The following is an 88,241-nucleotide window of genomic DNA, read 5'->3' as shown; positions in this document are numbered from 1 at the left end:
AGCGTTAGGGAAACGCCCGGTTACATTCCGAACCCGGAAGCTAAGCCTTTCAGCGCCGATGGTACTGCAGGGGGGACCCTGTGGGAGAGTAGGACACCGCCGAACAATCTTTCAAAGGACCCTTGGTCCAGCGTTCAACGCTGGACCAAGGGTCCTTTTTGTTTTTGTACATCTTTACGCCGAAGCGCGGCCATGGGTTGGTTGCGCGAGAATGACTAGCGGTACCCCGAAGACAGGAGTCACACCCATGTCCAACTCTCCCGACGATCGTCCGGAGCGCGAGCCTCGGCGCAACGACGGCGGTGACAGGGGCGGCTACCGCGGGGGCCGTGACGACCGTGGCGGCGACCGTCCCCCGTTCCGTCGCGACGACCGTGGTGGTCGACCGGCCGGCGGTGGCGGTGGCGGCTTCCGGCGCGATGACCGCGGCGGGCGTCCCTCCGGTGGTGGCGGCGGTTTCCGTCGTGACGACCGTGGTGGCGACCGTCCGTCGTACCCGCGTCGCGACGACCGTGGTGACCGTCCCACGGGCGGTGGCGGCGGTTTCCGTCGTGACGACCGTGGTGGCGACCGTCCGTCGTACCCGCGTCGCGATGACCGTGGTGACCGTCCCGCGGGCGGTGGCGGCGGTTTCCGTCGTGACGACCGTGGTGGCGACCGTCCGTCGTACCCGCGTCGCGACGACCGTGGTGACCGTCCCACGGGTGGTGGCGGCGGTTTCCGTCGTGACGACCGTGGCGGCGACCGCCCGTCCTACCCGCGTCGCGATGACGAGCGTGGTGGATTCCGCGGCGGCCGTGACGACCGTGGTGGCGACCGTCCGTCGTACCCGCGTCGTGACGACCGTGGTGACCGTCCCTCCGGTGGTGGCGGCGGTTTCCGTCGTGACGACCGTGGTGGCGACCGTCCGTCGTACCCGCGTCGCGATGACCGTGGTGACCGTCCCTCCGGTGGTGGTGGCGGTTTCCGTCGTGACGACCGTGGTGGCGACCGTCCGTCGTACCCGCGTCGCGATGACCGTGGTGACCGTCCCTCCGGTGGTGGCGGCGGTTTCCGTCGTGACGACCGTGGTGGCGACCGTCCGTCGTACCCGCGTCGTGACGACCGTGGTGACCGTCCCACGGGTGGTGGCGGCGGGTTCCGTCGTGACGACCGTGGCGGCGACCGTCCGTCCTACCCCCGCCGTGACGACCGTGGCGGCGAGCGTCCCTCGTACCCGCGTCGCGACGACCGCGGTGGCGACCGTCCCTTCGGCGGTGGTGGCGGTTTCCGTCGTGACGACCGCGGTGGCGACCGTCCGTCCTACCCGCGTCGCGATGACCGTGGTGAGCGTCCGTCGTACCCGCGTCGTGATGACGACCGTGGCGGTTTCCGTCGTGACGACCGCGGTGGCGAGCGTCCCTCGTACCCGCGTCGCGATGACCGTGGTGAGCGTCCGTCGTACCCGCGTCGTGATGACGACCGTGGCGGTTTCCGTCGTGACGACCGCGGTGGGGACCGTCCGTCCTACCCGCGTCGTGACGACCGTGGTGACCGTCCCTCCGGTGGTGGCGGCGGTTTCCGTCGTGACGACCGTGGTGGCGACCGTCCGTCCTACCCCCGCCGTGACGACCGCGGTGGCGACCGTGGCGGGTTCCGTGGTGGCCGTGACGATCGCGGTGGCGACCGTGGCGGCTACCGTGGCCGCGATGACCGCGGCGGCGACCGCGACTTCCGCGCGGACCGTGACCGGGACCCGGTCAAGCGGCTTCCGATCGACGAGGACGTCACCGGCCTCGAGATCGACGCCGATGTCCGCCAGGAGCTGCTGAGCCTGCCCAAGGGCCTGGCCGAGGAAGTCTCGAAGAACCTGGTCATGGTCGCGCGCCTGATCGACGAGGACCCCGAGCAGGCGTACGCGTACTCGCGCATCGCCCTGCGGCTGGCCTCCCGCGTCGCCGCCGTCCGCGAGGCCGCCGGCTTCGCCGCGTACGCCACGCAGAAGTACAGCGAGGCGCTCGCGGAGTTCCGTGCCGCCAAGCGCATGACCGGCTCCGTCGAGCTGTGGCCCGTCATGGCCGACTGCGAGCGCGGCCTCGGCCGTCCGGAGCGGGCGCTGGCGATGGCCGGCGAGCCCGAGGTGCAGAAGCTGGACAAGGCCGGCCAGGTCGAGATGCGGCTGGTCGCCGCCGGTGCCCGGCGGGACCAGGGCCAGCTCGAAGCCGCCATCGTGACCCTGCAGAGCCCGGAGCTGGCCTCCAGCTCCGTCCAGCCGTGGACCGCGCGCCTGCGGTACGCCTACGCCGACGCCCTGCTGGCGGCCGGTCGTGAGGACGAGGCGCGCGAGTGGTTCGGCAAGACCCTCGAAGCGGACAAGGACGGGGCCACCGACGCCTCCGACCGCCTCGCCGAACTCGACGGTGTCGAGTTCGTCGACGCCGCCGTCGACATCGCCGACGACGTGGACGACGACGAGGATGACCAGGACGCGGCCGAGGTCGCCGCGGCCGAGCGCGCCTCCGACGTCGCCGAGTACTACGACGAAGACGACGATGAGTACGAGCCGCTGGAGCAGTCCGAGGCCGACCTCGACGTCACCGACGAGATCGTCATCGTCGAGGACGAGGACGTCGCCGACGAGCGCGCGGCGGGCCGCGACAACGCCTGAGGCGTGGTGAAGTGAGGAAGGGCGGTACCCCGGTCGGGGTACCGCCCTTCCTCATGTCCGGGGCGTGTCAGGCCAGGCCGCGCAGCACCAGGCCGGTGGCCGGTTTCGGGCCGAAGGACGTGGACTTGCGGGGCATCGTGACGCCCTGGCGGGCCAGGTCCCGTACGACTTCCTCCCGTACGGGATGCAGCAGGACCGCGGTGCCCCCGTGGCGCTCGGCCATCTCCACGGTGGCGGCGGCGTCGTGGATGTACGTGATCTGGTCGGGGGCGTCCGGGACGTGCCACACGGCGTCGAGCAGGGTGGCGTGCAGGACCGTGGCGTCCAGCCGGCGCCAGGCCTCGGGGCGGTCGCGGCGCACCGTGCTCTCCAGGAGCGCCAGATCCGGGTCGGAGACCAGGTAGAAGGTGCCGTCGCCGGTGAGGAGGAAGGCGTTGCCCCGCTCCGCGGCGTCCGCGAGGACCTCCAGAGCCAGCGGGAGCGGCCCCTCGACCTCGCGGACCCGGAACCGGCCCTCCAGGGCGGCGAGCGCGTCCGCCACCGGGAGGCGGCGCAGCATCCGGTGGATGGCGCGGACCTGGAGCGGGTAGCGGGCGGTGTCCACGAGGAGGACCAGGCCGAAGTCCCACTCCGTGGGGGAGCCGTGCTCCTCCTGGAGGCGCAGGTACGTCGCCCAGCGGTGGTGGCCGTCGGCGATGAGGGCCTGGCGATGGCTGAGATCAGCCGTCACGGTCGAGAGTTCGGCCGGGTCCGTGATGGCCCAGAGGCGGTGCTGGAAGCCGTCCTCGGTGGTCGTCGACAGGAGGGGCGTGCGCTGGGCCGTCCGCTCGACGACGGCCGCCGCGCCCGCGCCGGGGTCGTCGCCGCGGTAGGTGAGGAGGAGGGGTTCGAGATTGGCGGAGGTGGCTCGCATCAGACCGGCCCGGTCGGTGACCACGTCCGGCATGACGTCCTCGTGGGGCAGGACGATGCCGGCGTCGGCGGTGGACAGGGCGAGCGCGCCGATGATGCCGCGCTGGAGCAGGCCCGGCCGGCGCTGCTCGTACACGTAGAGCGAGGGCTCCGGGTCGGCGCTGAGGATGCCCTCGGCCAGCCAGTCGTGCAGGGTGCGCGCGGCCTGCTCGTTGCGCGCGGCGGCGGTGCCGGCCTGCGGAAGGATCAGGCGGACGATGTTGTGCGGGTCGGCGGATTCGAGGTGGTCGACTCCGTCCGGGCGGACGACCACGTCGTACGGCGGCGAGGTGACGGCGGCGAGGCTGCCGACACGCTCGGGGACATAGCGCAGGCCATGGAACGGGATCAGGCGCAGTCCATGGTCCGCGGTGCCAGATGTGGTCATTGGTGCATGGTAAGACCCGTCTCGCCATGCAGGATGATCGGGGGAGTACGGAATCGGACATGATCGATCTCCCCCCAGCTACCGCTGGGAGGGGCCCGTAGGAGGAGCGACAAGGATGACCCGGCAGACCAGGACCAGTCCCGCGGCCAGTGAGCAGAGTCTGCACCAGGCGTACGACACCGCCCTGCTGGATCTCGACGGTGTCGTGTACGCGGGCGGGCACGCCATCGCGCACGCCGTCGACTCGCTCGCCGCGGCCCGCGCCGACGGGATGCACCTCGCGTACGTCACGAACAACGCGCTGCGGACCCCGGACGCCGTCGCGGAGCACCTGGGCGAGCTGGGCATCCCGACCGAGGCGGCCGAGGTGATCACCTCGGCGCAGGCGGTGGCCCGGCTGATCGCGGAGCAGGTGGAGCCGGCGGCGAAGGTGCTGGTGATCGGCGGGGAGGGGCTGCGGGTCGCGTTGCGCGAGCGCGGGCTGGTGCCGGTGGATTCGGCCGACGAGGAGGGGCTCGCGGCCGTCGTGCAGGGCTACGGGGGTCCGGACCTGACGTGGGGCCGCTTCGCGGAGGCCTCGTACGCGATCAACCGCGGGGTGCCGTGGTACGCCTCCAACACCGACCTGACGATCCCGGGGGCGCGCGGGATCGCGCCGGGCAACGGGGCCGCGGTGGAGGTCGTACGGATCGCGACGGGCGCGGAACCGCAGGTGGCGGGCAAGCCGTTGCCCCCGATGCACCGGGAGACCGTACTGCGGACCGGGGCGGAGCGGCCGCTGGTGGTGGGGGACCGGCTGGACACCGACATCGAGGGCGCCTTCAACGGAGAGGTGGACTCGCTGCTCGTGCTGACCGGGGTGACGGACGCGAGGCAGCTGGTGCGGGCCGAGCCCAGGCACCGGCCGACGTACGTGGACCGGGACCTGCGGGGGCTGTTGACGGGTCAGCCCGAGGTGGAGCCGGCCGAGGGCGGATTCAGCTGCGGCGGATGGACCGCGGTCGCGTTGAACGCCGGCGTGCTGGAGCTGCGCGGGGAGGGCGGTGACCCGATCGACGGGCTGCGGGCGCTGTGCGCGGCGGCCTGGACGGCGGCCGGGGACGGGGTCTGCACGCTCGACGCGGAGAAGGCGCTGGCCAGGCTCGGCCTGTAGGGGTGCGGCGGGGTGGCGGCCCGGCACGTTCGGATGATCCACGCGGGTGGAGGGTAGGCTAACCTAACTTCTGTGTTGGTCGAGAGTCCCCCCGAACAGAGCGCGGCGCCGGTCGCCGCCGTCCGTCCGCGCCACGGCGTGCGCGCCGCCGGTCTGCTGGGCGCCCTGGCGGTGCTCGCGCTGATCGCCGTGCTGAGCGTCGCCGTGGGCGCCAAGCAGATGCCCCTCGACGAGGTCTGGCACGGCCTGTTCGAGTACTCGGGGACGCCCTCCGACGTGGTGGTACGGGACCTGCGGGTGCCGCGCACGCTCCTCGGGCTGCTGGTCGGGCTCGGCCTCGGCTTGTCCGGGGCGGTCATGCAGGCGCTGACCCGTAACCCGCTGGCCGAGCCCGGCATCCTCGGCGTCAACGCCGGGGCCGCGGCCGCCGTCGTCTCCGCGATCAGCTTCTTCGGCGCGAGCTCCCTGAGCGAGTTCGTGTGGTGGGCCTTCCTCGGCGCCGCCGTCGTCTCGGTCGTCGTCTACGTCCTGGGCGGCAGCCGCAGTGCCACGCCGGTACGCCTCGCGCTCGCGGGCACTGCGGCCAGCGCGGCCCTGGTCGGCTACATCAACGCCGTACAGCTGATGGACAGCAAGGCGCTGGACAAGCTGCGCTTCTGGACGGTGGGGTCGCTGGCCTCGGCGAACATGGACACCGTCCGGCAGGTCGCCCCCTTCCTGCTGGCCGGCGCGGTGCTCGCGCTGTTGTTGGGCCGCCCGCTCAACGCGATGGCCATGGGCGACGACACCGCGCGGGCGCTCGGCGCCAACCTGACGCGGACCCGGATCGCCGCGATGGTCGCCATCACCCTGCTGTGCGGTGCGGCGACCGCCGCCTGCGGGCCCATCGTCTTCATCGGGCTGATGATCCCGCACCTCGTACGGGCGTTCACCGGGCCGGACATGCGCTGGGTGCTCGCGTACTCCGCAGTCCTGTCCCCGGTGCTGCTGCTCGGCGCCGACGTCGTCGGGCGGGTCGTGACCCGGCCCGCCGAGCTCCAGGTCGGCATCGTCACCGCGCTCATCGGCGGCCCCGTCTTCATCTACCTCGTTCGGCGCAAGAGGATGGCCCAGCTGTGACCGTGACCGCCAAAGCCCGTCGGCTGAACCTTCCCGGCGGGATCTCGCTGCGGGTCGAGCGGCGCGCCCTGGCCGTCGGGGCGCTGCTCGCCTTCGTGGCGCTCGCGCTGGCCGTCCTGCTCATCGGCACCGGGGACTTCCCGATCGCGCCGTGGGACGTCGTACAGACCCTGCTGGGCAACGGCACCCCCGCCGACGACTTCATCGTCAACGACCTGCGGCTGCCGCGGGTGCTGGTCGCCCTGCTGGTCGGTGCGGCCCTCGGGATGGCCGGGGCCGTCTTCCAGTCCGTCTCGCGCAATCCGCTGGGCTCCCCGGACCTGCTCGGCTTCGGCTACGGCTCGGCGGTGGGCGCGCTCGTCGTCATCATCCTGTTCAAGGGCGGCGCCACCGAGGTGGCCGTAGGCGCGCTGGTCGGCGGCGTGCTGGCCGGCCTCGCCGTCTACCTGCTGGCGTACAGGCGGGGGATCCAGGGCTACCGGCTGGTGCTGGTCGGCATCGGTGCCTCCGCCATGCTCATCGCGGTGATCCAGTACCTGATCACGAAGGCCCAGATGACCGAGGCCACCCGCGCGATGGTCTGGCTGACCGGTTCGCTGGCGGGCCGGGACTGGGCGCAGGTGTGGCCGCTGCTCGCGCTGTGCGCGGTGCTCTTCCCGCTGGTCCTCGTGCAGGGCAGGGCCCTGCGGATGATGGAGATGGGCGACGACGCCGCGTACGCCCTCGGGGTACGGGTGGAGCGCACGCGGCTGCTGCTGATGCTCGCGGCCATCCTGCTCACCACCGCGGCGAGCGCCGCGGCGGGGCCGATCAGCTTCGTCGCGCTGGCCGCCCCGCAGCTGGCCCGGCGGCTGACCCGCTCGCCCGGGGGGAGCCTGCTGACCGCCGCCCTGATGGGCTCGGTGCTGCTGCTGGTGTCCGACTGGGCCTCGCAGCGGGCCTTCGGCGCCGACCAGCTGCCGGTGGGTGTGGTGACCGGGCTCGTCGGCGGTGTCTATCTGCTCTGGCTGCTCGTCACCGAGCGCAAGGCAGGACGTATATGAACCTCAGGAGTGACCAAGTGCAGCGGCTCACCGCGCAGAACGTGACCCTCGGCTACGACCAGCGGGTCATCGCCGAGAACCTGTCGGTGGAGATCCCCGACAACTCCTTCACCGTGATCGTCGGCCCCAACGCCTGCGGCAAGTCCACGCTGCTGCGTGCCCTGTCGCGGATGCTGAAGCCGTCGACCGGGCGGGTGCTGCTGGACGGGCAGGCCATCGGGTCGATGCCGGCGAAGAAGGTCGCCAAGACCCTGGGCCTGCTCCCGCAGTCCTCGATCGCGCCGGACGGCATCACGGTGGCCGACCTGGTCTCGCGCGGCCGGTACCCGCACCAGGGGCTGCTGCGGCAGTGGTCGGCCCAGGACGAGCGGATCGTCGGGGAGTCGATGGCCTCGACGGGGGTCGCGGAACTCGCCGACCGGGCGGTGGACGAGCTGTCGGGCGGGCAGCGGCAGCGCGTGTGGATCGCGATGGCGCTGGCGCAGCAGACCCCGCTGCTGCTGCTCGACGAGCCGACGACCTATCTGGACATCCAGCACCAGATCGACGTGCTGGACCTGTGCGCGGAGCTCCACGAGGAGCAGGGGCGGACGCTGGTCGCGGTGCTGCACGACCTGAACCACGCGGCCCGGTACGCGACGCATCTGATCGCGATGCGGGGCGGGAAGGTCGTCGCGGAAGGGCCGCCGGAGGCGGTGGTCACCGCGGAGCTGGTGGAGGAGGTGTTCGGGCTGCGGTGTCAGGTGATCTCCGATCCGGAGACGGGGACGCCGCTGGTGATTCCGGCGGCGCGCAGGTCCCGTACCGGGGATCGGGCCGCCGCCGGGTAGCGGGCGCGGGTCCGCTTCCCGGTGCTGATTCGAAGGGCCTTCGCCTAGAGCAGGCTCTTCAGGCGCAGGAGGTCGCGGAAGCCGGCCTCCAGTTTGACGCGTCCCGAGGCCCAGGCCTTCGCGAACTTCAGGTCGCCCGCGACCAGGGCGACCAGGTCGTCGCCGGTCATCGCGAGCCGGATCTCGGCCTTCACGGCGGGCGGGCCGGCGACGAGGGCGTCCACCCGGATCCGGCCGTCTTCCAGGCGGCCGGTGAAAGTCCGGTCCAGGTCAGTGATGTGGCAGCTCAGGGAGCGGTCGAACGCGGCCGCGCTGCGCACGCCGCCTTCGGCCCGCGCCAGGTTGCCGGAGAGTTGGTCGAGTGCTTCGCGGCACTCCTCGATCGTAGCCATCGTGATCACGACCGTACCGCAGAGCCGTGCGTGGTCGAAGGGCGCTTCGGGGTAGCGTCGGGGCATGAGCGACGAAGCTGCCGAAGCCCTGGGCCGAGCCGCCGCCGGACCCGCCGGGCCCGCGGCGCTGGGCGTCGTACGCACGCCCACCGGTCACGACGGCGTGGACGCGCACCTGGCGCGGCTGGCGGACGCCGACGACCTCACGGCGGACGGACACCTCGCGGTGTACGAGGATGTCCACAGGGGGCTGCGCGAGGCGCTGACGGCGCTGGACGCACCGCCCGTCCCCGGTCCGTACGAAAACAGGAGCTGAACCGAACGTGGCAGGAGTGGCACGCCGCCGCCTGGACGCCGAACTGGTACGCCGCAGCATGGCCCGCTCGCGCGAGCACGCCGCGCAGCTGATCGCCGCGGGCCGGGTGACCGTGGGCGGCACCACCGCGACCAAGGCCGCCACCCAGGTGGAGACCAGTGCGGCGCTGGTGGTCCTCAAGGACGACAGTGATCCCGATTACGTCTCGCGGGGCGGCCACAAGCTGGCCGGCGCGCTCGCCGCGTTCCGGCCGCAGGGGCTGGTCGTCGAGGGCCGTCGGGCGCTGGACGCGGGAGCCTCGACCGGCGGGTTCACCGACGTGCTGCTGCGCGCGGGCGTGGCCCACGTCGTGGCCGTCGACGTCGGCTACGGGCAGCTCGCCTGGTCGCTGCAGAGCGACGACCGGGTCACCGTGAAGGACCGGACGAACGTCCGCGAGCTGACGGTCGAGCAGATCGACGGCATCGCGGCCGACCTCGTCGTCGGCGACCTGTCCTTCATCTCGATCGGCCTGGTGCTGCCGGCACTGGTGCGGTGCACGGCGCCGGACGCGGACCTGGTGCTGATGGTCAAGCCGCAGTTCGAGGTCGGCAAGGACAGGCTGGGGAGCGGCGGTGTGGTGCGCAGCCCGGAGCTGCGGGCGGAGGCGGTGCGCGAGGTCGCGGCGCAGGCGGCGAAGCTGGGTCTAGGCGTTCTCGGTGTGACCGCGAGTCCGCTGCCGGGGCCGTCGGGGAACGTCGAGTACTTTCTGTGGCTGCGGGCGGGGGCACCGGCACTCGACCCGGCGGATGTTGACCGTGCAGTGGCGGAGGGGCCGCAGTGACAGATTCATCAGCTACATCGGGTTCAGAGGGTTCGGAAGGTTCGGAAGGTTCGGTGCGCTCGGGGGGGCCGGCGGGTTCGACGGGTTCGGTGGTGGGGCGGACCGTGTTCCTCCTCGCGCACACCGGGCGGCCGGCGGCCATCCGCAGTGCCGAGCTGGTCGTGAAGGGCCTGCTGCGGTGCGGGCTGGGCGTACGGGTCTTCGCGCACGAGGCAGCCGACCTGCCGCTGCCGCGCGAGGTGGAGCTCGTCACCGAGTCCACCCCGGGGGTGCTCGACGGCTGTGAGCTGCTGATCGTGCTGGGAGGGGACGGGACCCTGCTGCGGGGTGCGGAGTTCGCGCGGGCCTCGGGTGTGCCGATGCTGGGCGTCAACCTCGGGCGGGTGGGGTTCCTCGCCGAGGCCGAGCGCGACGACCTGGACAAGGTCGTGGACCGGGTGGTGACGCGCGAGTACGAAGTCGAGGAGCGGATGACCCTCGATGTGATCGTGCGCACGAACGGCGACGTGGTCCACCAGGACTGGGCGCTGAACGAAGCCGCGGTCCAGAAGGTGTCCCCGGAGCGGATGCTGGAGGTGGTCCTGGAGATCGACGGGCGCCCGGTGTCGGGCTTCGGCTGTGACGGGATCGTCTGCGCGACCCCGACGGGCTCGACGGCGTACGCCTTCTCCGCGGGCGGGCCGGTGGTCTGGCCGGAGGTGGAAGCGCTGCTGATGGTGCCGATCAGCGCGCACGCGCTGTTCGCGAAGCCGCTGGTGACCTCGCCGGACTCGGTGCTGGCGGTGGAGGTGCAGACCGGGACCCCGCACGGGGTGCTGTGGTGCGACGGCCGGCGGATGCTGGAGCTGCCGGCCGGGGCCCGGGTGGAGGTCCGGCGCGGGGCGGTGCCCGTACGGCTCGCCCGGCTGCACCACGCGTCCTTCACGGACCGGCTCGTCGCGAAGTTCGCGCTGCCGGTGTCGGGATGGCGCGGGGCGCCGCACTGAGAGATGTCCCCCCTGTGCCTAAATAGCACATCCGTTCGAGAAACTCTGGACGGGTGACGTCGCATGGCACCGGTGAAACCTCGGTATCGTCGTCCCGTGCTTGAGGAGATGCGGATACGGTCGCTCGGGGTCATCGACGACGCGGTGGTCGAGCTGTCGCCCGGTTTCACCGCGGTGACCGGCGAGACCGGCGCGGGCAAGACGATGGTCGTCACCAGCCTCGGGCTGCTGCTCGGCGGGCGCGCCGACCCGGCCCTGGTGCGGATCGGGGCCAAGGCCGCGGTCGTCGAGGGCCGCATCGTCATGCGCCCCGACGCCCCCGCGGCCGTACGCGCCGAGGAGGCGGGAGCCGAGCTCGACGACGGCGCCCTGCTGATCAGCCGGACGGTGTCCGCCGAGGGCCGCTCGCGTGCCCACGTCGGCGGCCGCTCCGTGCCCGTCGGCCTGCTCGGCGAGCTCGCGGACGACCTGGTCGCCGTACACGGGCAGACCGACCAGCAGGGACTGCTGCGGCCGGCCCGGCAGCGCCAGGCCCTCGACCGGTACGCCGGGGACGCCGTGGCCGTCCCGCTGGAGAAGTACGGCTCGGCCTACCGCAGGCTCCGCGCGGTCGCCGTCGAGCTGGACGAGATCACCACCCGGGCCCGGGAGCGGGCCCAGGAGGCCGACCTGCTGCGCTTCGGGCTGGACGAGATCGCGGCCGTGGAACCGGTGGCCGGCGAGGACACCGAGCTGGCGGCGGAGGCGGAGCGGCTCGGGCACGCCGAGTCGCTGGCCTCGGCGGCGCAGGTGGCACACGCCGCGCTCGCCGGCAATCCGGAGGACCCGGAGGGCATCGACGCCAACACCCTCGTCGCGGGCGCACACCGGGCCCTGGAGTCCGTACGCTCGCACGACCCGGCGCTCGGCGCGCTCGCCGAGCGGATCGGCGAGCTGGGCATCCTGCTGGGTGACGTGGCCGGGGAGCTCGCGGGCTACGCCGACGACCTCGACGCCGATCCGCTGCGGCTGGCGGCGGTGGAGGAACGGCGGGCGGCCCTGACCCAGCTGACGCGCAAGTACGGCAGCGAAGGCACCGTGGACGCGGTGCTGCAGTGGGCCGAGCAGGGCGCGGCGCGGCTGCTGGAACTGGACGGTGACGACGAGCGGATCACCGAGCTGACCGCCGAGCGGGACGGACTGCGCTCCGAACTGTCGGCGCTGGCCCAGGCCCTGACGGACGCGCGGGTGGAGGCGGCGACCCGGTTCGCCTCGGCCGTGACGCAGGAGCTGGCCTCGCTGGCGATGCCGCACGCACGGGTGACCATCGACATCCGGCAGACCGAGGACCCCGACGGGGTGGATGTGGACGGCCGCGCGGTCGCCTACGGCCCTTCGGGCACGGACGAGGTCGAACTGCTGCTCGCCCCGCACCCGGGAGCCCAGCCGCGGCCGATCGCCAAGGGCGCCTCGGGCGGTGAGCTGTCCCGGGTGATGCTGGCCGTGGAGGTCGTCTTCGCGGGCTCCGACCCGGTGCCCACGTACCTCTTCGACGAGGTCGACGCGGGCGTCGGCGGCAAGGCGGCCGTGGAAGTGGGCCGGCGGCTCGCCAAACTCGCCAAGTCGGCGCAGGTCGTCGTCGTCACGCACCTGCCGCAGGTGGCCGCCTTCGCGGACCGGCAGCTGCTCGTCGAGAAGACCAACGACGGCTCCGTGACGCGCAGCGGGGTCACCGTCCTGGAGGGCGAGGACCGCATCCGCGAACTGTCGCGCATGCTGGCGGGCCACGAGGACTCGGTCTCGGCGCGGGCGCACGCCGAGGAACTCCTCGCGGCGGCGCGCGCGGACGCGTCAAAGTGACGCCCCGATAACCCGTGTGGGTGAGGCTTGGGGGCGTCCTGCGGTATCTCCCCCGGGATCCGTACCCGTATGGGCCCGGAACGCGCGTGCGGACTGGCATCCTGGGCGACGTCTCTGACTCCCCCTCACCCTGGAGCTTCGGCCCGTGAGCAGCTCCCCGGTCTCCGCGTCCGTCCCGGCCCAGCCGTACGGGCGGCCGCCCCTGCGCACCGTCCAAGTGCTCGGCGGCGGTGCGGGGGCGGGCAGCAGCGCGCACGTGCGCTCGCTCACGACCGGGCTCGCCGCCCGCGGCGTACGGGTCACGGTGTGCGCGTCCGTCGAGGCGGAGGGGGAGTACGACTTCACGGGCGCGGGCGCGCAGTTCGCGCCCGACGCGGCGAGCGCACTGCGGGCCGCCTGCGCCGGAGCCGATGTCGTGCACGCGCACGGGGTACGGGCGGGCATGCGGGCCGCGCTGGCCCTGCGGGGGCGCCGGGTACCGCTGGTGGTGAGCTGGCACGGCGACGGCCCGGCCGCCGCCGGTGCGCTCGGGCGGCTGAGCCGGATCCTGGAACGGCGCGTGGCGCGGGCCGCAGCGGTGGTGCTCGGGGCCTCCTCGGGTCAGGTGGACCTCGCGCGGCTGCGCGGCGCCAGGGACGCGCGGCTGGCGCCGGTGGCCGTGCCGGCGGCCGTGCCGGGGACCGATCCCGGCAAGGTGCAGGCTGAACTCGGGGTGGTGGAGAGGCCGCTGCTGATCGCGGTCGGAAGCCTGGTGGCGCACCGCGGGTACTCCGTACTGCTCGACGCGGCGCGGGAGTGGCGGACGCTGGATCCCCTGCCGTTGCTGGTGATCGCGGGGGAGGGGCCGCTACGGGCCGAGCTGTCCCGGCGGATCGAGGCCGAGGGGCTCCCGGTACGGCTGCTGGGGCGGCGCCGGGACGCGGCGCAGCTGCTGGCGGCGGCGGACGTGGCGGTGCTGCCGAGCCGGTGGGAGGAGCGGCCCCTGCTGGCGCAGGAGGCGCTGCGGGTGGGGGTCCCGCTGGTCGCCACGGCGGTGGGGGTCGTACCGGAGCTGGTGGGGGAGGGCGCGGTGCTGGTTCCCGACGGGGACGCGGGGGCGCTGGCGGCGGCCGTGCGCGGGCTGCTGGCGGACCCGGAGCGGCGGGCGGAGCTGGCCGCCGCCGGCCGGGCCCAGGCCGCGACGTGGCCGTCGGAGGACGACACGGTGGCGCAGGTGCTGTCCGTCTACGACGAGCTGATGGAGCGCCGCCGGTAGCAGCCGTACGGGCGCGGCGCCGCCGACCTGGCGGCGGTGGCGCGAGCGCGGCCCCGCCCGGCGCGTCAGGAAGGAACGTGGCGGCGGGCGCGGAGGGCCAGGCTGAGGGAGAGGACCGTTTCCGGGTCGTCCAGGTCCGTGCCAAGGAGTTCCGAGATGCGCGCCAGGCGGTTGTACAGGGTCTGGCGGTTCAGGTGGAGTTCACGGGCCGTCTCGGCCTTGCGGCCGGCGTGGGCCAGGTACGTCTCCAGGGTGGGCAGGAGAGGCGGGCGGGACGTCGTGTCGTGGGTGCGCAGCGGGCCGATCGCCCGGTCCACGAACGCGGCCAGGTCGGGGTGTTCGCGCAGCCGCCACAGCAGCAGGTCGATGTCCAGGCGGCGGGCGTCGTACCAGGGGCGGGCCGGCAGGCCGTGGGCCGCCGTGGCGGTCTCCGCCGCGTGCCGCAGACCCGCTGAGGCCGCCGCCCAGCCGCCCGCGACCCCGACGACCACGGCCGGCGGGGCGGAGGCGCGGTCCAGCCCGGCCCGCTCCACACCCGCCCGCAGCGCGGCCGAGACCCGGTCCGCCACCGCCGTACGTTCCGATTCGGCGCGCAGGGACACCAGGAGGGGGACGCGGCCCTCCACCGGGCGGACGCCCAGCAGGACGGGGACCCCGACGGACGACAGCTCCTCCAGCACCGCGCGGGCCAGGACCGCCCAGTTGCCCGACGGGCTCAGTTCCGAGGACAGCCGCATGACGACCGGCAGCAGCGGGCCCGCGCCCGGCTTGAAGCCCAGCACACGGGCCTGCGCCGGGGCGTCCTCCGCCGGGATGCGGCCCTCGGCGAGGTCCGTGAGGAAGTCGCCGCGGCCACGCGCCGCCAGCTCCTCCTCCTGCCGCGCCTGCATCAGGACCACGGCCAGCACGCCCGCCGTGCGTTCGGCCGCCATCCGGTGCACCGGGAGCAGCGGGCCCGAGACCCCGACCAGGACCACCCGGGCCCGGACCGAGCCCGTGCCGTGGCCCCCGCCCGGTACGTCGACCACCACGGTGTTCGCCGACGGCTCGGCCTCGCGCTGGCCCCGCAGGCCCTCCCACACCTGGAGCGGGTCGGCGCCCGCGTCCCCGCCCGAGCTTCCGGCCGCGTACAGCAACTGCCCGTCGGGGGTCTCCAGGAAGACCGGATTGCCCGTGAAGTCGGCCAGGATCCGCAGCACCTGCGGGATGCCGCCGCCGCCCAACAGGGCCTCCGTACACCTGCGGTGGACCTCCTCCGCCCGCTGGAGCAGCGCGTAGTGGTGGTTGACGATCTCGGTGTGGACCTCCTCCGTGACGGTGACGAAGGGGACCTCCCGGTGGAGCTGGACCAGCGGCAGGCCCGCCGTGCGCGCGGTCTCCACGATCGTCGCCGGCAGCCGGGTGAAGCGCGGGCCCAGCTCGACCACCAGCGCGGCGATCCCCCGGTCCGCGAGGCGGCGTACGAAGGCACGCTGTTCGGCGGGGCGGGTGCCGAGGCCCAGCCCCGTGGTCAGCAGCAACTCGCCGCCCTTGAGCAGCGAGGCGATGTTCGGTACCTCGCCCGCGTGCACCCAGCGGACGGTCCGGCCCAGGCGGTCGGCGCAGGCCACCACCTCCGGCAGTCCGCTGCGCAGCCCCGGCAGCTCCAATGCCCGCTGAACCGTGATCCCGCCCTGGTTGTCCATATCGCGGGACGCTACCGGCAGGCCCGTTACGAGCACATCACCTCCCGGTTGCGGACGGACTTGTGTCCCCGTCCGGCCCGACAACTCGTCGCCCCGACAAGGAGATTATCGGACCACGTGCCGATTGTGGTGTGCGTCACGCGGAGCGAGAGTGGGCGCCCTCCACACGGAAGAGGGCGCCATGAGTGCAGACATCACCGGAGGGTCGCCGCAGACCCCCGCACCCCCGCAGGTCCAGCGTCTGAAGGCCAACTCGGTCGGGCTGGTCGGCGTCGTGTTCATGGCCGTCGCCACCGCCGCGCCGATCACCGCCATGACCGGCAACCTGCCCATCGCCGTCGGGTTCGGAAACGGCGTCGGAGCCCCGGCCGGATACCTCTTCGCGACGGTCGTGCTCACGGTCTTCGCGGTCGGCTACGTGGCGATGGCCAAGCGGATCACGGCCGCCGGCGCCTTCTACGGGTACATCTCGCACGGCCTCGGCCGCATCGCCGGCATGGCGTCCGGGATGCTCGCCGTCCTCGCCTACATCGTCTTCGAGGCCTCGATCGTCGGCGTCTTCTCGTACTTCGCCAAGACCACCGTCGAAGACCAGCTCGGCGTCGACCTGCCGTGGGTGCTGTACGCGGCCGGGATGCTCGCCGTCACCGCAGCCCTCGCCCACTTCGACATCAACCTCACCGCCAAGGCGCTGGGCGTCATGCTGGTCGCCGAGATCGCCGTGCTGTTCGCCGTCGCCACCGCGGTCCTGGTCGCGGGCGGCGGTCCGGACGGGATCCCGGTCGAGCCCGTCAATCCGAAGAACGCCTTCACCGGCACCTCCGCCGGACTCGGGCTCTTCTTCGCCTTCTGGTCCTGGGTCGGCTTCGAGTCCACCGCCATGTACGGGGAGGAGTCCCGCGACCCCAAGCGGGTCATCCCCAAGGCCACCCTCATCTCCGTGGTCGGCGTCGGCCTCTTCTACATCTACGTGTCCTGGATGACCATCGCGGGCAACGGCCTGGCCAAGTCCGTCGAGCTGTCCGCCTCCACCAGCCCGCTCGACCTGTTCTTCGCCCCCACCCAGACCTTCATCGGCGCCTGGGCGGTCGACGCCTTCCAATGGCTGCTGCTCACCGGCTCGTTCGCCTGCGGCATGGCCTTCCACCAGTGCGCCGCCCGCTACCTCTACGCCATCGGCCGCGAGGGCTTCCTCTCCCCGAAGCTCGGCCGCACCCACCCCGGGCACGGCTCGCCCTACATCGCCTCCGTCGTGCAGACGGCCATCGCCACCGCCCTCGTCGCCGGATTCTGGCTCACCGGGCAGGACCCGTACCTGCACCTGTACACACTGCTCGCGATCCTCGGCACCATGGCGATCCTGATCGTCCAGACGCTCTGTTCCTTCGCCGTCATCGGGTACTTCCGCAAGAACCACCCGCAGGACCGGCACTGGTTCAAGACCATGACCGCGCCGCTGCTCGGCGGTGTCGGGATGACCGCGGTCGTCGTGCTGCTGGTGCTCAACATGGAGACCGCCGCGGGCGCCGCGGCCGGCTCGCTGTTCTTCAAGCTCATCCCGTGGATCGTCGGCGCCGTCTTCCTCGGCGGCCTCGGCCTCGGCCTCTGGCTCAAGGCCAAGGCCCCCGCGCGCTACGAGATCATCGGCCGGATCGTCCTGGAGGACGCCGCCGAGCGCCAGGACGCCCCGTCCCCGTCCACCGCCGCCGCGAACGTCTGAGGAGCACCGCCATGGCCCGTACGCCCGTGATGCACGCCCTGCGGCAGTTCGCCGCCGAGCACGCCGCCGCCCGCCGCCTCGGCCTGCCCGCCGCCGAGGTCCGCGGCTCCACCCGCCGCGAACTCATCGGCCGCGCCGCCGCCCTCGGCCTCGGCAGCGCCCTCGCCTCCTCCGGGGCCGCGTACGCCGCCGAGCCCGTACCCGCCAAGAAGCCCGTGGGCCCGGCCCGCGTCGCCGTGGTCGGCGCGGGCATCTCCGGCCTGACCGCCGCCCTCACCCTGAAGGACGCCGGGGTCCCCTGCACCCTGTACGAGGCCAACCCCGGCCGCGTCGGCGGCCGTATGTGGTCCCAGCGCGACCACTGGGCGTACGGGCAGACCTCCGAGATCGGCGGCGAGCTGATCGACACCAGCCACAAGAAGATCCTGGAACTCTGCCGCCGCTTCGGCCTGCCCACCGAGGACTTCCTCGGCGGCGGACCCAACGGGGCCGAGGAGGTGCTCCGGTTCAACGGGGAGTACTACTCCCGCACCCAGGCCGACGAGGACTTCAAGGCCGTCTACCAGGCGCTGCACCGCGACCTCCAGGACGCCGGGGAGGTCTCCTGGAACACCACCACCCCCACCGGCACCGCCCTCGACAACATGACCCTGTACGAGTGGATCGAGACCCGGATACCCGGCGGCCACGGCTCGCAGCTCGGCCGCTTCATCGACGTGGCCTACAACGTCGAGTACGGCGCGGACACCGATCAGCAGTCCGCCCTCGCCCTGGTCCTCCTGATGGGCTATCAGCCCAACCCCGGCAACTTCAACGTCTGGGGCCTGTCCAACGAGCGCTACCACATCACCGGTGGCAACGACCGGCTGCCGAACGCCATCGCCGCCGCGCTGCCCGCCGGCACCCTGGTGATGGGCCGCGAGCTGGTCGCCGTACGCGCGGGCGCCGACGGCACCCAGACCCTCACCTTCGACGACTCCGGCGCGACACGGACCGTCGTCGCCGACCACACGATCCTGTGCCTGCCGCTGCCGGTCCTCCAGCGCATCGACACCTCCGGCGCCGGCTTCGACCCGCTCATGCGCAACCTGCTCAGGGACGCGCGGATGGGCTACTGCACCAAGCTCAACATGCAGTTCACCGCCCGCCCCTGGCGCGGCACCGGCCCCTGGCCGGGCGTCTCCGCGGGCGACTGCTTCACGGACTCCGCCGTCCAGCAGACCTGGGACACCACCAAGGTGCAGCCCGGCACCGGCGGGATCCTGCTCCAGTACGGCGGCGGCACCCTGGCCGGGGCGCTCACCCCCGCGACCCCCTTCGCCACCGAGACCGATCCGTACGTCCGCGACCTCGCGGGCCGCGTGCTGACCGGCGTCGACTCCTTCTTCCCTGGCACCAAGGCGGTCTGGAACGGGCGGGCCCAGCTCTCCGCGTGGCACCGCAACCCGTACTCCCTGGGCGCCTACTCGTACTGGCCCACCGGCTACCTGCACCGCTACGCCAAGTACGAAGGCACCGCGCAGGGCAACATCCACATCGGCGGCGAGCACTGCAGCTACGACTTCCAGGGCTTCATGGAGGGCGGCGCCACCGAGGGGGAGCGCGCGGCGCGCGAGGTGATCGCCGCCCTGGCCTGACCCCGGTCGCTCACGTCGGCCGGATGTTGTGGTTGAAGCGGAAGACGTTGTCCGGGTCGTAGCGCCGCTTCAGCTCGCCCAGCCGCCGCATGTTCTCGGTGCCGAGGCCCGCGACCACCCGGTCGTGGCCCTCGTCCCCGGTGAAGTTGAGGTAGACCGCGCCGGTGCTCCACGGCCGGACATCGGCGCGGACGTCCTTGACCCACTGCCGCACCCGCTCGTCGTCCTCGGCGTCCTCCCAGATCCCGAAGGGGTGCACCGCCCACGGCGCGTCCCGGAACGGCACCGGGTAATCGGCCGGGCCGGAGGCGATCGCGCCGCCCTGCGGCCAGACCACGTGCTGGGTGCCGGTCGGCACCGGCATGGTGTCGGCGCGGGCGCAGAAGGCGTCCACGAAATCGTCCGGGACGCCCGTGAGGTACTCCGCCGACCAGTAGTTCCGCATGCCCGGCGGGTCGTCGATCATGCACTGCAGGTCGGCGTACGGGATGGCCGTGACGATCTCGGACTCGTGCGGGATCGCCAGCAGCGGCGCGGCGATCCGTCGCATCTCGTCCTCGGGCCCCGCGTACGTCAGCAGCGCCGAGGCGAGCAGCCGGCCGACCAGGTGCGGCGGGACGAACTCCTCCGGCGGACCGGTCAGGTAGATGGCGCCGCCGCCCGCCTCGGGCGGTCCCGCCTCGATGACGTCCCGGAAGGTACGCACCACCTCGGGCCCGCGTTCCGGCAGGTACAGCAGGAACGCGATCGACATGGCGGGCAGTTCGTGCAGCCGCAGGGTCAGCGAGGTGGCGATGCCGAAGTTCCCGCCGCCGCCGTGCAGTCCCCAGAACAGGTCGGGGTGGTCCTCCGCGGTCACCTGGAGCAGCTCGCCCTCCGCCGTGACCAGGTCCACGCCCAGCAGATTGTCCACCGCCAGGCCGAACTTCCGGTCCAGCCAGCCGGTACCGCCGCCCAGCACGAAGCCGCCGACGCCCGTCGTCGAGGCCCGGCCGCCGGTGGTCGCCAGCGCGTACGGCTGGCAGGCCCGGTCCAGGTGGCTCATCGTGGCCCCGCCCCCGATGTGGGCCGCCATGGCCGCAGGGTGGACCGTCACCTCGTGCATCCGTCGCAGGTCCACGACCAGGCCGCCGTCGTTGAGGGACATCCCGGCGACGCTGTGCCCGCCGCCGCGCACGGCGATCTTCAGGTCCAGGTCCCTCGCGAAGCGTACGGCGGTGACCACGTCGGCCGTGCTCTCGCACTGGGCGATGACGGCCGGCCTGCGGTCGATCATCGCGTTGAAGAGCGTCCGGGCCTCGTCGTACCCCGGGTCGTCCGGGGCCAAGACGTCACCGGCCAGATCCTCGCGGAGCGCGGCGAGCGCCGTGCCCGCCTTCGAGAGGGGCGTCATGGGCTCCCCCTTCCGAGAAGGGCATGGGAAACCCTTCCAGGGTAGGCGGAGACGATCACCGGGGCGCGGCGGAGGAGATCCGTGCCCGTGCCCCGGTCCGGCGCTACCCCCCGTACGCCCCGCTCGCGGTGAGCCGCAGCGCGGTGTCGATCAGCGGAACGTGGCTGAAGGCCTGCGGGAAGTTCCCGACCTGGCGCTGGAGCCGCGGGTCCCACTCCTCGGCCAGCAGCCCGAGGTCGTTGCGGAGCGACAGCAGCCGCTCGAAGAGCCGCCGCGCCTCGTCCACCCGCCCGATCATCGCCAGGTCGTCCGCCATCCAGAACGAGCACGCGAGGAAGGCGCCCTCGTCTCCCTCCAGGCCGTCAACGCCGGCCTCCTCGCCCGCCGTCGGGTAGCGCAGGATGAAACCGTCGGGCGTGGACAGCTCGCGCTGGATCGCCTCGATGGTGCCGATGACCCGCTTGTCGTCCGGCGGCAGGAAGCCCATCTGCGGAATCAGCAGCAGGGAGGCGTCCAGTTCCTGCGAGCCGTACGACTGGGTGAACGTGTTGCGCTCCTTGTCGTAGCCCTTCTCGCACACGTCCTGGTGGATCTCGTCGCGCAGCTCGCGCCAGCGCTCCAGCGGGCCGTCCGCGTCCCCGCTCTCGATCAGCTTGATCGTGCGGTCCACGGCCACCCAGGCCATCACCTTCGAGTGCACGAAGTGGCGGCGCGGGCCGCGTACCTCCCAGATGCCCTCGTCCGGCTGGTCCCAGTGGGTCTCCAGATAGCGGATCAGCTTGAGCTGGAGCAGCGAGGCGTAGTCGCTGCGGGCCAGGCCGGTCATGTGGCCCAGGTGCAGGGCCTCGGTGACCTCGCCGTACACGTCGAGCTGGAGCTGCCCGGCGGCGCCGTTGCCGACGCGGACCGGGCGGGAGTTCTCGTAACCCGGCAGCCAGTCCAGCTCGGTCTCGCCGAGCTCCCGTTCGCCCGCGATCCCGTACATGATCTGCAGGTTCTCGGGGTCGCCGGCCACCGCGCGCAGCAGCCACTCGCGCCAGGCGCGGGCCTCCTCGCGGTAGCCGGTGCGCAGCAGCGACGACAGGGTGATGGCGGCGTCGCGGAGCCATGTGTAGCGGTAGTCCCAGTTGCGGACACCGCCGATCTCCTCCGGCAGGGAGGTGGTCGGCGCGGCGACGATCCCGCCGGTGGGGCCGTACGTGAGGGCCTTGAGGGTGATCAGGGAGCGGACCACGGCCTCCCGGTAGGGCCCGTGGTACGTGCACTGCTCGACCCACTCCCGCCAGAACTCGGTGGTCGAATCGAGGGCCGCCTCGGCGTCGGGGGCCTCCGGCGCGCCGCGGTGCGAGCGCTCCCAGCTGATGCTGAAGGCCATCCGGTCGCCCGGCCCGACGGTGAAGTCGGAGTACGTGGTCAGGTCCTTGCCGTACGTCTGCGCGTCGGTGTCCAGCCACACGGAGTCGGGGCCGGCGACGGCGACGGTGCGCCCGTCGACCTTGTGCACCCAGGGCACGACCCGCCCGTAGCTGAACCGCATGCGCAGCGCGGAGCGCATCTTCACGCGCCCGCTGACGCCCTCGACGATGCGGATGAGCTGCGGCGCGTGGTCCTCACGGGGCGGCATGAAGTCGATCACGCGGACCGTCCCGCGCGGGGTGTCCCACTCCGATTCGAGCACCAGCGAGTCGCCGCGGTAGCGGCGGCGGCTGGCGCGCGGGGCCTCCGAACCGGCCGCGAAGGCCGGGCCGATCCGCCAGAACCCGTGATCCTCGGTGCCGAGGATGCTCGCGAACACGGCATGGGAGTCGAAACGAGGCAGACACAACCAGTCCACCGCCCCGTCCCGGCAGACCAAGGCGGCGGTCTGCATGTCCCCGATCAGTGCGTAATCCTCGATGCGCCCGGACACGTTGCATCTCCAGTCGAACGGTCACGTCCACCCCGAAGGGCGCTTGCATTGCGCTGGTTGCGCGGTCTCCTGTGTGCAGGGATCCCCGCGTCGAGCCCATGATTCCGTATGTCGGCTCGGTTAGGCCGTGCGACGGACTGCTCGGCGGCGATGTGTGCAATATCCGAGCAGGATATGACGGCACCCTAGTGATCCCCTTAAGCGCCGGAAGAATGCTGCTCCCCCAATCGGGTGACCAGCGGCGATGTCGCCCGGGCGGCCGCAGGGCGCCCTGGTACGGCACCCGCGCGCAGCGTGGCCGGAGGCGGACGGGCCCGGGCGCTGATAGGCTGGTACCCCGTGGACCGGTGGTCTGCCTGTGCGAATCAGGAGCCCCGAAACCGCAGCTTCGGCGCCCCCTGAGACCCTTCCGGATCGATGGTGGCCGGCGCCGGACGCACCTCACCTCGCGACCACGGGAGCCCCCTCTTGGCGACGCCGCCCGCTGCTTTTCGAAACAGCACAGCCATGACGACCAAGCACATCTTCGTCACCGGAGGTGTCGCTTCGTCCCTCGGCAAGGGCCTGACGGCCTCCAGCCTGGGTGCGCTGCTGAAGGCGCGCGGCCTTCGGGTCACGATGCAGAAGCTCGACCCGTACCTGAACGTCGACCCGGGCACGATGAACCCGTTCCAGCACGGCGAGGTGTTCGTCACCAACGACGGCGCCGAGACGGACCTGGACATCGGCCACTACGAGCGCTTCCTCGACGTCGACCTCGACGGCTCGGCCAACGTCACCACCGGCCAGGTCTACTCGCAGGTCATCGCCAAGGAGCGGCGCGGCGAGTACCTCGGTGACACCGTGCAGGTCATCCCGCACATCACCAACGAGATCAAGCACCGCATCCGGCGCATGGCGACCGAGGACGTCGACGTCGTCATCACCGAGGTCGGCGGCACGGTCGGCGACATCGAGTCGCTGCCGTTCCTGGAGACCGTCCGCCAGGTCCGTCACGAGGTCGGCCGCGACAACGTCTTCGTCGTGCACATCTCGCTGCTGCCCTACATCGGCCCGTCCGGCGAGCTGAAGACCAAGCCGACCCAGCACTCGGTCGCGGCGCTGCGCAACATCGGTATCCAGCCCGACGCGATCGTGCTGCGCGCCGACCGCGAGGTCCCGACCTCGATCAAGCGCAAGATCTCGCTGATGTGCGACGTCGACGAAGCGGCCGTGGTCGCGGCGATCGACGCCAAGTCGATCTACGACATCCCCAAGGTGCTGCACACCGAGGGCCTCGACGCGTACGTCGTGCGCAAGCTCGACCTGCCGTTCCGCGACGTGGACTGGACGGTGTGGGAGGACCTGCTCGACCGGGTCCACAACCCCGACCACGAGGTCAAGGTCGCGCTCGTCGGCAAGTACATCGACCTGCCCGACGCCTACCTGTCGGTGACCGAGGCGCTGCGCGCCGGCGGTTTCGCCAACAAGGCCCGCGTCCAGATCAAGTGGGTCACCTCCGACGACTGCAAGACCCCGGCGGGCGCCGAGGCGCAGCTGGCCGACGTGGACGCGATCTGCGTGCCCGGCGGCTTCGGCGACCGCGGCGTCAACGGCAAGGTCGGCGCGATCACCTACGCCCGCGAGAACAAGATCCCGCTGCTCGGCCTGTGCCTGGGCCTGCAGTGCGTGGTCATCGAGGCCGCGCGCAACCTGGCGGGCATCGAGGACGCGAACTCCACCGAGTTCGACGCCTCCACCTCCCACCCGGTCATCTCGACCATGGAGGAGCAGCTGGCCTTCGTCGAGGGCGCGGGCGACCTGGGCGGCACCATGCGCCTGGGCATGTACACGGCCAAGCTGGCCGAGGGGTCGATCGTGCGCGAGGTCTACGGCGACGCCTACGTCGACGAGCGCCACCGCCACCGCTACGAGGTCAACAACGCCTACCGCGGCGAGCTGGAGAAGAAGGCGGGCATCGTCTTCTCCGGCACCTCCCCGGACAACAAGCTCGTCGAGTACGTCGAGTACCCGCGCGAGGTGCACCCCTACCTGGTGGCCACCCAGGCCCACCCGGAGCTGCGCTCGCGCCCGACCCGCCCGCACCCGCTGTTCGCGGGCCTGGTCAAGGCGGCGGTGGAGCGCCAGCAGTCGGCCAAGTGAGGCGCTGACCGCATAACGTAGACAGCCGGGGCAAGGATCTTGCCCCGGCTGTCGCGTTTTCGGAAAGGTACCCGGCATGACCATGGGCATTGCAGACACCGCCGAGTCGTGGGAGGTCGTCGCCTCCCGGACGCCGTTCGAGGGCGCGAAGACGGCGGTCCGGACCGAGCAGGTACGCATGCCGGACGACGCGGTGGTGCGCCGGGACTATCAGGTGCACCCGGGATCGGTGTGCGTGCTGGCGCTGGACGAGGACGGCGCCGTGATCGTGCTGCGCCAGTACCGGCACCCGGTACGGCACAGGCTGTGGGAGCTCCCGGCCGGGCTGCTCGACGTACCCGGTGAGAACCCGCTGCACGCCGCCCAGCGGGAGCTGTACGAGGAGGCGCACGTCAAGGCGGAGGACTGGCGGGTGCTCGTCGACTTCTTCGCGTCCCCCGGCGGGTCGGACGAGGCGATCCGGATCTTCCTCGCGCGGGGCCTCTCCGAGGCGGAGGGGGAGCGGTACAAGATGTCGGACGAGGAAGCGGACATGGAGACCGCCCGCATTCCGCTCACGGACCTGGTCGGGGGCGTCCTCGCGGGCCGGATCGGCAATCCGGGGCTGGTGACGGGGGTCCTGGCGCTCTCCGCGGCCCTGGCCGCCCCGGGCGGCCTCGACACCCTCCGCCCGGCCGCGTCCCCGTGGCCGGCCCGCCCGTACGAGGCGTAGCGACGGGCGGCAGGACCGTGCGGCCCAGCGGTGTGACCATCGGCTGATCCGATCGGGGGATTTGCCCGCCGCGCTCCACCCGGGTCGTCGCTCTGCGTGAACTACGCTCGCAATCCGGAGGCAGGGAGAGGAGCGGACCCGTGACGGATTTCGTCGGGCGGCGGCGTGAGCTCAAGGAGCTGCGCGAGGACATCGCACGGACCGGGCTCGACACCCTCTCGGGCCGCAAGGCCAAGGCACCCCGCGCCCGCGTGCTGCTGGTCGCGGGGCGGCCGGGGTCCGGGCGGACCGCTCTCGCCGAGGCGTTCGTGCGCGAGGTCGCCGGGCAGTACCCCGACGGGGTGCTCCGGACCCGCCTCACCGCACCCGGCGGTCAGGCCGTGGAAACCGAACGGGCCGTCAGGGGCCTGCTGGAGGGGCTGGGGCAGTCCACCCCGCCCGGGGCCGGCGAGGACGAGCTCAGCTCCGCCCTGCGCGCCGCGCTCGACGGGCGCCGGGTGGTCGTCCTCGTCGACGACGCCGCCGACCCGCACCAGGTCGACGCCCTGCTCCCGGACACGCCCGAGTGCCTCGTCGTGGTCACCGCGGAGGGGCCGCTCACCGGGATTCCGGACGTCCGCCCGTGCACCCTCGGCGGGCTGGACACCCCCTCCGCCGTGGAGATGCTCGTGCAGCGCATCGGCGACACCCGCGTCACCGCCGACCCCCGCGCCGCCGAGGCGCTCGCCGAGGAGTGCGGCGGCCAGCCCGCCGCGCTGGCCCTCGTCGGCGGCTGGCTCGCCGCCCACCCCAAGGCCTCCGTCTCCGACGTGGCCAAGCAGCTGCACGACATGCCCGTCGGCGCCGGCGGCCCGCTCGTCCGGGCCTTCCGCCTCGTCTACGAGTCCCTGCCGCAGCCCGCCCAGCGGACCCTGCGGCTGCTGCCGCTGGCCCCCGCCGGCAACGTCGACTCGCACACCGCCTCCGCCCTGGCGGGCTGCTCCGTGGCCGCGGCCCAGTCCACGCTCGACGACTTCGCCGGGCTCGGCCTGCTGCGTCACGGCCCCGACGGCCTGTTCCTGCTGCCCGGCTGCCTCGTGCCCCAGCTCCAGGCCCTGCTGGAGACCAAGGAGCGCCCCGCCGAGGTCCAGCTCGCGCGAGCCCGGATGCTGGAGCGCACCGTACGGCTCCTGCACTCCTGCCGGGCCATGGCCGAGGACGAGGACGACGGTCTGGACGTACGGGAGAAGCTGGAGGGGCTGCCGCGCGCCCTGCGCTTCCCCGACCGGCGGGCCGCCGCCAAGTGGCTCGACACCCGGCTGCCCGCGCTCTCGGCCGCGGCCACCCTGGCCGTGGCCGACGGCGAGCTGGACACCCTGGCCCGCAGGCTGGTGGCCGCCCTCGTACGGGCCCTCGCGGAGCACCGCGGCACCGCCGAGGCCGCCCCCGAGCTGTACGGGCTGCACCGGCTGGTCCTGGACGTGGCCGAGCGGCGCGGGCTGCACCGGGAGCAGGCGGCCGCGCTGCTGAACCTGGCCGACCTGGACGCCGCGACCGGGCGGACCCAGGAGGCCCTCGACCGATACCGGGCCGCGCTGCATGCCGGACGGGCCGCGAACGACCCGTACGCGACAGGTCGCGCGATGGAATCCGTAGGCGGCGCCTACCAGGCGCTGGAGGACTGGCACCGGGCCTGCGACTGGTTCGGCCGGGCGCTGGCCCATGCCCTCGCGCGGGGGGAGCGCCCGGACGAGGCCCGGCTGTACGGGCGGCTCGGCAACGTACACACGTACGCGGGCCGGTACGGGGACGCGCTGCGCAGCTGGCGGGCCGCCGCCGCGGGCTACCGCCGGCTGGCCGATGTCCCGGGTCAGGCGAAGGCGTTGAGCGAGATGGCCCGGGTCCAGGAGTACGCCGGCCGCCCCGAGGAGTCGCTGCACACCTGCCGGGAGGCGGTGGAGCTGGCGCGGCGCGCCGGGGACCAGCGGCTGCAGGCCGCGCTGCAGGTCCGGCTGGCCGACACGCTCGATCGGCTGGGCGACCCCGCGGCCGCCCGCCTGCACCGCTCCGCAGCCGACAGATTGCTGGGAGACGACCCCGCAGCCTGCGAAATCCGTAGTGATTCCGACTGAGATTATTTGTTTGCAAGGCTAGACACGAGTTCATCCTTCATTAAACTGGGTTCACCACGTCATCCCGTGGTGCATCCCGTTGCGCGTACTTGTGGGCGGGTATGTATGGAAGTGCCCCGTAATATCCCCTGAGCCAAGGACCGTGATCGACGATGAAGGTCGGCATCCCCCGCGAGGTCAAGAACAACGAGTTCCGGGTCGCCATCACGCCCGCCGGCGTGCATGAGCTGGTCCGCAACGGCCACCAGGTCTTCATCGAGCAGAACGCCGGTGTCGGCTCCTCGATCACGGACGCGGAGTACGTCGCCGCCGGTGCCGAGATCCTCGGCACCGCCGACGAGGTCTGGGCGACCGCGGACCTGCTGCTGAAGGTCAAGGAGCCCATCGCGGAGGAGTACCACCGCCTCCGCAAGGACCAGACGCTCTTCACCTACCTGCACCTCGCGGCGTCCCGCGAGTGCACGGACGCCCTGCTGGAGTCCGGCACCACCGCCATCGCGTACGAGACGGTCGAGCTCGCCAACCGCGCGCTGCCGCTGCTCGCCCCGATGTCCGAGGTCGCGGGCCGCCTGGCCCCGCAGGTCGGCGCCTACCACCTGATGCGCTCGGCCGGCGGCCGCGGCGTGCTCCCGGGCGGCGTCCCCGGCACCCACGCCGGCGAGTGCGTGGTCATCGGCGGCGGCGTCTCCGGCTGGAACGCCGCGCAGATCGCCATCGGCATGGGCTTCCACGTGACCCTGCTGGACCGCGACATCAACAAGCTCCGCGAGGCCGACAAGATCTTCGGCACGAAGATCAAGACGATCGTCTCCAACGCCTACGAGCTGGAGAAGGCCGTCATCGAGGCCGACCTCGTCATCGGCGCCGTGCTGATCCCGGGTGCGAAGGCCCCGAAGCTGGTCACCAACGAGCTCGTCGCCAAGATGAAGCCCGGAAGTGTCCTTGTCGACATTGCGATCGACCAGGGCGGCTGCTTCGAGGACTCCCGTCCGACCACCCACGCCGAGCCGACCTTCCAGGTCCACAACTCGGTCTTCTACTGCGTCGCCAACATGCCGGGCGCGGTGCCGAACACCTCCACCTACGCCCTGACCAACGCCACGCTGCCCTACATCGTGCAGCTCGCGAACCTCGGCTGGGTCGAGGCGCTGCGCCGTGACCCCGCGCTCGCCCTGGGCCTCAACACCCATGACGGCCAGGTCGTTTACGGTCCGGTCGCCGAGGCCCACGGCCTGCAGACCCTTGAGCTGAGCACGCTGCTCGGCTGAAACGTCAACGACTGACGTCAATCTCACGTATCCGGCCGGACCTTGCCCGCAAGGTCCGGCCGGACGCGTTTGCCGGGGTCACCGCGGAGGCTCTCAACTCGCCTCGAACGTAACCCTTTAACCCTTTCGCGCACCCGCGAAACTTCGTGGCGACGGCGCGTGCGCCCTTGACAGAGCGGTGTTCGGTTGCCGACACATCGTGCCGGGTCCGGCGGATTGTGTTGCCGCTGAGTGGTGACACGCCATAGAGTCGCCAACCGTCGGCATGGTGCCACGCTGACCTATCGATAAGTGTCCTGGTCACGTCCGAGGAGGTAAGACGACTTGTGAATGAGTCGACATTTGCTCCTGGGGGTGGTCGAGCAGGGACGCCGGAGCGGGGCCAAAGCCCCGCCGGGCTCGAGGCTGTCGGCTCCGTCGCAGTCCGCACCTTCGCAAACCACCAGCACATGACGACGCCCCAAAAGAGCATGGACGGCCTAGACGTGAACTCCAGGGCCGGCGACCTGAGCGGCGAAAAGCCCACTGGTTTCGCCGACTACGACAATGTGCCCGAAGGGCACTTCTACGACCCCGACGCGGAGTACGAACCGGACCCCGAGTACGCGGCCACCCTCGCCCCCGACGCTGCCCGCCAGCGCCGTGAGCGGATCGGCCCGACCGGACGCCCGCTCCCGTACTTCCCCATCCCGGGTCCGCTGACCGACCACGGTCCCGCGAAGATCATCGCGATGTGCAACCAGAAGGGCGGCGTGGGCAAGACCACGTCGACCATCAACCTGGGTGCCGCTCTCGCCGAGTACGGGCGCCGCGTGCTGCTCGTCGACTTCGACCCACAGGGCGCGCTGTCCGTGGGCCTCGGCGTGAACCCGATGGAACTCGACCTGACGGTCTACAACCTGCTCATGGAGCGGGGCATGTCGGCCGACGAGGTGCTGCTCAAGACGGCGGTCCCCAACATGGACCTGCTGCCGAGCAACATCGACCTGTCCGCTGCCGAAGTGCAGTTGGTCAGCGAGGTCGCGCGCGAGTCCACCCTGCAGCGGGCCCTGAAGCCCCTGATGGCCGACTACGACTACATCGTGATCGACTGTCAGCCCTCGCTCGGTCTGCTGACCGTGAACGCCCTGACGGCGGCTCACAAGGTCATCGTCCCGCTGGAATGCGAGTTCTTCGCGCTCCGCGGCGTGGCGCTGCTGACCGAGACCATCGAGAAGGTGCAGGAGCGGCTCAACCCCGAGCTGGAGCTCGACGGCATCCTCGCCACGATGTACGACTCCCGTACGGTGCACAGCCGTGAGGTGCTGGCGCGCGTCGTCGAGGCCTTCGACGACCACGTCTACCACACGGTCATCGGCCGGACGGTGCGCTTCCCGGAGACCACGGTCGCCGGTGAGCCGATCACGACGTACGCGTCCAACTCCGTCGGGGCCGCCGCCTATCGCCAGCTGGCCAGGGAGGTGCTCGCCCGGTGTCACGCCGAGTGAGTCTGCCCGGAGCCGACGAACTGTTCCGTACGACCGGCGGGATGGCCCTGCAGTCCTCCTCGCCGAGGCGGGGCGCCGACGAGGCGCCTGCCGCCGAGCACTCGGCCTCCTCGGCCGAGGGCGCGGCGGGCGAGGGCCGCAGCCGGGAGGCCGAGGCCGGCCCGGATCCCGTGGTGGGCGCACCCCGGCGGCCGCAGGAAGGTTCTGTCAGCTCCGCCAACGGGGCGGCCCAGCCGGACCGGCGGGGCAAGGGGCAGGGCCGGGGCGCCAACCGGCGGCCCAGCGGGCGGGAGCGGCACGACGAGAAGATCACGGTCTACGTCTCCGCCGAGGAGCTCATGGACCTGGAGCACGCGCGGCTGGTGCTGCGCGGGGAGCACGGCCTGGCGGTCGACCGCGGCCGCATCGTCCGCGAGGCGGTGGCGGTCGTCCTCGCCGATCTCGAATCCCGCGGGGACGCGAGCATCCTCGTACGGCGCCTCCGCGGCCGCTGACCGGCCGCGCCCGCCCCCTGCGGACCGAGCCGGGCCCGCGCGGCCCGGCCCCGCGGGCCCATCCGGCCGGATGAGCGGGACAGCCCTTAGGCTGCTCGTGGCCGCGGGCGACTCCGCGGGCCCTGTCGCCTGCCACCCGTTCCGCACCACCTGGACCGCGATGCCCTACCCCGCCGAACCCGGCCGACCGACCCGGCGACTCCTGGGCCGCGGGCCCGGTACGCCGCAGGACGGCCCTGAGCCGCCCGCTGCGCGGCGGGGACGGCCCGGAGGCGGGGCGGAGCCTCCGGAGCTCCCCGGGCCCGCTGAAGGGGCCCCTGAAGCCCGCGACGAGCCCCCGGCCGAGCCTGCGGCCCCGGCGGAGCCTGCGGCCCCGGTCGAGCCTGCGGCCCCGGTCGAGCCTGCGGCCGCGGCGGATTCTCCGGCCCCGGTCGAGCCTTCGGCCCCGGCGGAGCCTTCGGCCCCGGCGGAGCCTTCGGCCCCGGCGGAGCCTTCGGCCCCGGTCGAGCTTCCGAGCCTGGCCGAGCCTGCGGCTCCGGCCGAGCCTGCGGCCCCGGTCGAGCCTTCGGCCCCGGCCGGGGGCGACGGGCGGTTCACGTTGCGGCTCGCCAACTTCGAGGGGCCCTTCGACCTGCTGCTCCAGCTGATCTCGCGGCACAAGCTCGACGTCACCGAGGTCGCGCTGTCGAAGGTCACCGACGAGTTCATGGCCCACATCCGGGCCATGGGGCCCGACTGGGACCTCGACCAGATGACCGAGTTCCTCGTCGTCGCCGCCACCCTGCTGGACCTGAAGGCCGCCCGGCTGCTGCCGGCCGCCGAGGTCGAGGACGAGGCCGACCTCGCCCTGCTGGAGGCGCGCGACCTGCTCTTCGCCCGTCTGCTGCAGTACCGGGCGTACAAGCAGATCGCCGAGATCTTCGAGCGGCGGGCGGAAGCGGAGGGCAAGCGGTACCCGCGGACCGTGGGGCTGGAGCCGCACCACGCCGACCTGCTGCCCGAGGTCGTCATCAGCATCGGCCCGGAGGGGTTCGCCCGCCTCGCCGTCAAGGCCATGCAGCCCAAGGCCAAGCCCCAGGTCTACGTGGACCACATCCACGCGCCGCTCGTCAGCGTCCGCGAGCAGGCCGGGCTCGTCGTGCGGATGCTGAAGGCCCGCGGCGAGGCCACCTTCCAGGAGCTCACGGAGGACACCGAGGACATCCTCACCGTCGTCGCGCGCTTCCTGGCCCTGCTGGAGCTCTACCGCGAGAAGGCGGTGGCCCTGGACCAGGAGGAGGCCCTGCAGACCCTGACCGTGCGCTGGAGCGGCGGGGACGGCGACGGCATGCCGACCGTGACCGACGAGTTCGACCAGATCGTGGAGGCGAAGGATTGAGCAGCGACGCGAGCGCGGTGGCCGCGCTGGAGCTGAAGCCGGCCCTGGAGGCCGTCCTGATGGTCGTGGACGAGCCCGCGACCGAGGCGCACCTCGCCAAGGTGCTGGAGCGCACCCCGCGCGAGGTGGCGGACGCGCTGCGCGAGCTCGCCGACGAGTACACCCACCAGGGCCGCGGCTTCGAGCTGCGCCCGGTCGCCGGCGGCTGGCGGTTCTACACCCGGGCGCAGTACGCCCCGGCGGTCGAGGGCTTCGTACTGGACGGCCAGCAGGCCCGTCTCACCCAGGCGGCCCTTGAGACCCTGGCCGTCGTCGCGTACCGCCAGCCGGTGAGCCGGTCCAGGGTCTCGGCGGTCCGCGGAGTCAACTGCGACGGGGTCATGCGGACCCTCCTCCAGCGGGGTCTGGTGGAGGAGGCGGGGACGGAACCCGAAACAGGTGCGATCCTGTACAGGACGACGAACCACTTTTTGGAGCGGATGGGCCTACGAGGCCTGGACGAGCTCCCGGAGCTCGCGCCCTTCCTCCCCGAGGCGGACGCGATCGAAGCCGAGACGCAAGAAGGTGTGCCGTCGTTCGATCCGGACTCACCGGATACCGATGAAGACGACGACAAGACGACGGAACTTTGATGCGAAGCAGCGGCAACGGCAACGGCGGCGGCAACAGGAACAGCAGTGGCGGTGGCGGCGGCGGGCGTGGTAGCGCCCGCGGCGGCTCGGGCGGCGGTGGCTACCGCGGTGGCGGCTCCTCCTCCGGCGGCGGTGGCTCCCGCGGCGGCTCCTCCGGCGGTGGCTACCGCGGTGGCTCCTCCTCCGGCGGTGGCTACCGGGGCGGCTCCTCCTCCGGCGGCGACCGTGACCGCGACCAGGCGCCCCAGCGTCCCCGCAACCCGCGCCCCGAGGAGCGCCGCTACGACGTCGGCCCCGAGGGCGAGCGCAGCGGCCGCTCGGGCCCCAAGGCGGGCGGCGGCGGTGCGCGTGGCGCGGCCGCGCGCGGTGGCGCCAAGGGCGCCCCGAAGACCTCCAAGACCCCCGGCATCGGCGGGGCCGGCGGCCCGCGCCGCGGCCCGGGCAGCCGCAGCGGCCAGTCCCGCCCGCGTGAGCTGGACGCGCGGATCGAGGAGCGCGTGCGCGACCGGTACGCCGACAAGCCCGTGATCAAGACGCCCAAGACCTTCCCGGGTGCCGAGGAGGAGGGGGAGCGCCTGCAGAAGGTGCTCGCCCGCGCCGGCATGGGCTCGCGCCGTGCCTGCGAGGAGCTCATCGAGCAGGCCCGCGTCGAGGTCAACGGCGAGATCGTGCTGGAGCAGGGCAAGCGCGTCCAGCCGAAGGACGAGATCAAGGTGGACGGCCTGACCGTCGCCACCCAGTCGTACCTCTTCTTCGCGCTGAACAAGCCCGCCGGTGTCGTCTCCACCATGGAGGACCCGGACGGCCGCCAGTGCCTGGGCGACTACGTCACCAACCGTGAGACGCGTCTCTTCCACGTCGGCCGGCTCGACACCGAGACCGAGGGCATCATCCTGCTCACCAACCACGGTGAGCTGGCCCACCGCCTGACGCACCCGAAGTACGGCGTGCAGAAGACCTACGTGGCCGCGATCACCGGCTCGCTGCCGCGCGACATCGGCAAGCGCCTCAAGGACGGCATCGAGCTGGAGGACGGGTACGCCCGCGCCGACAACTTCCGCGTCGTCGACCAGGTCGGCAAGAACTACCTGGTCGAGGTGACCCTCCACGAGGGCCGCAAGCACATCGTCCGCCGCATGCTGGCCGAGGCGGGCTTCCCCGTCGACAAGCTCGTCCGGACCTCCTTCGGCCCGATCGAGCTGGGCGACCAGAAGTCCGGCTGGCTGCGCCGCCTGACCAACACCGAGGTCGGCATGCTGATGCGCGAGGTCGGTCTGTAGGACCGCCTGATCGCCTGACGGCCAGGACCGAGGAAAGCCCGCAGTGCCTTACGGCGCTGCGGGCTTTTCCCTTGTCCGGGACCCCTCCCTCTGTTTATAGTCAACATGACTATTAAAGGAGGGGTGGTCATGAGCTGGACCGAGGTACTCGGATTCGCCACTGGTGCCCTGTGCGTCTGGCTCGTTGCCCGGCAGCACGTCGCCAACTGGCCGATCGGCATCGCCAACAACATCTTCTTCATCGTGCTCTTCACCCAGGCCGGCCTGTACGCCGACGCCGGGCTGCAGATCGTCTTCATCGCCCTCGCCGCGTACGGCTGGTGGTCCTGGACCCACGGGGGTGGACCAGGAACCGCCGAGGCCCTGCCGGTGCGCCGCACCACACGCACCGAATGGGTCTGGCTGGCCGCGGCGGGGGCGGTGGGGGTGATCGGCCTGACCCTGCTGCTGGGCGAGGTCACCGACTCCACCGTCCCGTTCTGGGACGCCCTGACGACAGGGCTCTCGCTCGCGGCCACCTACGGCCAGTGCCGCAAGCTCGTCGAGTCCTGGTGGCTGTGGATCGCCGCCGACCTCGTCTACATCCCGCTCTACGCCTACAAGGAGCTCTACCTCACCTCCGTCCTCTACGTCGGCTTCCTCGCGCTGTGCGTGGTCGGCCTGATCGGCTGGCGGCGGACGCTCCCGGCCCGGGAGGCCCGTACGGCCATGGAGGCGCGGGCATGAGGCGCCACGGGCACGGCCTGGTCCTCGGCAAGTTCTATCCGCCGCACGCCGGCCACCACCACCTGGTCCGCACCGCCCAGGACCAGTGCGAGCGGCTGACCGTGCTGGTCTGCGCGGCCTCCGTGGAGTCCGTCCCGCTCGCCGACCGCGTCGCCTGGATGCGCGAGGCGCACCCGGGCGCGGAGGTCGTCGGCGCGGTCGACGACGTCCCGGTCGACCTGCACGACCCGGCAGTCTGGGAGGCGCACATGGCGATCTTCCGGGCCGCGGTGGCCGGGCCGGTGGACGCCGTCTTCACCTCCGAGGAGTACGGGACCGAGCTCGCGAGGCGGTTCGGTGCCGAGGAGGTCTGCGTGGACCCGGCGCGGACGCTGTTCCCGGTCTCCGGGACGGCGGTGCGGGCGGATCCCGTCGGCTGCTGGGACTTCCTGGGCCCGGCCGTACGGGCCTTCCTGACGCGGCGGGTCGTCGTACTCGGCGCCGAGTCCACGGGGACGACGACGCTGTCGCGGGCGCTGGCCGCGCACTACCGGCGGCGCGGCGGTGTGTGGGCCGGGACGGGCTGGGTCGCCGAGTACGGGCGCTCGTACAGCGAGGAGAAGCTGGCGGCGGCCCGCGCCGCCGACCCCGCGGCCACCTGGGCGGACATCTCCTTCACCTCGGAGGAGTTCCCGGTCATCGCGCGGCGCCAGGACGCCGACGAGGAGCGGGCGGCCCGGCTGGGCTCGCCGGTGCTGTTCTGCGACACCGATTCCTTCGCGACCGGTATCTGGCACGAGCGGTACACGGGCGGCCGCAGCGAGGAAGTGGAGAAGACCGCCTCCCTGACCCGGCGGGACCTCTACCTGCTGACGGACGACGCCGACGTGCCCTTCGAGGACGACGGGCTGCGGGACGGCCCGCACCTGCGGCCCTGGATGACCGGGCGGTTCCGCGAGGAACTGGAGCGCACAGGCAGGCGTTTCCTGCTCGTACGGGGCGACCGCGAGGAGCGGCTGGCGGCGGCCGTGGCGGCCGTCGACGAACTGCTCGCCGAGGGCTGGTACTTCGCCGATCCCCTGCCGGAGACCCGGTGAGCGGGGCGCTGCCCGCGGGCTACGACCCGCATGCCTTCGAACCGTTCGCGGTGACCGTCGACCTGGCGGTGTTCACCGTACGGGGCGGCCGGCTGCACGTGCTGCTGATCCGGCGCGGCCAGGAGCCGTACGCGGGGGCCTGGGCGCTCCCCGGCGGCTTCCTCCTGCCCCGGGAGTCCGCCGAGGCGGCCGCCCGCCGCGAGCTGGCCGAGGAGACCGGCCTGTCGGCGGCCCTGGTGGCCGGCCTGCACCTGGAGCAGCTGCGCACGTACAGCGAGCCGGACCGCGATCCCCGGATGCGGGTGGTCTCCGTGGCCTTCACGGCGCTGGTCCCGGACATGCCGGAGCCGGTGGCGGAGGGCGGCGGCGACGCGGCTGGGGCCCGCTGGATGCCGGTGGGGGAGGTCCCCGGGCTGGCCTTCGACCACGCGGTGATCCTGGCGGACGCCCGGGAGCGGATCGGCTCGAAGCTGGAGTACACCTGCCTGGCCACCGCCTTCTGCCCGCCCGAGTTCACCCTCGGGGAGCTCCAGGCCGTCTACGAGACCGTCTGGGACACGGCCCTGGACCGACCCAACTTCCGCCGCAAGGTCCTGGCCACACCCGGCTTCGTCGAGGCCGTACCGGGAGCCGCCCGGCTGACCGGCGGGCGCGGCAAACCGGCCGCGCTGTACCGGCCCGGACCGGCGACCTCCCTGCACCCGCCCCTGCTCCGCCCCTCGGAAGGACAGCCACGATGACGCTGACGACGACAACGAGCACGAAGCGCGCGGCGACGGGCGCCCTGATCGGCCTGGCGCTGGGCGACGCCCTGGGCTTCCCCACGGAGTTCAACGACGTGCCGTCGATCCTCGCCAAGACGGGCCCGTGGCGCGAGATGAAGCTGCCCCGCCCGGCGATCGTCACGGACGACACCCAGATGACGCTCGCCCTGGCCCGCGGCATACGGACGGCCGCGGAGCGGGGCCGGGTCGGCCCGCTGCGCCTCGCCCGGCCGGTCCGGGAGGAGTACGTCGACTGGTACCACTCCCCGGAGAACAACCGGGCCCCGGGCAACACCTGCCTGACCGCCTGCCGACTCCTCGCCGACCCGGAGCGGGACTGGCGGGACGCCAGCCAGGTCGGCTCCAAGGGCTGCGGCGCGAACATGCGGGTGGTCCCGGTGGGGCTCGTCCCCGGCTGGACCGAGGAGGAGCGGGCCGGCGCCGCCCAGCTCCAGTCGGCCCTCACCCACGGCCACCCGACGGCCCTGGCCGCCTCGGACCTGACGGCGCGGGCCGCGCACCTGCTGGCGGCGGGCACCGAGGTGACGGGCCTCGTCGGACGGCTGCGCTCGTACGCCCTGGAGAACCGCACCCGCTACCACGAGCGCTGGCTCGGGGACCTGTGGATGCGGACGGCCTCCGACGCCTCCGCGGAGTCCTTCATCGCGCGGGGCTGGGACGACTGCCTGGCGGTCCTGGACCGGCTGGCGGCCGCCCTGCGGAGCCCGTCCCCGGAGACGGACCCCTGTCTGACCACGGGCGACGGCTGGATCGCGGAAGAGGCCCTCGCCACGGCCCTGCAGTGCTTCCTGCTCTTCCCGGAGGAACCCCTCCTGGCCCTGCGCCGCGCGGCATGCACGAGGGGCGACTCCGACTCCATCGCCTGCCTCGCGGGCGCCTTCGCGGGCGCCCACCTCGGCGCGGACGTCTGGCCCCGCGACTGGGAGGGCGGCATCGAGTACCGCGACGAACTCCTGGCCTTCGGCACCCTCTGGGACGCGTGATCCATGCTGGACGCACTGAGTATCGACCTGACCCCCGTCGTGGCGGAGCAGCCCTACCCGCTGCTCTTCGCCACGGTGTCGGGCGCCCACCTCTACGGCTTCCCCTCACAGGACTCGGACGTCGACCTGCGCGGCGTCCACGTCCTGCCGGCGGCGGCGCTGCTGGGCCTGCGCGACCCGGAGGAGACCCGCAGCCGCATGTGGGACCGCGACGGCGTGGAGATGGACCTGGTCACGCACGACCTGCGCAAGTTCGTGACGCTGCTGCTGCGCCGCAACGGCTACGTCCTGGAACAACTGCTGTCCCCGCTGGTGGTCCACACGACGCCCGCCCACGCCGAACTCGTGGCGCTGGCCCCGGGCGTGCTGACCTCCCACCACGCCCACCACTACCGGGGCTTCGCCAACACCCAGTGGCGGCTCTTCGAGAAGGCCGCCGAACTCAAACCGCTGCTCTACGCCTTCCGGGCCCTGCTCACCGGCATCCACCTGATGCGCGCGGCCGAGGTGCAGGCGCACCTGCCGACCCTGCTGGCGGAGGTCCCGGAGGCGCCCGGCAGGCTGGCCGGGCTCGTCGAGGCCAAGGCGGCAGCCGAACACGGGGCGTACGAGGGGCCGCCCGTCGCTGCCGTACGGGAGGAGTTCGAGGCGCTGCACCGGGTACTGGACGAGGCGCAGGCGGCCTCCGCCCTGCCGGAGCAGGGGACCGCGTACGACGCGCTCGACGAGTTCGTCGTACGGCGGCGCGCCCTAGCGGACGGCGAGGGCTGACGCGCGGCGGGTGCGGACGAGGAAGTCCTCGACGCGGGCGTGGTCGGGCTCCGCGGGGAGCGGGGTGGCGGTGAGGGCCGCTTCGGTCTGCGCCACGAGGCGGGACATCCAGGCGTCGGCCTCGTCCCAGGTGAGCTCGCCGCGCCGGACCGCCAGAAGGCGGTCGCGGTACGGGCCCGCGTCGATGTTCAGGCGGCCCGTGCGCAGGAGGTCGCGGCAGGACAGGAGCAGGCGCATCAGGTGCATGGCGTGCTTCCAGCGCGGGGCGCCGTGGTTGCGGACGTCCGCGAGGAGTTTGCCGCGCTGGGAGGCCGCGTACCGGCTGAAACTGGTGTGGGCCCGGCGGGAGAGGAAGGCCTCGCGCAGGGAGAGCAACTCCTCGCCGACCGGCGTCAGCTGTTCCACCAGGGGGGAGTGCAGGCACTCCAGGATGTTCGGGTTGGCGCGCAGGGCCAGTTCGCAGAAGCGTTCCAGCTCCCAGGAGAACTCCTCGTCCCGAGGGCCCTCCACATGCGTGGGGGGCTTGCCGAACCGCCAGAACAGCGGCGTGGGGGCGAGGTAGACACCGCGCCGGTCGGTGTCGCTCGCCTCCGTCGCCAGCCCGAACGCCCGGGAGCCCATCACGCACTGGTAGACCGTGTGGTCCCGTACCAGGGTCAGTTCGTCCATCCACGGAGCCTAGGCTCCCGACCTGCCGCTATGCGAGCGAGATACTGCCGTCCGACCCGACCGTGATCTTCTTCTCCGGGAGCGGGCGGGTGGCCGGTCCCTTGGTCACGGCGCCGTCCGCCACCGCGAACTTGCTGCCGTGGCAGGGGCAGTCGATGGTGCCGTCCGCCACCTTGTTCACCAGGCAGCCCTGGTGGGTGCAGACCGCGCTGAAGCAGCGGAAGGACCCTGCGGTGGGCTGGGTGACGACCAGCTTCTCCTCCTTCAGCACCGTGCCGCCGCCGACCGGCACGTCCGCCGCCTTGGCGATGGCCTTACCGCCCCCCGCGGGCTGGGACGAGGCCGGCTGGGAGGTGTCCGGCTGGGCCGACGGGGCGGACACGGTGGGCGCGGTCGCCGACGGGCTCTCGGGCGCCTTCTCGCCGTCACTGCCGCAGGCCGTGAGCGCGCCTCCTGCCAGGGCGGCCGCGCCGGCCGCGAGTACCGTGCGCCGGGCCGTGTTCGTGGGATCGCTCATGCGTGTTTCTCCTCGCTTCGTGGCCGGATGGGCGAGCAGCATCCTGGCCTGCGGCGGGCTCCAGGTGAAGCCTGCCGCGCCGTTTCAGTGGCCCGGCGGCCATGGGGCCAGTGTGGCGGGACTGCCGGGTGTGCGTACCACCTCCCACACGCGGATCACGGCGCTCCGGTTCAACGGGCCGTGGACGTGTGGGTACAGGCCGCCGGATTCACCTTCGCGGCGGACCTCGGCGGTCAGTGCGTCTTCGTCGAGTTCCACCGCGAGCAGCGTCCCCGCCACCTCGCGGTAGTGCGTGTCGGCGATCGCGAGCGCCGTGGGGCGGTCGGCCGAACAGTGCACGAAACCCTCCGAGTCGAGCGAGGGCGGGGCGTACGGCAGTTCGGGCGCCGCGGTCCAGTCGGCGAGCGGGACGAGGTGGAAGATCATGCCGATCGTTCTACCGCAGTGACCGGGAGCAGCGCGTGGGCCAAGTGGCGGCAGTGTCCGCCATGGGTGACATTGCCCGTGTCTCGAAGCCGGGTACGCCGCCGTCGCGCGGACACGACGGCGCGAAGGGCCCGGCCGCCGTCCCACGGGACGGGCCGCCGGGCCCTTCGCCCGTCCCGGCTGGCTACTCTGGCCGGGCAGTCCCGTCACCGTGCCGCAGCAAACCCTGGAGTCCCCGTGAGAACCGCCGTCGTCATCGGAACCGGACTGATCGGCACCTCCGCGGCGCTCGCCCTGACCGCCCGCGGCATCACCGTGCACCTCGTCGACCACGACCCGGCCCAGGCCCATACGGCGGCCGCGCTCGGCGCCGGTACGGACGAGCCCGTGGACGGCACGGTCGACCTCGCGATCGTCGCCGTACCCCCGGCCCACGTGGCCGCGACGCTGGCCGACGCGATCGGCCGCGGAGCGGCGCGGGCGTACGTGGACGTGGCCAGCGTCAAGGGCGGACCGCGCCGGGAGCTGGCGGCGCTCGGCGTGGACGTCACCGCGTACATCGGCACGCACCCGATGGCGGGCAAGGAGAAGTCCGGGCCCCTGGCCGCCACCGCGGACCTCTTCGAGGGCCGTCCGTGGGTGCTGACCCCCACCCGGGACACGGACCACGAGGTGCTGAACCTCGCGCTGGAGCTGGTGTCCCTGTGCCGGGCCGTGCCCGTGGTGATGGACGCGGACGCGCACGACCGGGCCGTGGCGCTCGTCTCGCACACCCCGCAGCTGGTGTCGAGCATGGTCGCCGCGCGGCTGGAGGAGGCCGACGAGACGACGGTCCGGCTGTGCGGGCAGGGCATCCGCGACGTCACGCGCATCGCGGCCTCCGACCCGCGGATGTGGGTGGAGATCCTGTCGGCGAACCCGGGCCCGGTGGCCGACGTCCTGGCCGGCATCGCGGCCGACCTGGAGGAGACGGTGGACGCGCTGCGCGGGCTCCAGTCGGCCGACGTGGAGAAGCGGCGCGGCGGCGCCGCGGGCATCGAGGACGTACTGCGGCGCGGGAACGCGGGCCGGGTCCGGGTGCCGGGCAAGCACGGCGCGGCGCCCACGGTCTACGAGACGGTGGCCGTCCTCATCAGCGACCAGCCGGGCGAGCTGGCCCGGATCTTCGCCGACGCCGGGCGGGCCGGGGTCAACATCGAGGACGTGCGGATCGAGCACGCGACGGGTCAGCAGGCCGGCCTGGTCCAGCTGATGGTTGAGCCGCGGGCGGCGGCCGGCCTGACCGCCGAGCTGCGCGAGCGGGGCTGGGCGCTGCGCCAGCAGTAGGCCGCGGGCCGGTTCCGGCCGGGGCGCGGAGCCGGGCGCGGGCCGGTACGGCACCCCGGGCGCGGCCCGGTGCGGCGCCGGGGATCGAGCGCGCGGGGCCGGGGGGTTCCCGGGGCCGGTAACCTTGGGGAGGGGCGCTTTGGCGCGCCCGGACACGTACGCGCAACCAGGAAGGTGCCCGCACCGTGGAAACCGCAGCTCCGGCAGCCGTGATCGTCGCCATCGACGGTCCCTCCGGCACGGGCAAGTCCAGCACCTCCAAGGCCGTGGCGGCAAAGCTCGGCCTGCGCTACCTGGACACCGGCGCGCAGTACCGGGCCATCACCTGGTGGATGATCACCAACGGTGTCGACACCGACGACCCGCAGGCCATCGCGGTCGCCGCGGGCAAGCCCGCCATCGTCTCCGGCACCGACCCGGCCGCCCCCACCATCACGGTGGACGGCCTGGACGCCGCCGGCCCCATCCGCACCCAGGAGGTCACCTCCAAGGTCAGCGCCGTCAGCGCCGTCCCCGAGGTGCGCACCCTCATCACCGAGCTCCAGCGCTCCATCGCCGCCCAGGCGGCCGTGGAGGCCGAGGGCATCGTCGTCGAGGGCCGGGACATCGGCACCACCGTCCTGCCCGACGCCGACCTCAAGATCTTCCTGACCGCCTCCCCCGAGGCGCGCGCCGCCCGGCGCAGCGGTGAGCTCCGCGGCAAGGAGGCCGTCGACCTCGCGGCCACCAAGGAGGCGCTCATCAAGCGCGACGCGGCCGACTCCGGCCGCAAGACCTCCCCGCTGGCCAAGGCCGGTGACGCCGTGGAGGTGGACACCACCGAGCTCACCCTCGACCAGGTGATCGAGTGCGTCGTGACGCTCGTCGAGGAGCGGCGCAGCGCGGCCGAAGGCACCGAGAAGCGGGCGGGCAGCAAGTGAGCGAAGCGCCCTCCCTCAAGGGTGCGGCGGTCGGCAGGCGCATCGGCATCGGGCTCATGTACGGGCTGTGGAAGCCCCGCGTGCTCGGCGCCTGGAAGGTGCCCGCCTCCGGCCCTGTCATCCTTGCCGTGAACCACTCGCACAACATCGACGGCCCGATGGTGATGGGGACCGCGCCGCGGCCCCTGCACTTCCTGATCAAGAAGGAAGCGTACGTCGGCCCGCTCGGCCCCTTCCTCGAAGGGATCGGGCAGGTCAAGGTCGACCGCGGCGGAGCCGACCGGACGGCGATAAGCCGCGCCCTCGGCGTGCTCGACAATGGAGGGGCCCTGGGGATCTTCCCCGAGGGAACCCGGGGCGAGGGCGACTTCGCCTCGCTGCGGGCGGGCCTCGCGTACTTCGCGGTCCGCAGCGGCGCGCCCATAGTGCCGGTGGCCGTGCTCGGCAGCGGCGACACCCGTGGGCGGCTCGTCAAGGGCCTGCCCGCTTTCAAGAGCCGGGTCGACGTCGTCTTCGGGTCGGCCTTCGACGCCGGTGACGGCACCGGCCGCCGTACCCGTACGGCGCTGGACGAGGCCACCGTACGCATCCAGGACCGGCTGACCGCCCACCTGGCCGATGCCAAGCGCCTCACAGGGCGCTGAGCGAGACTTGACCTAGTAGTGGAACTGCGCTGCGCGGGTACCACCGACCACCACGATCGACGAGGAACGGACTTCATGAACGACCAGCACGACCACGGAGCACTTGGCGATGCCGAGTACGCGGAGTTCATGGAGCTCGCCGCGGAAGAGGGCTTCGACATCGAGGACGTCGAAGGTGCCCTCGAGGAGGCCGCTGCCGGCCCCCTCCCCGTCCTCGCCATCGTGGGCCGGCCGAACGTCGGCAAGTCGACCCTGGTGAACCGCATCATCGGCCGCCGCGAGGCGGTCGTCGAGGACAAGCCCGGCGTCACCCGCGACCGCGTCATGTACGAGGCCGAGTGGGCGGGCCGCCGCTTCACGGTCGTCGACACCGGCGGCTGGGAGCAGGACGTCCTCGGCATCGACGCCTCCGTCGCGGCCCAGGCCGAGTACGCCATCGAGGCCGCCGACGCCGTGGTCTTCGTCGTCGACGCCAAGGTCGGCGCCACCGACACCGACGAGGCCGTCGTCCGCCTGCTGCGCAAGTCCAAGAAGCCCGTCGTGCTGTGCGCCAACAAGGTCGACGGCCAGAGCGGCGAGTCCGACGCGGCCTCCCTGTGGTCCCTGGGCCTCGGCATGCCGCACCCGGTCTCCTCGCTGCACGGCCGCGGGACCGGCGACATGCTGGACGCGGTGCTCGAAGCCCTGCCGGAGGCCCCCGCGCAGACCTTCGGCGGCGGCGCCATCGGCGGTCCGCGCCGCATCGCGCTGATCGGCCGCCCGAACGTCGGCAAGTCCTCGCTGCTCAACAAGGTCGCGAAGGAGGAGCGGGTCGTCGTCAACGAGCTGGCCGGCACCACCCGCGACCCGGTCGACGAGCTGATCGAGCTCGGTGGCGTCACCTGGAAGTTCGTCGACACCGCCGGCATCCGCAAGAAGGTCCACCTCCAGCAGGGCGCCGACTACTACGCCTCCCTGCGCACGGCAGCGGCCGTGGAGAAGGCGGAGGTCGCGGTCATCCTGATCGACACCACCGAGACCATCAGCGTCCAGGACCAGCGCATCATCACCATGGCCGTCGAGTCCGGCCGCGCGATCGTGATCGCCTACAACAAGTGGGACGAGCTCGACGAGGAGCGCCGCTACTACCTCGAGCGCGAGATCGAGACCGAGATGCAGCAGGTCTCCTGGGCGCCGCGGGTGAACGTCTCGGCGCTCACCGGCCGCCACATGGAGAAGCTGGTCCCGGCGATCGAGACCGCCCTCGCCGGCTGGGAGACGCGCGTCCCGACCGGCCGCCTGAACGCCTTCCTCGGTGAGGTCGTCGCCGCCCACCCGCACCCGATCCGCGGCGGCAAGCAGCCCCGCATCCTGTTCGGTACCCAGGCGGGCAGCAAGCCGCCGCGGTTCGTCCTCTTCGCCTCGGGCTTCCTGGAGCACGGCTACCGGCGCTTCATCGAGCGCCGGCTGCGCGAGGAGTTCGGTTTCGAGGGCACCCCGATCCACATCTCGGTGCGGGTGCGCGAGAAGCGCGGCGCCCAGTACAAGAAGAAGAAGTAGCAGGCGCAGTACGCTGCCGCGGGCTCAGTAGCCCCGGCGCGGAGCGGGCGGCAGGGCCGCCGGGACGTGTGTCATCCCGGTCTGGCGCTGCCGCCCGTCGGCGTATCCGGAGCCGCCCGCGTACGAGTACAAGGGCTGGGGCTGCGGCTGGGGGACGTACGCGGGCTGCCGGCTGTCGGTCTCCTGCCACGACGAACCGTTCCAGCCGCCGTACGAGCCGGTTCCGTACGGGCCGGTTCCGTACGGGCCGGTGCCGTACGAGCTGACCGTGCCGGAGTACCCGGCCCCGTACGAGAAGGCCGTGAACCCGAGGTCCTCCTCGCCCGTACGGTCGCCCGGCAGCGCGCGGAAGGAACGCAGGTACTCCGAGTACAGGGTGTCGTAGATCGGGGTGTGCGAGACGGTGCTCGTACGGGACGGGGCGCGGGAGGAGTCGTATGGATGCACGTATCAGCCAACGAAACGAGCGCCTTGCGGATGCGGGGTGACGGCCCGGAAAACGCAGATCGCCGGGGGTGTGCCGGACGGACCGCCCCCCCGGCGCACGCCGCCCGGCCCCCCTGCGGCGGGGGGCCGGGCGGCTGTTCCGGTACCGGCTGTGGAGCCTGTGGATCAGGCTCCCGGAGTGCCCGCCAGGGGCATCGAGGCGGCCACGAGCTTGCCCGCGGCGGCCGCCTTGTCCAGCGCGTCGCGCAGCAGGTCCTCGCGGGGCTGCTGGCCGATGGAGCCGACCGGGGCGGCGTAGATGAGCACGCGCTGGGTCTTGTTGACGGCGGACCGCCAGCCGTCGGTGACCGACAGCGCCTGGTGCGCCTGCCACCAGGCGACCGGGCGGCCGCCATCGGTGCCCGGCTGGAGGACGGCGTGCAGCTGGCCGCCGGCGAGCAGGACCGACCAGCCGTTCAGCGCGGTGGGGAGCTCGGCCGTGTCGGTGACGGGGATGAAGCCCTGCTCGATGAGGAGCGGGAGGAAGTCGTCGCCGGGGCCGTCGCTGCCGGGGCGGGCGATCGGCGCGGTCGGCTCGACGACGAGGGCGGGGTGGAGCTCGCCGCCGATCAGGATCAGACCGCTGGTGATGCCGAGGACGGCCTGGCCGCCGGGCACGTTCTGCGGGCCGCCGGCGGTTGCGGGCGCGCCGGGGGCCGGGCTGTCGCCGGTGATGCTCGCGACGGCGCCCTGGAGCTGCTCCTCGGACACGGTGACGACCTGCGAGGGGATGCAGGTGGCGTGGGCGAAGGCGAGGACGGCGGTCTCCTCGCCTACGAACAGCACCGTGCTGGTGCGGTCGTTCTCGGGGTCGCCCGGGGTGCGACAGGAGGTGCAGTCGTAACTGCGCGGCGCGTCCTCGCCGACGAGCAGCCTGTCGGCTTCTTCGTCACCGATCTCGGCACGTACCTCATCACTGACGTCGAGCATGCGCGGCACGGGTGGCTCCTCGGCATAGGTGCGGGGGCCGGGCGGTTCCCGGCTCGCCGGGATCAACGGGGGAGCGGCGGCCGGGGTCACGCCATTGGAGGGAACGGAATCGAACCAGGCCCCCGGAGGAGTGAACCGTCCGACCGGAGCTTCGCTTTCGTGCCAACTGTTTTCTGCTTGTGCGCAGTTGGTGGCCCAGGATGGCCGTTTGGGGAAGGGGTGGCCGGTCGGCCGACCGGGTGGGGCGCGGGGCGCGCCCGGTGCGCCGGGCCGGGGAGGGCGGCGCGGGCTGCGTAGCGTGACCCGGTGCCCCACCTCCGGATCCGGCGTGCCGCCGGTGCCGCTGCCGTCGCCGCCGTACTGGTCCTCGTACTCCCCTCCGGTACGGCGGCGGCCGGAGCGGCACCGCCGCCGCCCGCGCCCGGACCGGCGGGGGCGTCGCACCCCGGTTCGCCGGGCCTGATCGGAAGCGGGCCGGGGGACTGCGGGCCGGGCGGGCAGTGGCCCTGGGACTGCGTCGCCGACTGCGAGAGCAGTGGGCGCTGGGCGATCAACAACGGCAACGGCTTCTACGGCGGGCTGCAGTTCTGGCAGCCGACGTGGGTGGAGTACGGGGGGCCCGCGTTCGCGCCGCGGGCGGACCTGGCGAGCCGGGCGCAGCAGATCCGGGTCGCGGAGGACGTGATCGGCAGTCAGGGCTGGGACGCCTGGCCCGCGTGCTCGAAGCGGTACGGGCTGGCCGGGCGGATGCACGTGGTGCGGGCTGGTGACACGCTGGTGACGATCGCGCGCAAGCACACGGTGCCGGGCGGCTGGCGGGCGCTGTACGAGGTGAACCGGGAGCTGATCGGGGCGCGGCCCGAGGCGATCGAGGTGGGCATGCTGCTGGCCATTCCAGAGCGGGCGTCCGTCCCTCCGGTGGTCCCGGTGGTCCCGGCGGAGGCGACGCCCGTCCCGGTTCCCCGTCCGTCACCCGTCCCGGCCGTGACCCCGTCGTCGCCTCCCGGGACGCCTCTGGGCTGAACGCGGGTGCGCCCCGCCGCAGTTCGCCGCTGGCAGACTTCGGCCATGCTCGATACCTCCGCGCGACTGCTGCGTCTGTTGTCCCTGTTGCAGGCTCACCGCGAATGGACCGGGGCCGATCTCGCCGAACGGCTCGGGGTGACCGCGCGGACCGTCCGGCGGGACGTGGACCGGCTGCGGGAGCTGGGGTACCCGGTGAACGCCAGTCCCGGGACCGGCGGCGGGTACCAACTGGGGGCGGGGGCCGAGCTGCCGCCGCTGCTGCTGGACGACGACGAGGCCGTGGCCGTCGCGGTCGGGCTGCGGACCGCCGCCGGGAACGGGGTCGAGGGGATCGGGGAGGCCTCCGTACGGGCCCTCGCCAAGCTGGAGCAGGTACTGCCGTCGAGGCTGCGGCGCCGGGTCTCCGCGCTCAACGAGTTCACCGTTCCGATGCTGCGCGGGCCGCAGCGCTCCACCGTCGATCCCTCGGTGCTGACCGAGCTCGCCGCCGTGTGCCGGGACGCGGAGCGGCTGCGCTTCGGCTACCGGGACCACGAGGGCAACGTGACCCGCCGCGCGGTGGAGCCGCACCGGCTGGTGTGCACCGAGCGGCGCTGGTACCTGGTCGCCTGGGACCTGGACCGGGAGGACTGGCGCACCTTCCGGGCCGACCGGATCGAGCCCAGGCCGCCGCACGGGCCGCGGTTCACGCCGCGCCGGCCGCCCGCCGAGGACCTCGCCGCGTACGTCTCCGAGGGCGTGGCGCAGCGCGCGTACGCGGCCCGCGCGGTGGTACGGCTGAAGATTTCGGTAGAGGAGGCGGCGCGGACCGTCGGGCCGAGCGACGGCGCCCTCGAACCCGTCGACGGGCAGAGCTGCCTGCTGCGCACCGGGGCGGTGAGCCTGGACGTCCTGGTGATTCACCTCATGCTGCTCGGCTGTGAGTTCGAAGTGGTCGAGCCGCCCGAGCTGACCGACCGGATCAGGGCCGCCAGGGATCTGCTGGGGCGGGCCGTGGAGTCGGCGGCGGTGAAGGAAATGTAGGGGAAGTGAGGGGGATTCAGCTGGTCCGGTCCAACGGGCACGCGGCAATCTCCGGCAGGAATTCCCCGGTTGAGTGGATTGGTTTCGGCGGAAATTCCGAACAGGTTGTGCGACGGGCGTGTCGCGGGCCGTAAAACAATTGACGACTGTCGATATTCTGTGACACAAGCGTGACCCGGGACGGACGAACGTCAGGGCGCGCGGCTGACGGACGGCGAACGACGAAGGCGGGCCGGGTCAGTGACCCGGCCCGCCTTCGCGGTGTGCGGTGAGGTGTGCGTACCGTCCCGCGACGCTGGTTCAGCCGCCGGCGACCGGGCGGGGCGCCGTCCCCCGTGCGGTGGCCCGTTCGGTGTGCGCCGGGCGGCGGCTGCCGACGGGGGTGACCGGGGTCCGCTCGGAACGGATGACGTGCGGCCGGGCGGAGAGCACGGCCGCGGGCCGCGGCGCCGGGGTGTGCCCGACGGGTACTGCCGCCTGTGCGAGCGCCGCGGCGGTCGCGGGAGCCGGCTCCTCGGCGGGGTCGGTGACGCGGACCAGCTGCCACTTTCCGCCCGCGGAGAGCAGCGGGGTGAGCGCGGACGCGACGGGCGCGGACATCCGGCCGGTCTCCGCGCGGCGGCGCAGCAGTTCGCGCAGCTCGAAGACGTAGGCCTCGGACCGGGCGATGAGCGGCTCGAACCAGGGCAGCGCCAGCAGGATCAGCAGTCCCGCGGACCAGCCGAGCAGGACGTCGCTGACCCAGTGGGTGCCGAGGTAGACGGTGGTGGCGCCGACGCTCAGCGAGACGACCGCGGACACCACGGACAACACCCGCCGGGTGACCACGGTGGAGGCCAGGTACGCGAGGATGCCCCAGGTCACGACGGCGTTCGCGGTGTGGCCGGAAGGGAATATATCGCCGCCCGCGAAGAGTTCGGCCGATCCGATCTCCGTGGCGTAGTGCGGGCCGAGCCGGCCGAGGCCGAGCTTGACGGACCCGACGGTGATGTTGAGCAGCAGCAGTGCCACGCCGAGCGCGATCAGCGGGCGGAGGGTGTGCTGCCGCCAGGAGCGCCAGCCGAGCCAGGCGGCGACCATGACCGCGGTGGGCCCGCGCTGGCCGAGCACGACGAGGTAGTCGAGGAAGGCGTGCACCTGCGGCCACTGCTCGTAGGGCCGGAAGAACATGATCTGCCAGTCCAGGCGGACGAGCCAGGACGTGGTCAGTACGGCCACCACGATCGCGAGGTAGAAGGCGAAGGTCGATCCCAGGAGAACGACGCGGTGCCGGCTCATCTGCGGGGTTTGCAGATGAGCCGGTCGCTCTGGTTCCCGGTCCAGCCGGGCGAACACCCGCTCCAGACGGGTCAGGATTTGGTCGGTACGCACTCAATCGACGTTACCGCGCGCCGATGGTCAGCCCGGGCGAATCACCGGCTTTGTGATGACCATGTGATGTGGAGTTGGTCTCACGAGGGACTTAATTCCCCGTATTTCGGCAATGGTTGGAGCGGTCTGATCCACTGCCCTGGCAATTATTTCGCATACTTACCGGCACTTTATCGCCGCCGCTCCTTTCCTTTGCCGAATGATGGATCGGAATGATCCATTCCGTTACGGAGGGCCCGAGCCGTTCAGCCACAGCGCCCCGTAGACCGCCGAGGCCAGCGCCGCCGCGCCCAGCACCAGGGCCGCCCGGCGGGTCCGCCACCGGGCCAACGCCACCGCCACCGGCAGCAGCAGCGGGAAGGCGGGCAGCAACAGCCGGGGCTTGGAGCCGAAGTACCCCGACGCGCAGAGCGCCAGCGCCACGACGATGCCGCAGTACACGAGGAGCGGCGCCGGCTGCCGTTGCCGCACGCACCGCCCGTACAGCCAGAGCACGAGCACGACCCCGGCGATCAGCCCCAGCCCGGCCGCGAAGGCGGAGGAGGCCAACTTCGCCCCGATGAACCGGGCGAAGGCCCAGCCCCCGTCGAAGCCGTTGCCCCAGCCGCCCTGTACGTCCAGGTACCCGAACAGGCCGCGCCCGGTGTGCTCGCCGACCCACAGCACGTACGCCGCCGCACCCAGCGGAGCCAGCGCCGCCCCCGCGGTGATCCGCCACGACCGCTCCCCGCGCCGCAGTGCCAGTGCGGCGGCCACCCACACCGCGGCGACCACCGCGGCGCCGACCGGCCGGGTCAGCCCCGCCCCGGCCGCGAGCAGGCCCGCCGTCAGCCACCGGCCGCGCAGGGCCCCGTACAACGCCCAGGCGGCCAGCGCGGTGAACAACGACTCGCTGTAGGCCATCGACTGCACGATCCCGACGGGCAGCGCCGCCCACAGGGCGACGGCGATGACCCCGGCCCGGCGGCCGTGGAGCAGGTCCGCCACCGCGAAGATCCCCCAGGCCGCGGCGAGCCCCGCCGCCACCGAGACCACCAGACCCGCGGAGCCGTACGAGAGCCCGGTCGCCGCCGACACCAGCCGCTCCAGCCAGGGCAGCAGCGGGAAGAAGGCGAGGTTCGAGTGGACGTCCCCGTTCGGGAGGAGGACCTCGTACCCGTACCCCTCGGCGGCGATGCGGGCGTACCAGAGCGAGTCCCAGCGCGCCGACAGCAACGTGTGCGGGCTGCTGCCGGCCGCCGCGCTCCACACCGCGAGCACGGCCAGCCCGAGCAGGCGGACCGCCGCGAAGACGGCGAGCGCGGGCGCGGCCCGGCGGAATCCAAGATCTTTCACGGGCATGATTATCGGTGGCGACGCCGGCGGCCCCGAGAACCACGGGCCGTGAGCGCGCGTGTACGCGGGGGAGGGGCGAGGTGGGGGAGTGGCGTACACCACAGGACGGCCGTCGCCGGGATGAGAGCTTGACCACGTATCGGGCAGGCGAACTCGCGTACGCTGACCGTTCACTCGCGTGTCGATGCCGGACCCCGTTGGACGCCGCACAGCGCACCACCCCCCGTGGCTCCGCAAGACGCTGGTCCGCCGAGCGCGAGGGATCACCTGGGAGGTACATGCATGTCGGGGACGAACGCGGCCGGGGCCAGGACCCCTTCTCCCTGGCAGCGGCTCCGCGCAGCCTCCGGCGGGGCCAACCGCTGGGTCGTCCTGGCGGTGCTGTGCGTCAGCCTGGTCCTCGTCGCGCTCGACGCGACGATCCTGCACGTCGCCGTCCCCTCCATCACCGAGGACCTGCGCCCCGGCTCGATCGAACTCCTGTGGATAGTCGACGCCTACCCGCTGGTCTGCGCCTCGCTGCTGATCCTCTTCGGCACCCTCGGGGACCGGGTCGGCCGCCGCCGCGTCCTCCTCCTCGGCTACGGGCTCTTCGGTGTTGCCTCCGCCATCGCCGCCCTCGCCGACAACGCCCAGGTCCTCATCGCCGCGCGCGCCCTGCTCGGCATCGGCGGCGCGATGATCATGCCCGCCACCCTGTCGATCCTTCGCCAGGTCTTCCCGGACCGGCGCGAGCGTGCCCTCGCCATCGGCATCTGGACCGCCGTCGCCGCGGTCGGCGCCGCCAGCGGACCCGTGCTCGGCGGCTTCCTCATCCAGCACTACTGGTGGGGTTCGGTCTTCCTCATCAACATCCCGCTGATGGCACTGATCCTGCCGCTGGGACGTTGGCTGCTGCCCGAGTCGAAGGGATCCTGCGACGGGCCGTGGGACGTGACCGGCGCCCTGATGGCCGCCGCCGGCGTGCTCGGCTCGGTGCTCGGCATCAAACGGCTGGGCGCGGAGCGGGAGCTCCTCGACGCGCAGGCGCTGGTGCCGCTGGTGCTCGGCGTGGCGCTGCTCGTCCTCTTCGTACGCAGGCAGAAGCGGCGCACGCACCCGCTGATCGACATGCGGATGTTCTCCCGCGCCGCCTTCTCGACCTCCGTCGGCTGCATCGTGCTCGCCATGCTGGCCCTGGTCGGCCTGGAGCTGATCGCCGTCCAGTACCTCCAGCTGGTGCTGCACCTCAGCCCGCTGGCGACCGGCCTGCGGCTGCTGCCGCTCACCTTCGCCGCCATGGCCGCGGGCGCCACCGGCTCGTACACGCTGGCCCGGATCGGGCCGCGCACGATGGTCTCCCTGGGCTTCCTGCTCACCGCCTTCGCCGTGCTGCTGCTGACCTTCATGGGCCAGCACGACCGGCCCGTGCTGCTCACCGTCGGCTTCATCCTGCTCGGCTTCGGGCTCCAGACCACGCTGTTCGCCGCGTACGAGTCCATGCTGAGCGAGGCCCCCGCGGACACCGCGGGCGGCGCGGCCTCGATCGGCGAGACCTCGTACCAGCTGGGCGCGGGCATCGGCATCGCGCTGCTGGGCAGCGTGATGAACGCCGCGTACGCGCCCGGGCTCGCGCGGGTGCCGGGGGTCTCGCCCGCGGACTCGGCGGGCGCCGCGCATTCCCTGGGCGAGGCCTACCAGATCGCCGCGCACCTCGGAGGGCCGGCGGGGGCGGCGCTGTACGCCGCCGCCCGTCACTCGTTCGTGCACGGCCTGCACGTGACGCTCCTGGTGAGTGCGGGGCTCCTGCTGGCGGGGGCCGTGATGGCGCTGAGGCTGCCGCGGGTGATGGAGTGCGGGGCGGCTGCCCGCGAGCCCGATGCGCAGACCCCCGCGAAGGCTCACCCGGAGCCCCACGCGGAGTCCACGGTCGTGCGGCTGCCGGCGCAGGTCAGCGGCGAGCCGTGCCCGTCCCCGGCGGAGCGGGCGGGCTGACCGTACGGGGTGGGGCTGGATTTGCCCGGCGCGGACGCATAGCGTCGGCGGAGCGTAAAACTCGCGCTGCTAGGTTCTGTACTCAGGCCTTCGGGAGGCCCCGTGTCCGCGTTCCTGCCCCTTGATCCGCTCGGGCTCGACGAGCTCCTCGGGCCCGAGGACCTCGCGATCCGCGACACCGTCCGCAGCTGGGCCGCCGACCGCGTGCTGCCGCACATCGCACAGTGGTACGAGAGCGGCGAGCTGCCCGGGATCCGGGAGCTGGCCCGGGAGCTCGGGGCCATCGGGGCGCTCGGCATGTCCCTCACCGGGTACGGGTGCGCCGGCGCCAGCGCCGTTCAGTACGGTCTCGCCTGCCTCGAACTGGAGGCCGCCGACTCCGGCATCCGCTCGCTGGTCTCCGTCCAGGGCTCGCTCGCCATGTACGCGATCTGGAAGTACGGCTCGGAGGAGCAGAAGCAGCGCTGGCTGCCCGGCATGGCGGCCGGTGAGCTGATCGGCTGCTTCGGGCTGACCGAGCCCGACGTCGGCTCCGACCCCGCCGCCATGCGCACGTACGCGAAGCGCGACGGCACCGACTGGGTGCTCAACGGCCGCAAGATGTGGATCACCAACGGTTCCGTCGCGGCGGTCGCCGTGGTGTGGGCGCAGACCGACGAGGGGATCCGCGGGTTCGCGGTGCCCACCGACACCCCCGGGTTCTGCGCGCCGGAGATCAAGCACAAGTGGTCGCTGCGGGCCAGCGTCACCAGCGAGCTGGTCATGGACGACGTACGGCTGCCCGCCGACGCGGTGCTGCCGGAGGTCACCGGGCTCAAGGGGCCGCTCGGCTGCCTCAGCCACGCGCGGTACGGGATCATCTGGGGGTCCATGGGCGCGGCGCGCGCCAGCTTCGAGTCCGCGCTCGGCTACGCGAAGACGCGCGAGCAGTTCGGCAGGCCGATCGGCGGCTTCCAGCTCACCCAGGCCAAACTCGCGGACATGGCCCTCGAACTCCACAAGGGCATCCTTCTCGCCCACCATCTGGGCCGGCGGATGGACGCGGGCACCCTGCGGCCGGAGCAGATCAGCTTCGGCAAGCTCAACAACGTCCGCGAGGCCATCGAGATCTGCCGCACCGCGCGGACCATCCTGGGTGCCAACGGGATCTCACTGGAATACCCCGTCATGCGGCACGCCACCAACCTCGAATCGGTCCTCACCTACGAGGGCACCGTCGAGATGCACCAACTGGTGCTGGGCAAGGCGCTCACCGGGCTCGACGCCTTCCGGTGAGGGCCCTGCCTAGCTCTGGTTGAAGAACTCGCGCGAGCGGCCGCCGGGCTCGCCGCTCACGATCTGGGTGTCGGCCGGGGTCAGCAGGAAGACCCTGGTCGCCACCCGCTCGATCGAACCGCGCAGCCCGAAGGTCAGTCCGGCCGCGAAGTCGACGACGCGCTTCGCGTCGCCCGGGTCCATCGACGACAGGTTGACGATCACCGGGACACCCTCGCGGAACAGCTCGCCGATCCCCCGTGCGTCACGGAAGCCGTCCGGGGTGACCGTCGCGATCCGACGGCCCTGCTCGACGGCCGACTCCGACGCCACCCTGACCCGGGGGTCGGTGACCCACTGGTCGCCGGGCCCGGACACCGAGCCACCCTGGGCGGCCTCCGCGTAGTCGTCGTCGTAGTAACGCTCGTCGTCGCTGTCCTCCACGAGACCCAGCCAGGCACTCGCCTTGCGCACCGAACCCATGGACGCCTCCTTTCACCGCGGTCAGTCTGTCTTCTCTCCGCTGCCCCTATGGTCGTCCATGATGCTGACAACGCGCCAAGTGGATAGTCGCCGCGCACGGGTTTCGTGACGGTACTGGTGCAGAACATGCGTTGCACGATCAAGGATCCAGACGGCTACCACTGCTGACTGAGTGAAAATACGACTGTCGCGTCCGTACGGGTGAGCGACGGGGACGTACGGGTGAAGAATCCGGCTCGATACCATGCCGGGCAGGCACGCGTACGACACACGGGGGAAGCAGTTGTTCGGCATCGTCAGACCATGCACGCACCGGCTGGGGGAGCGGTTCAAAGCGGAGTGGATGGCTCATCTTTGCGGGCTGTGCCTGGCACTTCGGGGTGACCACGGCCAGTTCGCCCGGATCGTCACCAACTACGACGGGCTGCTCGTCTCCGTTCTGACGGAGGCTCAGTCCGGTCCGGCGCCCGGCGCCCGCCGCACCGCGGGCCCCTGCCCCCTGCGCGGGATGCGTACGGCCCCGGTCGCCAACGGCGAGGGCGCCCGACTCGCCGCGGCCGTCTCGCTCGTCCTGGCCTCCGCGAAGGTACGGGACCACGTGGCGGACCGCGACGGGCTGTTGGCCCGCGCCCCCATAGCCGCGGCCGCCCGCAAGGTGGCCCGCGGCTGGGACCGGGCCGGCGCCCGCACCGGGGCCTCGCTCGGCTTCGACACGGCGGTCCTGGTCGACGCCGTGGACCGGCAGGCGGGCATCGAGACGCTGGCCGGCCTCGGCACGCCCGTACTCGTGGTGACCGAACCGACGGAGACCGCGACGGCCGCGGCCTTCGCCCATACCGCGCAGCTGGCCGGACGGCCAGGCAACGCCCCCGCGCTCGCCGAGGCGGGCCGGTACTTCGGGCGGCTCGCGCACCTGCTGGACGCGGTGGAGGACCGGAGCGCGGACGCCGCGGCGGGCGCCTGGAACCCGCTCACCGCCACCGGGACCTCGCTCACCGAGGCCCGGCGGCTGTGCGACGACGCCCTGCGCGGCATCAGGCTGGCGCTGCGCGAGGTCGAGTTCGCCGACGCGGGACTCGCCCACCGGCTGCTCGTGCACGAGCTGCGCACGTCGGTGGACCGGGCCTTCGGGACCAGCAGCTGCGGGCATGTCGAGGCGAACGCCGCCGGTCAGGGGCAGGGCGGCTACGGACCGCCGCCGCAGGGCTACGCACCGCAGGGCTACGCACCGGGCGGACCCGGCCCGTACGGCAGCGCTCCGTACGGGGGCGGCAACCCCTACGCGCCGGGTGCTCCCGCCCACGCTCCGGGCGGGCCGGGCATGCCGCCGCCCATGGGGCCCGGTGGTGGAGGCGGAGGCGGTGGCGGTGGTGGTGGCGGCGGGCTGCCCCCGCAGAAGCCGCGCCGCGGGCTGCTCGCCGGCTGTGCGGTGGCCCTCGGGCTGTTCTGTACCTGCCAGCTGTGCTGCACGGACCACGAGGGTCCGTGGTCGCGGAAGAAGCGCGACCCCTGGTGCGACGCTTGCGAATGCGGCAACTGCAATTGCGATTGCTGCAACTGCTGCGGCGACGGCGGCTGCTGTGACGGGTGTGACTGCGGCTGCGACTGCGGCTGCTGAACCCCTTTCAGATTCCGCAGGTCCGGACGGGCTACCTCACGGTTCCCGTCCGGACCGGTGTGGAAGGGGTGCGGGATGAGCGATGACGCAGACGATCCGCCCGTCGACCGGCGGGAAGGGGGAAGGGCGCGGCAGCCGGGTGGGCGCCGTGCCCTGCGGGACCGTCACGCCGACCGGCACCCCTCCCGGACCCCGTCGGGGTGGACTCCCGGGCCGGCCGATTACCTGGAAGGTCGAATTCCGGCCGTTCCGGGGGAGGCTCGGGGCGCCGCCCCGGAACATGCTGCTCTTCGATGCGGCGGCGGGAGAGCGGCGGCTGAAAGGCGCCCTTGCGACCGGTAACTGACGCCCCCACACTCCCGACAGTGCTTGTCAGGGACACGGCGCAAAAGCGTGCACTTCCCGTGCCCCGACTGCGCCTCACGGGCTCCGGCACCCCCACGACCGCCGGGCCCCCGACCCTCTCGGAGGACGAGAAGTGAGGATCAAGAGCATCACCCGTACCAGGCTGCTCGCGGTGGCCACCGGCCTGGCCGCCGTCGCAGCGCTCGCCGCCCCCACCGTCGCGAACGCGGACGCGAGCCGGGACGGCAAGGAAGCGGTGTTCAGCCCCGCCCAGCTGGCCTCGGCAGGCGCATCCGTCCTGCGCGCCAATGTCGCCGGCACCGCCTGGCACACCGACCCCGCCACCGGGACCCTCGTGGTCGCCGCCGACTCCACCGTCTCCGCCGCGGACATCGCGAGAATCAAGCGCGAGGCCGGAGCCGATGCCGGGGCCCTGCGCATCGAGCGCACCCCGGGCAAGCTGACCAAGCTGATCTCCGGCGGCGACGCGATCTACGCGTCGAGCTGGCGCTGCTCGCTCGGCTTCAACGTGCGCAGCGGAAGCACCTACTACGTCCTGACCGCCGGGCACTGCACCGACGGCGCGGGCACCTGGTGGACCAACTCCTCCCACACCACCACCATCGGCGCGACCGTGGGCTCCAGCTTCCCCACCAACGACTACGGGCTCATCCGTTACGACAACACCTCGCTCGCCCACCCCGGCACCGTCGGCAGCCAGGACATCACCAGCGCCGTCAACGCCACGAACGGCATGTCCGTGACCCGGCGCGGCTCCACCACCGGAACCCACAGCGGCACGGTGACCGGCCTCAACGCCACCGTCAACTACGGCGGCGGCGACATCGTCTACGGCATGATCAAGACCAACGTCTGCGCCGAACCCGGCGACAGCGGCGGCCCCCTCTACTCGGGCACCCGCGCGGTCGGCCTCACCTCCGGCGGCAGCGGCAACTGCTCCTCGGGCGGGACCACCTACTTCCAGCCCGTGGTCGAGGCCCTCAACGCCTACGGGGTCAGCGTGTACTGATCCCCGGGGCCGGGTAGGAGACCCGCCCGGCCTGCGGCACGATCGTGAGCCCCTGCCCAACTCCTGGGCAGGGGCTCGCCTTTGGGGGAGAGGGGCAGCGCACATGGCCAGTGCACCTTCCGGACGGGGAGGCCCCGCGCCCGACGCGCAGCGCCGGATCCGGCGCAACCGCTGGCTTTTCACCGCACCACTGGTGCTGCTGTGCGTGCTGGCAGCCGTCCTCGTGTGGGAGATCGTGCGCGGGAACGTCCCCGATGCCTCCCGTTCGCACTGGCCGTGGCGCCTTCAGCTGATGAGCGCCGAACCGCTGGCGAGCCTGCTGGCCGTCTCGGCCGGTACCGTCCTGGCGCGGGCCCAGTACGCCCGTACGGTACGGCCCGCCCTGGGCTGGCGGTCCGAGTTCGTGGCGGGCCTGCTGCCGGGCACGTCGAAGGCCTGGAGCGTGGGAGTCCTCAACGGCGGCCAGCACAACGTGGTGGTGGAGCGCGTGGACTACCGGCTTCTCCTGGCCGGGGACCCGGACGAAGGGCAGGGCGAGGCGGAGTGGACGGGCCTGGCGGGCGTCGGCGACCGGCTGGCCGGCGCCGGGCTACGGGCAACGGTCGACTTCAGGCTCATAGGAATGGGGCCGGGATACCCGCTGGTGGCCACCGGTACGTACGAGACCGTCGGTGTGGGGGTGTTCTCGAAGCGGTTCATCGACGAGGTGCGGGCCTTCTACATGCGCATACAGGTGATGGACAGCGTCGGCGACACGCACGAGCGGATCATCCAGTGCCTGGAAGGCGCCCGCGAGGCGGTGGTCGCGCCGGTCGAAGAGGAGCCTGCGGTCACAACAGCCAGTCCAGGGCCTCCGGCTGCGCGTACTGCGCGGCGAAGTGGCCGGCCCCGGGCTTGATCACGACTGTGCTGTGCTCGATGTGTCCGGCCAGCCAGCGGAAGTGGCCCAGGGGGGAGAAGGCGTCCTCGGCGCCCCGCCAGAGCAGGACCCGGCCGGGGATCGAGCCGGGGTCGAAGCCCCAGGGGCGGCAGAAGGCCAGACTGTCGTCCAGCCAGCCGTACACGGACGTGCGCAACGCCTCCCGGTAGTTCTCCAGGATCACCTCGTGCACCTGGTGGTCCGAGAGGACCGGCAGGTCGGCGTCGGAGAGATCCGCGCGCAGCTCTTCGAGCAGCCGGTGCGGATCGCTGCTGATCGCCGCTGCCCGGGGAGTGAGCCGCCGCTCCAGGGCCGCCGGATCGCGCACCGCGAGGGCGTAGTGCTCCACGTTGTGCGGGGTCATTCCGGCGAACCAGTCGAGTCCGGCTCCGTCCCACGGCGCGAGGCTGACCAGGGCGGCCGTCCCCGTCACCCGCTCCGGCAGCAGCGCCGCGCAGGCGAGGGCGTGCGGACCGCCCCCGGAGCGGCCGACGACGGCGAAGGTGTCCACGCCCAGGGCGTCCGCCACGGCGGCGGAATCCCCGGCGGCATCGGCCACCGTCCGCCCCGGGGAGCGCTCGGAGTCCCCGTAGCCGGGCCGGTCGTAGGCGAAGAAGCGGATGTCCGGGTAGCGATCCGTGATGTCAGGCAGCGCGGTCCCCAGCCTGCTCCCCGGCATGCCGTGGTGCAGGAGCACGGGGAAACCGTCCGGCGCACCCCAGACCTCCGCCACGAGCATGCGGCCGTCTCGTGCCCTCACCTCGACGCGCACTACGCCTCCGTGGTCTTTCGGCGTGCTGCGGATGTCTCTAGTCTCATGACCACAGCTCCACTGATGGAATCTCATGATGGAAACACAGCCACGACCTTGAGGGGGGAACCGTGACGAACACCCAGGAGCAGCCCGCCGTCCCGACGGTGCCGCAGGAGCACCACGCCGCCCGGCCCCGCCTGTCATCGCTCACCGCACGGGGCGCGGACGCCGACCGGCGCATCGCCCGGCTGCTCCCCGAGGCGACCCTTTCCGGCGCGCGGACGGTCACCTTCAACTCCTCCCTCTGAGCGCGGCGCACCCCGTCGCGATGGAGCTCCCCGGGGACGGTGCCGCGCGGCTCGTCCCCTTCCGCGAGTTCGTGGTCAAGGTGCACAGCAGATGCGATCTCGCATGCGACCACTGCTACGTCTACGAACACGCGGACCAGAGCTGGCGGCAACAGCCCAAGGCACTCTCCGAACCGGTGGCGGAACGGGTGGCGGCACGACTCGCCGAGCACGCGGCCACCCACGGCCTGCCCTCGGTGACCGTCATCCTGCACGGCGGCGAGCCCCTGCTGGCCGGCCCCGCCCGGCTGCGGACGCTGTGCGAGGTGCTCACCCGCGCCCTCGACGGGGTGGCCGGACTCGATCTGCGCATCCATACCAACGGGCTCCGGCTGGGCGTCCCCTTCCTCGACCTCTTCTCCGAGTACGGGGTCAAGGTCGGGGTGTCCCTCGACGGCGACCGCACGGCCAACGACCGGCACCGTCGCTTCGCGGACGGCCGTTCCAGCCACCCCCTGGTCCTCAAGGCGCTCGAACTGCTCAGACAGGAGCGCTACCGGCACCTGTACCAGGGCCTGCTCTGCACGGTGGACGTCGAGAACGACCCCCGCGCGGTGCTCGACGCGCTCACCTCGCTCGAACCGCCGCGCATCGACTTCCTGCTGCCGCACGCCACTTGGGAGACGCCCCCGGCCCGGCCCGACGGGCTGCCCGTGCCCTACGCCCGGTGGCTCCTGCGGGCCTTCGACCACTGGGAGACGCAGGGCAGGCCGGTGCCCGTCCGGCTGTTCGACTCGCTCCTGAGCACCTTGCGGGGCGGGCCGAGCCTCACGGAGTCGCTCGGCTTGGCACCCACGGACCTGGTCGTCGTCGAGACCGACGGCACGCTGGAGCAGGCCGATTCGCTCAAGACCGCTCACGAGGGCGCCGCCGCCACCGGTTTCGACGTCTTCCGGCACAGCTTCGACGAGGTGGCCGCCCACCCCGGCATCCGGGCCCGGCAGTCGGGCCTCGCGGGCGTCAGCGCCGAGTGCCGCCGGTGCCCCGTGGTGCGTTCGTGCGGCGGAGGCCTCTACGCGCACCGCTACCGGGACGCGAACGGGTTCGACAACCCCTCCGTCTACTGCACCGACCTGCGGGAACTGGTGGACGGGGTCGAAGCGCGCACCGCCCCTGTCGTCATCGCGCCCGAGGTCGCCGGGCCCGCCGTCCTCATGGCCTCCCAGCAGGAGCTGACCCGGGTACTGCTGGCCCGGCTGCACAGCGACATGGGGGAGGCCGGGGGCGAGGACTGGCAGCACTCCTGGGAGCTGCTCGCGGCCGTGGAGGCCGCAGCGCCGGACGCCCTGGACACCGTAGTGGACCATCCGTACACCCGTGCGTGGGTGCTCGCCGCCCTGGATTCGGTACGCCGGGGGCGGCCCCCGGGAACGGAGCCGGTCCGGCAGTTGTCCGCGCTGGCCGCGGCGGCCGTGGTGCGAGGGCGGCTGGACATGACCGCGACCGTGGTCCACCAGGGCGGCGCGCTGTACCTGCCCACGCTCGGCCTGCTGCGCACCGGCGCGTCCGCCGAGGAGGGCCGGGCCGGGATCAGGGCCGCCGACGCGGGGTTCTCCGTACGGGAAGGCGGCACCGAAACCCGCTTCGGGCTGTCCGAGGAGGGCCCGCGCTGGCAGCCCGTACGGCTCCTTCCGGGAACCGGGGCGTGGGTGCGGCCGATGGCTCTGGAGGACGTCGACCCCTACCGCGACTGCTTCTCCCGGCCGCCCTCGCCGCGACTGGACGGAGCCGGAGCCGAGGGCTGGCAGCGCCGGCTCGGCGCGGCCTGGACGCTGCTGCACCGCACGGTGCCGGCCCTGGCGCGGGAGACCGCGGCCGGCCTGGGCACGCTCACACCCCTCGCGGACGGAGCGGGCGCCGGCCCGGGGCGCGCGGGGCGGCGCGGGCCCGGCGCGCTGGGCGTGACCTGCTCGGCGGGCGTACGCGGGACCGCCCTGGCGCTCCTCACCGGGCGGCGGCGGGCCCGGCTGCGCGAGTTGACCGAGGTGGCCGACCTGTACGCGCTGGACGGGGAGTGGCTGCACGAATCCCCTTGGCGGGAGCGGCCGGTGCCGGTGTCGGAGCTGCTGGCCGATGTGTACGCGCGGGTGGCGGCCGAGGAGTACCGGCGGTCGCAGGGCCGCGGGGACGGGGACGGGGACGGCGGGGATGGTGACGGCGACGGGGATGCGATCAAGCGCGCCCTGGACCGGCTGTCCGGCGCGGCGGAGCTGACGGTGAGCGGCAAAGCGGTCGTGGGCGAACTGCGCAGGGAGTTCGAGTCGGGGGCCTGAGGCGTAAGGACGGGCGTCACGTGCGGGAGTAGAGCAGGGGCGCCGCCGAGCGGGCGCGCTCCAGGGTCCTGGTCGTGCCGGCGGCCGAGATCCCGGGTACGGTCGCCGAAACGGTGGCGGGCGCGGGCGAACCGATCCACCGCGCCTGACCGTTGCCCGCGGCAAAGCCCCGGGACTCCCCCCAGCCCCCAGCCCCCGCCTCGATCGCCGACGGGCCGGATGTCCGGGCGGGACCGGGTGTGGGGCGGGACCGGGAAGGGCCCCGGCCCGGCGCAGCCGAGCCCTCGCTTTGCGAAGCCCCCGGCAGGGTCTCCCGCAGCGGGGCCCTCACCCCGCCGAGCCCCCGGCAGGGCCCGGCAGCCCGCTGCCCACGGCCGCCCCCGGACGGCCCCTGCGGAACGCCGCGCAGGCCAGCGTGACCGCGGAGCCGAGCACCGCCCAGCCGGCCAGCACCAGCATCGGCCCGGCCAGGTCGTTGCCCTTGAAGTACGTGATGGAGCGCGCGGCGTACGTACCGGCGCCCGGGGGCAGGGCCGGGCCGATGGTGCTCCAGAACGGCGGCAGCAGCGGGTACGGGTAGGCGCCGCCGGCGCTCGGGTTGCCGAGCACCACGACCAGCAGGATCGCCAGACCGATGCCGACCACGCCCGCCAGCCCCTGAAAGGCCAGCGTGATCGCGCCGACCGCGAAGACGACCAGCGTCCCCAGCCCCCACAGGCCCATGAGGGAGCCGGGCAGCGCGTCCAGGACCGGGCCGGCGATGACCGCGCCGAGCAGTCCGGCGGCGATCGCGTACACGAGCAGCGCGCCGAGCCGGATGACGGCGCGGGCGGAGTTCGCGGGCCGGGCGCCCGCGCTGATCGCGAGGATCGCGGCGCACAGGTAGCCGCCCACGCACCAGCCGATGACCAGGTAGAAGGAGCTCAGGCCACGGCTGTCGCCCTTGTAGGCCGGGGCCACGTCGATGACCCGGACCGTCCGGCCCTGGGCTCTTTCGGCCGCGCCGACCACCCCTTCGAGGGCCTGCGAGAGAGCGGCCCCGGCGCCGGAGGCGACCAGCAGCCTGTCGGTCCGGTCGGCCGGGTCGATGATCAGCGCACCGTCCACGTCCCGGTTCTCGATCAGGCCGACCGCGGCGGCCTCGTCCTTGGCCGTACGGGGGTCGAGCGGCTTGCCGGGCAGGGCGGCGAGCTGCCGCGCGGACCGTTCGGCGACCTGGGCGAGGGGGGCGGTCACGGCGATCGGGATCTCGCTGGGCTTCGGGTGGTGGAAGGCGCCGATGTACGAGGCGATGAAGGCGAGCTGGAGCGCCAGCACCCCCAGGACCAGCAGCGCCGCCCGGATGGTCACGGCGTCCTTGATCTCGGCGAGGAAGCCGCCGGACCGGCCTGCGTCGGTGTTCTGGGTGGGCTGGGTCATGTCTCACACGCTCGGCGTACCGGGGGCGGCACGCAGCAGGGGCGGGCCGAATGGATGACCGGGACGGACGCCCCGCACCGATGCCCCGCACCGGTGCCCCGCACCCCATGCCCCGCACGTCCCGCACGGGCGTCCCGCACCGGCGTCCAGGATGATCGAACAAGTGTTTCGCACGGATATTCGAATTGCTCTATGGTGGATGACGGGGGGAGGTTCATCGAGCGAAGCAGGAGGCCGCGGGTGCCTGGTTTTACGCATCTGCACACCGTTTCGGGGTTCTCCATGCGCTACGGAGGCTCGCACCCGGAACGACTGGCGGAGCGTGCCGCCGAGCGGGGCATGGACGCCCTCGCCCTGACCGACCGCGACACCCTGGCGGGCGCGGTCCGGTTCGCCAAGGCGTCCGCGAAGGCCGGCATCCGGCCCCTGTTCGGTGTGGACCTGGCCGTGTCGCCTGCCGCGTCGCCCGCCGGACCGCCCGCCGCGGGCTCGGCCGGGTCGGGGGGCCCGGCCGGGTCCGGAACGACCGGGTCGGCCGGCTCCGCCGAGGCCTCGTACCGGCGGCGCAACCCCGTCAAGGGCGGGGCCTTCATCGACGAATCGGCTCCGCGCGCGGTGTTCCTCGCCCGCGACGGGGCCACCGGATGGGCCGAGCTGTGCCGGATGGTCACCGCCGCCCACGCGGGGGACGGGGACGCGGGACGACAGCCGGTGCTGCCCTGGAGCGCCCTGCGCGGCGAGGGCGTCTTGGTCCTGCTCGGGCCCGGTTCCGAGACGGGGCGGGCGCTCGCCGCGGGCCGCCCCGACCGGGCCGCCCGGTTGCTCGCGCCCTGGCGGGATGTCTTCGGCGACTCCCTGCGCCTGGAAGCCGTCCACCACGGCCGCACCGGTACCGGACCCGGATCGCTCCGGCTGGCCGCCCGTACCGTCGGCTTCGCCGCCGAGCAGGGCGTCCCGGCCGTGCTGACCAACGCCGTCCGCTACGCCGACCCCGGCCAGGGCCCGGTCGCCGACATCCTCGACGCGGCCCGCCGCCTGGTCCCCATCGACCCCCGCGCCTCCCTCGACAGCGGCGAACGCTGGCTCAAGGACCCCGGAGCCATGGCCGAGGCCGCCGACCGCATCGCCCGGGCCGCCGGCCTGCGCCCCGCCGACGCGCGGCGCCTCCTCGCGGAGACCCGGCACACCGCCGAGGCCTGCTCCGTGGACCCCGAGGACGACCTCGGGATGGGATCCGTGCACTTCCCCGAGGCCCGCCTCGTCGGCGCGGCCCACCGCAGCGCCCAGCGGGTCCTCGCCTCCCGCGCCTCGGCCGGCATGGTGCTGCGCGGGTACGCGGACGACCGCGCGTACTGGGAGCGGATGCACCACGAGCTCGACATCATCGCCTACCACGGCTTCGCCTCGTACTTCCTGACGGTCGCCCAAGTGGTCGACGACGTACGGCTGATGGGCATCCGTGTGGCCGCCCGCGGCTCCGGCGCCGGCTCCCTCGTCAACCACCTGCTGGGCATCGCGCACGCCGACCCCGTCGAGCACGGCCTGCTGATGGAGCGCTTCCTGTCCAAGCGCCGGCGCGTCCTGCCCGACATCGACATCGACGTGGAGTCCGCCCGCCGGCTGGAGGTCTACCGGCGGATCATCGCCCGGTTCGGCGCCGAGCGCGTCGCCACCGTCTCCATGCCCGAGACCTACCGGGTCCGGCACGCCATCCGCGACGTCGGCGCCGCCCTGTCCATGGACCCGGCCGCCGTCGACCGGCTCGCCAAGGCCTTCCCGCACATCCGGGCCCGCGACGCCCGCGCCGCGCTGGAGGAGCTCCCCGAACTGCGCGACGTACGCGGGGAGTCGTACGGGCGGCTGTGGGAGCTCGTCGAATCGCTCGACGCACTGCCGCGCGGGATCGCCATGCACCCGTGCGGGGTGCTGCTCTCCGACGCCTCCCTGCTCGCCCGTACCCCCGTGGTGCCCACCAGCGGCGAGGGCTTCCCCATGTCCCAGTTCGACAAGGACGACGTGGAGGACCTCGGGCTGCTCAAACTCGACGTGCTGGGCGTACGGATGCAGTCCGCGATGGCGCACGCCGTCGCGGAGATCCGGCGCGGCACGGGGGAGGAGCTGGACCTGGACGACCCGGCGCAGGTACCGCCGGGCGACCGGGCCACGTACGAGCTGATCCGCTCGGCCGAGACGCTGGGGTGCTTCCAGATCGAGTCCCCCGGTCAGCGGGACCTGGTGGGACGGCTCCAGCCGTCGACCTTCCACGACCTGGTGGTCGACATCTCCCTCTTCCGGCCGGGGCCGGTGGCGGCCGACATGGTGCGGCCCTTCATCGAGGCCCGGCACGGGCGGGCGCCGGTGCGCTTCCCGCACCCGGACCTGGCGGACGCGCTGCGCGAGACGTACGGGGTGGTGGTCTTCCACGAGCAGATCATCGAGATCGTGAACATCATGACCGGCTGCGGGCGGGACGAGGCGGACCGGGTGCGGCGCGGGCTGTCCGACCCGCAGTCGCAGGGGCGGATCAAGGTCTGGTTCGCGGCGAAGGCGGGCGAGCGCGGCTATCCGGTGGAAGTGATCGGCCGGGCCTGGGAGATCGTGGAGGCCTTCGGCAGCTACGGATTCTGCAAGGCGCACGCGGTGGCCTTCGCGGTGCCCACCTACCAGTCCGCGTGGCTGAAGGCGCACCACCCGGCGGCCTTCTACGCGGGGCTGCTGACCCACGATCCGGGCATGTACCCGAAGCGGCTGCTGCTGGCGGACGCACGGCGACGGGGCGTGCCCGTGCTGCCGCTGGACGTGAACCGGTCGGCGGCCGCCCACCGTATCGAACTGGTGTCCGATGCGCCTCGGGTGTGGGGGCTGCGGCTCGGGCTGTCCGACGTCCACGGCATCAGCGAGGCCGAGGCGGGCCGGATCGAGGCCGGACGGCCGTACGCCTCCCTGCGCGACTTCTGGGACCGGGCGCACCCGGGTCGCCCGGTGGCCGAACGCCTCGCGCAGGTCGGCGCGTTGGACGCCTTCGGAGCCAACCGGCGTGACCTGTTGCTGCACTTGACCGAACTGCACGGGGCGCAGCGGGCGGCCGGCGTACGCGGTCCCCAACTCCCCTTGGAGGGCGGCCGGTCCACGGCCTCCGTCGGGCTGCCCGACCTGACCGACGCGGAACGGCTCAGTGCCGAGCTGGGCGTCCTCGGCATGGACGCCTCGCGGCACCTGATGGCGGACCACCACGCCTTCCTGGCGGAGCTCGGGGTGATCCCGGCGCGGCGGCTGAGGGATGCCGGGCACGGGCAGACGGTCCTGGTCGCGGGAGCCAAGGCGGCCACCCAGACCCCGCCGATCCGGTCCGGGAAGCGGGTCATCTTCACCACGCTGGACGACGGGACGGGCCTGGTCGACCTCGCCTTCTTCGACGACAGCCACGAGGCCTGCGCACACACCGTCTTCCACTCCTTCCTGCTGCTGGTACGCGGCGTCGTGCAGCGGCGGGGCCCGCAGAGCCTGAGCGTGGTCGGGGCGGCGGCCTGGAACCTGGCCGAGCTGGTGGAACTGCGGGCGGCCGGCGGGCTGGACGCGGTCGCGGCCCGGCTCGCGGAGCGGCTGCCCACCACGCCCGGGCCCGCCGACCCGGGTCGGCGCATCCAGCTGTCCACGGGGTACGAGATGAACCCCTGGGCCGACCTCCAGCCGCCGGGCTCCGGCCCCGCGACCGGACGCAAGCTGTGGCACTCCAGCCCGGGGAGCGCGGGATGAGCACCGTGATGTGCCTGCGGCTGCACCCCGCCGACGGCGGCCCGCTCGGGGCGGACGCGTACGCCGGGGTGCTCGCGCTGCTCGGCGGGATCACCCCGGCCGTGCAGGCCCTGCCGCCCGACGCGGCCCTCGCCGATGTCCGGGCCGCGCTGCGGTACTTCGGCTGCGACGCCGCCGGGCTGGCCTCCGTGATCCGGGTCCGGGCCCTCGCCCTGTACGGCGTGGACGCCTCCGTCGGTGTGGCCGGCAACCCCATGCTGGCCCGGGCGGCGGCCCGCGAGGCCCGGCCCGGGGCGACCCTGGTGATCCCCGACGAGCCCACCGCCGCGGCCGAGTTCCTGGCCGGCAAGCCGGTCACCGCCCTCGACGGCGTCGGCCCCAAGGCCGCCCGCACCCTGTGCTCCTACGGCCTCGACTCCGTCGGCAGGGTCGCCGCCGCCCCGCCCGCCGCCCTGCGGCGGATCCTCGGCGCCCGGCTCGGCCGTGAGGTGCAGGAGCGCGCCCTCGGGATCGACCGGACCCCCGTCCGGCCGGGCGCGGCCGCCCGCGCCGTCGCCGCCGAGCGGGCCTTCGACCGGGACGAGCTGGATCCCGTACGGCACCGGCGGGCCCTGCTCTCGCTCACGGAGGAGCTGGGCGCGAAGCTCCGTACCCTTCGTACACAAGGGCAGGGCCCGGGGCAGGTCTGCCGCACCCTCTCGCTCACCGTCCGCTGCGCCGACCGCACCACGCTCACGCGGACCCGCACCCTGGCCGAACCCACCGCGCACTCCGCCGCCTTGACCGCCACGGCCTACGCCCTGTACGCCGGGCTGGGCCTGCAGCGGGCCCGGGTCCGGGCGTTGTCCCTGCGTGCCGAGGACCTGACCCCGGCCGAACGGGCCACGCGGCAGCTCAGTCTGGACCCCGAGGACGAGAAGGCCCGCCGTCTGGAAGCCGTCACGGACCGCGTCCGCGCCCGCTTCGGACCGCACGCCATCGCCCGCGGCACGCTCGCGGCGTGACTGCGTAGCACCGGAGGATCGCCCGACACGCGAGTTTTTACCGACGCGTAACTTCCCTGTGTTGCTACTCACCCGTAATTTAGCGTCAGCAGCGCCCCCTTGTGATCCGGATCACGGGACGAACCCCCCACGCTCCATCCCCTTGAGTCGAGCCGCAAGGAGATCACACGATGCTGCCCTGGAGACGCCTGCTCCGCCCGCTGGCCGTCCTCGCCCTCACCGCCGCCGCGCTCGTCGCCCCCACCGGCGCCGCGCAGGCCGCGTCCGCACCCAGCAGCGGCTGGAACAACTGGTCCTGCAAGCCGTCCGCCGCGCATCCGCGCCCCGTCGTGCTCGTGCACGGCACCTTCGGCAATTCCGTCGACAACTGGCTCGGCCTCGCGCCGTACCTCGTGCACCGCGGGTACTGCGTCTACTCGCTCGACTACGGGCAACTGCCCGGCGTGCCCTTCTTCAACGGGCTCGGACCCATCGACAAGTCCGCCGGCCAGCTCGACGTCTTCGTCGACAAGGTGCTCGCCGCCACCGGCTCCGCCAAGACCGACATCATCGGGCACTCGCAGGGCGGCATGATGCCGCGCTACTACCTGAAGTACCTCGGGGGCGCCCCCAAGGTCAACGCGCTCGTCGGGCTCGCACCCGACAACCACGGCACCACCCTGCTCGGCCTCACCCAACTGCTCCCGTACTTCCCCGGAGCCGAGGACCTGATCAGCACCGCGACCCCGGGCCTCGCCGACCAGATCGCGGGATCGGCCTTCCAGACCAAGCTGAACGAGGGCGGGGACACCGTGCCCGGGGTGAAGTACACGGTGATCGCGACCAAGTACGACGAGGTGGTCACGCCGTACCGGAGCGCGTTCCTGGACGGGCCGAACGTGAAGAACGTCGTACTCCAGGACCTGTGCGTCCTGGACCTCTCGGAGCACGTCGCCATCGGTCTCACGGACCGCATCGCCTGGCACGAGGCGCTGAACGCCCTCGACCCGGCACACGCCGAACGGACCACCTGCGCGTCGGTCTTCGACTGACCGGCGCACAGGCGGCCCGCGGTCCGACGTCCGGACCGGCGGCCGTGGGGTGCCTCCCGGCTACCGCTGGGAGGCACCCCCGGTCGCACGGCGGCGGGCCACTGCGAACAGCACGGCCGCGCCCACGGCCAGGGCGGCGGCGCCGGCGATCGCGATCGTCGGGGTGGCGCCGTTTCCGCCGGTCTCGGCGAGGTTCCCGTTCTGCGACGCGGACTGCGACGCCACCGGGGTGGCCGCGACCTGCCCGTTCGTCTTCGGGTCGTTGTCACCGTGGCCGCCGTGCTCCACCGTGGACTTGTCCGCGCCCGCCGCGATCTGCTGGTCCGTCGGGGCCGAGGGGACGGTGCCCGTACCGGGCTTCGAGCCGGGCCCGGTGCTGGTGGCGGCGGTCGGCGCGGTGCTCGGCGCGGCGCTCGGTGCGGTGCTCGGCTTGGAGTCCGAACCGCCGCCGCTGTCCTTGCCGAAGACCACGTCCGAGCAGGTGTAGAAGGCCTCAGGGCTGTCCGAGCGCTGCCAGACGCTGTAGATCAGGTGGCGGCCGGACTTGTCGGGAACGGTGCCGGAGAACACGTAGTCGCCGTTCTGCATACCCGGATCGGTCGCCTTCGCGAACGGCGCGGGCTCCAGGTCGGACCACTTCAGCGGCTTCGCCGGGTCGTACCCGTCCTTCGTCACGTACAGCTCGAAGGAACCCTTGTGGGGCGCTGTCCCCTTGTAGCGGAAGGTGTGCGCGCCCGCCGTCATCGGGCTCGCCGGCCAGTCGGCGCGCGCCAGGTCCAGTCCCTTGTACTTGGCGTTGCCCGCCGAGCACAGCTGGCCGTCCGGGATCAGCGACTTGCTCTTCCCGGCGGCGTTGGCGATGTTCACCGCGTTCCAGTCGTAGAACGCCTGCGTCCCGCTCGCCGCGACCGCCGCCTTGCACGCCGCGGACCGCGGGGACTCCGGGCCCTCCGCGTAGCAGGCCGCCACCCGGCTGACCGGGTCCGTCATCGAGCCGTGGGCGGCCGCGGGAGCGGCGGCGTACGCGGCCATCGCGAGCGGGGCGAGGCCGGCTGCGGCGATACGGGTGGCGATACGGCGTGCGGACATGGGTGGGTCTCCTTCGGGCACAAGGCAGGGGCGCGCCAGCGGAACCGGAATCGGCCCGTGGCGCCGCCCCCCGGCGGCGCCACATCCGGCCCTTCCTGTCCTGGCCCGGCCAAGCTAGCCCCCCGAACCACGGGTTCCGCCGGGTTCGGGCCCCTGGAAGTGATCCTTACGCTCCACTTAAGGCAGGGGTAAGAAGCCGCTCAGGAAAAGGCGAGCGGGGAGGTCAGCCCGTGCAGCCGGTGACGCTGCCGGCCGGGGCGCAGTTGTCCGGACGGTTGTCGCGCACCGCGGAGCGGTCCAGCGTCACCGTGGCGCCGTTGTTGAAGATGCCGCCGCCGCTGCCGATGCCGCCGTTCGCGGTGTTGTGGCGTACCTCGGAGTCGGTCAGGTTCACGGTGCCGCCCTCGGAGTAGATGCCGCCGCCCTGCAGGGAGGCCGTGTTGCGGCTCACCTTGGAGTGGTTCAGCGTCAGCGCGTTGGCGTTGAAGATGCCGCCCCCGTTGTCGGCGTAGTTGTCGCGCACCTTGGAGCCCGACAGCGTCATCGAGCCGAAGTTGGCGAGGCCGCCGCCGCTGGCGGCGCTGTTGTCGTTCACCGTGGACTCGGAGAGCGAGAAGGTGCCCTGGTTGCGGACGCCGCCCCCGCTGTCGTCCGCGGTGTTGTGGCGCACCACCGACCGGAACAGGTTCACCGTGGCACCGGGGGCGTTGAAGATGCCGCCTCCGTTGTTGGTGTGGTTGCCGGCCACGGTCGACTCGGTCAGCGTCAGCGTGCCGCTGTTGTGGACGCCGCCGCCGAAGCCGGTGCCATCGTCGGGGGTCCCGGTGCCGTTGGTGATGGTCAGGTGGGACAACCGCAGCCGGACGCCCGTCGCGACCGTGACCGTCGAGCCGGCCCGGTTGCCGTTGAGGGTCGAGTGCTTCTCGCCGGTCACGGTCAGGTTCTTGTCGACGGAGAAGGTGAAGGGGCCGACGCACGTCCCCTTCACCAGCAGCGTCTCGCCCGGAGCGGCCACGTCGATGGCGGGTTGCAGGGCCAGCGAGTTGTGGAAGCAGTTCACCACCGTGGGATGGTCGTCGCCGGCGTCCGTGCCGGCGGCCGCGGCCGGGACGGCCCCGACCAGGCCGACCGCCGCTGCCGCCACCGTCGCCGTCGTCGCCCACCGGCGTGCTTGCTCGAGCATCCGTCTTCTCCTGTCTCCGTGCAGCGGAGAACGCCCGACGGCGTTCCCCGCTGTCGCTTCCAGGCGCGGGCGACCTGATCGCCGACGCCGGAACAACCGATCCCCCCTCGGGCGCGGGGAAGGCCCGGAGCGGGCCGCACGTCCCCCGAACGGCCCGGGACGATGACCGGTGTGGCCCACAAGACGGGGTTCGCCGGGCCCGGCCGGTCCGCGGTCAGAGAAGGAGCGCGGGCAGGCCGTCCGGCGTCCGGGCCTGGTCGTCCAGGGCGTCGAGGGCCCGTACGGCCTGGGCGGCCGCCTCGGGGTCGCTCGTGGTGAGACCGCTCTGCGCGAACTCGTCCTCGTCCAGGCGCAGCACCGAGGACCCATCCGCCGAGACCCACAGGTCCAGGTCCAGGTCCTCGACGTGGATCTCCCCGCTGCGCACCACGGCCGGGCGGGTGACGTCGCAGTACCAGCCCTTGAGGACCCCGTCGCCGGTCCACACCTCCTTGACCGCGTACCAGCGGGTCCGCCAGAAGTGCTCGACGAACACGTCGCCCGGCTCGAAGCGGACGAACCCGAAGTCCCGTACGCCCTTCGCCGCCCACGGGGCACGCACCGAGATGCGGTCGCCGTCGTCGGCGACCCGCGCCGCCGGGTAGCGGATCTTGACGCGGCCCGCCTTGGTCAGGACGACGGTCAGTTGCTCGGTCACTCGGTCTCCAGCCTCTTCGTGTAGCGCGTCTCGGTCGCGCAGATCTCGTATCCGAACCACGTGTTGATGGCGAGCATCGGGCCGTTCTCCGCGTCGTTGCCGGTGAAGGCCTCCGTGTACCCGCATCCGCGGGCCCGGTGCAGGGACGCCGTCTTGGCGAGCTTGGCCAGGCCCCGGCCGCGGAAGGCGCGCCGGGTGCCGGTCATCGCCGAGCCGTAGCGGGTGGCGCCGTCGGTCCGGGCGGCGCTGAACGCGGCCACCTCGCCGTCGACCAGGACGACGGCGGTCAGCTCCTTGTCGAGGGACGGGCTGTTCCAGGTCTGCGCGAGCCAGTCCTCGTAGTCGTCCAACTCGGTGCCCACGTCGCCCGGCTCGTCACAGGTCGTCTCCGCGTCGGCCTCGAAGAGCGGACGCGGATCGGCGGCGAAGGCGGAGGCGGGACGCAGTTCGACCCCGGCCGGGAGGGTCCGCGGGAGCGGGGGCAGCGTGGCCGCCGCCAGGTCCAGGCGCAGGAAGTGCGCGGACCGGCTGCGGCGGTAGCCGCGCCGCTCGGCGAAGGCGCGGTGCGCGGGTTCGTCGAGGACCCAGGCGTAGGTGTCCACCGCGCCGTGGGCGGCGAGGTGCTCCTCCGCCGCGGCGAGCAGCAGGCGGCCGGCGCCGAGGCCGCGGTGGGCGGGGTCGACGTACGCGTTGACGTACGACTGGCCGGGCTCGGGGCTGTCGTAGGCGATGCCGACCTGGGCGGTGCCGATGACGAGTCCCTCGTCGGTCTGGGCGACGAGGAGGCGGTGGTGCGCGGCGGGGTGGGCGGAGGAGACCTCGAAGGCCACGCCCTCAGCTGTGGTGATCATGAAGGGCAGGGCCGAGCGGCGTACCCGTACGACGGACTCCGCGTCCGAGGAGTCGTCCGGGCGGAGATCGCGGATGAGGACGGTCATGCGGCCGACGCTACGGGCGGACTTCGCTCCGGCGCCTCCCAATTATCCGGCGATGGGAGACAATCAGCCGCGTGACCTCGACAAACCTGAAGATCACCATCGACGGCTCGACGGGCTCGGCCGCCCCGTACGAACAGCTGCGCGCGCAGATCGCCGACCGGGCCCGGTCGGGGAAGCTGCCGGCCGGCTTCAAGCTGCCGACGGTGCGCGGACTGGCGGAGGAGCTGGGGCTCGCCGCCAACACCGTCGCGAAGGCGTACCGGGCGCTGGAAGCGGACGGGGTGATCGAGACGCGCGGCCGGCACGGGACGTTCGTCGCGGCGGCGGAGGGAGCCTCCCGCGAGGCCGCGGCCGCCGCGCAGGCGTTCGCGGAGCGGGCGCACCGCCTGGGCCTGACCGAGGCCGAGGCCCTGTCCGCCGCCGCCGACGCCCTCCGGGCCCGGTTCGCCGCCTGCTAGCGCTTCTTCCGGAGCCCGCCTACAGATAGAGCCCGGCCTCGGACGAGTGCGGCTGCGGTGGGAGCACGGCCGCCGGGCCCGTGCCCCGGCGCAGCGCGAAGAGTTCGGCCAGGCTGGCGCCCTCGCGGGAGACGCCCTCGTCCGTGCCCAGCCAGTCCACCGCCTCCCGGTGGGTCAGTCGGCCCACCTCGATGCGGGCCAGGCAGCGCCCCGGGCGGACCACCGCCGGGTGGAGGCGTTCGAGGTCCTCGTTGGTCGTGACACCGACCAGGACGTTGCGGCCCTGGCCCAGCAGACCGTCCGTCAGGTTGAGGAGACGGGACAGCGCCTGCCCGGCGGTGTGCCGGGCCTCGCCGCGGATCAGCTCGTCGCAGTCCTCCAGCAGCAGGAGCCGCCAGCGGCCCTTCGCCGTGCCCTCCTCCTCGCCGATCGCGATGTCCATCAGGTAGCCCACGTCGTTGAACAGCCGCTCGGGGTCCAGGACGCAGTCCACCTGGCACCAGTCCCGCCAGGACCGGGCCAGCGTGCGCAGTGCGGAGGTCTTGCCCGTACCCGGCGGGCCGTGCAGCAGGAGCAGCCGGCCCGCGATGTCGTCCGGGGTCACCTTCATCAGCCGGTCCATCGCCCCGGCCACCGGCGCGGTGTAGTTGGGCCGCACCTCGGCCCAGGTCCCGGCGGCGATCTGGCGGGTCGTCCGGTACGGGCCGCGGCGCGGGGAGACGTACCAGAAGCCCATCGTGACGTTCTCCGGCTGCGGTTCGGGGTCGTCCTGCGCCCCTTCCGTGGCCTTGCCGAGCACATCGGCGGCGAGTTCGTCGCTGACCGCCGTCACGGTGACGTCCGCGCCCCGGCTCCATCGGGAGACGAGCATGGTCCAGCCCTCGCCCTCGGCGAGGACGGCGCTGCGGTCGCTGTCGCGCGCCGAGCGCAACACGCCGGCCCCGGGCGGCAGCAGGGTGGCCCCCGGCCTCACCCGGTCGATCGACACGCTGTGCGAGAACGGCTGCTCGCCTGACGCGAACCGGCCGAGGAACAGCGCGTCGACGACGTCCGACGGCGAGTCGCTGTCGTCGACGTTGAGCCGGATCGGCAGCGCGTCATGCGGGTTGGCTGGCATGGCGCCCATGATCCGGCACGAGTTGGCCTCGTGCACCCGTGTTTCGCCGGATCGGGTGGCCGAGTTCCCTCTTCAAACGCATCGGGAGTGAAGATTCGGGCCGTAACTCTGCGCCGAATATTCTTGGCATGAACACTTCCAGCCAAGCTCGGCTCCTTGTACCACGGACTCAGGAGTAACCCCCACAAGGAGCCGCACACATGAGCATGAGAATCCCGCGCTTCGCCGCGCTCGCCTCATCCCTGTTACTCGCCGCGGGCGCCGCCCTGTTCGGCGCGGGTCAGGCGGCCGCAGCAGCTCAGGCCGACTTCGGCTACGTCGCCCTCGGCGACTCGTACTCCTCCGGCGTCGGCGCCGGCAACTACGACGGCGCCAGTGGCGCCTGCAAGCGCACCACCCGTGCATATCCGGCCCTGTGGGCCGCCGCTCATGCCCCGCAGACCTTCTCCTTCGCCGCGTGCTCGGGCGCCCGCACGGGTGACGTCCTCTCCGGCCAGCTCGGCCCGCTGAACTCCGGCACCGACCTGGTCAGCATCACCATCGGCGGCAACGACGCCGGATTCTCCGACGTCATGACGACCTGTGTGCTCCAGTCCGAATCCACCTGCGTCAACCGCGTCAACCAGGCCAAGGCGTACGTGGACTCCACCCTCCCCGGTCAGCTCGACCAGGTCTACAACGCCATCGACAGCCGGTCGCCGAACGCGCACGTGGTCGTCCTCGGCTATCCCCGCTTCTACAAGCTGAACGGCACCTGCGCCACCGGCCTGACCGAAGGCGAACGTTCCGCCATCAACGGCGCCGCCGACTACCTCAACGCCGCCATCGCCAAACGCGCCGCCGACCACGGCTTCACCTTCGCCTCGGTCGCCGGCGCCTTCACGGGCCACGAGATCTGCTCCGGCGACGCGTGGCTGCACAGCGTCAACTGGCTCAACATCGGCGAGTCGTACCACCCGACCGCTGCCGGACAGTCCGGCGGCTACCTGCCGGTCTTCACCAACGCCGCCTGAGGGGCCGGGGAACTGACGGAAGGCTCCGCCGGCGGCTGCGCCGACGGGGTCGGTGACGTACTGGCGCCAGGGGAGGGGGCCCCGCTCGTCGGGGTCTCCTTCTCGCAGGTCACGGAGGTCCCCACCCACTGGGTGGCCACCTCCGCGGGCCCCCGTACCTCCAGCCGGACCGCGTCCTCGAACGCCGCGTCCGGCACGTGCGTGAGCTCGGTGTGCTCCAGCCGCCGGCTCCTCGGCCCGCCCTCCTCGTACGTGACGGACTGCCAGCCGGGGCCGGAGGTCCTCCCGCTCCGTGTGGCCCAGCGGTACTCCAGCTCGACGGGGGTGCGCTCCACCTCGACGGTGGCGGTGAAGGAGGGCGCGCGCTCCGGCGGCGGCGGGCAGCCGCCGCTGTAGGAGGCGCGCACGGTGTCGACGTACACCGACACGTGCTGGGCGGGGGAGGCGGACGCCGAGGCCGGGGCCGAGGGCGAAGCCGAAGCGGAAGGGGCGGCGGAGGCGGCAGTGGTGACGGCCTGGGCGGTGGTCGCCGGGCCGGTCGGGCCGGCGCCTTTGCGGTCGTCGCCCTCACGGTCCTTCAGCAGCAGCCACCCCAGCGCGACCAGCGCCAGCAGCAGCACCACGATCCCGGCCGTGAGCACCGCCCCGGCCCGGCCCTGGCGGGGCGCCGCCCCGGGCCCCGGCTCCCGGACCCGCTCCGAGGCCGGCCCCTGTACCGGCGGCGTGGGGTCCCCGTACGGCGACCGCTGCGACTCCTGCCGGTGGTGGTCAGGGTGCGCGGCGGCCGTCGGCGAGTGGGGCCCGGACACCGACCCGCCCGAGGCCCGCACGGCCCCGCCCGCGCCCACCACCCGCAGCATCCGGGTGGCCTCCGTCGAGGACAGCCGCTCCGCCGGGTCCTTGCGCAGCAGCCCTTCCAGTACGGGCTCCAGCGGCCCGCCCCGGCGAGGCGGCGGCAACTCCTCTTCCACCACGGCCCGCAGGGTGTCCAGCCCGGTCGCACGCCGGAACGGCGAAACCCCCTCGACGGCCGCGTACAGCATGATCCCGAGCGACCACAGGTCCGACTCGGGTCCCGGATCGCGCCCCAGCACCCGCTCCGGCGCCACGAACTCGGGAGAGCCGACCACTTCGCCCGTCATCGTGATCGCCGAGGACCCCTCCAGGCTCGCGATCCCGAAATCGCTCAGCACCACCCTGCCGTCATTGGCGATCAGCACGTTCCCGGGCTTCACGTCCCGGTGCAGCACCCCCGAGTCGTGCGCGGAGCGCAGCGCGGTGAGCACCTGTTCCCCGAGGTGCGCGGCGCGCTGCGGGGTCAGCGGCCCCTCGGCCTCCAGTACGTCGGCCAGCGTCAGCCCGCGCACGAGCTCCATCACGATCCACGGCCGGCCGTCCTCGGAGGCCACGTCGTAGACCGTGACGACCCCGCGGTGCGAGACCCGCGCCGCCGCCCAGGCCTCCCGCTCCAGCCGCCGGTACATCCGCTGGAGTTCGCCGGGCTCGATTCCCGCGGGCGCCCGTACCTCCTTGACGGCGACGTCGCGCGCCAGGACCTCGTCCCGGGCCCGCCACACGATGCCCATCCCGCCGCGGCCGATCTGTTCCAGCAGCCGGTAGCGGCCCGAGATGACACGATCGGAGTTGGATTCCTCACTCACGCGAGCCCCCCGAATGCTTCTGTGCGCCCATGTGTCATCGATCGGTCACTCCAAGTTAGCGCAGAGCGCGCCACGTGGCCCCTGTCGTGACGAGACTCGCGCCGAGGTCTTCCGGAGCGTGATTTCCGCGCTGCCCTCTGTGCGGAGAGTGACTGGCGACTCCGCTGAGTAATCGTCAACTCCCCGTCGCCACAGGGGTAATTCACACCACCGGGATACCCGCGCGCGACGCGGGGGCGATAGGGTTAACCTGCCCGGGCCGGGTGCCCTCGTACGGGTGGGGAGAGATCATGGAACAGATAGCAATGCGCAGCAGGCCGCCTCGCGTGCCTGCCATCACCTGCGGCAGCAGTGCGACCAGCTCGCGCCTCGACCGCCACCTCGCCGTGCTGGGCGGACCCGCCGTCCCGCACCGGGAGGTAGCGGAGGCGACGCTGCTGATGCGCGAGCTCACCTCCCGCGACCACACGCACCGTCTGCGGAGCCGGAGCGCGCGCGTCTCGCTCTTCGCGCCGCTGCGTCGTTTGCGTCGCACGCTCTTCGGCAGCCGCCGCTCGTAACAGACCCCGCACCCGCGGCCGTTCGCCCTTCCGGCATCCAGCCACCCGGCCCTACGCGATCACACCGTCCCGGCGCAGTTCCGAGATCTGTGCGCCCGCCATCCCCAGGGCGCGCAAGAGGGTCTCGGTGTGTTCGCCCAGCGCGGGCACCGCACCCATGTGCGGTGCCGCGCCGCCCGGCAGCCCGATCGGCGGCAGCAGAGCCCGCAGCGGGCCGGCCGGTGATCCCACCTCCCGCCAGCGGTCCCGGGCCGCCAGCTGCGGATGCGCGGCCAGCTGGGCCACCGAGTTCAGCCGTGCGCAGGCGATACCCGCCGCCTCCAGCCGCCCGATCGCCTCGTCCGCACCCAGCCGGCCCAGCGCCTGCGCCACCACCGCGTCCGTCTTCTCCCGGTTGGCGGTGCGCGCCGCGTTCGTCGCGTACGCCGGGTCCTGCGCCAACTCCGGTCGGGCCAGCACCTGTTGCACGAGGCGCCGCCATTCCCGGTCGTTCTGCACCGACAGCAGCACCCGGTCCCCGTCGGCCGTCGCGTAGGCGTCGTAGGGCGCGATCACGGCATGCGCGAGGCCGGTGCGCACGGGCTGCTCCCCGCCGTGCATCGTGTGGTGCAGCGGATGCCCCATCCACTCGGCGAGCGCGTCCAGCATGGACACCTCCACCCTGCCCCCGCGCCCGGTGATCCCGCGGCGCAGCAGGGCGGCGAGGACCCCCGAGAAGGCGTACATGGCCGCCGCGATGTCCGCCGCCGGGATCCCCGCCTTGACGGGCTGCTCCGGCGTGCCGGTCACCGAGACCAGGCCGGCCTCGCACTGCACGAGCATGTCGTAGGCGCGCTTGTGGGCGTACGGGCCCTCGGCGCCGTAGCCGGACACGTCCACGGCGACCAGCCGCGGGTAACGCGCGCACAGCGTGGCCGAGTCGAGCCCGAGCCGGGCCGCTGCGCCCTGCGCGAGGTTCTGCACGAACACGTCGGCGCCGGCCAACAGGCCGTGCAGGACCTCCCGGCCGCGCGGGTCCTTCAGGTCGAGCGCGATCGACTCCTTGCCGCGGTTGGCCCATACGAAGTGCGAGGCGAGGCCGTGCGCGGCGGTGTCGTAGGCGCGCGCGAAGTCGCCGCCGTCGGGGCGCTCGACCTTGACCACCCGGGCGCCGAGGTCGGCGAGTTGACGGGTGGCGAAGGGGGCCGAGACGGCCTGTTCGACGGCGACGACGGTGATGCCGGCGAGGGGGAGCGGTTCGGGCGCGGCGCTTTCTGTGTTCATGGCACCGATCCCTATCCCGTCCGACCCCGGCCTGTCACCCCCCCGGTGGTATGTCAGCCCGCCGCGCCCCGGGCGAACCGCCGGGTCGCGAGCGGCACGAACAGCGCGAGCAGCAGCGCCGACCAGAGCAGCGCACCGGCCACCGGATGCGCGGCCGGCCAGGCGGCGCCCGCCGCGGCTTCGGCCGCCTCGCCGCCGGCGTTCCCGCACAGTTCGCGGACGCCGGTCGCGACAGCGCTGATCGGGTTCCACTCGGCGACCGTACGCAGCCACGCGGGGAGCCCGGCGGTCGGCAGGTACGCGCTGGACAGCAACGGCAGGACGAAGGTGGCGCTGCCGAGCTGCCCCGCCGCCTCCTCGCTCGTGCTCACCAAGCCGAGGTAGGTCCCCACCCACGCGGTGGCGAAGCGGAACAGCAGCAGCAGGCCCAGGGCGCCGAGTGCGCCGGGCAGGCCGTTCTCGACGCGCCAGCCCATCGCCAGCCCCACCAGCATCAGGGGCACCATGGAGACCCCGGTGGTGAGCAGGTCCGCGGCGGTCTGTCCGAGCGGGACGGCGCCGCGGCTCATCGGCAGGGTCCGGAAGCGGTCCATCACCCCGCGGTGGGCGTCCTGCGCGGCGGTGAACATGCCCGTCATCAGGCCGTTCGCGGCGGTCGCGGCGAGCAGGCCGGGTACCAGGAACTCGCGGTACTCCGTACCCGGCATGGCGAGCGCGCTGCCGAAGACGTAGCCGAAGAACAGCAGCATGGTGATCGGCATGGTCTGGGTGAGGATCAGCAGCGCCGGGGCGTGCCGGGCCTTTTGGAGCTGGCGGGTGAGGACGGCTCCGCCGTCGGACAGCACGCTGCTCATGCGGCGTTCTCCTTCCGGGCCACGGGGACGCGGGTGAGGCGCAGGAACACCTCGTCGAGGGTGGGCGGGCGCAGGCTCGCGTCGGTGACCGGGACACCGGCCGTGTCGAGCGCGCGGATGATCCGGGGCAGGGTGAGGCCGGAGTCGAGCACGGTGACACCGGCGGTGAGCCGTTCCTCGTCGAGTACCGGTCGGCCGCCGGTGAGCTGGTCCAGTACGACGGCGGCGCCGGACAGGGCCTCGCGCGCGGCGACGGCGACCTCGGCGTAGGCGCCGATCCGGGCCTTCAGTTCCGCCGGGGTGCCGGTGGCGACGGCCCGGCCGCGGTCGACGACCACGATGTCGTCGGCGAGCCGGTCGGCCTCCTCCAGGTACTGGGTGGTCAGCAGCACCGTGGTGCCCTCCGCGGCGAGGTCCCGTACCGCGGTCCAGATCTGCTCGCGGGCCGCCGGGTCCAGGCCGGTGGTCGGTTCGTCCAGGAAGAGCACGCGGGGGCGGGTGATCAGTCCGGCGGCCAGGTCCAGGCGCCGCTTCATGCCGCCCGACCAGGTGCCGGCCACCCGGTCGGCGGCCTCGCCGAGCCCGAAGCGCTCCAGCAGCCCGTCGGCGCGGTCCCGGCCGGCGGAGCCGCGCAGTCCGGCGAGGCGGGCGAAGAGCCGCAGGTTCTCCCGGCCCGTCAGATCCCCGTCGACGGAGGCGTACTGGCCGGTGACCCCGATGGCGCGGCGGACGACCGCGGGGTCGCGGGTGACGTCGTGGCCCGCGACGAGGGCGCGGCCGCCGGTGGGTTCGGTGAGCGTGGTGAAGATCCGGACGGCGGTGGTCTTGCCCGCGCCGTTGGGGCCGAGGAGACCGCAGACCGTGCCCTCGGACACGGCGAGATCGAGGCCGCGCAGGGCATGGACCTGCCCGTAGTTCTTCTCCAGACCTTCACTAAGTACAGCGTACGTAGTCGTCATGTGCGGCACCTTACCGCACTACGTACGGCGTACGTAACTAAGATGGTGGCGAGACGACGAGGTGATCTGAGCGATGACTGCCGGCGGGCGACCCGCTGAACCCGAAGTGATCTGGGCCCGCCCGCAGCGGGCCGGCCGCGGACCCCGGCCCGCGCACAGCCGCGAGTCGATCGCCGCCGAGGCGGTGCGGATCGCCGACGAGGAGGGGATCGAGTCCGTCTCCATGCGGCGCGTGGCGGCCGGGATCGGCGCCGGGACCATGTCCCTGTACAACTACGTGCCGCGCAAGGAGGACCTCTACGAGCTGATGGTCGACGCGGTCAGCGGGGAGTACGAGTTCACCGCGCCGACCGGCGACTGGCGGGCCGATCTGCTCGCGCTCGCCCGCCAGACGCGGGCGCTGATGCACCGGCACCCGTGGCTGCCCCGGCTGCTGAGCCCGGTCCACGGCTTCAGCCCCAACGCCCTGCGGTACCTGGAGCACAGCCTGGACTGCCTGGCGCCGCTGGCGGCGCCGGACGGCGAGAAGCTGGAGCTGATCGCCGCGGTCAACGGCATGGTGTCCACCTACGTGACGGGCGAGCTGGCGCTGGCCGAGCGGGCCCGGGCGCTGCCCTGGAGCGAGGCCGAGGAGCAGGGCGTACGGGCGGCGTGGATCGGCTCACGGCTGGCCACCGGGCAGTACCCGCGGCTGGCGGCGGCCCTCGCGGGCGGCGCCGCGCCGATCACCGAGGCGGGGCCGGATCTGGTCGCGGCGTTCGACCGCTCGTTGTCGCGGCTGCTGGGGGCGTGGGGTCCGTAACCCTCCTGTCCGGCGGCGGGCGGCGGGCGGCGGGCGGCCGGTGGCCGGTGGCCGGGGTTCGGGGGTCCGGGGGTCCGGGGGTCCGGGGTCGACGGCCAGGGGCCGACGGCCGGGGCCGGGCCCGGGTCGGGTTCCGGCAGTCGGAGTCAGAGCAGGGCGAACTGCCCGCCCGGGCCCTCCTCCTGGTGGTCCAGGACCGAGGCCGGACGCCTGGCCCAGTGCGGCGGCGGCAGCACCCCGGCCGCGCGCAGCTCGCCGGCGGACAGCCCGGGGCCCGGCTCGAACGCGGCCCGCTCCGGGGCCAGGTCGGCCAGCAGTGCCAGGGTCGTGACCAGGGCCAGCAGCTCAGAGGTCCAGGCCTGCGGCCACTCGGCCGGGCCGAGCGCCTCCAGCCCGTCGGCGGCCGGGTCTCGGTGCTCGCCGCGGGCGGCGAGCCACGCCTCCAGCACCCGCACGCCCTGCGCCTCGTACTCCCACGCGCCGGCCGGTACGGGGGACACGGTCCCGCCGCCGAGGCTCAGCGTCTCGCTCGCGGGGTCGTACGCGAGCTCGTGCGGCCACGCCACCAGTGCCGAGCGGACGTACGGGCGGCGCCCGCCGGGCAGCCGGGGCGGTTCCCCGCCGCGGACCCCGCGCAGCTGCACGCCGAGCAGCCGGTGGCCCAGCTCCAGCCCGGCCCGCCAGCGCTCCGGGTCGGCGGTGAGCGGGACCTCGTACCCCCGCGGCCCTGGGCGGCCCGCCGCGAGGATCCAGCACAGCATGTCCTCGGGGGCGGCCCAGCCGCCGTACCGCTCGCCCAGCAGCGGCAGCAGGCCGGGGGCGAGATTCGGCTCGGCGCCGCCGGGGCGCCGGTGCAACGGTCGGATCCGGCCGAGACGGCCCGCCGGGAGGTGCGCTGTGACCAGCAGGTCGGGGGTCTCCACGGTGAACAGCTGATGCTCGTCCAGGACCCGCCAGAGCTCCGGGCGGGCCATGTCGATGAGCCGCTGGTCGGGCAGCAGCCACTGCTGGTCGAAGGGGTCGCGCAGGACCCGTACGGGCTCGGGGCAGGGGCCGGGCGCGTCGGCGAAACGGGCGGTGGCCGAGCGCTGACCGGGCAGCGCGGCCGCGCCGGCGGCGGGCGTACGGCTGCGGCTCGGGCGGAACAGCCGCTCCCGCTCGGCGGCTTCGGCGCCGGTCAGGGCGGCCCAGCGGGCGCGCAGGGCCGCCGGATCGGGCGCGGCCACCCAGTCCCGGCCCAGGCGCAGGCTCCCCACGGCCCAGGGCATCAGATCGTCCAGCAGCGGTACGTCTTCGCTCACGCCGCCGATGGTAGCGACGGCATCCGGTGGCCGGGCTGCGTCCAGGCCGAAGCGCTACGCTCCTTATGTAGGCATAAGTCCTATATGGGCATCCATCGCATGCGCACCGTATCGACCGAGGAGACGGTCATGAGTCAGTACGACGAATACTCGACTCCTTCGCAGGCCGAGGGCGAGCGGCTCGAAGAGGACATGGACGAGGCCCAGCGCAAGCAGCGGCACCCCCAGACGATGCGGACGACGCCGTCCCAGGCGGAGGGTGAGCGCACCACGGAGGACGACGAGAAGTAACCGGCCGCAGGGAGCTGCTGCCGCCGCAGCTCAGTGCGCGTCGACGGTCACCGTGAAGGAGAACCGGTCGCCGCGGTAGCGGATCCTCGCCACGTCCACCACCCGGCCGTCCTCGTCGTAGGTCACGCCCGTGTAGTGCAGGATCGGGCTGAGCAGCGGGACCTGGAGCAGCTCGGCCGTCTCCGGGTCGGCGAGCCGGGCCTCCACCGTGTCCGTGATCCGGCTGATGCGCACCCCCACGACGTCCCGCAGGACCTTCGTCATCGGCCAGCGTTCGAGGTCGGCCAGATCCACCGCCTCGGCGAACTCCGGAAGGACCGCGTTCTCCACCCAGTTCGTCGGCTCGCCGCTCGCGCGGTCGTGCCGCAGGCGGCGGTAGGTGACCACCTCGGGCGTGTCCGGGAAGTGCGCCAGCAGCTCCCCGGACACGGCGGTGCGCCCGTGGCCGAGAATCGTCGTACGGTCGCCCGACTGCTGCGCCACGATCGCGTCGACCGAGCCCAGCAGCCGCACCGGGGCGCCGCGCAGCGCGCCCGGCTCGATGAACGTGCCGCGCCGCCGGTGCCGGCTGATCAGGCCCTCGCCCTCCAGCTCCTTGAGCGCTTGCCGCATGGTCAGCACGCTCACCCCGTAGTGCTCGGCGAGCTGCTCCTCCGTGGGCAGGCGCAGCGAGGCGTCCGGGGTGCGCCCGAGTATCGAGGCGCGCAGCGACTGCGACACCTGGTACCAGAGGGGCAGTTTCCGGTTCAGCACCAGGGAGTCGGGGGCGAAGGCGGTCACGGGTGGTTCTCCGTACGGCTGGACGGGGCGGCATGCGGCTGGCGGCGGGCGCCTGCGCCCGCGGCGGGCGGGTCGCGCAGGCGAGCGTACGCAGCGCGGGTCAGGCGCGGAAGTGGCGCTGCAGACCCTGCCACACGTCGTCGTAACCCCGCTGGAGGTGATCCGCGCCGGCCGCCTGGGCGGTGGCGGTGATCGGCCAGCGGGTCTCGAACATGAAGGCCAGGCCGTCGTCGATCTTCTGCGGCTTCAGCTCCGCGGCGCTGGCCCGGTCGAAGGTCTCCCGGTCCGGGCCGTGCGCGGACATCATGTTGTGCAGCGAGCCGCCGCCCGGCACGAAGCCCTCGGCCTTGGCATCATAGGCGCCCTCGATCAGGCCCATGTACTCGCTCATCACGTTGCGGTGGAAGTACGGCGGGCGGAAGGTGTCCTCGCCGACCAGCCAGCGCGGGGCGAAGACCACGAAGTCGACGCCCGCCAGCCCCGGGGTGTCGGAGGGCGAGGTCAGGACCGTGAAGATGGACGGGTCGGGGTGGTCGTAGCTGATCGAGCCCAGGACGTTGAAGCGGCGCAGGTCGTAGACGTACGGCACGTGGGTGCCGTGCCAGGCGACGACGTCGAGCGGCGAGTGGTCGTAGGTGGCCGACCAGAGGTTGCCGCAGAACTTGTTGACCACCTCGGTCGGGCGCTCGCTGTCCTCGTACGCGGCGACCGGGGCGCGGAAGTCCCGAGCGGCGGCGAGGCCGTTGGCGCCGATCGGGCCCAGGTTCGGCAGCTCGAAGGGCTGGCCGTAGTTCTCGCACACGTAGCCGCGGGCGGGGGCCGCGGCGTCGGTGCCGGCGTCCTGGAGCTCGACGCGGAAGCGGACACCGCGGGGGACGAGGGCCATCTCGCCTGGCCGGACCGAGAGCAGGCCGAACTCGGTCCGCAGGAGCAGTCCGCCGCGCTCGGGGACGATCAGCAGTTCGCCGTCGGAGTCGCTGAACACCCGGTCGGTCATCGAGGCGTTGGCGGCGTAGAGGTGGATGGCCATGCCGGCGCGCTGGGCGGCGTCACCGTTGCCGCCCAGGGTCCACAGACCGGCCAGGAAGTCGGTGCCGGGGGCCGGGTCGGGCAGCGGGTTCCAGCGGAGCCGGTTGGGGTCCGCCGCGGCCTCGGTGAACGGCGCCGTGCGCAGGGCCCCGTTGTCGATCCGGATGAAGGGCGGGTGCGCGGCCGAGGGGCGGATCCGGTAGAGCCAGGAGCGGCGGTTGTGGGTGCGCGGCTCGGTGAAGGCGGAGCCGCTGAGCTGCTCGGCGTAGAGGCCCAGGGGTGCGCGCTGGGGCGAGTTCCGGCCGAGCGGCAGCGCGCCGGGGACGGCCTCCGAGCTGTGCTCGTTGCCGAAGCCGGTGAGGTACTCCAGCGCCTCCGCCGTCTTCCTGGCCTGCTCGCTCATGTGCTGCTCCCACTCCGTCGAAGGAATCCTATGGGTGACAGTAGGATTCCGCGGCCCGCGCGTCAACGGTGCTTTTCGCGGCGGCGCCCCCTCGCGGCGGATTCATGCAGAGGGGGATCCCAAAAGATGAACAATGCTCTACTCTCACGCGCATGTCGTGGACCCGCAGGTTCCCTGCCGTGCCGGCGGCGCTCCTCGCCGCCCTCCTCGCTTTCCTGTCCCTCCTCGCCGCCGCGCCCGCCGCCCGCGCGCACGAGGAACGCCCCGTCACCCTCCCCGACGGCTCCGGATCCGTGCCCGAGTACCGCAGGGCCGAGCCCGACCTGGTGGTCTGCAAGACGGGCCGCCCCGAGTTCGAACGCCGGATATCCGCCTTCCCCGAGGAGCTCAGACAGCGGAACCTCGCCCTGTACGAGCGGTGCGAGAAGAGCGGCTACCGGCACCTCCAGGAGGCCGTCGACGCCGTCGACCGGCCCGGGATGAACATCGCGATCCTCCCCGGCCTGTACGAGGAGGAGCCCTCGCTCGGGAAGCCGACGGGTCAGTGCGCGGAGCTGAAGGCCCCGAACTCCGCGCTCGGCTACCAGATCCTGACCTACGAGCAGCAGGTCGCCTGCCGGCACAACCAGAACCTCGTCGCCATCCTCGGCAAGACGAACCTGCAGATCGAGGGCACGGGCGCGTCCCGGCTGGACGTGATCGTCGACGCCAAATACCAGAAGCTGAACGGCATCCGCGCCGACAAGTCCAACGGCGTCTACTTCCGCAACTTCACCGCCCAGCGCACCACCTTCAACTCGCTGTACGTGCTGGCGGGCGACGGGTTCGTCATCGACGACGTGCTGACCCGGTGGAACGACGAATACGGCTTCCTCACCTTCGCCAGCGACCACGGGCTCTACAAGAACTGCGAGTCGTACGGCAACGGAGACTCCGGCATCTACCCCGGCAGCGCCTCCAACATCAACGACGGCCGGGGCTACGAAGTCCCCCGCTACTCGATCGAGATCACCGGCTGCCACAGCCATCACAACATGGTCGGCTACTCCGGTACCGCGGGCGACTCGGTGTGGGTGCACGACAACGAGTTCGACCAGAACATGGGCGGCGCCTCGATGGACAGCGCCTTCCCCGGCCACCCCGGACTCCCGCAGAACCACGCCAAGTTCGAGCGGAACCTCATCCACGACAACAACCAGGACTACTACGGGTACGTCGCCGACGGCACCTGCGCCAAGCCGCCGGTCGAGCGCGGCTACGAGCGCGGCGTCGTCTGCCCGCAGATCTCCATGCCGCCGGGCACCGGCATCATCACCGCGGGCGGAAACTGGAACATCTACGAGGACAACTGGGTGTACGGGCACCAGCGCGCGGGCTTCTTCCTCAGCGCCGTCCCCGCCTTCATCCGCGGCGAGGAGAAGTGGTCGAAGCAGGCCGACACCTCCCATCACAACCGGTACGCCGGGAACACCCTGGGCAAGGACAAGTCCGGAGCCGCCCGCCCCAACGGCATGGACGTCTGGTGGGACGGCCAGGGGCGCGCCAACTGCTGGCAGGACGGCCCCGACGGCTCGACGCCGGGCACCGTGCCGCGGTGCGGGAAGGCGCGCGGAGACGTCACCGGCGCCTCGGCCCGCCTGGTCGGCGAACCGGTGAAGCTGGTCCAGCTGCTCGTCTGCGCGGACTACAGCGTCCAGGCACGCAAACTCCCGGCCGGCTGCGACTGGTACGGCGCCCGCGGTCTGGAACGCGTGGAGACCCAGATCGCGCTCGCCGTGGCGGGCGTCCTCCTCCTGGTCGGCGGGGTGCTGTGGTGGCGCCGCCTGCGCGGCTCGCGCCTGGGCACGGCGGCCTCGCTCCTGGGCCTGGCGGGCCTGGCCCTGGACGTGGCCGGCTCCACGGCCGGGCTGGTCGCCAGCTCCCTCCCCGCACTGGCACTGATCCTCCTCGGACTGTGGTGGACGGGCGTCGGGCTCGCTCTGCGCCCCACCCGCCCCTGGCTTGCCCGCCTGACCCTGCTGCTGGCCGGGCTCACCCTGCTGGACGCCTTCGACAAGGCGGTCCTGATGATCCCCTGGACCCCCCTGAGCCCCGCCTGGGTACGGTCCCTGGTCGCCGTCGTCTGGATCCTGTGGGCGGTCGTCGCCTCGGCCCGCCCCGGCACCCCGGCCCTGCCCCCCGGCCCCGGCGGCGATCCGGTGGGCGACCGGGAGCCGGTGCCGGCCGGCCCCGCACCGGCCCTCGACGCGGCGGCCCCCGAACCCCCGCCCACCCCGGACTCCACGCCGGACCGCACCTCGGGCCCCACGCCGTGACCGCCGACCCCGCCACCCCGGCCGCAGGAGGCCAGCCGTGACCGACCAGCCCGACGACCGCATCGGGTGCGACGCCTGCGGTACGCCGCCCAGCCCGCGCCGCAGGCCGGGCCGGACCGCCCGCACCACGGCGCTGCTCGCCCTCGTGCTGCTGCTCGCGTCCGGAGCGGCGACGGGCTGCGGCGGGCGGGCCACGACCCACCACAAGCCCGGCACCACCCACGAGCAGGCGTCCGGGAGCACGGGCACCCTGCTCACCACCGACGACGGCGCCGGCCACCGGCTACGCGAGGTCCCGGCCGAGGGCGCGCCGGAAGTGCGGCTCACCGCCCGCCCGGACTCGGAGGACGGCTGGAACCTCCAGCTGGCGGTGAAGAACTTCCGCTTCACCCCCGACAGCACCGGCGGCGCCGCCCTCCCGGGCGCCGGCCACGCCCACCTGGAGCTCGACGGCCGCAAACTGGCCCGACTGTACGGCCCGTGGTTCCACCTGCCCGCAGCGCAGGTCCCCGAGGGCGCGCACACCCTGACCGTCCGGCTGTACGCGGACGACCACACCGCCTGGGCGGTGTCCGGCAAGCCGGTCGAGGGCACGACCCCGCTCACCGCCGCCGCTGCGGGCCAGTCCGGGGGGCACAGCCACGGCGAAGCCCCGCCGGAGCAGGCCGACCGGACGGTCGCCATCACCGTCCGCGACGGCAAGGTCAGCCCCGCCCCCGCCCGCACCGAGCTCCGGCACGGAGAGCGGGTCGCCCTGCGCGTCACCAGCGACCGCGCGGACACCCTGCACGTCCACGGCTACGACAAGGAACTCGTTCTGCCCGCAGGCCAGGAGGCCACCCTGATCCTGACGGCCGACCGCACCGGCCTGTTCGAGGTCGAAACCCACGAGTCCGCCCTCGTCCTGACCCAGCTCCTCGTCCGATGACCCCGCAGCCGCCCCCGATGACACGGCCGACGCCGCACGAGATCCCGGTCCGGGCCCCCGTTCCGGTCCGGGCCCCCGTTCCAGTCCGGGCCCTCGTCCCAGTCCGGGCCCTCGTCCCGGCCCGGGCCCTCGTCCCGGCCCGGGCCCCGGGGCGGGGGGGCCCCGCCCGGGGGGCCGGCCCGGGGCGGCGCGGGGGCCCGCCCCCCGGGGGGGGGGGGGGGCGGGCCGCCGGGCGGGGGGCCCGCCGGGC

Annotated in this window: 76 protein-coding genes, 1 rRNA gene and 1 pseudogene; 51 read left to right on the top strand and 27 right to left on the bottom strand. The window is 73.0% G+C overall.

Annotated elements, in window-relative coordinates:
* The 3 genes and pseudogenes from rrf to ACFYOB_RS32735 all read left to right on the top strand — a co-directional run.
* Positions 1-105 (top strand): 5S ribosomal RNA (rrf, locus tag ACFYOB_RS32745); the annotation flags it as partial.
* A gap of 226 nt (positions 106-331) precedes the next feature.
* Positions 332-1,183 (top strand): annotated as a pseudogene (locus ACFYOB_RS32740) (hypothetical protein); the annotation flags it as partial.
* Between the two features lie 624 nt (positions 1,184-1,807).
* Positions 1,808-2,647, top strand: a complete 840-nt coding sequence (locus ACFYOB_RS32735; protein ID WP_388566214.1) for a hypothetical protein — start codon at positions 1,808-1,810, stop codon at positions 2,645-2,647.
* Positions 2,648-2,714: 67 nt separating this feature from the next.
* Here the strand turns inward: ACFYOB_RS32735 and ACFYOB_RS32730 are convergent, their stop codons facing one another.
* Positions 2,715-3,986 carry a DUF1015 family protein gene (locus ACFYOB_RS32730; RefSeq protein WP_388566177.1) on the bottom strand — a complete coding sequence of 424 codons (1,272 nt, stop codon included), beginning with the start codon at positions 3,984-3,986 and terminating at the stop codon, positions 2,715-2,717.
* Between the two features lie 115 nt (positions 3,987-4,101).
* Between ACFYOB_RS32730 and ACFYOB_RS32725 the strand changes: the two genes are divergently transcribed.
* The 4 genes from ACFYOB_RS32725 (at position 4,102) to ACFYOB_RS32710 (ending at position 8,131) form a co-directional block, all read left to right on the top strand.
* On the top strand, positions 4,102-5,139 hold the full coding sequence (locus ACFYOB_RS32725) for an HAD-IIA family hydrolase (RefSeq protein WP_388566175.1): 1,038 nt from the start codon (positions 4,102-4,104) through the stop codon (positions 5,137-5,139).
* Positions 5,140-5,211: 72 nt separating this feature from the next.
* Positions 5,212-6,258, top strand: a complete 1,047-nt coding sequence (locus tag ACFYOB_RS32720) for a FecCD family ABC transporter permease (RefSeq protein ID WP_388566173.1) — start codon at positions 5,212-5,214, stop codon at positions 6,256-6,258.
* Positions 6,255-7,301, top strand: a complete 1,047-nt coding sequence (locus tag ACFYOB_RS32715) for a FecCD family ABC transporter permease (protein WP_388566171.1) — start codon at positions 6,255-6,257, stop codon at positions 7,299-7,301. Before ACFYOB_RS32720 ends, ACFYOB_RS32715 begins: the two co-directional genes overlap by 4 nt.
* Positions 7,302-7,318: 17 nt before the next feature.
* Complete coding sequence (locus ACFYOB_RS32710) at positions 7,319-8,131, top strand: ABC transporter ATP-binding protein (RefSeq protein ID WP_388566169.1); 813 nt, start codon at positions 7,319-7,321, stop codon at positions 8,129-8,131.
* A gap of 44 nt (positions 8,132-8,175) precedes the next feature.
* On the opposite strand, the gene ACFYOB_RS32705 is transcribed toward ACFYOB_RS32710, so the two are convergent.
* Positions 8,176-8,523, bottom strand: a complete 348-nt coding sequence (locus tag ACFYOB_RS32705; protein ID WP_388566167.1) for an SCP2 sterol-binding domain-containing protein — start codon at positions 8,521-8,523, stop codon at positions 8,176-8,178.
* Positions 8,524-8,587: 64 nt separating this feature from the next.
* Here ACFYOB_RS32705 and ACFYOB_RS32700 point away from each other — a divergent pair, with 64 nt between their 5' ends.
* From ACFYOB_RS32700 to ACFYOB_RS32680, 5 genes are all read left to right on the top strand, one after another.
* The gene (locus ACFYOB_RS32700; RefSeq protein ID WP_388566165.1) at positions 8,588-8,839 is read left to right on the top strand and encodes a hypothetical protein; all 252 of its coding nucleotides are present in this window, start codon (positions 8,588-8,590) and stop codon (positions 8,837-8,839) included.
* A gap of 7 nt (positions 8,840-8,846) precedes the next feature.
* Complete coding sequence (locus ACFYOB_RS32695; RefSeq protein WP_328924966.1) at positions 8,847-9,662, top strand: TlyA family RNA methyltransferase; 816 nt, start codon at positions 8,847-8,849, stop codon at positions 9,660-9,662.
* Between the two features lie 53 nt (positions 9,663-9,715).
* Positions 9,716-10,648, top strand: a complete 933-nt coding sequence (locus tag ACFYOB_RS32690) for an NAD kinase (protein ID WP_388566163.1) — start codon at positions 9,716-9,718, stop codon at positions 10,646-10,648.
* Positions 10,649-10,756: 108 nt separating this feature from the next.
* Complete coding sequence (recN, locus tag ACFYOB_RS32685) at positions 10,757-12,487, top strand: DNA repair protein RecN (RefSeq protein ID WP_388566212.1); 1,731 nt, start codon at positions 10,757-10,759, stop codon at positions 12,485-12,487.
* Between the two features lie 145 nt (positions 12,488-12,632).
* Positions 12,633-13,742, top strand: a complete 1,110-nt coding sequence (locus ACFYOB_RS32680) for a glycosyltransferase family 4 protein (RefSeq protein ID WP_388566161.1) — start codon at positions 12,633-12,635, stop codon at positions 13,740-13,742.
* A 65-nt stretch (positions 13,743-13,807) separates the two neighbouring features.
* On the opposite strand, the gene ACFYOB_RS32675 is transcribed toward ACFYOB_RS32680, so the two are convergent.
* The gene (locus ACFYOB_RS32675; protein WP_388566159.1) at positions 13,808-15,427 is read right to left on the bottom strand and encodes a PucR family transcriptional regulator; all 1,620 of its coding nucleotides are present in this window, start codon (positions 15,425-15,427) and stop codon (positions 13,808-13,810) included.
* 181 nt (positions 15,428-15,608) lie between these two features.
* Here ACFYOB_RS32675 and ACFYOB_RS32670 point away from each other — a divergent pair, with 181 nt between their 5' ends.
* Positions 15,609-17,147 (top strand): APC family permease, encoded by a 1,539-nt coding sequence (locus ACFYOB_RS32670; protein ID WP_388566157.1) that lies wholly within the window; start codon positions 15,609-15,611, stop codon positions 17,145-17,147.
* Positions 17,148-17,158: 11 nt separating this feature from the next.
* On the top strand, positions 17,159-18,784 hold the full coding sequence (locus ACFYOB_RS32665; RefSeq protein ID WP_388566155.1) for an FAD-dependent oxidoreductase: 1,626 nt from the start codon (positions 17,159-17,161) through the stop codon (positions 18,782-18,784).
* A gap of 10 nt (positions 18,785-18,794) precedes the next feature.
* On the opposite strand, the gene ACFYOB_RS32660 is transcribed toward ACFYOB_RS32665, so the two are convergent.
* Together ACFYOB_RS32660 and ACFYOB_RS32655 are read right to left on the bottom strand one after the other, a co-directional pair.
* Complete coding sequence (locus ACFYOB_RS32660) at positions 18,795-20,177, bottom strand: FAD-binding protein (protein WP_388566152.1); 1,383 nt, start codon at positions 20,175-20,177, stop codon at positions 18,795-18,797.
* A gap of 103 nt (positions 20,178-20,280) precedes the next feature.
* Positions 20,281-22,086: a glycoside hydrolase family 15 protein gene (locus ACFYOB_RS32655; RefSeq protein WP_388566149.1), complete on the bottom strand. Its 1,806-nt coding sequence runs from the start codon at positions 22,084-22,086 to the stop codon at positions 20,281-20,283.
* 507 nt (positions 22,087-22,593) lie between these two features.
* On the opposite strand from ACFYOB_RS32655, the gene ACFYOB_RS32650 reads away from it, so the two are divergent.
* The 14 genes from ACFYOB_RS32650 to ACFYOB_RS32585 all read left to right on the top strand — a co-directional run bounded on the left by ACFYOB_RS32650 (position 22,594) and on the right by ACFYOB_RS32585 (position 37,931).
* Positions 22,594-24,228, top strand: coding sequence for a CTP synthase (locus ACFYOB_RS32650; protein WP_388566147.1), 1,635 nt, complete (start codon positions 22,594-22,596; stop codon positions 24,226-24,228).
* 82 nt (positions 24,229-24,310) lie between these two features.
* Complete coding sequence (locus ACFYOB_RS32645; RefSeq protein ID WP_388566209.1) at positions 24,311-24,940, top strand: NUDIX domain-containing protein; 630 nt, start codon at positions 24,311-24,313, stop codon at positions 24,938-24,940.
* A 140-nt stretch (positions 24,941-25,080) separates the two neighbouring features.
* Positions 25,081-27,051: a tetratricopeptide repeat protein gene (locus ACFYOB_RS32640; protein ID WP_388566145.1), complete on the top strand. Its 1,971-nt coding sequence runs from the start codon at positions 25,081-25,083 to the stop codon at positions 27,049-27,051.
* Between the two features lie 152 nt (positions 27,052-27,203).
* Positions 27,204-28,319 carry an alanine dehydrogenase gene (gene ald / locus ACFYOB_RS32635; protein ID WP_388566143.1) on the top strand — a complete coding sequence of 372 codons (1,116 nt, stop codon included), beginning with the start codon at positions 27,204-27,206 and terminating at the stop codon, positions 28,317-28,319.
* A gap of 449 nt (positions 28,320-28,768) precedes the next feature.
* Entirely contained in the window at positions 28,769-29,806 is a 1,038-nt protein-coding gene (locus tag ACFYOB_RS32630; RefSeq protein ID WP_362398297.1) for a ParA family protein, read from the top strand.
* Positions 29,791-30,300, top strand: a complete 510-nt coding sequence (locus ACFYOB_RS32625; protein ID WP_388566141.1) for a hypothetical protein — start codon at positions 29,791-29,793, stop codon at positions 30,298-30,300. Before ACFYOB_RS32630 ends, ACFYOB_RS32625 begins: the two co-directional genes overlap by 16 nt.
* Positions 30,301-30,460: 160 nt before the next feature.
* Entirely contained in the window at positions 30,461-31,678 is a 1,218-nt protein-coding gene (locus tag ACFYOB_RS32620) for a segregation and condensation protein A (RefSeq protein ID WP_388566207.1), read from the top strand.
* Positions 31,675-32,310, top strand: coding sequence for an SMC-Scp complex subunit ScpB (scpB, locus tag ACFYOB_RS32615; protein WP_388566139.1), 636 nt, complete (start codon positions 31,675-31,677; stop codon positions 32,308-32,310). Before ACFYOB_RS32620 ends, scpB begins: the two co-directional genes overlap by 4 nt.
* A complete protein-coding gene (locus ACFYOB_RS32610; protein ID WP_388566137.1) occupies positions 32,310-33,590 on the top strand; it encodes a pseudouridine synthase in 1,281 nt (426 codons plus the stop codon). Before scpB ends, ACFYOB_RS32610 begins: the two co-directional genes overlap by 1 nt.
* 129 nt (positions 33,591-33,719) lie before the next feature.
* A complete protein-coding gene (gene pnuC, locus ACFYOB_RS32605) occupies positions 33,720-34,316 on the top strand; it encodes a nicotinamide riboside transporter PnuC (RefSeq protein WP_388566135.1) in 597 nt (198 codons plus the stop codon).
* The gene (locus ACFYOB_RS32600) at positions 34,313-35,392 is read left to right on the top strand and encodes an AAA family ATPase (protein ID WP_388566133.1); all 1,080 of its coding nucleotides are present in this window, start codon (positions 34,313-34,315) and stop codon (positions 35,390-35,392) included. The genes pnuC and ACFYOB_RS32600 overlap by 4 nt, the downstream gene beginning before the upstream one ends.
* Entirely contained in the window at positions 35,389-36,132 is a 744-nt protein-coding gene (locus ACFYOB_RS32595) for an NUDIX domain-containing protein (protein WP_388566131.1), read from the top strand. The genes ACFYOB_RS32600 and ACFYOB_RS32595 overlap by 4 nt, the downstream gene beginning before the upstream one ends.
* The gene (locus ACFYOB_RS32590; RefSeq protein WP_388566128.1) at positions 36,129-37,160 is read left to right on the top strand and encodes an ADP-ribosylglycohydrolase family protein; all 1,032 of its coding nucleotides are present in this window, start codon (positions 36,129-36,131) and stop codon (positions 37,158-37,160) included. Before ACFYOB_RS32595 ends, ACFYOB_RS32590 begins: the two co-directional genes overlap by 4 nt.
* Positions 37,161-37,163: 3 nt before the next feature.
* Positions 37,164-37,931, top strand: coding sequence for a DNA polymerase beta superfamily protein (locus ACFYOB_RS32585; RefSeq protein ID WP_388566125.1), 768 nt, complete (start codon positions 37,164-37,166; stop codon positions 37,929-37,931).
* Here ACFYOB_RS32585 and ACFYOB_RS32580 read toward each other — a convergent pair.
* The 3 genes from ACFYOB_RS32580 to ACFYOB_RS32570 form a co-directional block, all read right to left on the bottom strand.
* The gene (locus ACFYOB_RS32580; RefSeq protein WP_388566122.1) at positions 37,911-38,600 is read right to left on the bottom strand and encodes a DNA polymerase beta superfamily protein; all 690 of its coding nucleotides are present in this window, start codon (positions 38,598-38,600) and stop codon (positions 37,911-37,913) included. The two genes, ACFYOB_RS32585 and ACFYOB_RS32580, sit on opposite strands and share 21 nt — an antisense overlap.
* Positions 38,601-38,628: 28 nt before the next feature.
* Positions 38,629-39,117 carry a Rieske (2Fe-2S) protein gene (locus ACFYOB_RS32575; RefSeq protein WP_388566119.1) on the bottom strand — a complete coding sequence of 163 codons (489 nt, stop codon included), beginning with the start codon at positions 39,115-39,117 and terminating at the stop codon, positions 38,629-38,631.
* An 84-nt stretch (positions 39,118-39,201) separates the two neighbouring features.
* Positions 39,202-39,543, bottom strand: coding sequence for a DUF952 domain-containing protein (locus ACFYOB_RS32570; RefSeq protein ID WP_388566117.1), 342 nt, complete (start codon positions 39,541-39,543; stop codon positions 39,202-39,204).
* Positions 39,544-39,780: 237 nt separating this feature from the next.
* On the opposite strand from ACFYOB_RS32570, the gene ACFYOB_RS32565 reads away from it, so the two are divergent.
* The 4 genes from ACFYOB_RS32565 to der all read left to right on the top strand — a co-directional run bounded on the left by ACFYOB_RS32565 (position 39,781) and on the right by der (position 43,972).
* Positions 39,781-40,869 carry a prephenate dehydrogenase gene (locus ACFYOB_RS32565; RefSeq protein ID WP_388566115.1) on the top strand — a complete coding sequence of 363 codons (1,089 nt, stop codon included), beginning with the start codon at positions 39,781-39,783 and terminating at the stop codon, positions 40,867-40,869.
* 185 nt (positions 40,870-41,054) lie between these two features.
* Positions 41,055-41,789 (top strand): (d)CMP kinase, encoded by a 735-nt coding sequence (gene cmk / locus ACFYOB_RS32560; RefSeq protein ID WP_388566112.1) that lies wholly within the window; start codon positions 41,055-41,057, stop codon positions 41,787-41,789.
* A 56-nt stretch (positions 41,790-41,845) separates the two neighbouring features.
* Positions 41,846-42,433, top strand: coding sequence for a lysophospholipid acyltransferase family protein (locus ACFYOB_RS32555; protein ID WP_388566204.1), 588 nt, complete (start codon positions 41,846-41,848; stop codon positions 42,431-42,433).
* 75 nt (positions 42,434-42,508) lie between these two features.
* Entirely contained in the window at positions 42,509-43,972 is a 1,464-nt protein-coding gene (der, locus tag ACFYOB_RS32550) for a ribosome biogenesis GTPase Der (RefSeq protein ID WP_388566109.1), read from the top strand.
* 24 nt (positions 43,973-43,996) lie between these two features.
* On the opposite strand, the gene ACFYOB_RS32545 is transcribed toward der, so the two are convergent.
* Together ACFYOB_RS32545 and ACFYOB_RS32540 are read right to left on the bottom strand one after the other, a co-directional pair.
* Positions 43,997-44,419, bottom strand: coding sequence for a hypothetical protein (locus ACFYOB_RS32545; RefSeq protein ID WP_388566107.1), 423 nt, complete (start codon positions 44,417-44,419; stop codon positions 43,997-43,999).
* A gap of 165 nt (positions 44,420-44,584) precedes the next feature.
* Positions 44,585-45,397, bottom strand: coding sequence for a hypothetical protein (locus tag ACFYOB_RS32540; RefSeq protein WP_388566105.1), 813 nt, complete (start codon positions 45,395-45,397; stop codon positions 44,585-44,587).
* Between the two features lie 297 nt (positions 45,398-45,694).
* Between ACFYOB_RS32540 and ACFYOB_RS32535 the strand changes: the two genes are divergently transcribed.
* Together ACFYOB_RS32535 and ACFYOB_RS32530 are read left to right on the top strand one after the other, a co-directional pair.
* On the top strand, positions 45,695-46,411 hold the full coding sequence (locus ACFYOB_RS32535) for a transglycosylase family protein (RefSeq protein ID WP_388566102.1): 717 nt from the start codon (positions 45,695-45,697) through the stop codon (positions 46,409-46,411).
* A 45-nt stretch (positions 46,412-46,456) separates the two neighbouring features.
* The gene (locus tag ACFYOB_RS32530; RefSeq protein WP_388566099.1) at positions 46,457-47,437 is read left to right on the top strand and encodes a helix-turn-helix transcriptional regulator; all 981 of its coding nucleotides are present in this window, start codon (positions 46,457-46,459) and stop codon (positions 47,435-47,437) included.
* A gap of 300 nt (positions 47,438-47,737) precedes the next feature.
* Here the strand turns inward: ACFYOB_RS32530 and ACFYOB_RS32525 are convergent, their stop codons facing one another.
* Positions 47,738-48,808 (bottom strand): phosphatase PAP2 family protein, encoded by a 1,071-nt coding sequence (locus ACFYOB_RS32525; protein ID WP_388566097.1) that lies wholly within the window; start codon positions 48,806-48,808, stop codon positions 47,738-47,740.
* A gap of 225 nt (positions 48,809-49,033) precedes the next feature.
* Entirely contained in the window at positions 49,034-50,149 is a 1,116-nt protein-coding gene (locus ACFYOB_RS32520) for a hypothetical protein (protein WP_388566094.1), read from the bottom strand.
* A gap of 276 nt (positions 50,150-50,425) precedes the next feature.
* On the opposite strand from ACFYOB_RS32520, the gene ACFYOB_RS32515 reads away from it, so the two are divergent.
* Complete coding sequence (locus ACFYOB_RS32515) at positions 50,426-52,117, top strand: MFS transporter (RefSeq protein WP_388566092.1); 1,692 nt, start codon at positions 50,426-50,428, stop codon at positions 52,115-52,117.
* Positions 52,118-52,219: 102 nt separating this feature from the next.
* Entirely contained in the window at positions 52,220-53,392 is a 1,173-nt protein-coding gene (locus ACFYOB_RS32510) for an acyl-CoA dehydrogenase family protein (protein WP_388566090.1), read from the top strand.
* A gap of 9 nt (positions 53,393-53,401) precedes the next feature.
* Here ACFYOB_RS32510 and ACFYOB_RS32505 read toward each other — a convergent pair whose 3' ends face one another.
* Positions 53,402-53,854, bottom strand: a complete 453-nt coding sequence (locus ACFYOB_RS32505; RefSeq protein ID WP_328924932.1) for a cell division protein SepF — start codon at positions 53,852-53,854, stop codon at positions 53,402-53,404.
* A 283-nt stretch (positions 53,855-54,137) separates the two neighbouring features.
* Here ACFYOB_RS32505 and ACFYOB_RS32500 point away from each other — a divergent pair, with 283 nt between their 5' ends.
* From ACFYOB_RS32500 to ACFYOB_RS32490, 3 genes are all read left to right on the top strand, one after another.
* Entirely contained in the window at positions 54,138-55,472 is a 1,335-nt protein-coding gene (locus ACFYOB_RS32500; protein WP_388566201.1) for a DUF5685 family protein, read from the top strand.
* A gap of 478 nt (positions 55,473-55,950) precedes the next feature.
* Positions 55,951-56,847 (top strand): S1 family peptidase, encoded by an 897-nt coding sequence (locus ACFYOB_RS32495; RefSeq protein ID WP_388566088.1) that lies wholly within the window; start codon positions 55,951-55,953, stop codon positions 56,845-56,847.
* A 103-nt stretch (positions 56,848-56,950) separates the two neighbouring features.
* A complete protein-coding gene (locus tag ACFYOB_RS32490) occupies positions 56,951-57,745 on the top strand; it encodes a hypothetical protein (RefSeq protein ID WP_388566086.1) in 795 nt (264 codons plus the stop codon).
* Here the strand turns inward: ACFYOB_RS32490 and ACFYOB_RS32485 are convergent.
* Entirely contained in the window at positions 57,678-58,505 is an 828-nt protein-coding gene (locus ACFYOB_RS32485) for an alpha/beta fold hydrolase (RefSeq protein ID WP_388566084.1), read from the bottom strand. The two genes, ACFYOB_RS32490 and ACFYOB_RS32485, sit on opposite strands and share 68 nt — an antisense overlap.
* A gap of 143 nt (positions 58,506-58,648) precedes the next feature.
* On the opposite strand from ACFYOB_RS32485, the gene ACFYOB_RS32480 reads away from it, so the two are divergent.
* A complete protein-coding gene (locus ACFYOB_RS32480; protein WP_388566081.1) occupies positions 58,649-58,828 on the top strand; it encodes a hypothetical protein in 180 nt (59 codons plus the stop codon).
* Between the two features lie 20 nt (positions 58,829-58,848).
* Positions 58,849-61,140: a radical SAM/SPASM protein FxsBH, inactivated beta-hydroxylase extension form gene (fxsBH, locus tag ACFYOB_RS32475; RefSeq protein WP_388566079.1), complete on the top strand. Its 2,292-nt coding sequence runs from the start codon at positions 58,849-58,851 to the stop codon at positions 61,138-61,140.
* A gap of 327 nt (positions 61,141-61,467) precedes the next feature.
* Here the strand turns inward: fxsBH and ACFYOB_RS32470 are convergent, their stop codons facing one another.
* Positions 61,468-62,559, bottom strand: coding sequence for a DUF3533 domain-containing protein (locus ACFYOB_RS32470; protein WP_388566077.1), 1,092 nt, complete (start codon positions 62,557-62,559; stop codon positions 61,468-61,470).
* Positions 62,560-62,799: 240 nt separating this feature from the next.
* Here ACFYOB_RS32470 and ACFYOB_RS32465 point away from each other — a divergent pair, with 240 nt between their 5' ends.
* The 3 genes from ACFYOB_RS32465 to ACFYOB_RS32455 all read left to right on the top strand — a co-directional run bounded on the left by ACFYOB_RS32465 (position 62,800) and on the right by ACFYOB_RS32455 (position 68,350).
* Positions 62,800-66,315, top strand: coding sequence for a DNA polymerase III subunit alpha (locus ACFYOB_RS32465; RefSeq protein ID WP_388566075.1), 3,516 nt, complete (start codon positions 62,800-62,802; stop codon positions 66,313-66,315).
* Positions 66,312-67,319: a hypothetical protein gene (locus ACFYOB_RS32460; protein WP_388566072.1), complete on the top strand. Its 1,008-nt coding sequence runs from the start codon at positions 66,312-66,314 to the stop codon at positions 67,317-67,319. The genes ACFYOB_RS32465 and ACFYOB_RS32460 overlap by 4 nt, the downstream gene beginning before the upstream one ends.
* 170 nt (positions 67,320-67,489) lie before the next feature.
* Positions 67,490-68,350, top strand: coding sequence for an esterase/lipase family protein (locus tag ACFYOB_RS32455; protein ID WP_388566070.1), 861 nt, complete (start codon positions 67,490-67,492; stop codon positions 68,348-68,350).
* A 60-nt stretch (positions 68,351-68,410) separates the two neighbouring features.
* Here the strand turns inward: ACFYOB_RS32455 and ACFYOB_RS32450 are convergent, their stop codons facing one another.
* The 4 genes from ACFYOB_RS32450 to ACFYOB_RS32435 all read right to left on the bottom strand — a co-directional run bounded on the left by ACFYOB_RS32450 (position 68,411) and on the right by ACFYOB_RS32435 (position 72,257).
* A complete protein-coding gene (locus ACFYOB_RS32450) occupies positions 68,411-69,439 on the bottom strand; it encodes a lytic polysaccharide monooxygenase (RefSeq protein ID WP_388566067.1) in 1,029 nt (342 codons plus the stop codon).
* 223 nt (positions 69,440-69,662) lie between these two features.
* A complete protein-coding gene (locus ACFYOB_RS32445; RefSeq protein WP_388566065.1) occupies positions 69,663-70,622 on the bottom strand; it encodes a hypothetical protein in 960 nt (319 codons plus the stop codon).
* Between the two features lie 214 nt (positions 70,623-70,836).
* On the bottom strand, positions 70,837-71,319 hold the full coding sequence (locus ACFYOB_RS32440; RefSeq protein WP_388566063.1) for a DUF402 domain-containing protein: 483 nt from the start codon (positions 71,317-71,319) through the stop codon (positions 70,837-70,839).
* Positions 71,316-72,257 carry a GNAT family N-acetyltransferase gene (locus ACFYOB_RS32435; RefSeq protein ID WP_388566060.1) on the bottom strand — a complete coding sequence of 314 codons (942 nt, stop codon included), beginning with the start codon at positions 72,255-72,257 and terminating at the stop codon, positions 71,316-71,318. The genes ACFYOB_RS32440 and ACFYOB_RS32435 overlap by 4 nt, the downstream gene beginning before the upstream one ends.
* Before the next feature lie 71 nt (positions 72,258-72,328).
* Here ACFYOB_RS32435 and ACFYOB_RS32430 point away from each other — a divergent pair, with 71 nt between their 5' ends.
* Entirely contained in the window at positions 72,329-72,715 is a 387-nt protein-coding gene (locus tag ACFYOB_RS32430) for a GntR family transcriptional regulator (protein ID WP_388566057.1), read from the top strand.
* Positions 72,716-72,734: 19 nt separating this feature from the next.
* Here ACFYOB_RS32430 and ACFYOB_RS32425 read toward each other — a convergent pair whose 3' ends face one another.
* Complete coding sequence (locus tag ACFYOB_RS32425; RefSeq protein ID WP_388566055.1) at positions 72,735-73,832, bottom strand: DUF5925 domain-containing protein; 1,098 nt, start codon at positions 73,830-73,832, stop codon at positions 72,735-72,737.
* Between the two features lie 206 nt (positions 73,833-74,038).
* Between ACFYOB_RS32425 and ACFYOB_RS32420 the strand changes: the two genes are divergently transcribed.
* Complete coding sequence (locus tag ACFYOB_RS32420; RefSeq protein WP_328930214.1) at positions 74,039-74,845, top strand: SGNH/GDSL hydrolase family protein; 807 nt, start codon at positions 74,039-74,041, stop codon at positions 74,843-74,845.
* On the opposite strand, the gene ACFYOB_RS32415 is transcribed toward ACFYOB_RS32420, so the two are convergent.
* Positions 74,815-76,506 (bottom strand): serine/threonine-protein kinase, encoded by a 1,692-nt coding sequence (locus ACFYOB_RS32415; RefSeq protein WP_388566053.1) that lies wholly within the window; start codon positions 76,504-76,506, stop codon positions 74,815-74,817. The two genes, ACFYOB_RS32420 and ACFYOB_RS32415, sit on opposite strands and share 31 nt — an antisense overlap.
* Before the next feature lie 290 nt (positions 76,507-76,796).
* Here ACFYOB_RS32415 and ACFYOB_RS32410 point away from each other — a divergent pair, with 290 nt between their 5' ends.
* On the top strand, positions 76,797-77,066 hold the full coding sequence (locus ACFYOB_RS32410) for a hypothetical protein (protein WP_030870537.1): 270 nt from the start codon (positions 76,797-76,799) through the stop codon (positions 77,064-77,066).
* 51 nt (positions 77,067-77,117) lie between these two features.
* On the opposite strand, the gene ACFYOB_RS32405 is transcribed toward ACFYOB_RS32410, so the two are convergent.
* The 3 genes from ACFYOB_RS32405 to ACFYOB_RS32395 are packed head-to-tail and all read right to left on the bottom strand — an operon-like array spanning position 77,118 to position 80,142.
* On the bottom strand, positions 77,118-78,329 hold the full coding sequence (locus ACFYOB_RS32405) for a CaiB/BaiF CoA transferase family protein (RefSeq protein ID WP_388566050.1): 1,212 nt from the start codon (positions 78,327-78,329) through the stop codon (positions 77,118-77,120).
* A 53-nt stretch (positions 78,330-78,382) separates the two neighbouring features.
* Positions 78,383-79,183 carry an ABC transporter permease gene (locus ACFYOB_RS32400; RefSeq protein WP_388566048.1) on the bottom strand — a complete coding sequence of 267 codons (801 nt, stop codon included), beginning with the start codon at positions 79,181-79,183 and terminating at the stop codon, positions 78,383-78,385.
* The gene (locus tag ACFYOB_RS32395; RefSeq protein WP_388566046.1) at positions 79,180-80,142 is read right to left on the bottom strand and encodes an ATP-binding cassette domain-containing protein; all 963 of its coding nucleotides are present in this window, start codon (positions 80,140-80,142) and stop codon (positions 79,180-79,182) included. Before ACFYOB_RS32395 ends, ACFYOB_RS32400 begins: the two co-directional genes overlap by 4 nt.
* A 73-nt stretch (positions 80,143-80,215) precedes the next feature.
* On the opposite strand from ACFYOB_RS32395, the gene ACFYOB_RS32390 reads away from it, so the two are divergent.
* Positions 80,216-80,944 carry a TetR/AcrR family transcriptional regulator gene (locus ACFYOB_RS32390; RefSeq protein ID WP_388566043.1) on the top strand — a complete coding sequence of 243 codons (729 nt, stop codon included), beginning with the start codon at positions 80,216-80,218 and terminating at the stop codon, positions 80,942-80,944.
* Between the two features lie 146 nt (positions 80,945-81,090).
* Here ACFYOB_RS32390 and ACFYOB_RS32385 read toward each other — a convergent pair whose 3' ends face one another.
* The gene (locus tag ACFYOB_RS32385) at positions 81,091-82,254 is read right to left on the bottom strand and encodes a type ISP restriction/modification enzyme (RefSeq protein ID WP_388566197.1); all 1,164 of its coding nucleotides are present in this window, start codon (positions 82,252-82,254) and stop codon (positions 81,091-81,093) included.
* 120 nt (positions 82,255-82,374) lie between these two features.
* On the opposite strand from ACFYOB_RS32385, the gene ACFYOB_RS32380 reads away from it, so the two are divergent.
* The gene (locus ACFYOB_RS32380; RefSeq protein ID WP_328924907.1) at positions 82,375-82,536 is read left to right on the top strand and encodes a hypothetical protein; all 162 of its coding nucleotides are present in this window, start codon (positions 82,375-82,377) and stop codon (positions 82,534-82,536) included.
* Between the two features lie 30 nt (positions 82,537-82,566).
* Here the strand turns inward: ACFYOB_RS32380 and ACFYOB_RS32375 are convergent, their stop codons facing one another.
* Positions 82,567-83,316: a GntR family transcriptional regulator gene (locus ACFYOB_RS32375; protein ID WP_328924906.1), complete on the bottom strand. Its 750-nt coding sequence runs from the start codon at positions 83,314-83,316 to the stop codon at positions 82,567-82,569.
* A gap of 100 nt (positions 83,317-83,416) precedes the next feature.
* Positions 83,417-84,748: a homogentisate 1,2-dioxygenase gene (gene hmgA / locus ACFYOB_RS32370; protein WP_388566040.1), complete on the bottom strand. Its 1,332-nt coding sequence runs from the start codon at positions 84,746-84,748 to the stop codon at positions 83,417-83,419.
* A 152-nt stretch (positions 84,749-84,900) separates the two neighbouring features.
* Here hmgA and ACFYOB_RS32365 point away from each other — a divergent pair, with 152 nt between their 5' ends.
* Positions 84,901-87,063 carry a right-handed parallel beta-helix repeat-containing protein gene (locus ACFYOB_RS32365; RefSeq protein ID WP_388566038.1) on the top strand — a complete coding sequence of 721 codons (2,163 nt, stop codon included), beginning with the start codon at positions 84,901-84,903 and terminating at the stop codon, positions 87,061-87,063.
* A gap of 133 nt (positions 87,064-87,196) precedes the next feature.
* Positions 87,197-87,991 (top strand): hypothetical protein, encoded by a 795-nt coding sequence (locus tag ACFYOB_RS32360; protein ID WP_388566194.1) that lies wholly within the window; start codon positions 87,197-87,199, stop codon positions 87,989-87,991.
* The last annotated feature ends 250 nt before the right edge of the window (positions 87,992-88,241 follow it).

Source organism: Streptomyces sp. NPDC006463 (assembly GCF_042870715.1).
Lineage (GTDB): Bacteria > Actinomycetota > Actinomycetes > Streptomycetales > Streptomycetaceae > Streptomyces.
This window is presented reverse-complemented; position numbering and strand designations above follow the sequence as displayed.

Coding starts and splice junctions, on each gene's coding strand:
- ACFYOB_RS32730 (WP_388566177.1), bottom strand. CDS start 3,986: ATGACCACATCTGGCACCGCGGACCATGGACTGCGCCTGATCCCGTTC.
- ACFYOB_RS32725 (WP_388566175.1), top strand. CDS start 4,102: ATGACCCGGCAGACCAGGACCAGTCCCGCGGCCAGTGAGCAGAGTCTG.
- ACFYOB_RS32705 (WP_388566167.1), bottom strand. CDS start 8,523: ATGGCTACGATCGAGGAGTGCCGCGAAGCACTCGACCAACTCTCCGGC.
- ACFYOB_RS32700 (WP_388566165.1), top strand. CDS start 8,588: ATGAGCGACGAAGCTGCCGAAGCCCTGGGCCGAGCCGCCGCCGGACCC.
- recN (WP_388566212.1), top strand. CDS start 10,757: ATGCGGATACGGTCGCTCGGGGTCATCGACGACGCGGTGGTCGAGCTG.
- ACFYOB_RS32675 (WP_388566159.1), bottom strand. CDS start 15,427: ATGGACAACCAGGGCGGGATCACGGTTCAGCGGGCATTGGAGCTGCCG.
- ACFYOB_RS32670 (WP_388566157.1), top strand. CDS start 15,609: ATGAGTGCAGACATCACCGGAGGGTCGCCGCAGACCCCCGCACCCCCG.
- ACFYOB_RS32665 (WP_388566155.1), top strand. CDS start 17,159: ATGGCCCGTACGCCCGTGATGCACGCCCTGCGGCAGTTCGCCGCCGAG.
- ACFYOB_RS32660 (WP_388566152.1), bottom strand. CDS start 20,177: ATGACGCCCCTCTCGAAGGCGGGCACGGCGCTCGCCGCGCTCCGCGAG.
- ACFYOB_RS32650 (WP_388566147.1), top strand. CDS start 22,594: ATGACGACCAAGCACATCTTCGTCACCGGAGGTGTCGCTTCGTCCCTC.
- ACFYOB_RS32645 (WP_388566209.1), top strand. CDS start 24,311: ATGGGCATTGCAGACACCGCCGAGTCGTGGGAGGTCGTCGCCTCCCGG.
- ald (WP_388566143.1), top strand. CDS start 27,204: ATGAAGGTCGGCATCCCCCGCGAGGTCAAGAACAACGAGTTCCGGGTC.
- ACFYOB_RS32630 (WP_362398297.1), top strand. CDS start 28,769: ATGACGACGCCCCAAAAGAGCATGGACGGCCTAGACGTGAACTCCAGG.
- ACFYOB_RS32620 (WP_388566207.1), top strand. CDS start 30,461: ATGCCCTACCCCGCCGAACCCGGCCGACCGACCCGGCGACTCCTGGGC.
- ACFYOB_RS32610 (WP_388566137.1), top strand. CDS start 32,310: ATGCGAAGCAGCGGCAACGGCAACGGCGGCGGCAACAGGAACAGCAGT.
- pnuC (WP_388566135.1), top strand. CDS start 33,720: ATGAGCTGGACCGAGGTACTCGGATTCGCCACTGGTGCCCTGTGCGTC.
- ACFYOB_RS32600 (WP_388566133.1), top strand. CDS start 34,313: ATGAGGCGCCACGGGCACGGCCTGGTCCTCGGCAAGTTCTATCCGCCG.
- ACFYOB_RS32590 (WP_388566128.1), top strand. CDS start 36,129: ATGACGCTGACGACGACAACGAGCACGAAGCGCGCGGCGACGGGCGCC.
- ACFYOB_RS32585 (WP_388566125.1), top strand. CDS start 37,164: ATGCTGGACGCACTGAGTATCGACCTGACCCCCGTCGTGGCGGAGCAG.
- ACFYOB_RS32580 (WP_388566122.1), bottom strand. CDS start 38,600: ATGGACGAACTGACCCTGGTACGGGACCACACGGTCTACCAGTGCGTG.
- ACFYOB_RS32575 (WP_388566119.1), bottom strand. CDS start 39,117: ATGAGCGATCCCACGAACACGGCCCGGCGCACGGTACTCGCGGCCGGC.
- ACFYOB_RS32570 (WP_388566117.1), bottom strand. CDS start 39,543: ATGATCTTCCACCTCGTCCCGCTCGCCGACTGGACCGCGGCGCCCGAA.
- ACFYOB_RS32555 (WP_388566204.1), top strand. CDS start 41,846: ATGTACGGGCTGTGGAAGCCCCGCGTGCTCGGCGCCTGGAAGGTGCCC.
- der (WP_388566109.1), top strand. CDS start 42,509: ATGAACGACCAGCACGACCACGGAGCACTTGGCGATGCCGAGTACGCG.
- ACFYOB_RS32530 (WP_388566099.1), top strand. CDS start 46,457: ATGCTCGATACCTCCGCGCGACTGCTGCGTCTGTTGTCCCTGTTGCAG.
- ACFYOB_RS32520 (WP_388566094.1), bottom strand. CDS start 50,149: ATGCCCGTGAAAGATCTTGGATTCCGCCGGGCCGCGCCCGCGCTCGCC.
- ACFYOB_RS32515 (WP_388566092.1), top strand. CDS start 50,426: ATGTCGGGGACGAACGCGGCCGGGGCCAGGACCCCTTCTCCCTGGCAG.
- ACFYOB_RS32505 (WP_328924932.1), bottom strand. CDS start 53,854: ATGGGTTCGGTGCGCAAGGCGAGTGCCTGGCTGGGTCTCGTGGAGGAC.
- ACFYOB_RS32490 (WP_388566086.1), top strand. CDS start 56,951: ATGGCCAGTGCACCTTCCGGACGGGGAGGCCCCGCGCCCGACGCGCAG.
- ACFYOB_RS32485 (WP_388566084.1), bottom strand. CDS start 58,505: ATGCTCGTGGCGGAGGTCTGGGGTGCGCCGGACGGTTTCCCCGTGCTC.
- fxsBH (WP_388566079.1), top strand. CDS start 58,849: ATGGAGCTCCCCGGGGACGGTGCCGCGCGGCTCGTCCCCTTCCGCGAG.
- ACFYOB_RS32470 (WP_388566077.1), bottom strand. CDS start 62,559: ATGACCCAGCCCACCCAGAACACCGACGCAGGCCGGTCCGGCGGCTTC.
- ACFYOB_RS32460 (WP_388566072.1), top strand. CDS start 66,312: ATGAGCACCGTGATGTGCCTGCGGCTGCACCCCGCCGACGGCGGCCCG.
- ACFYOB_RS32455 (WP_388566070.1), top strand. CDS start 67,490: ATGCTGCCCTGGAGACGCCTGCTCCGCCCGCTGGCCGTCCTCGCCCTC.
- ACFYOB_RS32450 (WP_388566067.1), bottom strand. CDS start 69,439: ATGTCCGCACGCCGTATCGCCACCCGTATCGCCGCAGCCGGCCTCGCC.
- ACFYOB_RS32445 (WP_388566065.1), bottom strand. CDS start 70,622: ATGCTCGAGCAAGCACGCCGGTGGGCGACGACGGCGACGGTGGCGGCA.
- ACFYOB_RS32435 (WP_388566060.1), bottom strand. CDS start 72,257: ATGACCGTCCTCATCCGCGATCTCCGCCCGGACGACTCCTCGGACGCG.
- ACFYOB_RS32425 (WP_388566055.1), bottom strand. CDS start 73,832: ATGCCAGCCAACCCGCATGACGCGCTGCCGATCCGGCTCAACGTCGAC.
- ACFYOB_RS32420 (WP_328930214.1), top strand. CDS start 74,039: ATGAGAATCCCGCGCTTCGCCGCGCTCGCCTCATCCCTGTTACTCGCC.
- ACFYOB_RS32410 (WP_030870537.1), top strand. CDS start 76,797: ATGGAACAGATAGCAATGCGCAGCAGGCCGCCTCGCGTGCCTGCCATC.
- ACFYOB_RS32405 (WP_388566050.1), bottom strand. CDS start 78,329: ATGAACACAGAAAGCGCCGCGCCCGAACCGCTCCCCCTCGCCGGCATC.
- ACFYOB_RS32400 (WP_388566048.1), bottom strand. CDS start 79,183: ATGAGCAGCGTGCTGTCCGACGGCGGAGCCGTCCTCACCCGCCAGCTC.
- ACFYOB_RS32395 (WP_388566046.1), bottom strand. CDS start 80,142: ATGACGACTACGTACGCTGTACTTAGTGAAGGTCTGGAGAAGAACTAC.
- ACFYOB_RS32390 (WP_388566043.1), top strand. CDS start 80,216: ATGACTGCCGGCGGGCGACCCGCTGAACCCGAAGTGATCTGGGCCCGC.
- ACFYOB_RS32380 (WP_328924907.1), top strand. CDS start 82,375: ATGAGTCAGTACGACGAATACTCGACTCCTTCGCAGGCCGAGGGCGAG.
- hmgA (WP_388566040.1), bottom strand. CDS start 84,748: ATGAGCGAGCAGGCCAGGAAGACGGCGGAGGCGCTGGAGTACCTCACC.
- ACFYOB_RS32365 (WP_388566038.1), top strand. CDS start 84,901: ATGTCGTGGACCCGCAGGTTCCCTGCCGTGCCGGCGGCGCTCCTCGCC.